Annotated in this window: 116 protein-coding genes and 1 pseudogene (1 of these 117 running past the window's edge); 47 read left to right on the forward strand and 70 right to left on the reverse strand. The window is 37.3% G+C overall.

Features of this window, described 5'->3' with window-relative positions; translation table 11 throughout:
- Together OQZ33_RS12160 and OQZ33_RS12165 are read left to right on the forward strand one after the other, a co-directional pair.
- On the forward strand, positions 1-664 hold a 664-nt coding region (locus tag OQZ33_RS12160), incomplete at its 5' end, for a phage integrase SAM-like domain-containing protein (RefSeq protein ID WP_265799294.1).
- A gap of 10 nt (positions 665-674) precedes the next feature.
- Positions 675-1,268, forward strand: coding sequence for a hypothetical protein (locus OQZ33_RS12165; protein WP_265799295.1), 594 nt, complete (start codon positions 675-677; stop codon positions 1,266-1,268).
- A 25-nt stretch (positions 1,269-1,293) separates the two neighbouring features.
- Here OQZ33_RS12165 and OQZ33_RS12170 read toward each other — a convergent pair whose 3' ends face one another.
- The 3 genes from OQZ33_RS12170 to OQZ33_RS12180 form a co-directional block, all read right to left on the reverse strand.
- Positions 1,294-2,082, reverse strand: a complete 789-nt coding sequence (locus OQZ33_RS12170) for a hypothetical protein (RefSeq protein ID WP_265799296.1) — start codon at positions 2,080-2,082, stop codon at positions 1,294-1,296.
- A 206-nt stretch (positions 2,083-2,288) separates the two neighbouring features.
- Positions 2,289-2,669 carry a hypothetical protein gene (locus OQZ33_RS12175; protein ID WP_265799297.1) on the reverse strand — a complete coding sequence of 127 codons (381 nt, stop codon included), beginning with the start codon at positions 2,667-2,669 and terminating at the stop codon, positions 2,289-2,291.
- Between the two features lie 9 nt (positions 2,670-2,678).
- A complete protein-coding gene (locus OQZ33_RS12180; RefSeq protein WP_265799298.1) occupies positions 2,679-2,834 on the reverse strand; it encodes a hypothetical protein in 156 nt (51 codons plus the stop codon).
- A gap of 478 nt (positions 2,835-3,312) precedes the next feature.
- Between OQZ33_RS12180 and OQZ33_RS12185 the strand changes: the two genes are divergently transcribed.
- The 3 genes and pseudogenes from OQZ33_RS12185 to OQZ33_RS24220 all read left to right on the forward strand — a co-directional run bounded on the left by OQZ33_RS12185 (position 3,313) and on the right by OQZ33_RS24220 (position 5,799).
- The gene (locus OQZ33_RS12185) at positions 3,313-3,951 is read left to right on the forward strand and encodes a type IV toxin-antitoxin system AbiEi family antitoxin domain-containing protein (RefSeq protein WP_265799299.1); all 639 of its coding nucleotides are present in this window, start codon (positions 3,313-3,315) and stop codon (positions 3,949-3,951) included.
- Positions 3,948-4,814, forward strand: coding sequence for a nucleotidyl transferase AbiEii/AbiGii toxin family protein (locus tag OQZ33_RS12190; RefSeq protein ID WP_265799300.1), 867 nt, complete (start codon positions 3,948-3,950; stop codon positions 4,812-4,814). Before OQZ33_RS12185 ends, OQZ33_RS12190 begins: the two co-directional genes overlap by 4 nt.
- A 348-nt stretch (positions 4,815-5,162) precedes the next feature.
- Positions 5,163-5,799, forward strand: a pseudogene (locus OQZ33_RS24220) (aspartate/glutamate racemase family protein).
- 257 nt (positions 5,800-6,056) lie between these two features.
- On the opposite strand, the gene OQZ33_RS12205 reads toward OQZ33_RS24220, so the two are convergent.
- The 4 genes from OQZ33_RS12205 to OQZ33_RS12220 all read right to left on the reverse strand — a co-directional run bounded on the left by OQZ33_RS12205 (position 6,057) and on the right by OQZ33_RS12220 (position 9,629).
- Positions 6,057-8,003, reverse strand: coding sequence for an LTA synthase family protein (locus OQZ33_RS12205; protein ID WP_265799303.1), 1,947 nt, complete (start codon positions 8,001-8,003; stop codon positions 6,057-6,059).
- A gap of 58 nt (positions 8,004-8,061) precedes the next feature.
- Entirely contained in the window at positions 8,062-8,295 is a 234-nt protein-coding gene (locus OQZ33_RS12210) for a cytochrome b5 domain-containing protein (protein WP_265799475.1), read from the reverse strand.
- A gap of 156 nt (positions 8,296-8,451) precedes the next feature.
- Positions 8,452-9,138, reverse strand: coding sequence for a lycopene cyclase domain-containing protein (locus OQZ33_RS12215; protein ID WP_265799304.1), 687 nt, complete (start codon positions 9,136-9,138; stop codon positions 8,452-8,454).
- On the reverse strand, positions 9,138-9,629 hold the full coding sequence (locus OQZ33_RS12220) for a hypothetical protein (protein WP_265799305.1): 492 nt from the start codon (positions 9,627-9,629) through the stop codon (positions 9,138-9,140). The genes OQZ33_RS12215 and OQZ33_RS12220 overlap by 1 nt, the downstream gene beginning before the upstream one ends.
- 156 nt (positions 9,630-9,785) lie before the next feature.
- Between OQZ33_RS12220 and OQZ33_RS12225 the strand changes: the two genes are divergently transcribed.
- Positions 9,786-11,267 (forward strand): phytoene desaturase family protein, encoded by a 1,482-nt coding sequence (locus OQZ33_RS12225; protein ID WP_265799306.1) that lies wholly within the window; start codon positions 9,786-9,788, stop codon positions 11,265-11,267.
- A gap of 460 nt (positions 11,268-11,727) precedes the next feature.
- Here OQZ33_RS12225 and OQZ33_RS12230 read toward each other — a convergent pair whose 3' ends face one another.
- The 4 genes from OQZ33_RS12230 to OQZ33_RS12245 all read right to left on the reverse strand — a co-directional run bounded on the left by OQZ33_RS12230 (position 11,728) and on the right by OQZ33_RS12245 (position 14,402).
- Positions 11,728-12,258 carry an RNA polymerase sigma factor gene (locus tag OQZ33_RS12230; protein WP_265799307.1) on the reverse strand — a complete coding sequence of 177 codons (531 nt, stop codon included), beginning with the start codon at positions 12,256-12,258 and terminating at the stop codon, positions 11,728-11,730.
- Positions 12,259-12,386: 128 nt separating this feature from the next.
- Positions 12,387-13,403 carry a UDP-N-acetylmuramate dehydrogenase gene (murB, locus tag OQZ33_RS12235; RefSeq protein ID WP_265799308.1) on the reverse strand — a complete coding sequence of 339 codons (1,017 nt, stop codon included), beginning with the start codon at positions 13,401-13,403 and terminating at the stop codon, positions 12,387-12,389.
- A gap of 73 nt (positions 13,404-13,476) precedes the next feature.
- A complete protein-coding gene (locus OQZ33_RS12240; protein WP_265799309.1) occupies positions 13,477-13,917 on the reverse strand; it encodes a hypothetical protein in 441 nt (146 codons plus the stop codon).
- A 44-nt stretch (positions 13,918-13,961) separates the two neighbouring features.
- Complete coding sequence (locus OQZ33_RS12245; RefSeq protein ID WP_265799310.1) at positions 13,962-14,402, reverse strand: sterol desaturase family protein; 441 nt, start codon at positions 14,400-14,402, stop codon at positions 13,962-13,964.
- A gap of 170 nt (positions 14,403-14,572) precedes the next feature.
- Between OQZ33_RS12245 and OQZ33_RS12250 the strand changes: the two genes are divergently transcribed.
- From OQZ33_RS12250 to OQZ33_RS12270, 5 genes are all read left to right on the forward strand, one after another.
- Positions 14,573-15,178, forward strand: coding sequence for a TetR/AcrR family transcriptional regulator (locus OQZ33_RS12250; protein WP_265799311.1), 606 nt, complete (start codon positions 14,573-14,575; stop codon positions 15,176-15,178).
- A gap of 153 nt (positions 15,179-15,331) precedes the next feature.
- The gene (locus OQZ33_RS12255; RefSeq protein ID WP_265799312.1) at positions 15,332-16,672 is read left to right on the forward strand and encodes a TolC family protein; all 1,341 of its coding nucleotides are present in this window, start codon (positions 15,332-15,334) and stop codon (positions 16,670-16,672) included.
- A 2-nt stretch (positions 16,673-16,674) separates the two neighbouring features.
- Entirely contained in the window at positions 16,675-17,739 is a 1,065-nt protein-coding gene (locus OQZ33_RS12260; protein ID WP_056850936.1) for an efflux RND transporter periplasmic adaptor subunit, read from the forward strand.
- Positions 17,740-17,837: 98 nt separating this feature from the next.
- On the forward strand, positions 17,838-21,014 hold the full coding sequence (locus tag OQZ33_RS12265) for an efflux RND transporter permease subunit (RefSeq protein ID WP_265799313.1): 3,177 nt from the start codon (positions 17,838-17,840) through the stop codon (positions 21,012-21,014).
- A 126-nt stretch (positions 21,015-21,140) separates the two neighbouring features.
- Entirely contained in the window at positions 21,141-21,989 is an 849-nt protein-coding gene (locus OQZ33_RS12270; RefSeq protein WP_265799314.1) for a hypothetical protein, read from the forward strand.
- Here OQZ33_RS12270 and OQZ33_RS12275 read toward each other — a convergent pair.
- The 7 genes from OQZ33_RS12275 to OQZ33_RS12305 all read right to left on the reverse strand — a co-directional run bounded on the left by OQZ33_RS12275 (position 21,979) and on the right by OQZ33_RS12305 (position 30,206).
- Complete coding sequence (locus tag OQZ33_RS12275; RefSeq protein ID WP_265799315.1) at positions 21,979-23,181, reverse strand: MFS transporter; 1,203 nt, start codon at positions 23,179-23,181, stop codon at positions 21,979-21,981. The two genes, OQZ33_RS12270 and OQZ33_RS12275, sit on opposite strands and share 11 nt — an antisense overlap.
- Positions 23,182-23,362: 181 nt before the next feature.
- Positions 23,363-24,892 carry a choice-of-anchor I family protein gene (locus OQZ33_RS12280; RefSeq protein WP_265799316.1) on the reverse strand — a complete coding sequence of 510 codons (1,530 nt, stop codon included), beginning with the start codon at positions 24,890-24,892 and terminating at the stop codon, positions 23,363-23,365.
- Between the two features lie 446 nt (positions 24,893-25,338).
- Positions 25,339-26,745 (reverse strand): dihydrolipoyl dehydrogenase, encoded by a 1,407-nt coding sequence (lpdA, locus tag OQZ33_RS12285; protein ID WP_265799317.1) that lies wholly within the window; start codon positions 26,743-26,745, stop codon positions 25,339-25,341.
- Between the two features lie 186 nt (positions 26,746-26,931).
- A complete protein-coding gene (locus tag OQZ33_RS12290; RefSeq protein WP_265799318.1) occupies positions 26,932-27,213 on the reverse strand; it encodes a hypothetical protein in 282 nt (93 codons plus the stop codon).
- 27 nt (positions 27,214-27,240) lie between these two features.
- Entirely contained in the window at positions 27,241-27,906 is a 666-nt protein-coding gene (locus tag OQZ33_RS12295; protein WP_265799319.1) for an HAD family hydrolase, read from the reverse strand.
- A gap of 137 nt (positions 27,907-28,043) precedes the next feature.
- Positions 28,044-29,207: an esterase-like activity of phytase family protein gene (locus tag OQZ33_RS12300; RefSeq protein ID WP_265799320.1), complete on the reverse strand. Its 1,164-nt coding sequence runs from the start codon at positions 29,205-29,207 to the stop codon at positions 28,044-28,046.
- A gap of 99 nt (positions 29,208-29,306) precedes the next feature.
- Positions 29,307-30,206, reverse strand: coding sequence for a DUF6515 family protein (locus OQZ33_RS12305; RefSeq protein ID WP_265799321.1), 900 nt, complete (start codon positions 30,204-30,206; stop codon positions 29,307-29,309).
- 193 nt (positions 30,207-30,399) lie between these two features.
- Between OQZ33_RS12305 and OQZ33_RS12310 the strand changes: the two genes are divergently transcribed.
- The 3 genes from OQZ33_RS12310 to OQZ33_RS12320 all read left to right on the forward strand — a co-directional run bounded on the left by OQZ33_RS12310 (position 30,400) and on the right by OQZ33_RS12320 (position 35,075).
- On the forward strand, positions 30,400-32,268 hold the full coding sequence (locus OQZ33_RS12310) for a CocE/NonD family hydrolase (protein ID WP_265799322.1): 1,869 nt from the start codon (positions 30,400-30,402) through the stop codon (positions 32,266-32,268).
- A gap of 119 nt (positions 32,269-32,387) precedes the next feature.
- The gene (locus OQZ33_RS12315; RefSeq protein WP_265799323.1) at positions 32,388-34,040 is read left to right on the forward strand and encodes a M1 family metallopeptidase; all 1,653 of its coding nucleotides are present in this window, start codon (positions 32,388-32,390) and stop codon (positions 34,038-34,040) included.
- A gap of 303 nt (positions 34,041-34,343) precedes the next feature.
- Positions 34,344-35,075, forward strand: coding sequence for a head GIN domain-containing protein (locus OQZ33_RS12320; protein WP_265799324.1), 732 nt, complete (start codon positions 34,344-34,346; stop codon positions 35,073-35,075).
- 219 nt (positions 35,076-35,294) lie between these two features.
- Here the strand turns inward: OQZ33_RS12320 and OQZ33_RS12325 are convergent, their stop codons facing one another.
- Entirely contained in the window at positions 35,295-36,185 is an 891-nt protein-coding gene (locus tag OQZ33_RS12325) for a hypothetical protein (protein ID WP_265799325.1), read from the reverse strand.
- A gap of 96 nt (positions 36,186-36,281) precedes the next feature.
- A complete protein-coding gene (locus OQZ33_RS12330; RefSeq protein ID WP_265799326.1) occupies positions 36,282-36,986 on the reverse strand; it encodes a DUF2490 domain-containing protein in 705 nt (234 codons plus the stop codon).
- 248 nt (positions 36,987-37,234) lie between these two features.
- Between OQZ33_RS12330 and fabV the strand changes: the two genes are divergently transcribed.
- The 4 genes from fabV (at position 37,235) to OQZ33_RS12350 (ending at position 40,486) form a co-directional block, all read left to right on the forward strand.
- Positions 37,235-38,428 (forward strand): enoyl-ACP reductase FabV, encoded by a 1,194-nt coding sequence (fabV, locus tag OQZ33_RS12335; protein WP_265799327.1) that lies wholly within the window; start codon positions 37,235-37,237, stop codon positions 38,426-38,428.
- A 162-nt stretch (positions 38,429-38,590) separates the two neighbouring features.
- Positions 38,591-39,145 (forward strand): GNAT family N-acetyltransferase, encoded by a 555-nt coding sequence (locus OQZ33_RS12340; RefSeq protein ID WP_265799328.1) that lies wholly within the window; start codon positions 38,591-38,593, stop codon positions 39,143-39,145.
- 227 nt (positions 39,146-39,372) lie between these two features.
- Positions 39,373-39,825 carry a cold-shock protein gene (locus OQZ33_RS12345; protein ID WP_056850953.1) on the forward strand — a complete coding sequence of 151 codons (453 nt, stop codon included), beginning with the start codon at positions 39,373-39,375 and terminating at the stop codon, positions 39,823-39,825.
- A gap of 313 nt (positions 39,826-40,138) precedes the next feature.
- Entirely contained in the window at positions 40,139-40,486 is a 348-nt protein-coding gene (locus OQZ33_RS12350) for a cupin domain-containing protein (RefSeq protein WP_265799329.1), read from the forward strand.
- 18 nt (positions 40,487-40,504) lie between these two features.
- On the opposite strand, the gene OQZ33_RS12355 is transcribed toward OQZ33_RS12350, so the two are convergent.
- Positions 40,505-41,065 (reverse strand): DUF4230 domain-containing protein, encoded by a 561-nt coding sequence (locus OQZ33_RS12355; RefSeq protein WP_265799330.1) that lies wholly within the window; start codon positions 41,063-41,065, stop codon positions 40,505-40,507.
- 134 nt (positions 41,066-41,199) lie between these two features.
- Between OQZ33_RS12355 and OQZ33_RS12360 the strand changes: the two genes are divergently transcribed.
- Positions 41,200-41,607, forward strand: a complete 408-nt coding sequence (locus tag OQZ33_RS12360; protein ID WP_265799331.1) for a hypothetical protein — start codon at positions 41,200-41,202, stop codon at positions 41,605-41,607.
- An 8-nt stretch (positions 41,608-41,615) separates the two neighbouring features.
- On the opposite strand, the gene OQZ33_RS12365 is transcribed toward OQZ33_RS12360, so the two are convergent.
- The 16 genes from OQZ33_RS12365 to hemC all read right to left on the reverse strand — a co-directional run bounded on the left by OQZ33_RS12365 (position 41,616) and on the right by hemC (position 56,373).
- Entirely contained in the window at positions 41,616-42,608 is a 993-nt protein-coding gene (locus OQZ33_RS12365; protein WP_265799332.1) for an ABC transporter ATP-binding protein, read from the reverse strand.
- 100 nt (positions 42,609-42,708) lie between these two features.
- Positions 42,709-43,521 carry an outer membrane beta-barrel protein gene (locus tag OQZ33_RS12370; protein ID WP_265799334.1) on the reverse strand — a complete coding sequence of 271 codons (813 nt, stop codon included), beginning with the start codon at positions 43,519-43,521 and terminating at the stop codon, positions 42,709-42,711.
- A 100-nt stretch (positions 43,522-43,621) separates the two neighbouring features.
- Complete coding sequence (locus OQZ33_RS12375) at positions 43,622-44,368, reverse strand: hypothetical protein (RefSeq protein ID WP_265799335.1); 747 nt, start codon at positions 44,366-44,368, stop codon at positions 43,622-43,624.
- The gene (locus OQZ33_RS12380; protein WP_010601060.1) at positions 44,349-44,918 is read right to left on the reverse strand and encodes an RNA polymerase sigma factor; all 570 of its coding nucleotides are present in this window, start codon (positions 44,916-44,918) and stop codon (positions 44,349-44,351) included. The genes OQZ33_RS12375 and OQZ33_RS12380 overlap by 20 nt, the downstream gene beginning before the upstream one ends.
- Positions 44,919-45,312: 394 nt before the next feature.
- Positions 45,313-46,452, reverse strand: coding sequence for a hypothetical protein (locus OQZ33_RS12385; RefSeq protein ID WP_265799336.1), 1,140 nt, complete (start codon positions 46,450-46,452; stop codon positions 45,313-45,315).
- An 86-nt stretch (positions 46,453-46,538) separates the two neighbouring features.
- Positions 46,539-47,123: a hypothetical protein gene (locus OQZ33_RS12390; protein ID WP_265799337.1), complete on the reverse strand. Its 585-nt coding sequence runs from the start codon at positions 47,121-47,123 to the stop codon at positions 46,539-46,541.
- A 56-nt stretch (positions 47,124-47,179) separates the two neighbouring features.
- Entirely contained in the window at positions 47,180-47,734 is a 555-nt protein-coding gene (locus tag OQZ33_RS12395; protein WP_265799338.1) for a CopD family protein, read from the reverse strand.
- A gap of 38 nt (positions 47,735-47,772) precedes the next feature.
- Positions 47,773-47,934, reverse strand: a complete 162-nt coding sequence (locus OQZ33_RS24490; RefSeq protein ID WP_416338751.1) for a type II toxin-antitoxin system YafQ family toxin — start codon at positions 47,932-47,934, stop codon at positions 47,773-47,775.
- A gap of 81 nt (positions 47,935-48,015) precedes the next feature.
- The gene (locus OQZ33_RS12400) at positions 48,016-48,222 is read right to left on the reverse strand and encodes a hypothetical protein (protein WP_265799339.1); all 207 of its coding nucleotides are present in this window, start codon (positions 48,220-48,222) and stop codon (positions 48,016-48,018) included.
- 50 nt (positions 48,223-48,272) lie between these two features.
- Positions 48,273-49,298, reverse strand: coding sequence for a uroporphyrinogen decarboxylase (gene hemE / locus OQZ33_RS12405; RefSeq protein WP_265799340.1), 1,026 nt, complete (start codon positions 49,296-49,298; stop codon positions 48,273-48,275).
- Positions 49,299-49,492: 194 nt separating this feature from the next.
- Positions 49,493-50,008 carry a hypothetical protein gene (locus tag OQZ33_RS12410; RefSeq protein WP_265799341.1) on the reverse strand — a complete coding sequence of 172 codons (516 nt, stop codon included), beginning with the start codon at positions 50,006-50,008 and terminating at the stop codon, positions 49,493-49,495.
- Positions 50,008-50,712, reverse strand: a complete 705-nt coding sequence (locus tag OQZ33_RS12415; protein WP_025146905.1) for a response regulator transcription factor — start codon at positions 50,710-50,712, stop codon at positions 50,008-50,010. Before OQZ33_RS12415 ends, OQZ33_RS12410 begins: the two co-directional genes overlap by 1 nt.
- 8 nt (positions 50,713-50,720) lie before the next feature.
- Entirely contained in the window at positions 50,721-51,587 is an 867-nt protein-coding gene (locus OQZ33_RS12420) for a sensor histidine kinase (RefSeq protein ID WP_265799342.1), read from the reverse strand.
- Between the two features lie 380 nt (positions 51,588-51,967).
- Positions 51,968-53,338: a glutamate-1-semialdehyde 2,1-aminomutase gene (gene hemL, locus OQZ33_RS12425; RefSeq protein WP_265799343.1), complete on the reverse strand. Its 1,371-nt coding sequence runs from the start codon at positions 53,336-53,338 to the stop codon at positions 51,968-51,970.
- 143 nt (positions 53,339-53,481) lie between these two features.
- Complete coding sequence (gene hemB, locus OQZ33_RS12430; RefSeq protein WP_265799344.1) at positions 53,482-54,450, reverse strand: porphobilinogen synthase; 969 nt, start codon at positions 54,448-54,450, stop codon at positions 53,482-53,484.
- A 342-nt stretch (positions 54,451-54,792) separates the two neighbouring features.
- Entirely contained in the window at positions 54,793-56,373 is a 1,581-nt protein-coding gene (hemC, locus tag OQZ33_RS12435) for a hydroxymethylbilane synthase (RefSeq protein WP_265799345.1), read from the reverse strand.
- A 420-nt stretch (positions 56,374-56,793) separates the two neighbouring features.
- On the opposite strand from hemC, the gene OQZ33_RS12440 reads away from it, so the two are divergent.
- Positions 56,794-57,483 (forward strand): SIMPL domain-containing protein, encoded by a 690-nt coding sequence (locus OQZ33_RS12440; RefSeq protein WP_265799346.1) that lies wholly within the window; start codon positions 56,794-56,796, stop codon positions 57,481-57,483.
- 99 nt (positions 57,484-57,582) lie between these two features.
- Positions 57,583-57,897 (forward strand): hypothetical protein, encoded by a 315-nt coding sequence (locus OQZ33_RS12445; protein WP_265799347.1) that lies wholly within the window; start codon positions 57,583-57,585, stop codon positions 57,895-57,897.
- Positions 57,898-58,053: 156 nt separating this feature from the next.
- Here OQZ33_RS12445 and serS read toward each other — a convergent pair whose 3' ends face one another.
- Complete coding sequence (serS, locus tag OQZ33_RS12450) at positions 58,054-59,325, reverse strand: serine--tRNA ligase (RefSeq protein ID WP_265799348.1); 1,272 nt, start codon at positions 59,323-59,325, stop codon at positions 58,054-58,056.
- A gap of 155 nt (positions 59,326-59,480) precedes the next feature.
- On the opposite strand from serS, the gene rsmI reads away from it, so the two are divergent.
- The 8 genes from rsmI to OQZ33_RS12490 all read left to right on the forward strand — a co-directional run bounded on the left by rsmI (position 59,481) and on the right by OQZ33_RS12490 (position 64,700).
- Complete coding sequence (rsmI, locus tag OQZ33_RS12455; RefSeq protein WP_265799349.1) at positions 59,481-60,200, forward strand: 16S rRNA (cytidine(1402)-2'-O)-methyltransferase; 720 nt, start codon at positions 59,481-59,483, stop codon at positions 60,198-60,200.
- Between the two features lie 24 nt (positions 60,201-60,224).
- Positions 60,225-60,527: a nucleotidyltransferase family protein gene (locus OQZ33_RS12460; protein WP_265799350.1), complete on the forward strand. Its 303-nt coding sequence runs from the start codon at positions 60,225-60,227 to the stop codon at positions 60,525-60,527.
- A 34-nt stretch (positions 60,528-60,561) separates the two neighbouring features.
- A complete protein-coding gene (locus OQZ33_RS24310) occupies positions 60,562-60,828 on the forward strand; it encodes a DUF86 domain-containing protein (protein ID WP_265799351.1) in 267 nt (88 codons plus the stop codon).
- 12 nt (positions 60,829-60,840) lie between these two features.
- Positions 60,841-61,488 carry a PH domain-containing protein gene (locus OQZ33_RS12470; protein ID WP_265799352.1) on the forward strand — a complete coding sequence of 216 codons (648 nt, stop codon included), beginning with the start codon at positions 60,841-60,843 and terminating at the stop codon, positions 61,486-61,488.
- An 85-nt stretch (positions 61,489-61,573) separates the two neighbouring features.
- Positions 61,574-63,184 carry an apolipoprotein N-acyltransferase gene (lnt, locus tag OQZ33_RS12475; RefSeq protein ID WP_265799353.1) on the forward strand — a complete coding sequence of 537 codons (1,611 nt, stop codon included), beginning with the start codon at positions 61,574-61,576 and terminating at the stop codon, positions 63,182-63,184.
- A gap of 4 nt (positions 63,185-63,188) precedes the next feature.
- A complete protein-coding gene (locus tag OQZ33_RS12480) occupies positions 63,189-63,650 on the forward strand; it encodes a DinB family protein (protein WP_265799354.1) in 462 nt (153 codons plus the stop codon).
- Positions 63,651-63,661: 11 nt separating this feature from the next.
- Positions 63,662-64,189, forward strand: a complete 528-nt coding sequence (gene lspA, locus OQZ33_RS12485; protein WP_265799355.1) for a signal peptidase II — start codon at positions 63,662-63,664, stop codon at positions 64,187-64,189.
- Between the two features lie 94 nt (positions 64,190-64,283).
- Positions 64,284-64,700: an OsmC family protein gene (locus OQZ33_RS12490; RefSeq protein WP_265799356.1), complete on the forward strand. Its 417-nt coding sequence runs from the start codon at positions 64,284-64,286 to the stop codon at positions 64,698-64,700.
- Positions 64,701-64,756: 56 nt separating this feature from the next.
- Here the strand turns inward: OQZ33_RS12490 and OQZ33_RS12495 are convergent, their stop codons facing one another.
- Positions 64,757-66,397: an NAD+ synthase gene (locus OQZ33_RS12495; protein ID WP_265799357.1), complete on the reverse strand. Its 1,641-nt coding sequence runs from the start codon at positions 66,395-66,397 to the stop codon at positions 64,757-64,759.
- Between the two features lie 46 nt (positions 66,398-66,443).
- On the reverse strand, positions 66,444-67,118 hold the full coding sequence (locus OQZ33_RS12500) for a porin family protein (RefSeq protein ID WP_265799358.1): 675 nt from the start codon (positions 67,116-67,118) through the stop codon (positions 66,444-66,446).
- 26 nt (positions 67,119-67,144) lie between these two features.
- On the opposite strand from OQZ33_RS12500, the gene gldB reads away from it, so the two are divergent.
- Both gldB and OQZ33_RS12510 read left to right on the forward strand, forming a co-directional pair.
- On the forward strand, positions 67,145-68,176 hold the full coding sequence (gene gldB / locus OQZ33_RS12505; RefSeq protein WP_265799359.1) for a gliding motility lipoprotein GldB: 1,032 nt from the start codon (positions 67,145-67,147) through the stop codon (positions 68,174-68,176).
- Between the two features lie 74 nt (positions 68,177-68,250).
- A complete protein-coding gene (locus OQZ33_RS12510; RefSeq protein ID WP_265799360.1) occupies positions 68,251-69,027 on the forward strand; it encodes a patatin-like phospholipase family protein in 777 nt (258 codons plus the stop codon).
- A 141-nt stretch (positions 69,028-69,168) separates the two neighbouring features.
- Here OQZ33_RS12510 and OQZ33_RS12515 read toward each other — a convergent pair whose 3' ends face one another.
- Both OQZ33_RS12515 and gcvT read right to left on the reverse strand, forming a co-directional pair.
- Positions 69,169-69,894 carry a 2-phosphosulfolactate phosphatase gene (locus tag OQZ33_RS12515; RefSeq protein WP_265799361.1) on the reverse strand — a complete coding sequence of 242 codons (726 nt, stop codon included), beginning with the start codon at positions 69,892-69,894 and terminating at the stop codon, positions 69,169-69,171.
- Positions 69,895-69,964: 70 nt separating this feature from the next.
- Entirely contained in the window at positions 69,965-71,044 is a 1,080-nt protein-coding gene (gene gcvT / locus OQZ33_RS12520; protein ID WP_265799362.1) for a glycine cleavage system aminomethyltransferase GcvT, read from the reverse strand.
- Between the two features lie 875 nt (positions 71,045-71,919).
- On the opposite strand from gcvT, the gene OQZ33_RS12525 reads away from it, so the two are divergent.
- Entirely contained in the window at positions 71,920-72,354 is a 435-nt protein-coding gene (locus tag OQZ33_RS12525; RefSeq protein ID WP_265799363.1) for a hypothetical protein, read from the forward strand.
- Positions 72,355-72,358: 4 nt separating this feature from the next.
- Here OQZ33_RS12525 and OQZ33_RS12530 read toward each other — a convergent pair whose 3' ends face one another.
- The 3 genes from OQZ33_RS12530 to OQZ33_RS12540 all read right to left on the reverse strand — a co-directional run bounded on the left by OQZ33_RS12530 (position 72,359) and on the right by OQZ33_RS12540 (position 75,570).
- Positions 72,359-73,561 carry a glycosyltransferase family 4 protein gene (locus OQZ33_RS12530; RefSeq protein ID WP_265799364.1) on the reverse strand — a complete coding sequence of 401 codons (1,203 nt, stop codon included), beginning with the start codon at positions 73,559-73,561 and terminating at the stop codon, positions 72,359-72,361.
- A 43-nt stretch (positions 73,562-73,604) separates the two neighbouring features.
- The gene (locus OQZ33_RS12535; protein WP_265799365.1) at positions 73,605-74,795 is read right to left on the reverse strand and encodes a WG repeat-containing protein; all 1,191 of its coding nucleotides are present in this window, start codon (positions 74,793-74,795) and stop codon (positions 73,605-73,607) included.
- A 166-nt stretch (positions 74,796-74,961) separates the two neighbouring features.
- Entirely contained in the window at positions 74,962-75,570 is a 609-nt protein-coding gene (locus OQZ33_RS12540; RefSeq protein WP_265799476.1) for a ribonuclease HII, read from the reverse strand.
- Positions 75,571-75,914: 344 nt separating this feature from the next.
- Between OQZ33_RS12540 and OQZ33_RS12545 the strand changes: the two genes are divergently transcribed.
- Together OQZ33_RS12545 and OQZ33_RS12550 are read left to right on the forward strand one after the other, a co-directional pair.
- Positions 75,915-76,316: a hypothetical protein gene (locus OQZ33_RS12545; RefSeq protein ID WP_265799366.1), complete on the forward strand. Its 402-nt coding sequence runs from the start codon at positions 75,915-75,917 to the stop codon at positions 76,314-76,316.
- A gap of 3 nt (positions 76,317-76,319) precedes the next feature.
- A complete protein-coding gene (locus OQZ33_RS12550) occupies positions 76,320-76,664 on the forward strand; it encodes a TfoX/Sxy family protein (protein WP_265799367.1) in 345 nt (114 codons plus the stop codon).
- On the opposite strand, the gene OQZ33_RS12555 is transcribed toward OQZ33_RS12550, so the two are convergent.
- The 3 genes from OQZ33_RS12555 to OQZ33_RS12565 are packed head-to-tail and all read right to left on the reverse strand — an operon-like array spanning position 76,661 to position 79,894.
- On the reverse strand, positions 76,661-77,803 hold the full coding sequence (locus tag OQZ33_RS12555; RefSeq protein WP_265799368.1) for an ABC transporter permease: 1,143 nt from the start codon (positions 77,801-77,803) through the stop codon (positions 76,661-76,663). The genes OQZ33_RS12550 and OQZ33_RS12555 overlap by 4 nt on opposite strands.
- The gene (locus OQZ33_RS12560) at positions 77,803-78,939 is read right to left on the reverse strand and encodes a glycosyltransferase family 2 protein (protein WP_265799369.1); all 1,137 of its coding nucleotides are present in this window, start codon (positions 78,937-78,939) and stop codon (positions 77,803-77,805) included. The genes OQZ33_RS12555 and OQZ33_RS12560 overlap by 1 nt, the downstream gene beginning before the upstream one ends.
- Positions 78,917-79,894, reverse strand: a complete 978-nt coding sequence (locus OQZ33_RS12565; protein ID WP_416338752.1) for a hypothetical protein — start codon at positions 79,892-79,894, stop codon at positions 78,917-78,919. The genes OQZ33_RS12560 and OQZ33_RS12565 overlap by 23 nt, the downstream gene beginning before the upstream one ends.
- Positions 79,895-79,935: 41 nt before the next feature.
- Here OQZ33_RS12565 and ruvC point away from each other — a divergent pair, with 41 nt between their 5' ends.
- The gene (gene ruvC / locus OQZ33_RS12570; protein WP_265799371.1) at positions 79,936-80,523 is read left to right on the forward strand and encodes a crossover junction endodeoxyribonuclease RuvC; all 588 of its coding nucleotides are present in this window, start codon (positions 79,936-79,938) and stop codon (positions 80,521-80,523) included.
- A 128-nt stretch (positions 80,524-80,651) separates the two neighbouring features.
- On the opposite strand, the gene OQZ33_RS12575 is transcribed toward ruvC, so the two are convergent.
- The 12 genes from OQZ33_RS12575 to OQZ33_RS12630 form a co-directional block, all read right to left on the reverse strand.
- The gene (locus OQZ33_RS12575) at positions 80,652-81,092 is read right to left on the reverse strand and encodes a hypothetical protein (RefSeq protein ID WP_265799372.1); all 441 of its coding nucleotides are present in this window, start codon (positions 81,090-81,092) and stop codon (positions 80,652-80,654) included.
- Positions 81,093-81,398: 306 nt separating this feature from the next.
- Entirely contained in the window at positions 81,399-82,283 is an 885-nt protein-coding gene (locus tag OQZ33_RS12580) for a DUF4349 domain-containing protein (protein ID WP_265799373.1), read from the reverse strand.
- Positions 82,284-82,533: 250 nt separating this feature from the next.
- Positions 82,534-82,752 carry a hypothetical protein gene (locus tag OQZ33_RS12585; protein WP_056850995.1) on the reverse strand — a complete coding sequence of 73 codons (219 nt, stop codon included), beginning with the start codon at positions 82,750-82,752 and terminating at the stop codon, positions 82,534-82,536.
- Positions 82,753-82,810: 58 nt separating this feature from the next.
- Positions 82,811-83,575 carry a 5'-nucleotidase, lipoprotein e(P4) family gene (locus OQZ33_RS12590; protein ID WP_265799374.1) on the reverse strand — a complete coding sequence of 255 codons (765 nt, stop codon included), beginning with the start codon at positions 83,573-83,575 and terminating at the stop codon, positions 82,811-82,813.
- A 303-nt stretch (positions 83,576-83,878) separates the two neighbouring features.
- On the reverse strand, positions 83,879-84,772 hold the full coding sequence (gene atpG, locus OQZ33_RS12595; RefSeq protein WP_056850998.1) for an ATP synthase F1 subunit gamma: 894 nt from the start codon (positions 84,770-84,772) through the stop codon (positions 83,879-83,881).
- 78 nt (positions 84,773-84,850) lie between these two features.
- Entirely contained in the window at positions 84,851-86,425 is a 1,575-nt protein-coding gene (gene atpA / locus OQZ33_RS12600; protein WP_265799375.1) for a F0F1 ATP synthase subunit alpha, read from the reverse strand.
- A gap of 220 nt (positions 86,426-86,645) precedes the next feature.
- A complete protein-coding gene (gene atpH / locus OQZ33_RS12605) occupies positions 86,646-87,185 on the reverse strand; it encodes an ATP synthase F1 subunit delta (protein WP_265799376.1) in 540 nt (179 codons plus the stop codon).
- A gap of 93 nt (positions 87,186-87,278) precedes the next feature.
- The gene (atpF, locus tag OQZ33_RS12610; RefSeq protein WP_265799377.1) at positions 87,279-87,773 is read right to left on the reverse strand and encodes a F0F1 ATP synthase subunit B; all 495 of its coding nucleotides are present in this window, start codon (positions 87,771-87,773) and stop codon (positions 87,279-87,281) included.
- Positions 87,774-87,858: 85 nt separating this feature from the next.
- Entirely contained in the window at positions 87,859-88,071 is a 213-nt protein-coding gene (gene atpE / locus OQZ33_RS12615) for an ATP synthase F0 subunit C (RefSeq protein ID WP_029287406.1), read from the reverse strand.
- 40 nt (positions 88,072-88,111) lie between these two features.
- On the reverse strand, positions 88,112-89,278 hold the full coding sequence (gene atpB, locus OQZ33_RS12620) for a F0F1 ATP synthase subunit A (RefSeq protein ID WP_265799378.1): 1,167 nt from the start codon (positions 89,276-89,278) through the stop codon (positions 88,112-88,114).
- A gap of 14 nt (positions 89,279-89,292) precedes the next feature.
- Positions 89,293-89,616 (reverse strand): hypothetical protein, encoded by a 324-nt coding sequence (locus OQZ33_RS12625; RefSeq protein ID WP_265799379.1) that lies wholly within the window; start codon positions 89,614-89,616, stop codon positions 89,293-89,295.
- A 198-nt stretch (positions 89,617-89,814) separates the two neighbouring features.
- Complete coding sequence (locus tag OQZ33_RS12630; protein WP_265799380.1) at positions 89,815-90,036, reverse strand: AtpZ/AtpI family protein; 222 nt, start codon at positions 90,034-90,036, stop codon at positions 89,815-89,817.
- 109 nt (positions 90,037-90,145) lie between these two features.
- Here OQZ33_RS12630 and OQZ33_RS12635 point away from each other — a divergent pair, with 109 nt between their 5' ends.
- The 3 genes from OQZ33_RS12635 (at position 90,146) to uvrC (ending at position 97,212) form a co-directional block, all read left to right on the forward strand.
- On the forward strand, positions 90,146-92,923 hold the full coding sequence (locus OQZ33_RS12635) for a tetratricopeptide repeat protein (protein WP_265799381.1): 2,778 nt from the start codon (positions 90,146-90,148) through the stop codon (positions 92,921-92,923).
- Positions 92,924-93,034: 111 nt separating this feature from the next.
- Positions 93,035-95,257: a transglycosylase domain-containing protein gene (locus OQZ33_RS12640; RefSeq protein WP_265799382.1), complete on the forward strand. Its 2,223-nt coding sequence runs from the start codon at positions 93,035-93,037 to the stop codon at positions 95,255-95,257.
- Between the two features lie 122 nt (positions 95,258-95,379).
- Complete coding sequence (uvrC, locus tag OQZ33_RS12645; RefSeq protein WP_265799383.1) at positions 95,380-97,212, forward strand: excinuclease ABC subunit UvrC; 1,833 nt, start codon at positions 95,380-95,382, stop codon at positions 97,210-97,212.
- 147 nt (positions 97,213-97,359) lie between these two features.
- Here the strand turns inward: uvrC and gldN are convergent, their stop codons facing one another.
- From gldN to OQZ33_RS12675, 6 genes are all read right to left on the reverse strand, one after another.
- The gene (gene gldN, locus OQZ33_RS12650) at positions 97,360-98,268 is read right to left on the reverse strand and encodes a gliding motility protein GldN (protein ID WP_265799384.1); all 909 of its coding nucleotides are present in this window, start codon (positions 98,266-98,268) and stop codon (positions 97,360-97,362) included.
- A 7-nt stretch (positions 98,269-98,275) separates the two neighbouring features.
- On the reverse strand, positions 98,276-99,808 hold the full coding sequence (gene gldM / locus OQZ33_RS12655; protein WP_265799385.1) for a gliding motility protein GldM: 1,533 nt from the start codon (positions 99,806-99,808) through the stop codon (positions 98,276-98,278).
- 41 nt (positions 99,809-99,849) lie between these two features.
- Positions 99,850-100,659, reverse strand: coding sequence for a gliding motility protein GldL (gldL, locus tag OQZ33_RS12660; protein WP_265799386.1), 810 nt, complete (start codon positions 100,657-100,659; stop codon positions 99,850-99,852).
- Between the two features lie 45 nt (positions 100,660-100,704).
- A complete protein-coding gene (locus OQZ33_RS12665; protein WP_265799387.1) occupies positions 100,705-102,030 on the reverse strand; it encodes an SUMF1/EgtB/PvdO family nonheme iron enzyme in 1,326 nt (441 codons plus the stop codon).
- Positions 102,031-102,250: 220 nt separating this feature from the next.
- A complete protein-coding gene (locus OQZ33_RS12670; protein WP_265799388.1) occupies positions 102,251-103,021 on the reverse strand; it encodes a uroporphyrinogen-III synthase in 771 nt (256 codons plus the stop codon).
- Positions 103,022-103,035: 14 nt separating this feature from the next.
- Positions 103,036-104,013 carry a DUF4271 domain-containing protein gene (locus OQZ33_RS12675; protein WP_265799389.1) on the reverse strand — a complete coding sequence of 326 codons (978 nt, stop codon included), beginning with the start codon at positions 104,011-104,013 and terminating at the stop codon, positions 103,036-103,038.
- A 97-nt stretch (positions 104,014-104,110) separates the two neighbouring features.
- Here OQZ33_RS12675 and hemW point away from each other — a divergent pair, with 97 nt between their 5' ends.
- The 6 genes from hemW to OQZ33_RS12705 all read left to right on the forward strand — a co-directional run bounded on the left by hemW (position 104,111) and on the right by OQZ33_RS12705 (position 110,559).
- Positions 104,111-105,238, forward strand: a complete 1,128-nt coding sequence (hemW, locus tag OQZ33_RS12680; protein WP_265799477.1) for a radical SAM family heme chaperone HemW — start codon at positions 104,111-104,113, stop codon at positions 105,236-105,238.
- Between the two features lie 80 nt (positions 105,239-105,318).
- Entirely contained in the window at positions 105,319-106,101 is a 783-nt protein-coding gene (locus tag OQZ33_RS12685; protein ID WP_265799390.1) for an SDR family oxidoreductase, read from the forward strand.
- 520 nt (positions 106,102-106,621) lie between these two features.
- Positions 106,622-107,407, forward strand: coding sequence for a DUF3050 domain-containing protein (locus OQZ33_RS12690; RefSeq protein WP_265799391.1), 786 nt, complete (start codon positions 106,622-106,624; stop codon positions 107,405-107,407).
- A gap of 131 nt (positions 107,408-107,538) precedes the next feature.
- The gene (locus OQZ33_RS12695) at positions 107,539-108,420 is read left to right on the forward strand and encodes a cupin-like domain-containing protein (protein ID WP_265799392.1); all 882 of its coding nucleotides are present in this window, start codon (positions 107,539-107,541) and stop codon (positions 108,418-108,420) included.
- A gap of 174 nt (positions 108,421-108,594) precedes the next feature.
- The gene (locus tag OQZ33_RS12700; RefSeq protein WP_265799393.1) at positions 108,595-109,209 is read left to right on the forward strand and encodes a sugar O-acetyltransferase; all 615 of its coding nucleotides are present in this window, start codon (positions 108,595-108,597) and stop codon (positions 109,207-109,209) included.
- Positions 109,210-109,290: 81 nt separating this feature from the next.
- Complete coding sequence (locus tag OQZ33_RS12705) at positions 109,291-110,559, forward strand: DUF5690 family protein (protein ID WP_265799394.1); 1,269 nt, start codon at positions 109,291-109,293, stop codon at positions 110,557-110,559.
- Here the strand turns inward: OQZ33_RS12705 and OQZ33_RS12710 are convergent.
- Both OQZ33_RS12710 and OQZ33_RS12715 read right to left on the reverse strand, forming a co-directional pair.
- A complete protein-coding gene (locus tag OQZ33_RS12710) occupies positions 110,537-111,076 on the reverse strand; it encodes a hypothetical protein (protein WP_265799395.1) in 540 nt (179 codons plus the stop codon). The two genes, OQZ33_RS12705 and OQZ33_RS12710, sit on opposite strands and share 23 nt — an antisense overlap.
- 2 nt (positions 111,077-111,078) lie before the next feature.
- A complete protein-coding gene (locus OQZ33_RS12715; protein WP_265799396.1) occupies positions 111,079-111,507 on the reverse strand; it encodes a YybH family protein in 429 nt (142 codons plus the stop codon).
- A gap of 173 nt (positions 111,508-111,680) precedes the next feature.
- On the opposite strand from OQZ33_RS12715, the gene OQZ33_RS12720 reads away from it, so the two are divergent.
- The 3 genes from OQZ33_RS12720 (at position 111,681) to OQZ33_RS12730 (ending at position 113,672) form a co-directional block, all read left to right on the forward strand.
- Positions 111,681-112,349, forward strand: a complete 669-nt coding sequence (locus tag OQZ33_RS12720; protein ID WP_265799397.1) for a suppressor of fused domain protein — start codon at positions 111,681-111,683, stop codon at positions 112,347-112,349.
- Entirely contained in the window at positions 112,349-112,630 is a 282-nt protein-coding gene (locus OQZ33_RS12725; protein ID WP_265799398.1) for a hypothetical protein, read from the forward strand. Before OQZ33_RS12720 ends, OQZ33_RS12725 begins: the two co-directional genes overlap by 1 nt.
- Before the next feature lie 175 nt (positions 112,631-112,805).
- Entirely contained in the window at positions 112,806-113,672 is an 867-nt protein-coding gene (locus tag OQZ33_RS12730) for a carbohydrate kinase family protein (protein WP_265799399.1), read from the forward strand.
- Between the two features lie 46 nt (positions 113,673-113,718).
- Here OQZ33_RS12730 and OQZ33_RS12735 read toward each other — a convergent pair whose 3' ends face one another.
- On the reverse strand, positions 113,719-114,672 hold the full coding sequence (locus OQZ33_RS12735) for a Smr/MutS family protein (RefSeq protein ID WP_265799400.1): 954 nt from the start codon (positions 114,670-114,672) through the stop codon (positions 113,719-113,721).
- Positions 114,673-114,728: 56 nt separating this feature from the next.
- Positions 114,729-115,343: the 3' portion of a ribosome small subunit-dependent GTPase A gene (gene rsgA, locus OQZ33_RS12740; protein ID WP_265799401.1), read on the reverse strand. The gene runs 306 nt beyond the window's last position; 615 of the gene's 921 nt are visible here — the last part of the coding sequence; its start codon lies off the right edge, out of view — the gene reads right to left on this strand; its stop codon occupies positions 114,729-114,731.

The raw sequence follows: 115,343 nt of genomic DNA on the forward strand, positions 1-115,343 counted from the left end.
CATTAAATTCTGTAATGAATATATTAAAGAGCTTAAAGACGGAAAAAAAGATAAGAGTGCAGCCAACTTTAATACAGTTAAGAATAGCATAGTTGATTTTTTCAGAAGGGAGAAAGTACTGGTTGACGAGATAAATTTAGACATGCTTTACGACTGGGAAAGGTTTCTCCGAACGGAACGGGTTATTAAAAGATTAAACCAATTTCATGATCCAGTCACTACTGTGCAAAAAGCTTTGGCAGATTCCAGCGTACACAATTATATGCGTGATTTGCGTGGGCTTTTTAATCATGCCCGGAAAAGATACAATAAGAAAAGTCTAGGGATAGTAAGAATAGAGCATTATCCTTTTGATGAGTTTAAAATTGTAGATGCGCCTGAAACGAAAAAGAGAAACACTCAGGTAAGTACGGTTAAGGATATTAGGGATTGCAATCTAAAATCTGGCAGCAGAGCAGAACTAGCTAGAGATTTATTTATGCTTTCATTTTATATGTGTGGCGTAAATGCTGTAGACCTATTTCAAATAGATGAATCGAATATCACTAGTGGAAGGCTTGAATACAACCGGTCGAAAACGAAAGGCAAACGGAAGGATAATGCCTTTATAAGCATAAAAATTGTTGATGAGGCCAAACCATTGCTAAAGAAATATATGGGCTGAAGCGGAAGGCATGGCCACGACATTTGCTACTGTTCCGCTGTTTGTAAAATTGCTGACAGCTTTTAAAACCGGGCAATTTGAGAAAAACAGGATGCGTGCTGCCTACTTCAAAATGCTGACTGCATTTGAACAGACTGCTTCAGACAAATTACTTTTTGACCTGGTAACCGAACTTTCCCAAAAAATTCTGGATGGAAAAATTACGACAGCTGAACTCGGAAGCCGGGCCAATACATTCGGTGAACAGGAAAGAAGGAACCTGCAAAGCATCTGCTTACTCGGAGTGATCCACCTGACCAGTGATGCTGAAGAGCGTCTAAAACAAATGGTGAATATATTACCTTATGTGCAAAAGGTACTATCAGCAGCTCGGAACCTACTGGAATATACCCTAGTGCCATTTGTCCAGCTTCATGCATTAGACATTCTGAAAGATAATTTCAATGGATCAGACTCTGAACTGCAGCTTGCTGAACATGAAATTGAAACCATTAAAATGATTGATTCCAATGCGATCAGGAATGTCATCAACCTGGTCAGGAAAACGGTTCAGATTGATATTCCTACAGACCGGCAGCGATGGCTGGAGGGCGAAGAGATTTAGGAAGCTCAAACAGGTCGACTTTAATTTAACCTCCTGATTTCCTTCTCGCCTTTCTTTTTTTAACCTTGCTGCTTCCAAGGGGGAATGAGCAAGGCTGACAATACTCAGGTAATTGTTCCGTGATTTGTGGTTCCTCCAGTACTGGTGGTTCTTCCGGGACAGAAACTGGCCTGAGGTAATTAATTATTTCGAAGTCCTTCAAATATTCAAAAGCATTAACGCATAGTGACCAATGCAGGTCGCTGTCTTCTGCTGCCTTGTGGAGGTAAGATTTCGCTGGCAGAAAATAAAAATTATCCTGGAGCAGGAACAGCCTGAAATGCCTGTTGTTTTTAAAATTACGAATGATCCTGGGTTTTAACAATTTGGCGTTGATCCATTCTGTGAGTAGTTTTCCATGGAGTTTGAAGTAGGTAGCAAGGTCATTGTCGGAATAATAGGTATCGGAATCGGTGGCGACTATTGCGGGAATCAGACCACTTTCGATTGCTTTCTGGCAATTGATACATTTTATGCCGTTTGAGTCGTACCAGCGGTCAAAGTCTAATCGGCTGGCATGGCAAATACAACAAGGCAAGCCATAATCCTTTTCCGTAAGGAAACCTTTTGATTCTTCTTTTAGCCGGTCTTTTAAGGCTTCATCTTTGAGGAATTGATCAACGGTGATCTCTGCCATCATTTTTAGAAAATGCAGCAAATCCCTGATCTCTTTATCTGTTGCATCAGGTTTGCCGCAATCCGCCAAGGTCTTTTTGGCCATCGCATAATGTTTCTTTATGTATTTCTCGGCTTCATTGACATCGTAATATTCCATAATTGAGTTTGGGTTTAACTGTTAATCGTTTTAAAACACTACGGCGGATCATCCGATCCGCCGATAGTACTAACCTATTCATTCTTCAACCTTTTGGGTTGTAATGGAAAAACCCGGGGAACCAACCCGGAATTATTACCGGAGTGTATGAGCATCCGGTAATTTCTTATTTGCAGAGGGCAGACCCTCTAAACCTATTTCTTTTGTCATGGTGAGTAGCCATTCGTCTTTTGGATCTTCTCCATCAGTGCCGCTGCTAAATCCAGTCCTTTCATTTTCTCTATGGCTTCCCGGGTCAGTTTTCTTGGCTCAGTGCGGTAAGCTTTTCTCAGTTCCTGTTTTTCCTTGAAAACGATGCTACCGATCTCGGGGCGGTTCAGTTCCCGGTGACTGAGCATATCAGAAAAATCCTTTAACGAAAGCTTAAAATGGTCCAGTAATCGGATCCCCATAATCATGCTCAGTTCTTTTTGTCCCAACAATAGTTTATGCATCGTAGCGCTGTTCACCTTTAAAATATCCTGTAGGTCTTTCCTGCGCAATCCATGCTGTTCAGTAAGTATTCTTAAAACTTGCGGGATCGTCATGGGTTTATCTTAATCAGTCTGGTAAGTAAATGGTAGGATTTCTGCTTTCTTATGCTTTGGGTTAGCTTCAACATTTTCCAGTTGCTCCAATATACCTTTTAGGCTGCTGAGCTGGTTAATCGCCCTGCCGTAGTTCATGTGTTTTTTAAAATCCAGTACGTTCATAAATGTCGGTTCGGCAGTTTCTTTTTTTCATTGTTCAGCAGTTCCCTTGCTATGTAAATGTCTTTAGACCGGTCTTTGATCAATGCGGCTGTTCCGATGTCTGGGTGGATAAACCAGAGTGTGCTGACCCCATCTCGTCAAAAATAATTTCAGTACAACACCTTAATTCCCAGCCAAATTGCAAAAAACTATAAAAGTAGTAGAATGGGATCAAATAACTTGGTTTGTCCATCTGCTACATCAAAAGAGTTTGGACAATCATATCTATCTAACCGAATTGATGTAATTGTGAAGGCTAAAATTTCCAAGTAGACAACATCTAATCTTCTACCTTTTAATTCAGTATAGTTGTGGAAAAAACACAAGATAAACGAATTATAATCGTTTATCTTGTTAATATTTTGCATACTTAAATATTTTATGTAGTTTTACCATAAGATAAACGAAATTAAATCGTTTATCTTACTGATATTTTACAATGGATATTCGAACAGCACTAAGAGCGCTATCTAACCAACCACTAACCCACCAGCTCCTGGCAGGCCTTTTGAAGGACTATAAACGACCAAACGATAAAATATTATCTTTAAAAGCAGATGGTCTGATCGAACCTATAAAAAAAGGACTTTATATAGCTGGTCGATCCCTTGGAACCGAACGACCTGAAAGCCCACTGCTCGCCAACCATATTCTCGGACCAAGCTACCTTTCAATGGAAAGTGCGCTCGCGCATTACGGACTAATTCCAGAGAAGGTCTTTGCGGTCACTTCAATGACCACAAAAGCATCGAGAAAATTTCAGACCAGCATAGGACTATATACCTATACCAACCTGCCACTGCCTTTTTATGCATTCGGTCTTGCTACCGTGAAACTGTCTAAAGACCAGCAAGCCATAATGGCAATACCAGAAAAGGCACTATGCGATAAAATAGCTACAACAGCGGGCATAACATTAAGAAGCCAGTCTTCTGCAAGCGATTATGTTTTTGGAAATCTGAGAATGGAGGAGGGCGATCTCGCTAAGTTTGACCTGAATGCGATGTCAAGCTGGCTTGAAAATGCACCCAAAAGGGAAAGCCTAGAAATGTTAATCAAAATGATCGAAAAAATATGATAAAGGAATGGCTTGAAAGCTATCATCCCGCAAACAGGGAGGAAGCCAAAGATGCATTGAGGGAAATCATGCAGGAGATTACTCTGGCGGGACTTAACCGTGCAGGTTTTTTTGAAAAGGCGGCATTCTATGGCGGAACTGCCCTCAGGATATTCTACGGGCTAGACCGCTTTTCAGAGGACATGGATTTTTCGCTGCTTGCCGTTGACCCAGATTTTTCACTTGAGAAATACCAGGAGGCCATCATAAACGAATTCGCCGCCCTTGGAATGCAGGTATCTATTTCAGAAAAACAGAAGACGGTTAAGAGTAATATCAACTCTGCCTTTCTAAAGTCGGAAACTATTTGGAGGGAACTTGTGCTTGAAGGCGTCATCCCACAAAATGGTCTCAAGGAAGTGGCCAGTATCAAGATCAAGATAGAAGTGGATAAAGAACCGCCATTGGGTTTCTCTACCGAAGAAAAATTATTGGTCAAGCCTTTTTCGTTTTACGTAAAGTGCCTGTCGCTCCCCGACCTTTTTGCCGGAAAGATGCATGCGCTGCTTTTCCGCAAGTGGGGCACAAATGTAAAGGGGCGGGACTGGTATGATATGGAATGGTACATCAAAAAAGGATATCCCCTCAATCTTAACCATTTCCTGCTAAGGGCCACCGATAGCGGTGACTGGAAAAAAGAGACCATAAGCGAAGAGGAGTTCAGGAAATTGTTGAGCGAAAAGATTGAAAATGTTAAAATGGACTTTGTCAAAGCCGACATATCTAGATTTATAAAGGACCCGAGGGTACTTGAAATATGGTCACCAAGTTATTTCCATGACCTGAGTGCAAAACTAAAGATCAATACTTCGATAGAGATATAAGCTATGGATAGTTACTTTTATTGCTCAATAAAAAGCTATATCTTTAATTAACAAAATAAAAACCGTTACAAATACATTACGGGATTTCTTTGAAGGCTTGTAACTAATTGATAAACATATTGTTAGAAATGGGTAGTGTCCGACTGTTAATCAGAGGGTCGCTGGTTCGAGCCCAGCAGAGGGAGCCAATATCAAGAACAAGCCTTACCATGCCCGGTGAGGCTTTCTTGTTTTAGAAATTCTAATAATCAAGCGGCTGTTGAAGGCGCTTGAAATAAGTTAATATTGGCAATAAATATTTCTATGAAAAAAATAGGACTGGTTGGCGGAATAAGCTGGGTATCAACAATGGATTATTACAAACTCATTAACGAGGGGGTAAATGCCAGGCTTGGCCGCTTGAACTTTGCAAAATGCATCATCTATTCCTTGAATTTTGGCGACATTCAATCCGCAGGCTGGGATAATTCTTATGAATTATTAATAGGTGCCTGCAAAAGCTTAAAAAATACCGGGGTGGAAAGTATTGTTTTATGTGCAAATACGGCCCATCTTTTTGCAGATAAACTTCAGGATACAATCGGACTGCCTATCATCCACGTTGGAGAAGAAACTGCAAAAGCGATTAATAAAACTGGGTACAAAAAAGTAGGCCTATTGGCTACAAAGTTTCACAATGGAAATGAACTTCTACAGAGACAAACTAGAAACGTATGGACTGGAGGTTCTCATACCTAAAAAGCAGGAAACCAGAGATTACATTCAACGAACCTTAAAAGAAGAGTTAGGGATAGGTTTTATCAATCCGGAAACAAAAATCAATTACATCTCTATTATAAAAGAACTTGTAGACAGTGGCGCTGAATGTATCATATTAGGGTGTACAGAAATCCCTATGCTTATCAATCAGGACGACTTTGACATCCCCATGTTTGATACTACAAAAATACATTCGCAAGCAATTGTTGATTATATCGTTTCGTAAAACCATAAGGCTGTCGGTTTTGATATCAATCAGCCTTCTCTTGTTCAGATCGAGGTTTGGTAGCTTTTACTTTCGTTGAGTATTCGGTATTGTAGCATTTACCAAAATTGTTTTGAAGATTTTTTTGAAATGGAGAACATGTACCCTGAATGGAATTGAGCCTTTTTGGCCTCATTTGCATATCCACTGATAACATCATAAGATCTGAAATTACACAAACCAATCTGCCAGGGGTAGTTTTTGCAATTATGGTAGAACTATTCTTTACTTCCACTAAACTGATATCCATGGTTAGAATATAGATAGGCCGCAAGTTGATAATTTGCAATTGCTTCTTCTGTCAACCAGTTTTCTGAAGGAATAGATATAGCATTTCCAGTTCTAAAATCAGGAATAAATGTGGTTACTTTTTTATTGGGATCTAAAATTACAAGCCTATTATTTTTGATGTAACCTAAACTCTGATATGTACTTATAAACGCTCTTTGTTGATCATCTTTCATTTTGAAAACATCCTGCCCGAAAAATTTGCTGTGATAGTTGAAGTTTAATAAGCCAAGGATGGACGGACCAATATCAATTTGAGCCGTCAATTTCTCAAACTTACCAGGTTTAATAATCGCCGGAGAGAACATGATCATCGGGATATGATATTTATCTACCGGAAGCTCTACCTTGCCCGCACTTGATGCACAATGATCTGCAACAATCACAAATAACGTATTTTTGAACCAGGGTTTAAGTTTTGCCTCGTTGATAAATTTCCCGATTGCATAATCTGTATATTTAACTGCACCTTCTCTTCCTGTATGTGATGGAATATCTATTCTTCCGCTTGGATACGTATATGGCCGATGGTTTGAAACGGTCATAATGTGTGCAAAGAAATGTTTTCCGCTCCTACAATCTTTGTCCAATTCGTGCATTGAAAGCGTAAATAAATCTTCATCGGCTACGCCCCAGGTATTTTCATAGTGAATTTCTTCTTTACGCAACGCATTTCTATCAGAAACCTCATAACCGTCCTGAGAGAAAAACTCATTCATGTTATCAAAATAACCATAACCTCCATAAATAAACCTGCTGCTATAGCCCTGCGATTTAAATAGACTTCCAAGTGTGAAAAGATTTTTATTATTTGGCCGTTTGATAATAGATTGCCCGGGAGTTGGTGGAATACAAAGTGATAATGCCTCTAAGCCACGTACCGTTCGTGTGCCGGAAGCATAAAGATTGGTGAATAGAAGTCCATGTTTGGCTATCGAATCGAGATTTGGTGTAATGCTTTGCGTATTGCCAAAACAGCCTAGAAACTCGGCGCTTAAGCTTTCTACGCTGATTAAAACCACATTCATCTTTTTTTCTGGGGAAAAAGATCTTATAGCTCTCGACGTATTAAGCTCTCTTGTACTTACTGGTATAAATGCCAGGTCTTTCCCAATAATGTTTAACGCCTTTTTAATAGAAACTGTTTTGTAAAAAGTATTGTAGTCTAATTGATTATGCCAGAAAGCAAACCCAAACTCATACATGCCATTTCCCGAAAGTTCATTAACATATTGATTACGACTTTGATTTTTCCAATTATGACTAACTAGAAAATAAGCAGAAAGTGGCGCTATCAAAAATAAAAGGAGAAATTTCGAACGCTTTGCAAAACGCATTGGAACATTTGTCGAAGCCCATATTTTTGTTCTTAAAAGATAGGTTAAGGCTAAAGATAGAATTAAAAGTACAGCGACGATGGTGTTTATTGGATACGATTGCCTGATGTTTCCGATCACTTCGGTAGTGTATACCAAATAATCAACGGCAATAAAGTTATAACGCACAGAAAATTCTTCCCAAAATAACCATTCCGAAATGGCATTGAAAAACAGTGTTGTCACCACAATAAAAAAATAGCTGATCAGCAATACGCGATTCAACCCTTTGCTATACCAGCGAGATGGAAATAGCCATAAATAAAGCACCAACGGAATAATTGCATAAGATCCGGCAGCCAAATCGTAGAGTAGGCCAATTACAAACACTTTTATCAGATTGAGTGCGGTCCACTCAAAAGATGCCGCGGAAGCTACTAAAAGGACAAGTCTCGTCAGTAGTGAAGCAGCGCAAAGCATAATAAGGGATATTAGTATGGGTCCATAGCGGTATTGAAATAAGGTATTTATTTTTTTAAAAATAGTCGACTTTGGGGGCATTTGTTTGGTTATTTAACCAAAGCTAACTTTAAAGTGTGAAGAAATACTGAATTTTAATTTAGCCAACTTTTCCAATAGGAGTAAATTTTTCGAAAACGGCATCGGTATGTGGTGCATCAGGTAATTCGTCGGTTAAATCTTGCCCAGCCCAATGCTCGTAATGTTTACCGTTTCGCCATAACCGGCTGTCAGTCATGTCGTAAATCAAACCTTTGTATGCAACCCAAATCTGCGGCTTATCTTGCCCGTTCCTTAACGCTAATTGTTGTTTAGTATAAATCGGCAGCTCCATCAATTTGTGTACATTTCGAGTTTGTCTGTAGTTTTGTTCTTGCACAAGCCCTTGTTTTTTAACCCGACAAAAGCGTCAGCCTCCGGCCTTCCCGGAGCTATAGCGTATGGCGGGCGATCTGACCCAAGATGCAAAAAATCTCATTTCCTAAACGTATCATCCCGTTCGTAAGGCTTTACTTTTAAATCGCTCGTATAAATAAATGTTCATTAACAACAAACCCATTAAATAAAAATGATCTTCAAAAGGAATAGTGCCAACGCGGAAATTTAAATTTTCATTGTTATTATAAATCACCACCGGGATGGATGTTAAAAAACCGTTCACAATATAAAAAGGGATCAGCGCAACTAAATAGGCCCGATAAAATTTGAACATGAACCTATATTTTTGGTTGACGTACTCTACTGCGAACAATAAAACGAATAGAAAACCGAAATTGATTAACGTATACCATTTGGTGTAACCGAAAAATAAAAATGCAAAGCAGATACCCAACACGGCATGGCTTACCGCCAAACTATATTTTTGCAGGTTGTTATTAGGAAAATACGCGTTAAGGCATTCGTAGATAAATACGCAGGCGTAAGGAACGGTGAGAAAGAACAATATTTCTTCCAGTGGCAGGCCCCATAAATAAATACCCAAGAGGTAATCTGGATTGAAAGACCAAACATCAAGCTTCACAAACAACAGATCCCAGATTAAAAAAACAACCCCGGTAATGAGGATAGCGGGTATGATAAATTTCCATTTGCTATAGAAATGAACCTTTTTATCAAAAGACAAGGCAAGGGGAAATAAAATTACTCCGATATTGATGAGTAGGTAAACGTAATTCATTATATGTATTTCTGTAATGTTTTAACTTCTTCGGCGGTACAACGCTTACTATCAATCATAAACCGGGCTACATTTTTTATTAAGGCGTCGTCTGCAACACCAAAATTACGATTCTGGTAATGCTTAACAATTTCTTTCCTATCGGTGTTTAGATTTTTACTAAGCCCTAAAAAGCCTGGGGTGAAGTGCTCAATCGAAAAGCGCATAAAACGGATTTCCAGATTTTCTTTGTCCATATTTACTGCTTTTTGCATGGTTTTCAGAGAACCTTTAACATATTTAATTTTATTATAGGGGTTCCAGGTATGTTTAGCTTTCAACGCTTCTAAAGTACCCGCATAGGCAACGGTTAACGCGGTTTTATTCGGTAACCGGTTGAGTTTTTTAAACAGCGAATCCGTTAATGCTTCATTCTCTACTGCTTTAACCAAATCGGTTTTTAAAACTGCAATCTCTTTTGGAGAAAGCTGTGCTTTTGCAACGTTTATCAATGCAAAACAGGTTAGAAAAAAAAATCGCAGTTTTATCATGTATAAGCAAAGGTAAGAAAAGCGAATGGTTTTATACTTTCGTATTTTTGTTGACTATCGACAAGGGAAAAGCATGCTGATCAAAACAAAATCATTAAAAATCGCTTTATTTACACCATGGATAAAAAACCAAAGGTAACCGTGATCGGTGCCGGTTTCGCAGGAATATCTGCCGCAGCATTATTGGCTAAAGATGGTTGCGATGTTACTGTTATTGAAAAAAATGAAATGGCCGGGGGCCGAGCCAGAACCTGGAGTAAAGATGGTTTCTTATTTGACATGGGGCCTAGCTGGTACTGGATGCCTGACGTTTTTGAAAATTTCTATCAAATATTCGGCAAGAAAACTGACGATTTCTATGAGCTTAAAAGGCTGAATCCATCTTACCGCATCTATTTTGGCAAAGAAGAAACTATAGATGTACCTGCTACTCTTGAAGAGTTATATGAGCTTTTTGAAAAATTCGAACCTGGGAGTTCTAAAAACCTCGATTCTTTTTTAGCACAGGCCAAGTACAAATATGATGTAGGAATGAATGAATATGTATTCAAACCTTCACACAGTGTGATGGAATATTTTGATCCGCGTTTGGCAATTAGCGGGATTAAACTGCAGCTTTTAGGTAATATGCGCAAACACGTGCATCAGCTTTTTAAAAATGAGCAGCTTCGGAAGCTTCTGGAGTTTCCTGTACTATTTTTAGGTGCTACTCCACAAAACACTCCAGCATTGTATAGTTTAATGAACTACGCTGATTTAGTTTTGGGTACCTGGTATCCAATTGGTGGCATGCATAAAATTGTTGAAGCAATGCAAAGCATAGCGGAGCAACAAGGTGTGAAATTCCTGTTCAATACCGAAGTAAATAAAATTAGCGTAGAGAATGGAATTGCAAAGGAACTTTTAACCAATCAAGGCAACTTTACTACTGATTTTGTAGTTGGCAACGCTGATTATCATCATATAGATCAAAAATTATTGGACAAGGCTTATCGCAACTATGATGAAAAATATTGGCAATCGAGAACAATGGCTCCTTCTTGCCTGCTTTTTTATATTGGCTTAAATAAGAAATTAAACAATATCCTTCACCATAATTTATTTTTCGATGAGGATTTTGATGCACATGCTGAAGAAATTTATACGAAACCAAAATGGCCCGCAAAACCTTTGTTTTATGCTTGTTGTCCTTCGATAACTGATGCAAGCGTTGCTCCTACTGACTTTGAGAATCTATTTTTCCTTATCCCCATTGCACCCGACCTGGAAGACAGTGACAATAAGCGTGAGGAGTATTTTAATTTATTGTTAGAACGATTTAAGGTTTTAACAGGTAATGACATCAAAGAAAACATCTTGTTTAAGCGAAGTTATGCCATGAATGATTTTGTTGAAGATTACCACGCATTTAAAGGCAACGCTTATGGCTTAGCAAACACTTTGAAACAAACAGCATTTTTAAAACCTAAAATGAAGAGCAAAGTAACAAACATGTTATACACCGGGCAATTGACGGTTCCAGGCCCTGGAGTGCCACCTGCGATCATATCTGGCCAAGTGGCAGCAAAAGAAATAATAAAAAAGTTAAAAAAAGCTTGACAAACTTAAAATTTCCCTTATCTTTATATCCACAAAACAAAAACACTGCAAATAACCTTTTAAACGCAATATTGTTTGAGGTTTGCATTTGTTTCGAATAGAGAGAGAAGGCAAATTGTTGAAAGCAAACATAAGAATCAACTAACCAAATATATGATAAGCAATAAGGCCTGGATATTTTCCGGGCCTTTTGCTTTTACAAAAAATCGTTCGAACAGCAATAATTTCTACACTTTTAACGTCTGCAACTCCTGCCAATAGCAATTCATTTTAAACATTAACCCCTGTTGTAAGAGAAGCTCAGAGCTGTGCTTGTGACGGTGTAGTGGAAAAAGCGAGGACTTGTACGGAAAGCGGGGACTCACTTACAAAAGAGTTCTAATTGTTGCGCTCCAAAAAACTGGACAAAAAAAGTCTCAGCTTTCGGTGAGACTTGTAATTCTTTTCAGAAAAATATCAGTTATGCCATTTCTGCAATAGCAATATTTTTAGAATACGTTTTTAAATATTTTTTCAAAATTCCTCTCGCCACGTGAATACGGGTTTTTACAGTACCAATCGGAATCTGCAACATATCGGCAATTTCGTGGTATTTGTAACCTTCGAAATAACGAATGAAAGGAACGTAATATTCTTCTGGTAATTGAGCAAGTGCTTTATCAATATCACCAAGTACGAATTTACTTTCTGCCTGGTTTTTGGTTGCGCTATAAGAAAGGTTAGCCGAAGAAATATCTTCACTTTGTGTAATTAAAGTATTTGTTTTTACTAAACGACGATAGTTGTTAATGAAAGTATTTTTCATGATCGTAAACAACCATCCTTTTAAATTTGTTCCTTCTTTAAACTTGTTGTAGTAAGTGATAGCTTTGAGCATCGTATCTTGAACAAGATCATTTGCATCTTCGGCATCTTTGGTAAAATTTAAAGCATAAGATCTAAGTGAAACTGAGTGATGGTTAACCAGATGATTGAATTCAAATTTTGTCATGATATTTAGCTTTAGGTAAGATTTAAAACAAATGAATTGATGTTCATTGTTTTTTACTAAACAAACTTAATACCAAGTTTTTTTGGCACGGAACTAAAACAGCAAAACCGTGCTAAAGGTTGCTTCCGTCACAGAATATTTACTTCTCTTTCCAGAGTGACTCCAAAAGTAGACTTTACACTGTCTATTATTTGTTCAGAAAAATTATACACTTCCGAACCTGTTGCATTTCCATGATTAACCAATACCAGGGCCTGATTTTTCCAGGTGCCGGTTTGGCCAACTACTTTGCCTCTCCAGCCACATTGCTCTATCAACCAGCCCGCAGCAAGTTTGATTTTGTTATCGGGTGTTGGATAGTGCACCACATCCGGATGTCTGGCCACCACATCGGCAAATTCATACTTCTCAATTACCGGGTTTTTAAAAAAGCTACCGGCATTGCCAATCGTAGACGGATCGGGAAGTTTACTAACCCGAATATGTGAAACCGCTGAAGACACATCGGCAATGGTTGGATTTTCTATCGCCCTCTTTTGAAGCTCAACCTTGATAGCGCCATAAGAGGTATTTATTTTTGGTTGTGCAGATAAGCGGAAAGTTACTGAGGTAATAATAAACTGACCTTTTAACTCCGCCTTGAAAATACTTTCGCGATAACCGAAATGGCAATCACTGAAATTAAAGGTTTTGATTTCGCCGGTTTTGATTTCGAATGCGGTACAACTTTCAAAAACATCCTTAAGTTCTACCCCATAAGCGCCAATATTCTGAATGGGCGAAGCGCCAACCGTTCCAGGAATTAAGCTTAGGTTCTCTACTCCTGCAAAGTTTTTTTCTATGCAATAGTTTACAAAATCGTTCCATACTTCGCCAGCACCAGCAGTAACGAATATATTATCGCCATCGGCTTTTGATTCGATTCCTTTAATGCTGATCTTGATCACTAAACCCAGATAATCTTGCGTGAAAAGCACATTGCTCCCACCACCTATGATTAATAATTTCTGCAATTTACTAAGCTCGTTCTCGAATAAGGCTTTTAAATCTGCTTCAGAAAAAATCTCCGCAAAATAGTCTGCCTTAACATCGATACTGAAAGAGTTGTATGGCTTAAGCGAAATATTTTCTTGAATGTGAAGCATATCTAATTTGTATTTGCCACAAAAGTAAAATAAAAAGGGATGAAATTTTAAAATGGATTAAAAGCAGATTTTTTTACTCCACGATCTGAGTGATCGCTTTATCAAAATTGAAACTGATGCTTTCTCTGTTTAAACCTTCGATTTTTACACGCGATAGCGTCCAGCCTAGAAACTTTGGTTTATTTTTTGCCAATTCGAGCAACCGATAACGTTGTTTTGTCAGCGCTGCGCTTACTAAACCCACGCTATCTGACTCGGCTTGAGGTAAATGCTCAATCTCAGTTTCCAAAACTGCCAATGTGGAATCTAATTGATGGCCTTTACTTAGGCTATCAGCGTAAGCTTTTGGCGAGATATTGTAAAGGCTATCTAGCTTTGCATTTTTAAAATCAAGTTTCTGTTCAGCGTTTTCATATTTTGATTCAACCAAATCTATGGCTCGATCTTTATCTGTTTTTTTTGTACAGGAAAATATTAGTATTGAAATTGCAAAGAGGCGGAATATATTTTTCATAAAAGAAGTTTACAAGTTGGAAACAAGCACCTTGCCAAAATTTATCAGCTATTTAATAGCCCCTTCCTCACAAACAGTAGCCCAAAGGCTCTGCTTTTTTCTTTGCCTTGATTTTTGTGATGAATTTTATGCGCTTTTCTTACTGCTTTTAGATAGCCATTATCACTCTTAAACGTTTTAAATCTTCTATGTACAAACCAATCGTGGATGATAAAATAGATTACGCCGTACACACTAATTCCTAATCCAATAAAGAAACGATAGCCAAAAACATCTTTATCAATAAACATTAAGTAAAGTGACAGGCCCGCAAAAAGCAAGGCAAATAAATCGTTCCATTCGAAAAATGAGTGTGATTTTTGGTGATGACTTTTATGCACAAACCATAGCGGACCGTGAAAGAGATATTTATGGATGCACCACGAAACACATTCCATTACAACGATGGTACAGATTACTATCAAGATGCTTAACAATACAGTCATTCTAAAGCTTAGCTAAGAATTGCAAATTATCCAATAAATCATTTAAAAACACTTTTAAGTGTCATAACATTGTAACATATTATTCAATTTTTAATCAAATGATTAACATTTAAAAATATTGATCTATTTTTGACTAAAATATTAAAAAAGTCAGAAAGTAGAAAAGTAAAATGGTTGTAGCTGATAAAAAGAGAGAACAGATTATTGAGGGTGCTATAAAAAGATTTAGTCATTTCGGTATTGGAAAAACCACTATGAACGATATTGCTGATGACCTTTCGGTTTCCAAACCCTCTCTTTATTATTATTTCCCTGATAAGAAACACTTGATTCTTGGTGTGATTGAGAAGATTTTTAACGAATTTTTTGAGGCCATACAAAAAAAGTACAATCCCGAACTGGGATTAGAGACCATACTGGTAAATACAATAGATGTTAGAAATACCTTTTTCCAAAAATATTACATGTTAAAAATTGCGGAGGGTGTTCCAGATTTATTAAACGATGAATCGATTAAAACCAAGCTGAATGAATTAAAAGATATTGAAAAAGAATTTTTCGCAAAGGTTTTCGGTAGTGCAAAAGAAAAAGGTGAAATAGACCATGAAGACGTAGCTCATATTGCAGAGCTATACTTAGAAAGCTTGATGGGTTTAACCACCATGTGTGTAATGGAAACGGCTAAAGATATTTTCCCTGATAAGAAAGCATTAAATAAGATGAGTCAAAAGCAGAAAGATCTTTCGTCAATTTTCACAAAAGGATTGAAGTGCTAAAAGAATAAGGAGTAAAGAACAACGAGTGTAGAGTAAGGAGCAAAGAACAAATATTTCGATTGCCAAGTATGAAAAACTGGAATTACGTATTGACACTTTATAATAATTACTCGATACTAAAAATAAGAACCCAAAAAACAAAATCAATATATTATGCTTAGAGTAAAAATGGTAAAATTAATGCTCATCCTGTTAATAGGCATGGCTTTACCTGAACTGGTAACTGCACAACAGCAAGTTACCTTAAAAGATGCGCTAACCTATGCGCTTCAAAACAATGCCCGTGTTCGCAAAGCGAAACTCGACATTGAAGGTGGACGATATAAAGTACAAGAAGTAAGGGCACAGGCTTTACCTCAACTTACTGGTACTGCTGGCTTAACTTACAACCCAATCATTGGGCAATTAGTTGCCGATTTCGGTGGTCAGGCACAAGCTATAAAGTTAGGACAAAACTGGAATTCTAATGCTGGCGTACAACTTTCGCAACAATTGTTTAACCAACAGGTTTTTACAGGCTTGCAAGCGGCTCGTTCCAGCGAAGAGTATTACAACCTCACCTCACAGTTAACCGAAGAACAGATAATTGAATTGGTTGCCAATAACTATTATCAGGTTTTGGTGAACAGACAACAATTAAATGTATTAGATACCAACATCAAAAATGTTAAAACAGTTGAGAAAGTAATCTCCAACCAGTTTAAAAATGGGTTGGCACGAAAAATTGATGTAGATCGGATCAGTGTAAATTTAACCAACTTAAATACTCAAAGAGAGCAAGTGGTTAACGCGATTGTTCAATTGGAAAATCAGCTTAAATTTTCGATGGGGATGCCAGTAAGCACACCTATCCAATTGCCGGTAACCGAGTTAACACAGGTTACACAATTGCCGGTTTTTACTGATTCAGTTGATTTGGCAAACAGAACAGAGGTTAAATTGCTCAACACCCAGGATAAACTACTTAGCTTACAGCGTAAAGCTTATCTGGCAGAATATTATCCTTCGTTGGCGTTAACAGGCAACTACACTTATTCCAGTCAGAGTGATGGATTTGATTTTTTGAGCTCGAATGCTGCAGCTATTGGCTACGGTGCATCGGCGATAGGTTTGACTTTACGTGTTCCAATTTTTAACGGTTTTTTAACGCGTTCAAAAGTTCGCCAGGCAAATGTTGAGATTTTAAAAGCAAAAGAAGACAGAAAGGAATCGGTAAACTCATTGAACCTGGCTTACGAAAATGCTAAAATTCAACTTCGCAATAACTTGAATACCATTAACTCACAACGTAAAAACGTGGAGTTGGCTCAAGAAATTTACAAAAGTACTCAAAATAACTATAACAACGGGTTGGCTTCTTTAACTGATTTATTGGACACAGAAAATTCACTTACATCATCTCAAAACAGTTATACCCAGGCTTTATTAAACTATAAAATAGCCGAAATACAATTAATAAAATCAAACGGAAATATTAAATCGCTAGTACAATAAAAATGAAAAGAATAATTATCATCATTGTTGTAGTTATTGTTGCCCTTGGCGCAATTGCTTATGTTTTAACAAACAACAAGAAAAAGGCAGAAGAAACCACAGCATTTATCGCGAAGGGCAGCGGCGCTGTTGCTGTTAAAACCGCTACAGTTGAGCGTAAAGAAATTAACCTGGATTTTACGGTGAATGGTACTTTCGCTGCTAATCAAGAATTAAACTTTATGGCTGAAAACTCTGGTCGTGTAAGCAAAATTTTTGTAGAAGAAGGTAGCCGTGTAAGCAAAGGAACAGTATTGGCTAGAATTGATGCTGAGATTTTAAATACGGATAGAGAAACCGCCGAAGCTACTTATCAAAACGCTCAGAAAGACTTACAACGTTATGAAAGCTCTTTCAAAACAGGTGGTGTTACTCAACAACAGGTAGATCAGGCACGTTTAACTGCTCAGAATGCTAAAATTCGTTTACAGCAACAACAACGTAAGTTAAATGATGCTAACATTAGATCATCGATTAACGGTATTGTAAACAAAAAAATGATCGAAGTTGGCGCTGTTGTAGCACCAGGAACTCAATTATTTGAACTCGTAGATGTTTCAAAGTTAAAGTTGAAAGTAAACGTTAATGAAAGCCAGGTGGCTAACTTAAAAATTGGCGATGCAGTTCAAATTCAATCTTCTGTCTTTCCACAGGATAAATTTACAGGTAAAGTAACTTTCATTGCTGCTAAAGCTGATGAAACTTTAAACTTTCCTATCGAAGTTGAAGTAACAAACAATGTTAAAAATAGCTTAAGAGCCGGCATGTATGGTTCAGCGGTTTTTAAATTCCCTAAACAAGCGCCAGCTATTTTGGTACCGCGTACAGCTTTCGTAGGTAGCGTAAGTAGCAATGAAGTATATATTTTAGATAAAGCTAAAAATACAGCTCAAACTCGTAAAGTAGTTTCAGGGCGTATTTTGGGTGAAAACGTAGAGGTGATAGATGGCTTAAAAGAAGGTGAAACGGTAATTACCAGTGGCCAAATTAACTTGAACGAGGGCACACCAGTTACGGTTATTAAGTAAAACATCGAAAGTAAAAAGTAAAAAGCTCCGGGCTTAAACGCTGGGCGCTAAAACCGGCCAGCGCTAATCGCTGTAAGCCAAACGCAATACCAAGAAAAATGAAAATCACTGACATATCAATAAAAAGACCTTCATTGGTTATTGTGGTATTTACCGCACTAACGCTGATGGGTTTATTGAGTTATTTCTCGCTGGGATACGAACTTTTACCAAAGTTCTCTTCTAACGTAGTATCTATCTCAACCATCTACCCTGGTGCTTCACCTAATGAGGTAGAAAGTACCGTTACCAAAAAAATTGAGGATGCGGTTTCCTCAATGGAAAACATCAAAAAAATCAACGCCAACTCTTATGAGAGTTTATCTGTAGTAATTATTACTCTTACCGATAAAGCAGAGATAGATATTGCCTTAAATGATGCACAAAGAAAGGTAAATGCGATTTTAGCCGATTTACCGGACGATGTAAAACAACCATCTTTAAGTAAGTTCTCTTTGGATGACTTTCCGGTAATCACGATGTCTGCATCAGGCAACATGGACGATATTTCGTTCTACGATTTGATGGACAAACGTATTGCACCAATTATTTCGCGTGTACCAGGTGTGGCACAGGTAAATTTAATTGGTGGTTCTGAGCGTGAAATTAAAGTAGCAATGGACGCAAAAAAACTGCAAGGTTACGGTTTATCAGTTCCTGCAATTCAGCAAGCTATCTTATCTTCTAACTTAGATTTCCCTACCGGAAGTGTTAAAACAAGAGCGCAAGACATTTTAGTACGTTTATCTGGTAAATACGCCAGTGTAGAAGACATGCGTAACCTAGTGGTGAGTACCAGTAAAGACGGCGCGCAAATTCGCTTAGGTGATATAGCCGACGTTCAGGATACGCAAAAAGAAACTGAAAAAATTGCCCGTATTAATAGAGCAAACTCTATTGCGGTTCAAATTATTAAACAAAGTGATGCCAACGCTGTAACGGTAAGTGAGGGTACAAAGCAAACCATCGAAAAACTTAAAGCCGATTACAAAAATGTTGGTTTAGATATTAAAATCGTAAACGATAGTTCGGTCTATACGCTAGAATCGGCCGATGCGGTAATCCACGATTTAATGCTGGCTGTTGTGTTGGTAGCAATCGTAATGCTTTTCTTCTTACACAGTCTTCGTAACGCCGTAATCGTAATGATTTCGATTCCTGCATCGCTAATTGCAACATTTATCGGTATTGCTTTATTTGGCTATACCTTAAACTTAATGTCGCTACTGGGTCTATCACTCGTGGTAGGGATCCTGGTCGATGATGCGATTGTGGTTTTGGAGAACATTCAGCGCCACATGGAGATGGGCAAAAACAGGGTCAGAGCAGCTTCTGATGCAACCCGTGAAATTGGTTTTACCGTAGTTTCCATCACCTTCGTAATTGTGGTAGTGTTCTTCCCAATTGCAGTGAGTACCGGTATGGTGGCTAACATTTTACGTCAGTTTTGTGTGGTGGTAATCATTTCAACATTGCTTTCGTTGGTAGCATCATTTACTATCGTACCATTAATTTTCTCTCGTTTTGGTAAATTAGAACGTATTGAAGGAAAAAATATCTTCGGGAAATTTATCCTCTGGTTTGAAAAACAATTGCGCAAGTTTACCCAGTGGATTACAAACCTATTAATATGGACTTTAGGTCATAAGGCACTCACATTAATAATTATGTTTGTAATGTTTATCTCATCATGCGGTTTATTGGCAGGTGGATATATTGGTTTTGAGTTTTTCCCTAAATCAGATAAAGGTGAATTCTTATTACAAATAGAAATGCCTAAAGATGTTTCTTTGGAACAAACCAACTTCTATACGCAAAAAGCTGAGGATTATTTAAGCAAACAGAAAGATGTAATTCAAACCATTGCTACGGTTGGTCAATCGAGTGAAGGCATGGGTGCAAGTCAGTCTACGGCTTATAAATCGGAAATCAACGTAAAATTAAAGGAAAAAGAAGAGAGAGGAAATGTTTCTTCGGATATCATTTCCACTACCTACACCCGCGAATTAGAGAAAGTATTGGTGGGTGCCAAAATCAAAACCGTTCCGATTGGTATTTTGGGAACTGCCGATGATGCACCAATCCAATTGGTAGTGATGGGTTCTGAACTGGATAGCGTTTTAGCATTTGCACAAAAGGCACAAAATGTTCTTGCAAAAATTCCTGGAGCTACACAAACTAAATTATCTGTAGAAAAAGGAACACCAGAGATTAACGTAAAGGTTGATCGCGATAAAATGTCGGCCTTGGGCCTTACGCTGCAAACAGTAGGTGCAACGATGCAAACTGCTTTTGCTGGTAATACTGATGGAAAATTCCGTCAGGGAGAATATGAGTACGATATAAACATTCAATATCAGGATTTCGACAGAAAAGATATTGATGATGTTCGTAATTTGATTTTCACCAACCAAGCCGGGCAACAAATCAAGCTTTCTCAGTTTGCCGATATTAAAGAAGGTTCTGGTCCAAGTTTATTGGAGCGTTTAAATAAATCTACTTCAGTAACCGTAAAAGCTCAAACAGTTGGTGTGCCAACAGGTACAGTTGTTACCAATTTCCAGACTGAACTGGATAAATTGAAAAAACCAGCTGGAATTAGTTTCTATTGGGCCGGTGACCAAGAAAACCAAAGTGAAGGATTTGGTACTTTAGGTATCGCCTTACTTGCAGCGATTGTATTGGTTTATCTAATCATGGTAGCCTTATACGATAGTTTTGTTTATCCGTTGGTAGTAATGTTCTCGTTACCTCTTGCCTTAATTGGTGCCTTGCTTGCCCTGGCATTAACCAATAATGCATTGGGTATCTTCACTATTTTAGGTTTCATTATGCTGATGGGTTTGGTGGCAAAAAATGCGATTATCCTCGTCGATTTCACCAACCAAATGAAAGCACAAGGAAAGTCTACTCACGAAGCTCTTATTTTAGCTAACCATGCCCGTTTACGCCCGATTTTGATGACAACCATTGCCATGGTAATTGGTATGTTGCCTATCGCGTTGGCCAGTGGTGCTGGTGCCGATTGGAAAAACGGTTTGGCTTGGGTTATTATCGGTGGTTTAACAAGTTCGCTCTTCTTAACATTGGTCGTTGTACCAGTGATGTATCAAATTTTCGACAATATGTTGCACAAATTTGGTTATGATAAAAAGGGTCAAACTATTGAGGATTTAATGGTTGAGCCTTACGATCACAAAGACGTAAATGAATATGACTTAGATCACGGTCATTAAAATATTAATTCATCCACATTAACAATCAATCAGGTCGCCTCCCAAAGGCGACCTTTTTTTTTGCAATCTGTTTTAGAAATACGCCACTTGCAAACAAAATATTATGCAACGTTGTATATTAGTGATATGTTTAAAATTGCTTCAACTCTCATTTTAATCATCGCTTCACTGTTAGCAAAGGCTCAACATCCCCCTGTTTTTCCAGCGATGACCACAGATTCATCATTTATCAAGATTGCTGATCTAAATATCAATTTAGTTAAATACTCATACAAACCCAATGGCGTAAGGTTTTTAGTGGTTCATGATAATGAAGATACCGGCGTAAAGGCTGGTTTTGATTATATCCGCTGGAGTGGTGGAGAGCTAATCGATAGCCAGTACGGTGGCGTACGTGATTATGTTTTCACTCACATGGACGATCAATACCGAATAGATCCAAATGCAATTTATACACAACGGGGTGTAAATAGCAGACTTAAAAAAGATTATTTTAGCTCTAACGAGGTAGAAAAACTAATTCTGGATGCAGGCAAACAAATTGTTGATTTCTACGATCCAAAATCAACTGGCTACATTTTAACATTACACAATAATGCTGATGGCGGTTTTGGCATTTCTTCTTATTTGCCTGGTTACGATTTATCAAGCACCGCTGATTCTGTATTTATAAATTTTGAAATGGATGGCGATGATTTACTTTACGTAACTGAACCAAGATTATTTACAAGCTTGAAAAAAGCAAATGTAAACGTAATTCTGCAATCGAAATTTGCCGAAAATGATGGATCACTTTCAGTATATGCCATGCAGAACAATATTCCTTATATTAATGTAGAAGTGCAACATGGCCATCAGTATGAAAACCTAAGGTTGATTGAATTGGCGATCGCTACGTTGAAGGAGCACGGCTTGATTAAAAAAGAAAGCTCAGGTATTCAAAAAGATCGTGCAGGAAAATCCCCTACTCAATAGCTTTTATCTTGGTTACCAAAAAGCTCACCAATAATCCAAACAGCCCAATTACGGCATAAGAGTATTGAAGGCTGGATAATGCTGAAATATAACCAATGAGCGGCGGCCCCATTAAAAAGCCTAAGTAACTCACACTAGAAACCATAGCGATAGCCATACCTGCCGACATCTTTCCATTTTTGCCGGCAACGCTGTAAACTGTAGGAACGATACTCGATACACCTATACCGACCAACATAAAACCGATAGTCGCTGGAATAATATAAGGCAGAAAAACAGAAAGAAACATTCCGGAAGATATAATCAAACCACTAATTTGAATGGTTTTTTTTCTTCCCAGGCTAGCAATAATTCGATCACCTACAAACCTTCCGGTGGCCATCATGACCATAAAAGAAGCGTAACCTAAAATCACTAAAGAAGAAGGTGCTTTAACAATTTCCTTGAAATAAACCCCGCTCCAATCGAACATTGCGCCTTCCGTTGCCATGCTACAAAAACCAATAATGCCCAACTGTAAAAGAACGCCCTCAGGCTTTACAAAAAGCTTTCCTTTTCGTTCAGTTCTGGTTCCTTTGCCAGGAACCAAGTGTTTATAATTGAAAAATACGTTTATAAAAATTAAAGCGACAATAATCCAAAAGTGATGATAAGGAACGATATGGAGATTAACCATTAATAAACCAACCAATGCACCTGTGAAACCTGCAATACTCCAGGCGCCGTGAAAAGATGTCATAATAGGTCGACCGAATAATTTTTCCGCTTCTGAACCTTGCGTATTCACGGCAATGTTGCACATATTTCCTATTATACCAAAGAGAAACAGAAACGCGGCTAAATGCCAGGAAGCGGTAGCCAGCCCCAAATTACTTAAGGCCAAAACATACAACGGAGCCGTGATGGTAAGAATAGCTTTACTGCCATATTTAGTAACTAACCCACCTGAAATTGGCATAGTAACCAATTGCCCCAACGGAAGCGCCAACAAAATACTACCAAGTTCGCCATCTGATAAATTTAAGCTGTGTTTAATATCAGGAATTCTACTGGCCCAGGAAGCAAATGCGATGCCTTGGCCGAAATAAAACAATGAAACCGCTAAACGAATCCGGTTTGAAGAACTTTGGATTTGAACAGGTTTAACTTCTGCCTGATTTAAAACTTCCTGATGCGTACTATTCTCTTCCAAAACTTGATTTTTAATATCCCGGGGATTTGGATGCAAAGTTCTTCAAATCAAACGGCAATTAAAAGATGTATTTATCATTTTAACCTAATAAAGTTGGGTTACGTAATTAATTTAATTCGACCTACTGTTAGAAATAAAAAAACCGCCAAAAAGGCGGTCTAATCATAGGTAAAAGTGGTATTTATATTTTATTTGGCTGGAAAAATTTTACTACACCATCGCCCTCGCTGGCAACAATAAGTAAACTTCTTCCATTCGGACTATCTTTTGGTTTTACAAATAATAGACCTTCAGGGGCATCTCCTGTACCAAACAATTGGACAAATTTAGGGGCAGAAGGGGTGCTCACATCATAAACCGCAATCATATCTACTCGCTCCATACCGATAAAAGCCAGGGTTCTGCCATTTACCTCTGCCACTGTAACACCTTCAACTTCCACTCCTTTGTTATCCGATCGGGTATCATCGTATTTGCCAGCGTCGATAACCTGCTGTTCCAGATCCTTACCTACGTTTGCAATTAGTGCGCCAGTATTTGCATTGATAATGCTCATACTTCTTCCGCCAGTAGCATAAAGTTCATCGTAATCTCCATCCCCGTCATTATCGCCGAAGGCTTTCGTTACCGTTAATCTACCCAGGTTTGCATCTAATTGTAAAGTTGCCGCTGTCGGAAATTTTGTAGGGTCTAACTTTAAACTCTTCACTCTTGCTTCTTCATCGTAACCTTTCCATGCTCTCGTATCACCTTCATTCGCTAATGCCAGATAAGAAGTACCGCCAGTGCTGAAATACGAAATAGCATCCGGTAAGTAGAAAGCTTTAATTGGCCAGTTTTCTAACTGAATCTTCTTTCCGCTTTTTTCGTCGTCGCTTACATCCCATGCATTTTCGGCTAAGCTTATATCTCTTGTTCCTAGCGGAGTAATTTTAGTAATCGTTCCGGCAATGATATTAACTTCGGCAACACCATTGTTTTCCTGCAAGGTTACATAAGCTTTCTTGGAATCAGAACTTACTGCAATGTATTCCGGTTCAATGTCTTGAGCAAAACTTGCTTTCGGGCCATATATTCTAAAACCGCCCGCCACCAAAGTTGCTCTTTGCGATTCGAAAGCCGAAAAATCTAAAGTTTTAACTGAATAATTATCTTTTATACTAATCACTGATACCGTCCCTATTGGATCAACAGTATATTCATCATTCGGTTCACCTTCGTTTGCAGAAAGAATATAGTTTCCATCAGGGCTAAAAGTGACCATATCGGGCATGGCGCCAACAGTCACTTTTTTTACTTCTGATAAATCTGATGTTTTCAATATTACTACATCTCCATTGCCTTGTTTACTTGCGCCATCTAAAGCTATAGCCAATAGGCCATTGCTCACTGCAACACTATTAATCCCTGCGTTACTGGCATATAAAAGTGTTTTTATTTTGGTAACTGTAGGATAACTGGCTAAATCCAATACCTCAACTTTAGCACCACCATCGTTGCTCACCACAAAAAGCTTCTTAGTTGAAGGATCGTAAGCAGTGATTTCTGCTGCAGTTTCGCCGCCCAAATCTACTGAGGCTGTTTCCTTAAAACTCGCAATATCTTCGGCCACAATCGGCTCTTCTGTATCTATCGGTTCCGTTGTTTTTTTACAGGCGCTTAAAGCCATCGCCGCCATTAGTAATGCAACGAAAAGTTTTTTACAATTCATGGTTTATTTAATATCTGAACCGCAAAAATAAATTTGAACAACGCTTTTTTTCAGTCTGTACTTGTTATCATTTTGTTAAGGAATTGCGCTAAAAGGAGCAAAGATTAAAGAACAAGTAGCAAAAATTTAGAAATAGGGAGTGTAGAGTGTAGCGTAAGGAGCTAATTAACGAGCGGATGATATGCTATGGGTTTTGCATGAGGGATAGCCGAGGAAATCCTTTTTGTTGTCATCCTGAACGTAGTCGAAGGACAATAAAAAGATTGGAACGAATAGCCTGACCCTTGCCTAGCTTGGGCATGCCCAAAATTTTAAGAAATCTTTGAGAGATCTCCCGCTTGCAGTGAAAATGAGTACAATTAAAAAAACAAGTTTCGCAAAAGAAGCCGATAATTTCTTATCGGCCTCTTTATATAATTGACCTGTGAAGACACAGACCACGACAATTAAATATGTATCGCTCTGTTTTCAGTTGCAGCCATTGCCGCTTCTTTCAATGCCTCAGTATAAGTTGGGTGAGCGTGACAGGTACGGGCAATATCTTCAGCAGAAGCACGGAATTCCATCGCGATAACGGCCTCAGCAATCATATCCGCAGCACGTGGACCAATCATATGCACACCTAAAACTTCATCTGTTGCAGCATCTGCCAAAACCTTGATAAAGCCATCGGTATCCATACTGGCTTTTGCACGTCCGCTAGCTTTAAACGGAAATGAACCTGCTTTATATTTTGTACCTTTTTCTTTCAATTGCTCTTCTGTTAAACCAACAGATGCAACTTCTGGCCAGGTATAAACCACCCCTGGAATGAGGTTATAATTGATGTGTGGTTTTTGTCCGGCAATAGTTTCAGCTACATAAATTCCTTCATCTTCAGCTTTGTGGGCCAACATTGCACCCGTAATTACATCGCCAATAGCATAAACTCCGGGTACCGAAGTTTCTAAATGCTCGTTTACCGGAACTTTCTTACCTCTTTCTTCAATAGTGATTCCAATTTTCTCTAAGCCTAAACCTTCAGTATAAGCTGTACGGCCAACCGCTACGATACAATAATCGGCATCTAGAGAAATAGTTTCGCCTTTGGGATTTTCAGCAGTTACCGTAACTGTTTTACCTTTTGTGGTTGCGCCGGTAACTTTATGGCCCATGTAAAATTCCATGCCTAAGTTTTTCTTCAATACACGTTGAAGTTCTTTACCCAAACTTGCATCCATGGTTGCAATAATAGACGGCAAAAATTCAACCACGGAAACTTTTGTTCCTAAACGGGCATAAACCGAACCTAATTCTAAACCAATAACTCCACCCCCGATAACCACCATCGATTTTGGAACTTCTTTGATATTTAAAGCCTCAGTTGAGGTAATGATACGTTTTTTATCAATTGGCAAAAATGGTAACGTAGTAGGTTTTGAACCCGTTGCTATAATAACGTTTTTGGCTGTTAACGTTTCAGTAGAACCATCTGCCTTAGTGATTAAAACAGTGTTTTTATCTATAAAAGAACCCACCCCTTCATAAGAATCAATTTTGTTTTTCTTGAATAAATAAGTGATCCCGGCAGTATTCTGTGCAACAACATCGTCTTTACGAGCGATCATTTGAGGCATATTTACTTTCAGGTTTTTTAAATCGATACCATGAGTGGTAAAAGTATGAGCAGCGTTGTGGTAATGCTCTGAAGAATCTAATAAAGCTTTCGATGGAATACAGCCAACGTTAAGGCAAGTACCTCCAAAAGTTTTGTATTTTTCTATAACGGCAGTTTTTAACCCTAACTGAGCACAACGGATTGCGCCAACATAACCGCCCGGCCCTGAACCGATAACAACGACATCGTATTGCATAATTTCTTGAGAATTTTGATTAGTCAAAGGTAGGGAAAAAAGGCGGAAAGCTGAAAGTCAAAAGCGCTAAGCTGCAATGCAAAAAGCACAATTTTACAATGAAAAAGGATTGAAAAAGACAATCTAAAATGCACAATAATGCTTCCTATAAAAGGAAGTGTAAAAAACGTTAATTATAGATATGTATTAATAAATCACGAAATAATCGTCGATTGGCTCTTTTTGAAGGTTAAAAGCTAAAATATAATAACCGATTTCAAAATCGTCTTTAATAATTAAGCTCTTGATAAAAATTGATTCCTGATCTTTTATTTCAAAAGAAAGGTTATCAACATCAAAATAAATTTCATTTGTGGAAACGTCCAAATCAAAATTGGTATTATTATCGATTAAATATTGGAAGCTTTTAGTTATCTGCTCTTTTATCTCTCTCGAATCAATAAAGCTTTTAATTTCTGATTCTTTCATACTCCTTATTAAACTTATCTTAAAACACTACAAAATTCCATGCTCCAGGATATAAGTTTTTACATGAGCGAAATTTAGAAATAGTTGATCGGCGATTTTTAATTTTTGGTGAGCCCTAACATTATTTTGAACGGCATAGGTCGTTATTCCAGCTGCCATTGCCGATTTTACACCATTTATAGTATCTTCGAATACGATACATTCCTCTTTCTGGAGCCCGAGTTTTTGAACACAAATATTGTAACTTTCAGGATCAGGTTTGCTTTTCGTTACATCGGTTCGGGTGACAAATAATGTAAAATATTTAGCTAATCCATTTCTCGCAAAAACCGCATCTACGTCTATTTTCGGACTTGCAGTAACCACTGCCAGGGTAAATCCTTTATCGTAGAAATACTGAACAAAATCTAATGCAAATGGCATTAGGGCAATATCTTTTGTTCTAAATCCATCGAAGGTAAGTTGCTCTCTTCGCTCGATAAAGTCATCCAGATCTGCATCTATTTTATACTTGCTGATAATCGTTTTTGCATTTTGGGGCAAAGGAATACCAGCATAACTGCTCAGCCAATCCTTAAAATCAAGCACCACATGATATGGGGAAAGAAACTCATTCCAACAATCAAAGTGAAACTTTTCGGAATCAATTAATGTTCCATCTAAATCAAATAGTAGCGCTTTTATTTTACTCATATCTTCTAAGGGTTGATTGCATAGATTTATCTTTTGCATAGTTACACAGATTAATAGATTTCAAAGATTAATTTGTTTTCCCGCCTGGCATCTAACTTCCGACTCGGCTTTTAGACTCTAACCTACGGACTTTCAGATTACCTGATCACTTCAAAAAGAAAAAACTGTTGAACTTGTGCTTTACCAAAATTATTATCTACACAAAAAACTAATGTATTATTTCCATTTGGCAATTTCGGGCCAAAAGTAATTCCTTCAATATTATCAATATGCATATTCAAAGAATCAAAATCGAAAAGTATTGTTTTTTTTAATGGTTTAGGCGGATTCGCGATAAAAGAAGGATTGTTGATTACATTTTCAGCGCCATCCAAATCCACCAAATAGAGCTTCACAAAGGAGTGATCGTCGCGTCCTTTTGCCCAGGCCCTTTCCATCACCAACAGGGTATGATTATTTATAGTCAGAATTTCGGAAATACCGTTCAAATTCCAATCACTTTCTGCTGTCGGCTTAATTGGCAAAGCATCTAATCTGTATGCATATTGTGCTGTATTTTGTTTTTTATCTACATCAAATTTCACAATTCTTGTTAAGGCTTGATTAAATTCGAAATGCGACTGCTCACCGTCTTGATATAAGGGTTCCTCTAAACTGGCATATAAAGTTTTGAAATTATCTGCATAACTTAAACCTTCAAAAAAGGCATTTTTACGAACGCCAAACTTCTGTTTGGTGATGTGAAAACCAGCGGGCAACGGAATGGTATCTAAATATTTTCCTGTTGTAGATAGGAATGTTAGCGCAGGCTGAACAATGGTTGTATCCGTTTTTCTGTAAAGCCGTTCGCCCTCGTTGCTCCAAACAAAAGTTTGTTTTAAAGGATTATAGCGAACCGACTCTCCATCAGCTTTTGAATTTTTACCGTATTGATATTTCGGATATTCCGTTCCATCGTTTTGCAGAATAAAGGTAACTCCTGTCAACCTAACCGTATCTATTTTATCTTCTTTGATATCAATTTCTGCGGTGTAAATCCTCGCCGGACTAAACTGCGATGGATCGTCGCTAATCATATAATATTGATTTTTTTTTCTATCATAATCAATACCAGATAAACCACCCACCAATGTATTCTGGAAGGTTCCATTAAGCGGCATAATGTATTCGCTCAAAAATTTTATTGATGAAATGGAATTTTCCTTATTTCTATCAACAACATTTTTTGTTGTGGAACACGAAGAAAACAATAGGATAGCAACAAAATTGAAAAGGGAGATTTTCGAGAATATTTTTTTCAAATCGAAATATTTTGGTGGCAAAAGTATAGAATTTGATGAAATAAATAAGCCGTTCCAATTTAATATTGAAACGGCTAAATATTTTATCCAATGAATGGTTTAAAACAACTTGCCAATGATGCGATAAGAAATCTTATCTCCATCAACAACTTCTTCGTAATAAACATCGGTAGGAGAAACAAAATACTTTTCGTTTTTAATGGTTACTTCTCTACATCCATCTGGCAACTGTGTAATAATTTCACCAATTTGATGGGTATCAACCGGGCCATCAGTTGTATTTAACACGCCATCTTTTCCAGCAACAATATAAACCGTAGCGCCATCTGCATTTTGGCCCTGAGTATAGTAAACACCTTTATATTCATAATAGTCTACCCCATCAATAGTCACTAGATTTGCATCTTGTGGCAAGCTTGGTACTCCTGCCCCAACTGGAGGTACTACTACCTCATATTGGTTATTATTTTGCTGATAAAATAATCCCCCGGAATAATAAAACTGGTTCGGACCATAATTAAATGGGTAATAACCATATGGTAAAACGCCAATTCTAAATCCTAAAAACGGCCTGTAAAAATTATAATAGCTGTAATATGGCCGATAGTATGGCCTTCCAAAACCTGGGCGATACCCATAACCCGGCCGGTAATTTCCTCCTGGGCGAAATCCCGGTCTGTTATAACCTGGTCTGTTGTAACTATACCCAGGGCGTTCAGGCCTGCCCGAATTAGAGCGACTAAATCCTGGATCTATTGACCTATTTGAACCTCTATTTGGAACCTGCGACATCCTATTATTTGATGGAGCCTGCATAGAAGGTTGCCTCGATAAACTACCCCTTGATGGTGAAATGGAGCTTGACCTACCGCCTCCAGCACTTGATGAACCCCCGCCACCTCTACTTGGGCGTTGAGCTGAAACACGCTCGATAGTCAAAGTTGTCATCATCACTGCCGCAGCCAAAACAACTATTCCTTTATTTAATAACCTTTTCATGTTTGTGTTTAATTTAATTATAAATATGACGATGAAAGCGTTCGAAAGATTAATCATTAACATTATTTAACTTAATTCTGATAGAGCAATGACGATCGCCTCTAAGGCAGCTAACAAACCTTTTACGGGATGTTTTTTCTAATCAATTTCTAATCACCTATATTTAAATTTTATTACTAAAAACCAAACCTGAATGAACTTTTCAAGATTTTTAAATCTCCTATTTTGTTTATTTATTTCCACTTCACTATGGGCTCAGCAACCTGATTCGGCTTATGTTAGAGAAAACTACACTAAAATAGAACGTCAAATACCCATGCGAGATGGAGTTAAACTCTTCACTTCCATTTACATACCCAAAAATCAATCCAAAAAACATCCATTTCTGATTAACCGAACGCCTTACACAGTTGCTCCATATGGTGCCGATAATTATAAAGTAAGCCTGGGAAATTTCCCTGCCATGGCTCGTGAGGGGTTTATCTTCGTTTATCAGGATGTACGCGGACGTTGGATGAGTGAAGGTACTTTTGAAGATATTCGACCACAAACTAACAAAAAAGGTAAAACCGCTATTGATGAAAGTACCGATACCTATGATACCATAGATTGGTTAATAAAAAACGTGAAAAACAATAATGGCAAAGCAGGCATTTATGGAATTTCATATCCTGGATTTTATTCCACTACTTCTCTTCCAAATGCGCACCCAGCGCTAAAAGCTGTTTCGCCACAGGCTCCCGTTACCGATTGGTTTATGGGTGATGATTTCCACCACCGTGGCACTTTGTTTTTAATGGACGCTTTCAGTTTCATGAGCAGTTTCGGAGTTCCACGTCCAAAACCAATTACACCAGATAAAGGGCCAAAAGGTTTCCAATTTCCTATTCAGGATAATTATCGCTTTTATTTGGAATCAGGCTCGATAAAGAACTTAAAGGAAAAGTATTTTGCTGATAGCATTAAATTTTGGAATGATTTATTTAAACATCCAAACTTAGATACCTTTTGGAAAGCACGATTGATTACCCCACACTTGAAAAATGTTAAACCAGCTGTGATGGTGGTTGGTGGTTTCTTCGATGCCGAAGATGCTTATGGAACTTTCGACACTTACAAAGCCATTGAAAAACAAAATCCAGGAGCTACCAATATTCTAGTGGCTGGACCGTGGTTTCATGGCGGCTGGGTACGAGGTGATGGTTCATCTTTTGGCGATATTCAGTTTGGAGCTAAAACAAGTATCGATTATCAACAAGAGTTTGAACTTCCTTTTTTTAAACACTACTTAAAAGGTGAAGGAGATTTTAACGCTGCCGAAGCGAACATTTTTGTCACGGGATCTAACGAATGGAAAAAATTTGCAAGCTGGCCACCTCAAGAAATAGAAACTAAAAATCTATACCTGCAACCTAACGGAAAATTGAGCTTTGAAAAAGTGGGCAGAACCGATAGCTGGGACGAATATGTGAGCGATCCGAATAATCCTGTACCTTATCAGGATGGCGTTCAGGCAAGAAGAACCCGAGAATACATGATCGATGATCAACGTTTCGCTGCCAGAAGACCTGAGGTAAAAACATACCAAACGGATGCTTTAACAGAGGACATTACCCTAACCGGACCAGTATTGGCGAATCTGGTCGTTTCTACTACCGGAACAGATGCTGACTATGTGGTTAAATTAATTGATGTTTATCCGGAGGATGAACCAAATCCGAATCCGAATCCTGAAAACATTATCATGGGAGGATATGAAATGCTGGTTCGTGGCGAGATTATGCGTGGCAAATACCGCAACAGTTTCGAAAAGCCCGAAGCCTTTACTCCTGGTGCTATTACTAAAGTGAATTATCCACTACCAGATGTGGCACATACTTTCAAAAAAGGACACAAAATCATGATTCAAATTCAGAATTCATGGTTTCCTTTAGCTGATCGTAATCCACAAAAATTCATGGATATCTACCAGGCTGAACCTGGTGACTTTCAAAAAGCAACGCACAAAATTTATCACGATGTAAAAAACAGTTCCTTTATAACGGTTTCGGTTTTGAAGTAACTTCAAGCAATAACTAAAGCAATCGTCATTGCGAGGCACGAAGCAATCTCATTTTGATTGCATCTCAAGTTTTTGTGAGATTATTTCATACCTCGCAATGACGCAAAGAAATATTAAAAATGAAAAAAATACTCACCCTTATCTCCATTGCATTAAGCATTGCAAGCGTTCAGGCTCAGATGCTTGGCAAAAATCAAGTAAACTCAAGAGCCGATAGTTTACGTGGAACGCTTACACCATTACGAACTTGTTACGACATTAATTACCATCACTTAGATGTTAAAATTGATATCGACCAAAAATCAGTTGCAGGAAGCAATGAATTTGCTTTCACGGCTATGGAGGATTTTAACAAACTGCAATTTGATCTTTTCGATAATCTGAAGGTTGAAAAAGTAGTTTATAATAACACAGCGTTGAAATTTTCAAGAGAATATAATGCGGTTTTTGTAACCTTCCCTAAAACAATTAAAAAAGGAAGCAAAGACAAATTTACCGTTTTTTATTCTGGGAACCCGAGGGTAGCTAAAAATGCTCCTTGGGATGGTGGCTTTATCTTTAAGAAAGATTCTGCAGGGAATCCATTTATTTCGGTAGCGTGCCAGGGTTTGGGAGCCAGTGTATGGTGGCCAAATAAAGATCATCAAAGCGATGAAGTGGATAGCATGCTCATAAGCATCAGCGTTCCCAATACACTGCAAGAAATATCAAATGGAAGACTAAGAAATACTGTTGACAAACCTGATGGTTTCAAACAGTACAATTGGTTTGTTAGTAACCCAATCAACAACTATGATGTAAGTTTCTATATCGGAAAATACGCCCATTGGACAGATAGTTATGATGGCGAAAACGGAAAATTATCGATTGACTATTGGGCACTTCAGGTGGATAGTGCAAAAGCCCGTCCACATTGGGATGCTGACGTAAAACCGATGCTAAAATGTTTCGAATATTGGTTTGGGCCTTATCCATGGTATAAAGATGGCTACAAATTGGTTCAGGCGCCGCACTTAGGCATGGAGCACCAGAGCGCTGTGGCATATGGAAATCAATTTAAAAAAGGCTACTTGGGTCGAGATTTAAGCGGAACGGGACACGGTCTAAAATGGGATTTTATCACAGTACATGAAAGTGGCCACGAATGGTTTGGAAATAATATTACCACCAAAGATCTTGCAGACATGTGGGTGCATGAAGGCTTTACTAATTACTCTGAAACGCTGTTTACAGAATGCACCGATAGTAAGGCATCAGGTAGCGAATATTTAATTGGTATTCGCAGAGGGATCAGCAATGATATTCCGATTATTGGCCCTTATGACGTGAATAAAGAAGGTTCTGGTGACATGTACCCAAAAGGTGCAAATCTTATTCACAACATCCGTCAATTAATTAATAATGATGAAAAGTTCAGACAGATTTTACGTGGCTTAAATAAAACCTTCTACCACAAAACGGTAACCACAGCGCAAATAGAGAACTACATTGCCCAGCAAAGTGGATTGAAATTAGATAAAGTTTTCGATCAATATCTTCGCCACACCAACATACCATTACTGGAATATAAAATTGAAAACGGAACACTTTCCTATCGGTGGATAACGGATGTTAAAGGTTTTGACATGCCGGTTCGCGTAACCCTAAAAGATGGAGTTTATAGTTTGATAAAACCTACTAATAATTGGAAAACTATAAAAGTTGATGCCAGCATTACTGCGGAAAACTTCAAAAATGATCCTGCATTTTATATTAATATTAAAAAAGGATAGCAACAATTGAAAGGTATCCAAAACAAAGCCCATTGCATAACGCATTGGGCTTTGTTGTTAAATGGATGGTAACAACCCTGCGATTAATAAAAAGAAAGGAGAACTGCTCGACACCTCATTATTCTATTTTACGGAACAATGATTAGAATCATTTTTTATACCTATGGCCCACCTACTCACCGAGAAAATTGAATTAGTTTTAATAAGCTATGCAACTTTTTGATAAAATGATCGTCTTATAAGAAAACCGTATTCATCAACCAATTGAGGCCATCTCAATTGGCTATAAAACTTTTATCAATAATGAAAAAACTATTTGCCCTATTATTCGCCGCATTTACCTTAACAACAGCCATCAGCGCAATTGCCAAAGAACAAATTAATATTAAATCATCGAAGCTTAATGATGATGAAAGAGAGGTTGGCAATTTCAATGGCATCGCTTCCGCCGGACCGATAAATGTTGTGGTTACCTTGGGCAGCAAAGAAAGTTGCCGTTTAGAAGGTGATGCTGAAGCGATTTCATCGATCATCACTGAAGTGAAGGGCAATGTGTTAATTATTCGTCCTCAAAACAGCATCACCAGTTGGTCTAGAAAATATGAGGGTAAAAAGATAACCGCTTACGTATCGGCTAGAGAATTGGCCAGCTTAACCATGAGCGGTTCTGGTAGCATGGTTGTAAATGGAAAAATCAGCATGACTGACTTAACCACCACCTTAAGTGGTTCGGGTAGCATCAAAGCTTCGGCAGATGTTGATCACTACAACGGAGTAATTAGCGGTTCTGGCTCGCTGAACATTACAGGCAGCGCCGATCGTGCGAAGATTGTTATAAGCAGTTCGGGATCTTTCGAAGGAAAAAGTTTTGCAGTAAGTGCATTAACGACTACCATAAGTGGTTCTGGAACTGTTCACATCAAAGCAGATGAATCAATTAAAGCATTTATCAGCGGTTCTGGAAGTTTAAGTTATTCTGGCGATGCAAGGGTTGATAAAACCATCATCGGCTCAGGTAGGGTAAGAAAAATTTAAAAAGTATAAACCTTTTAGTTCTAACGTCTCAATGAAATTTGAGACGTTTTTTTATATGAAGTGAATTTAAAATTTGATTCTCACATCACACTCCTTAGTTCAATTTTCATACGATGAAATCACAAAGCTTTCTCACTACGCGATGCTCATCAATTTAATTAGATAAAAGCCCCCGTTTCCAGTAAGATACATCCGTTTTGTTAGGCTGAATTTTAGCATTTAAAACTGAAAACCTATCACCGTTAAATTTTCGATATAATTTATTTTCTGGCTAGCCTTATCAAATTCATCCCACCCAGTAGTGTGTACCCGGGTTAAGTTAGTTGCTCCAAATTTGGTGCTGTTTTGTAGATAAACATTTTTCCAGACATAGAATTTTAATCCAACTTTAGCCGAAATGCCATAACCTGATATACTGAAGTGGTTATTTCTACCCAATCCAAAAAGATGAGCTTCCGTTCGTGGAACCATCAAGCCAGCTCCTAAACCTGTTTCCAAAGTCAACGATGTGTTTCCACCTGGAGCTACCCAGATATCATCATAACGCTCTACTTCAACATTTGCATAGTTAAAGCCATCAGTATGTTCGTAGGTCAACATGCTTTCCTTCACATTAATCATTTGCCCATTATAAGTGCCAGCAAGAGCACCGGTTGGGGTATTTTCTGGAGTAATGTTCGCACCGATTTTGCCCGTAATAGCTACCGTTTGCGGAATATCCATTACGTATTTCATGTGATCCCAGCCAATGGAAATGCTATAATTATCTTTGATGAAATAACCAACACGAATATTGTATTGGGGAACGGTGATTAAACTTGGATTTAAATAATCCCATCCCAGTCTTGATTGCCTATCGTGAGCGACAACATCGTGCAGCTTGAAATCGTAATTTGGGCCTTGGAATTGAATATCGCTTTTACCATACCATGAATTGTTATACCCCCAATGAAAATAAAAATCTCCTTTACGGGAAAAATTCCTTTTATGCTCTGGATTAAATAAACTTTTGGAAGTTGGTGTACGATTAACAGAAGACGTTTTCAACTCTTGTGCTTGCATCCGCTTGCCAAACAAGAGCGCAAAAAATAAGATAGACAATTTTTTCACGCGGCAAATTGAGTGAAAACGATGACCAATTACAACACCTTTAACATTTTGTAATCCATCTCAAGCAAAATATGACTTTAAAACATTAAAACCATATTAAAACCTGGTATATACCGCAAATTGAACAATGCTGTTATTCGTGTGGTTAGTAAAATTCTTAACCGCCTGATTCATATAGCCAACTTCCAAATCTACTTTCTTTGAAAAACGATATCCACCAGCCAAGTAAAGTCTGTTTTGATCGAAAACACTATTGTTGATTTTTTCCTTATTTTGAAAGTTTAAAAAAACCTCATTTTGCAAAACCACAAACATACCTTTATCAAAACTCTCCGCTGTTTTTTGCAAAGGCTGAATTAGGCGAAAAAAATACCTGAAACGTTGCGAAAAAACGTCTTCCTTGGCCCGCCCAATAAATCGCTGCTCTACCCTTACTCTATGGCTTGCAAATATGGAACTTAACTTATGGCTGAAGATATATTGCTCAAAAATACGGTGTTCATGCAAAAATGTATTCGAAACACCTTCAGCCTTATTTTGAGTAGTTTGCCATAAATAACCTAGCGCTACATTATGATCTTTATTGATGAAATATTGCAATGCTGGTCTAACTAAAGTATTTCTAACATAGCCCCAATCATCTGCAGAACGTACCTGTACATCGAAGTGCAGACCCCATTTCTGATTAAATTTGGTATTATTCACAAACATAAACCAGCCCGAATTTTGATATTGGGTTTGTGCGCATAAGGTGCCCGAGGTAGCCAACAATATAATAAAAGGGAATAGTAATTTTCTCATAAAGGTATTTGATATTTAAGTAGAAATCGTAACGCTGCGCTAAAATAGCAGAATTTTGATAAAGCCTTTCGATAACATTAAATTAATATAAGCTTAACAACTTCGAAGTTAAAATTGTTGATGCAAATTGTCTTTATTTAAAATTCATTTAGCCGAAAGGAATTAAAAATTTATCTTCGTTAAAGATTTGGCTTTGTACCATTTGGATTAAAGCCATTTTAACATTACGAAACGTAAAAAAGAACAAAATGATTATTGAACCGAGAATGAGGGGCTTTATCTGTTTAACAGCGCATCCAGATGGTTGTGCTCAAAACGTAAAGAACCAAATTGAATATGTAAAATCAAAGGGTGCCATCAATGGGGCTAAAAAAGTATTGGTAATTGGTGCATCTACAGGCTTTGGCTTGGCCTCTCGTATTGCTGCTGCCTACGGTTCTGATGCGGCTACAATTGGTGTTTTTTTCGAAAAAGCACCATCAGCAGGCAAAACCGCATCTCCAGGTTGGTATAATAGCGCTGCTTTCGAAAAAGAAGCCCATGAAGCTGGTTTATACGCAAAAAGTATAAACGGCGATGCTTTCTCTAAAGAAATCAAAGCAAAAACTATTGAGTTAATTAAAGCCGACTTAGGTCAGGTAGATTTAGTAATCTACAGTTTAGCTTCTCCGGTTCGTAAACACCCAGATACAGAAGTTTTACATCGTTCTACTTTAAAACCAATTGGCGGAACTTACACCAACAAAACCGTAGATTTCCATACGGGTAATGTTACAGAAATTTCAATAGAGCCTGCAACTGAAGAAGATATTGAGAATACTGTGGCCGTAATGGGTGGAGAAGACTGGGCAATGTGGATTGATGCATTAAAAGCAGAAAACTTATTGGCTGAGGGCGCTACAACAGTTGCCTACTCCTATATTGGCCCTAAACTGACAGAGCCAGTTTATCGCAAAGGAACTATCGGCCGTGCAAAAGATGATTTAGAGGCTACTGCTTTTACGATTGCTGATAAGTTAAAAGATATAGACGGTAAAGCTTACGTTTCGGTAAACAAAGCTTTGGTTACACAAGCAAGTTCGGCTATTCCTGTTATTCCATTATATATTTCATTGTTGTACAAAATAATGAAAGAGGAAGGTATTCACGAGGGTACGATTGAACAAATTCAACGTTTATACGCAGAGCGTTTATACACTGGTGGAGATATTCCTGTTGATGAAAAAGGAAGAATCAGAATTGATGATTTGGAAATGCGTGACGATGTACAAGCTAAAGTGGCAAAGCTTTGGGAAGAAGCCACTACCGAAACATTACCTGCAATCGGCGATTTACCAGGTTACCGTTCAGACTTTTTAAGCTTATTTGGTTTTGAGATTGATAAAGTTGATTATCAAAAAGAAGCAAATGAACTGGTAGAAATTGAAGGATTAGTAGAATAATTATCAAATTAAGCCTTGTCAAAATGCGTTCACCCGTTCTTAGACAAGCTCAGAACGACATTAAAAATTAGGCTCGCTTCTAACGAGTGCATAGCTAATCGATTGTTTCGTTAACATTTTAGGCGGCTGACCTGTAGTCAGCCGTTTTTATAACCCCATCATATGCACTTCGACCTACAACCTACACTAGAAAACGATTTGATTGAAGTGGTTCCTTTAAAAGCTGAAGACTTCGAAAAACTTTTCGAGGTAGCTACCGATCCACTAATTTGGGAACAACATCCAAATAAAGACCGCTATAAAAGGGAAGTTTTTGAGAACTTTTTTAAAGGCGCATTAGAATCAAACGGCGCTTTTATTGTTTATGATAAAGCTAGAGGTGGTGTTGTCGGCAGTTCCCGGTTTTACGACTTGGATGAAGAAAACAATTCGGTTGTTGTAGGATATACCTTTATTGGGCGTAGTTTTTGGGGTAAAGGACATAATGCCGCATTAAAAAAGTTGATGTTTGATTATGCTTTCCAGTTTGTAGATAAAGTTATTCTTCACATCGGTGCAACAAACTTCCGCTCTCAAAAAGCTACAGAAAAACTAGGTGCTAAAAAAATTGGCGAACTTGAGGTAGCTTACTATGGTGAACCTGTAAAATGGAATTTCGTTTATCAAATGGAAAAAGGGAAATGGGAAGAGCAGAATTTAGGCGACCGCAGATTCTAAGATTATTCTAGACTTAAAGCTTTAGAAAGATACAATTCGATAAATCTGTGTTCTGATGGCAATATCTTTAGTAAAAGATTAAATCTGCTAATCTGTGGCTAAAAAAATTATATACAGCATTTGTGTAACGCATAATTGAATAAAATCGTGTTTTCGTTTTAGTATTGTTATATTTGTATAAATCTCCATTTCCACTCACCTTAAAAACACAAAACAATTAAATATATATGGCTAAATCTCAGGCAACATACAGTAAAAAAGAGAACGAAAAAAAACGATTAAAAAAACAAAAAGACAAACAAGAGAAAAAAGAAGAGCGTCAATCTAATGCTAAAAAAGGCTTAGCGCTTGAAGAAATGTTTGCATACGTTGATGAAAACGGTAACATTTCCTCTACTCCACCAGATCCGAAAAAGAAAAAAGTTTTCAATATTGAGGATGTTCAAATTGGTATTACAAGACAAGAAGACATTATCGATGAAAATCCGGTTAAAAAAGGAACAGTAACTTTCTTTAACGATAGCAAAGGTTACGGTTTTATTAAAAACACTGAAACTCAGGATAGTATTTTTGTGCACGCGAACGGTTGCGTAACGCAAATTAAAGAAGGCGATAAAGTAACTTTTGAGGTAGAAATGGGTCAAAAAGGACCAACTGCTGTTAAAGTTTCGAAAGTTTAGTTCTCACTCAGGCCCATACTCGGGCATTGTAAAAATTCTGCAGATCAATTTCTGCTGCGCAAGGTTTTATAAAATATATAATTCCGTCTATTTAAGCATAAAACCTAGCGCATATTTTTTCCTTTCAACAGCTTATAATGTCAGGAACTAGCATTTACTTCGCTAATGCTATCGCGTACACTATATTTTTTTAACAATAATATCGATAAACATAAAATAAACGGACGGCAGTTCTTATTTTTATCGCGACGAATTTTAAAGGAACCTTTTTCAGCATTATCTAAATAGTAGTTGAAAATCTAAAAATAATAAAATGAACTTTAAAGATTTAGCTAACAAAACCTTAATTAGTGATAACGATTTAGACTGGCAAGAATTAGGTGCCGGTGTTAGGCGTAAAATAATGCCCTTTGATGATAATCTGATGCTGGTGAAGGTCGAATTTGAGAAGGATGCCGTTGGTTCGCTTCATAATCATCCGCATTTGCAACTTAGTTATGTAGCAAAAGGAAGTTTTGAAGTTACCATGGGTGATGAAAAAAAGATTCTTAATGAAGGCGATGTATTCTTCGCACCATCAAATGTTTTTCATGGTGTAGTTTGCTTAGAAGCTGGTTTATTAATCGATGTTTTTAATCCACACCGTGAAGATTTCTTATAAACGAACTTCATACTGGGTTTACTCAAAAGTTAACCTTACATTCTTGTAACCCAATCCCTCAATTATTGGTTTTAGCACATTTGTCGCATTGGTTTTGGTCTGCTTTAAAATATCCGATTTTTTCACTTCAGCAGTGATCTGTTTTTCCGCAGCTTTGTAAGCCTCATCCACTAAACGTGCTTCTCTAAAAAAGGCCATCTTGGTATCGTATACCCTTGAATTTTTGTGGTCAATTTTTACATAGCAAATCTCTGGCTGTGGTAAATTTACTACAGCTGTATCTGCTGTCACTTCAATATCGTCCTTTGTTATTTTTGTAAGGTCGATACAACCAACAGCCTCTGCTTTAACAATAAGCAACACACTTGCTTCAGGTAAAAAATCTGTTTTGTTTTTGTGTTCGAGTACGTCGCTAATTTGATAGCGAACCAGTTCTAATTTACCTATGGCCTCTATTTTATCTACTAAAAGCTGATGTTTGCTTTCTACGGATGTACTGATGCTGAACTTTTTTGAGATGAAGAAGTAACCTGCAATTAATAAAATCAACCAGGGTAAAACTCTAAAAAATACTCTCATTGCGGTGATGTTTTAATTCAATTTTCGATGTTGTGCATTACCCTTTAAACAATTATTAATCCACATTGTGTTTTCCAGCATTTTTGGCAGTTGTTTTGTATTACTCAAAGCACACACAAATGAAACTGATCAAAATGAAAAAATTTACTATCCTCATGCTATGCATTGTCACACTAGGTTTGGCATCTTGCAAGAAAGACACAATTGTTGAGAACACTCCAAACATTACATTGTACAAAACCATTCAACCAAATCAGTGGCAAAGTAATAATGATAATGGAATTTATTATTATGTAGACATTACTGATAGTAGAATAGAGCAGTACGAGGACGATGGTATCATATTATCTTTCGCCCGTTTCAATGATGATGGTTACGATGCCTTACCATTTAATTACGGTCCTGATTCATACAGTTACAGTTCTTTCCCAAGCAGAATAAGAGTATATCTGCAAAACAATAACAATAAAAATTTAGAACCAACTAGGCCCACAGCGAGCATAACTGCAAGAATTGTTTTGGTTGCATCATCTTCAGAATAATAATCTTTTTAAAACTCTAAAAAACGACTAATGTTCAACTGAACGTAGTCGTTTTTTTTATGCTCACCTCTATTCAATTGTATTGCTCTAACAGTAACACCATTTCTTTCCAATAGCAGTTCATCATAAAAACCTTTATAGTAAACATCCTTTACCTCAAAGCGTCTGCTACTCCAGTTACTGTTAATTTCTGCCCATTCGGGATAAAAAACAATATTTCCGGAAAAGGTTTTCAATCCGAGTTTCTCCGCGTCGCCTCGAGATAAGACAACAGCATTTCCTAAGATTTGAGCTGTATAAATGTGTTTCGGGTGCTGATAGATTTCGGAGGGCTTACCGGTTTGAAGCAGCGCCCCGTTACGTAAAATTAAGAGTTGATCGGCCAGAAACAAACCATCCGCAGGATCATGGGAAACTAAGATCACGGTAACACCAGTTTCTGCTGCCACACGCTTAATATCGGCCCTTAACTGGTTTTTTAGTAAAGCATCAACCTGACTAAAAGGTTCATCCAAAAGCAAAACTTTGGTATCTGCTACCATTGCCTTGGCAATGGCTACACGCTGCTGCTCGCCACCGCTGAGTTCAATAATCTTTTTATTTTGCAGTGGAAGGATCCGGAGATGTTCCATGATAGCCAAAGTTTTTTCGGCCTTTGTTTTTAAGTCAGTATTCGATAGTTGTGAGGCAATATTATCATAAACCTTGGCATAAATATTGAGCGAAAAGTCCTGAGTAACCATTTTCATCTGCTTATGACCCGGAATTAGTTGTTCATCTGGGCCTTTTACTTTTTCGCCATCGAAGAAAATCTCTCCTTCATCAGTTTTCAGCAAACCGTAAATCGATTTTAATAACGTCGATTTCCCACTTCCGCTTTCGCCAATAATCGCTACTACATCTCCCCTGTTGATATTAAAACTGATGTCTTTAATACCACTTGCTTGTTCTGCCTGATACTGCTTTGTTAAATTTTTAACGCTTATTATATTATCGCTCACCTGGTAAAGATAAAGCTTAAAGCTTAAAGAGAAATGTTTTTACGCAAAAAATCCTGTTCCGCCTAACCGAAACAGGATCTAATTTGTGTGTTGCTATTTTTTAATTTAAACCGAAGGTAATACCGAAACTCATGTTTTTTAAACCAGCTTGTGCAGGGGTATCAAACATATCGTTGAAGTAATATTTGGTAAATAAACCTAAGCCGCCATATCCAAATCTGAATGAACCACCGTAACGTACCGATTGAAAATGGTAATTATCATATTGCTTTTGTTTTCCAAATTCATCACTTATTTGTTTTACTTTCCCTCCAAGTAAGAAACTAACCTCCGGACCTAAAACAAAGTAAAAACGTTTGCCTTTGTCATTTTCTTTAGTGCGGATCTCGAAGTTCAAAGGAATGTGTACATAACTGCTTGAGAAACGATTTTTAGAGAATTCAACACTTTCAGGAAGCGCAGTTAGCGTTGGCAAGTTCTTTTGGGTGGTAACATTATCTCTTAATCTGATTAAGGTCCAGTCGAAACCACCAGCCAAATAAACTTTAAAGTTTGAATTAAAGCGATATCCGAATTGCAAAACATCGAAAGAGAATGTACTTGTTTTACCGCCTCTATAATCTAAAAACTCGTTAGCGGGAGATAAGTTAAAACTTCCATTATCTATTAACCTGGAGAAGCCTAAATCTACTCTGGTAAAAGTTATCCCCCCTACAAAACGACCTTTTTTTTGATTATTCGTAGAATCTGTACTTTTAGTTATTAAGTTACCTCCACCTATCGTTAATGTGTACTTGCTTTTCTTTTTAATAACAGTGTCTTTTATTACTGTATCTTGCTGAGAGAAAGCACTTGGAGCCATAACACCGGCAAGCCCGCTTACCAAAAGTGTTGTAAAAATTAGATGTTTCATATGTGTTGCGTGTGTTTTTTAATGATTAACTGAGAGAGTGATTGAATGAGAGCACTATAAGACCTGATCTTGCATTCTTTAAATCCTCACCAATCCTGGTTTATTTTTTCTTTTTACCAAACTTAAACGGACCAATATTAATTGCTGAAATTGAAGAGTCATCATCATCAGTACGGAATTGGATAAACTTATCTTTTCTCTTGTCTACTTTATTTACAATCAAGTTTACCACGTCGCCTACATTACGGATCCCTTTATTATCAGTTTGATCGTCTCCTCCAGCTACCTCATCAGCTTTTATTGCAGCTACGTTCGAAGCGAGTATCGGTTTTTCCTGTTCTAAAATGGCAGCATCAATCTTCTCTTTAAGATCTTGTTTAGCGGGCTCATTTTTAGCTAGAACAACCTCCTGTTTTTGCATTTGAAGCGCCGTAACTATCTTCTGTTTTTCTACATACTTGATTGTTTCCTTAACTTTAGTTTTTGCAATTGCTGTGGAGGGTTGAGTTATAGTTGGTGAAACTTGCCCAATTTCTTTTTCCTGCGTGATAACTACTATTGAAGAATCTTGAAGAGGTTGCCTTTCAACAACTGGCTTTGTAACTTTTAATTCAAGCCTGCTTGCAAATTGTTTTGGTTTTTCCTGCTGTTGGTAAACTAAAAACCCAACTGCTGTAATTAGTAAAACTGCTGCTGCAGCCAACCAATAAATCGGAAAAACCCTTTTTCTCTTTGTTTCAATTTCACTTTCAATGCTACTCCATAAATCTTTCGATGGCGTTACTTCGGCATCTTCGAAAGCATTTTTAAACAACTGATCAAAATCCTTATCCTGTATAGGTTGCATAACCAAATCCCTCCATTTTTATAATTTCTTCTTTTAATATTGCCCTAGCTCTCGATAATTGCGACTTACTTGCGCCTTCTGAAATGCCGAGTGTTTCTCCAATTTCTTTGTGTGAATAACCTTCAATTGCATACATATTGAAAACCATTCGATAACCATCGGCAAGCTTTTGTATCACTTTCATTAAATCCTGCATACCTAGTGTTCCAAAATCGAACCCTGTTGAAGGCTGCTCGTATGCCTCGTCAATCTCAACTACATTTAAACTGCGCAGATTTTTGCGATAGCTTTCTATAGCGGTATTCACCATCACTCTTCTAATCCAACCTTCAAAAGAACCCTCTCCTCTGTATTCTTTAATCTTTTGGAAAACCTTAATGTATCCCATTTGCAATACATCTTCAGCTTCCATCCTATCTTTGGCGTAACGCATACATACGGCCAACATCTTCGATGCAGTTTGCTTGTAGAGCAACTCTTGCATCTTCCGGTCGCCAGCCTTGCAGCCTTCCATCAAATCGTTTATCGTATAGCTTCGCGTCAATTTCATTGTGTGTTTGTATATAGAAGATGGCAGTTTACAAACATTGGTTGCATGAGTGGTAAGAAAAAGTTAAATAAAAGTTAAAATTTATTTTTAGCACCTGATTATCAATTAGATAAATGTTAATAAATTTTTAGAAAAATATAGTTTTTTGATTTAAAAAGCAATGTCAGGGGCTTTTTTGAGGTGTTAGTCTCCCTATCTGCTCCAAAGCCTAGGTTCATTTCCCTACCGTCGAGTTTTTCGCTCATATCGAGTTTAGTTAGCAGGAATTTTGAAGCTTAAATAGGAGTAAAGCGGTGTGGAACTTGGGAATCCTATAAAACATAAACCCCCTTGGTTTTAAAACCTAAGGGGTTGATACCTTATGAAAATCAATCACCCTCAACCTTTCTAGTTTCTACCTTCCATCCCTTTTAACCTTAAACAATCTGAAATCCTGCTTATAAGTTAAGAAAAAAGAGTGGTTAAATTGAAGTTGTTTATCTGTATTGTCCAAATCAACATGTGGTTCAAAACGAACATCAAGATATAAATGTGGAATCAGTTCCTTTTGATAAGCATAACGCAACGACACAATATTTCTGCCGCTCTGCTTTAAGCCATTTGTATATAAATTATTCGAAACCGATTCATACAAAGGCATTCCTTTTATCGAAATGAAGTTATTTCCTTTCCAATAAGAGGCTACTAAACTTCCCCACTTACTTTCCACACCGGCATTTAACCACAAGCCAAAACCACCTTCGTAGGCTCTCCTTTTATCAGGCGATAAATCTTTATAAACAGCGATATAGTTATCGGTATAAACTTGAGTAATATTAGTACCAATCTCTTTGTGCAATTTCAATCCAGCGGCACCATTCAAAACTGTACTAATCGGAATCTCTTTTAAAACATCTATTTGTCCGCCTTGATGAAAAGCTAAAAATTGTACAGGGAAGCTCAGTTTCCATCCATTGCTTTCTGCCAATGTAGTCTCAGTAGATAAACCACCTACAATTTCCTCTTTGGCTGCTTCGCCTTTATCAATCATTTTTTGCCAAGCAATCCAGGCATCTAAATTAAATTTCTTGCGCTCCAACAATAGCTGTGTTCCATATTCAATTGGATTAGTAATTGTTCTTTCGAAATTATAAATCGGCTCAATGTATTTATGCTGAATGCCTCCTTCAAGACTACCAAAAATTAAAGTGAGGTTGCGCTTGTGATACTTTAAACTGAATAAGGGTTTCGCATCTGTAACTCCATTTCTACCAAAATCTTTACGAATAAACGCACCAGCAGCGATGGCCAGGTTTGGATGCGCATAATAAACAATTTGAGGTTGCAACTGTGTTCCATACAGCGTATAACCATCGTGAAAATCGTTTGTGTACTCGTAATTACGCACGTAATTGAAATTGTAGAAATTGAAGTGAACTTCGTTCGTTAAGCTGCTATCCGGACGGATTCTGTTTTCCAAAGCAGTTTGATTAAACTGTGCCGAGGCGAAATAAGAACTAAAAAAAAATGATATCAGAAGTAAGGTTTTTTTCATCTAATGGAAATATACTTCCAAAAGTACAGCTTTAATTTCAGGTAATATTCAATGCAAAAAAAGCTTTGACAATTCCATTATTATATTCAATTAGTATCCCATGAATGGAACCAAGAACATACCGATCTCTCAAACAACCAGTTGTTTCTAACCTTTTTGTAAAGTTTAGCAACTCCAATCTCCCCACTATCGCTATAATTTGCTTCATAATAAATACAAAAGCTGTAGTTTTCAAAAAACACGGGACTTGATATGATGTAATAACTTGAACTTATATCCTTCTTAAAAGCTACCCAATTAAAGGCATTATTTAATTTATTAAATTCTTTTAAATTGCCAGGTGAAATGAATTTAATTTTATAAGGCCAAACCTCTTCCCATGATTTAACACGCTGACTTTTAAGCTGCTCGTTTAGTTTATTTTTCTCAGAAATAGAAAATAAAGAATCAGATGCCGCAAGTTTTTCACAAGTAACCTCTATCTGGGGTTCGTTTAACAAAACATATGTAGAATCTTTCAATCGGTCTTTGTGAATATATCGAATAAACGCTCGAACTTCTTTAAGATATATTGTTTCGTCTTGATTGGATTTCTGTTTTCGGGAAGTAAAATCTTGTCCGTATGAAGACAGACTTAAAAACACGAGAAATATTGAGAGGGCTTTATACATAATTTTTTTTTAAAAATGATGTAGATTATATCTCTATTCCATATTTGCTATTAAAATTACCTTCTTAACCTATAATTTTTATAAAGCTTTACTGCGATCATAATCGCCATGGCAATTCCCATGATACCAATCAAACCATAAATCCAATTGATTGCACTTTTGAGAATAACCACAAACACAATCGCAATCATGAAGATCGTAGCCAGTTCACGCCATAAACGCAACTGAAAGCTATTCATTTTGAATACATCATTTTTAAGTTGCTTTACAATGTTTTGGCAGATAAAATGATAAATAAGAAGGCCGATTACAAAAGCAAGCTTTACCCACATCCAATCCATTTGTAACAGGCCACTGTTGAGCATAAGCATCCCGGCACCAGCCAGAACGGAAATAATCATGGCCGGAGTAGCGATAATTCTCCATAAGGTAGCCTCCATTTTAACAAATTGTTTTTGCAGAATACCTCTTTCAGGCTCCTCTTTTTCGTTGGCTTCTGTATGGTAGATAAACAGACTTAATATATAGAATAACCCCGCCATCCAGCTAATCACAAATACGATATGAACAGCTTTAAAATATTGATAATATGGCTGAAGAATTTCTATCATTATAGGATTAAAGAAATAGATTTTTGATCTAAAATAAATCAGAATGAGTGAATAACCTTAACAAGATGATCATTATCTTCTGTAATCTCGAACCAAGTTATTAGTAGATTAGGTTTAATATGAGCCTCCCAATTACCTTTGTAGTTTCCAGCAAGCTTGTGGGGCCAGATGTTTTTTTTCAATGCCGAAGAAAGCCTCAATCAAGTTTAAGTTTTGAGATGCTCTTTTAATTGCTTTTTTTGCATCCGTTTTGAATTGATTTGTAAGCTTTAAAGTAAACATTATAAAGAACCTAAAAATAATTTTATATCCTGTATGGGTTCTCCAACTCCAATCCCATTATGTGCATCTTCAATGGTTTTGCGTGTAAGTTTATTCGGAATTCTAGCTTTTTGATCACTATCTCCTGAAGTAACGCCAAGTTCTTTCAAAAGACTTTTGACCAATGAACTTTTGTTTTCAAGAATATCGATAATTAATGTCTCCATACTCAAATATAATCAATTTTGTTTCGCTGTCAAATTCCGATATAAAGGATTTAGTACCTAAACTCCTTCACTACATCAATCGCGTACTTCACATTATCGAAAGGAATATCTGGCATAATACCGTGACCCAGGTTGAAAATAAATCCTTCTGTTCCACGCATGCGCTCAAACAGTTTATGAATTTGTGCTTTAATTACCGATTGATCAGCGTATAAAATATGTGGATCTAAATTTCCCTGGACAGCGATACCTTGTGGCAAAGCATTTTTAATATTCAATAAATCGGCATTCCAATCAACTGAAATTACATCCGGTTTTGCTTCTGCCATCATTGGCGCAAATACAGAACTTCCTTTACAGAAAGAAATCACTGGGATATCTTTTCTATTTAAGTTCGAAATAATTTCCTGGATATAACGGTGAGAAAATTCCTGATAATCGTTCCATGATAAGGCAAGAGCCCAACTATCGAAAATCTGAACCGCGTTAACACCCGCAGCAATTTGAAGGTTCAAATAATCTGCCGTAACCTTAGCTATTTTAGCCAAAAGCTTATGCGCTAATTCTGGTTGATTATGTATAAACAGCTTCGTTAACTTGAAATCTTTAGATGACCCACCCTCAATTAAGTAACTCATTACCGTAAAAGGGGCACCAGCGAAACCAATTAGTGGAATATTGCCATCTAATCGCTGCTGAATCACTTTAATGGCATCAGCTACATATTGTAACTCATCCAAACAATTTACGTTAAGGTTTTCAACATCTTGTGCCGAACGTACCGGATTAGCAAACTTAGGGCCAACACCTTGAGTAAAGCTTAAGTCGCCACCCATGGCTTCGCCCGTTACTAAAATATCACAGAATAAAATCGCTGCATCAATTCCTAATAAATCTACAGGCAACATGGTAACATCGGCAGCAATTTCAGGAGTTTTACACATCTCTAAAAAAGAGTATTTGTTTTTGATCTCCCAATATTGCGGCATAAAACGACCTGCCTGACGCATCATCCATACCGGTGGACGTTCTGTTTGTTTCGAAAATGCAGCGTCTAAAAATAAATTATTCTTCATGATTTGTAGTTACTATCCCTTTAATCGTCATGCCGAATTTAATTTTAGCATCTTTTTAGCAATGAGATCCTGAAGTAAATTCAGGATGACGCGTGGATAAAAATTTAATTGCGCAAAGGTATGAAATAAAAAAAAACGAAGAACCTTTTTATTCCTAAAGCGGTGCCTCGTTTCTCAAAATGACAATACGAATATTATAATTTGCTTATTTCTTTTTCAATTTTAACGATAATGTCTTTAGAGCGTGATGATTCAGAAAGTTCCTTGGCCTTGGCAACATAAACTTCTGCCCGTTCTTTATCTTTTCTTCGTAAAGCGAGGTTGGCTAAATGGATCAATACATAAGATTTCTCATTTTTTCCGCCAACGGGAAAACGACTGGCCAACTGGAAATGATATTCAGCTTTTTCGTAATCTTCCTCTTTCAAAGCCATATTGCCTTGCATGAATTCATAATACCCTCTACGATTCTTTGATAAACGCTCAGGATTTGGAACTTCAGCAAGCATCAGCTTTGCTTTTCCAAACTCATTGTTCTTAAAATACTTGGAAGCCATTAAAACAGAGCTGTGCCTGAAATGACTCCAAATCAAAAAGAGCAATAAACACCCCGCCACTGCTGCCAACTCGTATTGATCGTAAACGATACAAACCAAAGCAGCCAACAAGAAAACGGCCATTAAAACATACCGGCCTAAACTATTGTACATTAATGACTATCAGTGAATTTATAACCTACACCACGAATAGAGTGGAAATAAACTGGATTTTTTTGATCTGGTTCGAAATACTTACGGAAAGTTAAAATGAAGTTATCAATCGTTCTTGTTGAAGGATAAACATCATAATTCCACACTGTTTCCAAAATCTGTTCACGAGAAACTGCGTCGTTTTTGCGCTCAATTAAAAGCTTTAACAACATCGTTTCTTTTTTTGTCAATGGAGTAATGGTGCCATCATCATGTTTCAATTCAAAAGAATTAAAATAGATGGTTTTATCGCCAATTTTGTAAGAATTTAATTCTTTCAAATCATCAGATTTCAAACTGCGTTTAACCAAAATTCCAACACGAAGAATTAACTCCTCTAAATTGAAGGGTTTAACTAAATAATCGTCAGCACCCTTTTTCAAGCCTAAAACACGATCTTCTGAAGTGTTTTTAGCTGTTAAAAACATAATCGGAACTTCTGCATTCTCTAAACGGATTGTTTCGCAAACCTGGAAACCATCCATTTCTGGTAGCATCACATCCAGAATGATTAAATTGAAACGTTCTTCTTTAAATATTTTAAGAGCGGTTTTGCCATCTTTAACGGCATGAACTTTATAACCCTCAAGTTCCAGGTTTAATTTGATAGCATCTAACAAGTGATCCTCGTCTTCTACCAATAGAATTCTTAATTTTTGTGACATAATTGAGATTAACTAAATGTTACTTCAAAAATACTTCCTTGAGGCAAATTGTCTTTTACTGTAATATCTGCATCATGGTATTGTAAAACCTCTTTCACAATAAACAAGCCTAAACCTGTTCCCTTCGCTTTCCTGACATTCTCATTACCAACGCGGTAAAATTTATCAAATATCAACATTTTTTCGGCATCTGAAATCCCTGGGCCTTTATCTACTACACTCAACTGAATATGCCCTTCCACCTTATCTAAATAGACATTTATCTCATCGCACGGACTAGAATATTTAACAGCATTCTCAATTAAATTGGTAACTACTGACGATAAGGCAAATTTGTCACCCAATATCTGCAAATTTGGCTGAATATGCGCGTTAATAAGCTGTTCGTTTCCACAGGAGTGCACCTGTAGCCTGTCTGTAATTTTATAAACCAACTCCGAAAAATTAAATTCCTCCTTTGGAAAGGTATACGAACGGTTTTCAATTTTGGTTGCAAGCAACATATTTTCAACCAAATCATCCAAACGCTCAATATCTTTCAACGAGTTATTTAACAATGAAACCTGCCGGGCTTTATCTAAATCTCTTTTAACAATGGTTTGAATGGAAAGTTTGATGGCGGCCAATGGCGATTTCAACTCATGCGTGATAGACATTAGGAAATTTTGCTGTTGCTCCCTCAATTTATCCTCCCGTTTCAAGGATTGATGCAGGAAATATCCACCAATGCAAAGCAAAAACAGAAATACGGATCCTTCACCCATAATCATTGTCATGCGGCTTGGCTGTAAACGCACCACCAAGGTGCCCCAGGAAATGAGTTGGATTAATGCGTAAAGTAATAATGCGTAAAATATGATAATGGATTTCTTCATCTGTCTTTACCAGGATTGTTATGATTTAAGGAGTTTTAAGATTTTTCCCAGATAGCTAAATTATTATTGGAAAGCAATTTTCTGTACATTTCGGTCCCGCTTTCGGTTGCAATCCTTTTGCGATTGTCACTGCTCCATTTTTGTCACTGAGAGGAGAGACGACGTGGCAATCTTTATAGTCAATAACATCAAAAAGTATTTTCACTTCAATCGGGTTTAGATAACTTTGATTTGTGCATCAAACTTACAACCATCCCCAACCCCTCCTTGAAAATAAGGAGCGGAGTCGCCCTCATAGTTTTAATCCTTCTTAAACCAACACGATCCTATATTTCTTATATGTCTCATAAAGTTAAAAATTTACTTCTGTAGTGTAAATTCTACTTCTTAAACACTAGATCCAGGGCTTCAAAAATCGCTCTCTTCGCTTTCTCCAACTCAATTTTAGTATGTGCCGCTGAAACAAAACCCACTTCATATCCCGATGGACCTAGATAAATGCCACGGTTTAATAGTTCACGGTGCATAATCTTGAATTTATCCATGCTACTTGCATCAATATCATCCGCCGATTGGATTTTGTCCTTATCCGTAAAAGCAAACCAAAAGATAGAACCAACCGTAAACACCTTAAATTTATAATTTCTCGCCGTCGCAAAACGCTGAATACTGGCTACAAAATCCTGCGTTTTGTTATTTAAGTCTTTATAGAAACCAGATTTATTTAATTCCGTTAAAGTTGCGATTCCCGCAGCCATCGCCACTGGATTTCCCGACAAAGTACCGGCTTGATAAACACCGCCATCCGGAGAAATGTGCGCCATAATTTCAGCCCTTGCACCGTACATACCAACAGGTAAACCACCACCAATAATTTTTCCATAAGTGAGAATATCAGGTGTGATGCCATAATAAGCCGCAGCACCTTCAAAGCCAACTCTAAAACCGGTAATGACTTCATCGAAAATTAAAAGTGAATTATTTTCCTTACAGATTTTGCTCAAGAATTGAATGTATTCCTCATCCTGCATAATCAAGCCATTATTGGCAGGAATACCCTCAATAATTACCGCGGCGATTTGGTCTTTAAATTGATTAAAAGCTTGTTCAATTGCAGTCTTATCATTTAAAGGAATCACAATTGTTTCTTCAGCAAAAGATTTTGGAACACCAGCCGAAGAAGTTTCGCCAAAAGTAACTAAACCCGAACCTGCTTTTACCAGAAGTGAATCGCTATGACCGTGATAGCACCCTTCGAACTTTAGAATTTTATCTCTTCCGGTAAAACCTCTGGCTAAACGAATGGCCGACATCACCGCTTCTGTACCAGAACTTGTAAAACGGATTTTCTCTACAAAACGATTGTTTTTGATAATCAATTCTGCAAGTTCATTTTCTAAAGCAGTCGGTGCACCGAAGCTCATTCCGTTTTGCATTACCTCAGTAACTTTCTCGCGAATTTTAGAATGGTTGTGGCCCAAAATTAATGGCCCCCAACTTCCGCAAAAATCAATAAACTGATTTCCATCGGCATCCCAGATATAGCAACCATCACCTTTTTCGATAAAAAGTGGTGTTCCGTATACTGATTTAAAAGCCCTAACCGGGGAATTTACACCCCCAGGGAAATAAGTTTTTGATTTCTCATATAACTCCGCAGACTTTACTCTTGAAATATCAGGCTTACTTCCTGAATTTACTGGAACATCGGCCTCGTTGCCTGAAAACATTTTCTTCAATGAATCTAACATCTTATAAAGTTTTAAGTTGCGCGTATTAAGTTTTAAGTATCCGAAAAAACGTATAACTTATAGCCTACAACTTTTATTAAAATGTAAATATCAAGTTTTAATTATACGCCAGAAGTACAACTTATAACTTAAACTTACAACTTTTAAATCCAATCGTTATTTAAAATATCTTTAATGTGGTAAGTGGTTATAATACTCGCTCCTGCTCTGGCAAAAGCGTGCATGGTTTCCATTACTACCTTTTGCTCATCGATCCATCCACGTTCTGCAGCTGCTTTCACCATCGAGTATTCTCCTGAAACATTGTAAACAGCAATAGGCAAGTTTGTATCTTGTTTCAAGCGCTGAATAATGTCCAGATAAGCCAAGCCTGGTTTTACCATCAAAACATCTGCTCCCTCCTGTTCGTCTAATTGTGCTTCACGCAAAGCCTCTAATGGGTTTCTGAAATCCATTTGGTATGCTTTTCTATCGCCTTTGCTTGGCGCACAATCGGCAGCTTCTCTAAACGGACCATAGTAAGCCGATGCAAACTTTGTGGCGTGACTCATAATGGCTGCATTAACAAAACCATTTTCGTCTAACAGATTACGCATCGCTTCAATTCTCCCATCCATCATATCAGAAGGGGCAAACATATCGGCTCCTGCTTGCGCATGCGTCAAAGCCATTTTAGCAATCACATCAACTGTTTTATCGTTTTGAACATAATCGTTCTCCATAATTCCACAGTGACCGTGAGTGGTATAGGAACAAACGCAAACATCTGTGATCGCATATAAATCTTCACCGAATTGTTTTTTTAGCTCGCGAACTGCAGTTGGAACCAGTGAATGATCATTATGAGCTGATTTTGCATCAGCAGATTTTTCGTCGCCTACGCCAAAGAGCATGATTTTGTTCAAGCCTTTTCTCATTCCCGCTTCCACATCCTTCACCAAAGTATCAACCGAATAATGGTTTACACCTGGCATGGCATCAATTGCATGCGTAACATTCGTTCCTGGCACCACAAAATAAGGGTACACAAACATATCTTTCGATAGTCGGGTTTCGGCTACCATCTCTCTAACCAACGGGTTTTTCCTTAATCTTCTCGGACGATGTAACATTTTATTAGTATTAAAGCCCCACCAAACCTCCCCGGAAGGGGGGTGGCCTTAGCGAGTGTATTAGTATTTAGAATCAAGCTCGCCTGCCGCTTAGGCAGGTATCAAGACTTGTATATATATATATATATATATTACGTTTTCGAGCAGTGAGTTTTTTACGGTCATCATTGCGAGGTAAGAAGTCTGCCTACCGCAGGCAAGCAATCCTAATGCATTGCAATGAAGATCTTTCGCAGTAAGATTGCTTCGTGCCTCGCAATGACGATGTGCTCTTGCTTATCGCTTTAGTATTTATGCTTTAGTCTTTCAGCATCCAAACACTCAACCTTAAACCCTTAAACTCTATTTAATTTCTATTCCAAAAACCGCTTCCGCCAATCCAATTTCATCAGGCGAATAAGGCAAAGCATATTTTACGCCCATTTCGTCAAACTTCTTGCCTGTAGAATTTCCAATTGCAATAACCTGTTGGCCAGGTTCCAATAAATTATCAGCGAAGTAAGCATCAACATTTGATGGACTGGTAAAAATTAAAACATCAGCATAACTCTGATCGATATTTTCTTCGATTACTGTTTCGTAGATTGGCAAGTCGATAATTTTTGCATCAGCAGGTAAAGACTTCTGAATGGATTGTAAAGAATCCTGCGCTCTCGGAAATAAAACATTTTTTCCGGAAACCAGTTTCGCAAAATCTTCTGCAACTTCGGAAATGTCGCCGCTTGTACCCACAAAATCTGCAAAATGATTAAACTTGCGCAAAGCATCTTCCGAGCCTCTTCCTACTACACCAAACTGTGTTTTCTTTGGCAATTGCGGTTTTAAATTGAAGAAATACTCCACACTGTTTCTACTACTGAAGAAAATCCAATCGATGTTTTTTAATATAAACTGATCTAAAACAGTTACAATAGGAAACGTACGGATTAACGAACGACCCTCAATTTCTATATTGTTATTCTCTAAAGCTTTGCGAAAATAACTGTGCTCACCAATTTCACGAGAGATGAAAACCTTTGCCGGCTTTTTTCTTTCTTTTGAAAATTTAGCTACGATTTTTTCTGCTAAACCCTCTGTGGTTTCAGAACGTAAGAACAAACGCTCAGGAAAATCATCGGCTGTTTCCGCTTTTGAAGTCCACACTTCGAAGGCGCCATCTTCATTTTTACAATAGCAACCCAAAGGCATATGGCAGCCGCCTTCAAAGATATTAAGCACTTTCCGTTCTACACCAACCTCTTCTGCTGTCGCGGGATCATGCAATTTTTGAAGTTCATCGAAAAGTTCAGTATCATTTTCCCTGATTTGAATAGCTAGCGCACCTTGAGCAGGAGCAGGCACAAATTCTGTTGGTTCCAATTCTTCTACATGGAACTCACTTACATCTAAGCCCAGGCGTTTGATACCTGCTTTCGCCAGCATAATCGCATCATAATCTTCATCTCTGAGTTTCTGAATCCGGGTTGGAACGTTTCCACGTAAATCCTCGATTTCCAAGTCAGAGCGTAAACCCAAAAGTTGGGCTTTCCTTCTGTTTGATGAAGTACCAACCATTGCGCCTTTTTTCAGAGACAACTTTTGAGAAACATCAACACAATCTTTTAAAATCAAAAGATATTCGGTTGCTTCTTCTCGTGGGGGAATTGCAGCAATAGTTAAACCAGCAGGATGGTTGGTTGGTAAATCTTTAAGGCAATGTACAGCCAAATCGATTGTTCCGCCCAAAAGTTCTTCTTCCAGCTCTTTGGTAAAAAAGCCTTTGCCTTCTAATTTATCCAGACGTAAATTCAGGATTTTATCGCCCTGCGTTTTAATAACCTTGATTTCTGCTTCAATACCGATTGTTGCTAACTCACTTTGAATGTGATTAGCCTGCCACAATGCAAGTTCGCTACCGCGTGTTCCGATGATTAATTTCTTCACTATAAACTTTTAATGAACTGCAAATTTAACGTTAATTTGCTTTATACCATGAATTGTTTAAAAATGAGACAGTGCCGTTACAGAGCAAATGTTTTGTGGGTTTTTACTGACAAATTAAAAACTAACGGATTGTTATCAGCACAAATTTCCCTCAATAAACCCCGTAGTAGTGGAAAGCCGCATTCCAATAATTCATTGGAAGATGACTTGTAACGAATAACAGAAATGGGTTTTCCGATTAGTACTGACTCACATTTTCAAAATATTTTGATAAAATTAAATCTCGGTGTGGAATTTGTACACAAGGCACATCATAACAACACACACAAAGAAAACAGAATTATGAAACCTGCATAAGCAAACAAAAGCTAAATAAAAAAGCTTATGCAAGCTTCATTACAATTAAAAACACTAAAGATTATGAAAAAGTTAATGGCAGTTGCACTAGTTGCATTTTTAGGCCTTTCATCGGCAATGGCTCAGCAAACAGATTTACGTAGGAAAATTAGCGTAAGCGGAACTTCTGAGACAGAGGTTACTCCAGACATCATTTACATTGGGATTTCGTTGAAGGAATATTTGAACGGAAAAAAGAAAGTAGACATCACGGAGTTGGAAAAACAACTTTTTGCTGCTGTACAGAAAGCAGGAATTGCAAAGGAAAATTTGACCATTAGCAACCTGAGCAGCTGGAATTATGCTACGGAGAAAAAGAAAAATCCTGATTTTTTAGCGAGCAAACAATATCGTTTAAAAGTAAGCGACCTTAATAAATTCGACGCCATTTTGGAAGCTATTGATCCAAAAGGAATTGCCAATACCAACATTGAAAGCTACGATTATTCGAAAATAGAAACCCTTAAAAAAGATTTAAAGATTAAGGCGTTATTAGCCGCAAAAGAAAAAGCAGCTTATATGGTTGAGGCCCTGGGCGATAAATTAGGTAGTGTTATAGAGATACAGGATGGCGGCGACAATATTATACAGCCTGTTTATAGAAATTATATGATGAAATCTGCAATGGCTGAATCTGCAGACGCAGCACCAGAAATCGACTTTAAGAAGATTAAATTAAATTTCACTGTGAATGTAGTCTTCGAGATTAAATAATCCATTTTAGCGCTGAGAGATTCGCATTTTAAAACCTACCAAGAACATTTTGGTAGGTTTTTTGTTACGTACAAATCGAAACACTAAAAAATAGAAATTATGAAAAAATTCATTTACACACTAGCACTTATTTTCTCTTTAGGTATCAGCTTCAACTCTGTTCAAGCGGCTAACAAACCTGCTAAAAACCCTACAGAATTAACGGCTGAACAATCTGCACAGTTAGAAAGAATTAAAACTCGTGTCGAAGAAATTAGGGATATGGATAAATCTAATTTAACAAGAGCAGAACGTAAGGCATTACGCAGCGAATTAAGAGAATTGAAAGGTCAGGCCCGTGCAGTTTCTGGAGGCGTTTATCTTTCAGTTGGTGCAATTATCATCATCATCTTATTATTGATTTTGATTCTATAATCAGAAAAACAATTACATCTATCTATAAAAAACGAAAAGCTTTGCAGTGATGTAAAGCTTTTTTTGTGCCTATTTATTTTCCGTCATTGCGAGGTACGAAGCAATTAACAGCAAAAGAGATTGCTTCGTACCTCGCAATGACGACTTGTGGAAAACCTAATCAATCATATCAAATCCTGTGTATTTTACCAGTGCTTCTGGAATTTTAATTCCGTTATCAGTTTGATAGTTTTCTAAAATTGATGCTACGATTCTAGGTAATGCCAATGCGCTTCCATTTAATGTATGTGCCAATTGCGCTTTGCCCTCTTTACCTTTAAAGCGAAGTTTTAAACGGTTGGCCTGATAGGTTTCGAAGTTGGAAACTGAAGAAACCTCTAACCAGCGTTCTTGTGCTGCACTCCATACTTCCATATCGTAAGTCATGGCAGAAGTGAAGCCCATATCTCCACCACATAAACGCAAAACACGGTAATGCAGGCCAAGCTCCTGTAACAAAGACTGTACATAGTGACTCATGTCTTCCAACGTTTGGTAAGATTTTTCAGGATGTGTAATCTGAACCACCTCGACTTTATCAAACTGATGCAAACGATTTAAACCACGAACATGCGCCCCATAAGAACCAGCCTCTCTACGAAAGCAAGGTGTGTAAGCTGTGTTTTTTATCGGCAAATCTTCTTCCTTAATAATTACATCGCGGTATAAATTGGTAACCGGAACTTCTGCCGTAGGAATTAGATATAAATTATCAACAGTTGAATGATACATTTGTCCTTCTTTATCTGGCAACTGACCAGTACCAAAACCAGATGCAGCATTTACCAAATGGGGCACCTGCATTTCTTTATAGCCCGCAGCAGTTGCATGATCTAAAAAGAAATTAATCAAAGCACGTTGTAACCTCGCTCCTTTTCCTTTATAAACCGGAAAACCTGCACCCGTAATTTTAACCCCTAATTCAAAATCGATAATATCGTATTTAGCCGCCAGTTCCCAGTGTGGTAACGCTTTGGTTGGCAATTCTGCCGGTGCGCCATGCTCATAAACCACCTCATTTTCTTCGGCAGTAGAGCCAGTTGGCACTAAATGGTAAGGTAAATTCGGCAACTGAACGACCGCATTAAACTGAGCAGTTTCCAGCTCGTTTAATCTTTCGGTGAGGCTTTTAATATTTTCCTTGTGAGAAGTGGTTTGTGCTTTAATAGCTTCGGCCTCTTCCTTTTTACCTGTACGCATTAAATCGCCAATTTGTTTGGCTGCTGCATTTGCTTCTGCGGAAATTTGATCAAGGGAGGTTTGGGTAGCACGACGATCTTCATCAATTTTGATAATTTCATCTACTAACTCTGGTTGTTTAAAGTTACGTACACTCAAACGTTCTAAAACTTTCTCTCTATTTTCGCGGATATAGTTAACTTGCAGCATTATTTAATTTTTTTACAAAGATAGGATTGAATTACGAATTACGAGTTACGATTTTGGATTTTTATACCCGTGGTCAATTAGATCCGCAAATCAAAATTTCAAGTATAGTTACCCGTCAACCAATCGTCACTCGGAAAACTAAAATCTAAAATCAAATGGGCAAACTGTTCCTCGTACCTACGCCGATTGGCAATTTGGAAGACATGACCTTTCGGGCAATTCGGATTTTAAAAGAGTGCGATTTAATTTTAGCAGAAGATACCCGCACAAGTGCACCCATGCTTAAACACTTTGGCATTGATAAACGGGTATTTTCCCACCACCAGCACAACGAACATAAGGCGACTTCGGAGATCATCAAATTTTTACAGGAAGGACAAAAAATTGCGTTGATCTCAGATGCTGGAACGCCGGCTATTTCAGACCCAGGCTTTTTTCTTGTCCGCGAAGCGATAAAAAACGAAATTGATGTAGAATGCTTGCCAGGTGCAACGGCGTTTGTGCCTGCATTGGTAAATTCCGGTTTACCTGCTGAGGCCTTTTGTTTTGAAGGGTTTCTGCCCGTAAAAAAGGGCCGTCAAACTAAATTTAAAAAACTTGCCGAAGAAGATCGAACCATCATACTTTATGAAAGTCCACACCGCCTATTAAAAACCTTGGAAGAGTTTGCCCAGTATTTGGGGGCGGATAGACAGGCATCCGTAAGTAGAGAACTTACCAAAATGTTCGAAGAAACCGTTAGAGGCACATTATTAGAAATAAAATCACATTTCGAGAACAATACTTTAAAGGGAGAATTCGTAATTTGCATTGCAGGGAAAGATATGAGTAAGGATAAAAGAACAAAGAGCAAGGATAAATACAACGATGCCTAAGATTGATTGATTTAATTAAAGATTATGGAAAGTTTAATTTCGAATCATCTACCTCAAATAAAATTGCTCTTTAAAAAATACGATGTTAATGAGGCTTGCTTATTTGGTAGCGCAGCTAAAAATAACCTCAAAGAATACAGCGATATAGATTTTTTGGTAAACTTCTCAAATAAAACAGATTTCGAGCGTTATGGAGAAAATTATTTTAATCTACTTTATGAACTGCAGGATTTGTTAAACAGAGATGTCGAGTTGGTTGCTGAGGAAACGTTGAGTAATCCATATCTTATAGAAAGTATCAATGAGAGTAAAATACAGTTGATATGAGTTCACTAGAGGAGAAAAAGCTACTAACTGACGTTTGGAAAACAACCTTGATTTTGAAGTTTACAAGGCTAATAAAATAAAGCGAAGAGCTGTTGAACGTGAACTGGAAATAATTGGCGAAGCAATTAACAAATTGATCAAAATAAATCAGCAAATTAAAATCTCTTATTCAAGGCAGATCGTTGATTTAAGGAATAAAATAATCCATTCCTACGATAACGTTAATGACATCGTTATATGGAAAATTATTATAAAAGATATACCCGTTTTAAAAAATGAGATATTAAATTATCTTAGTTAAAAAATAACCATTATGATTAGCATAGATAGATTTTTAAGCGACGAACAAGACCCAAAAGCGGTTGAAAAGGTTATCGGAAAGCTTAATGACCTTTTAACAACAGGCGAAGAAATTTTATACCTCGCCGTACAAAAAAAACCTGCTGTAAACTTGTTGCCAGATAGCATTGCAGTAACTAATAAACGCATTTTTTATTGCGAGCCGGGAAATTTAGGGTTGACCATGAACTTTAAAGACATTTCGCTTAAAAACATCAAAGAGGTTTCATTTAAGGAAGAATTGTTTGGTTCAAAATTTATTTGTGTGCCGCAAACTGGCGAAAACATCGTTACAGAGTTTATACCTAAAACGCAGGCCAGAAAGTTGTACCAAACGGCAAATGAGCAGCTAGAAGATTATAAGGAATCTTTAAGACAGCAGAAACTGGAAGAAGATCGGGCAGCTGCACCTATTCAGCCAGCGCCTCAACCTTTCGCAGATTTTACACCTATTGAATCTCATACTCCAGAACCTGAGCCAATTCAAATTGCGGAAGTAGTAGAAGAGCCGGAAGATGAGACTACATTAAAACTTCGTAAGCTGAAAACGCTTTATGATAAACACTTGATTACTCAGGAAGAATACGAAGCTAAAAAAGCAGCAATTTTAGATAGTTTTTAAATTCAGGAAATAGGGAATGGAGAATAGTGAAGCAGACACAAAGTCAACCAACTAATCTATTTCCTATTGCCCATTTCCCAAAAAAATGAAAAAAAGCTATCTATTAGCCATATTAAGCGCCTTCTTACTTTGGCTGGCCTGGCCACCTATGCCCTTTACAACTCCGCTGTTGCTTATTGCATTAGTGCCTTTATTTATTGCACTTGATTCGATTTTTAATAGCGACCGAAAAAAGAAAGGCAAAAAAGTTTTTTTAACCGCGGGGCTTACTTTTCTAATTTGGAACACAGCCTCTATCTATTGGGTATATAATGCCATTAGTGCCTACAATGGCACCGCCGTTGCTATTCCAGTTTCCATAATTCCTTACGGACTGGGAGCATTTTTAATGACTACCGCTTTCTGGCTTTTTTATCGCTTAAGTACATATACCAATAAAGTGATTGCCTATTTAGGCTTGATCTCATTTTACATTGCACTTGAATATTTACAACAAACCTGGGATCTGGCTTTCCCATGGATGACTTTAGGAAATGGCCTGGCAGGTATGCACCAGCTTGCGCAGTGGTATGATTATACCGGTATTTATGGCGGTTCGTTATGGATTTTGTTAAGCAATATTTTCGCCTTCGAAGCTTACAAAACATTCAAATCAACAACCGGATATGCGAAATTTAAACCAGCGGGTATTTGGGCTTTAGTCGTACTTGTTCCAGCGACAATTTCGTTAGTAAAATACTCTAATGCCGAACAACAAGGTACCCCCAGCAATGTGGTAGTCGTTCAACCCAATATTGATCCTTACAAGAAGCTAAGTGAAATTCCTCCTGAAGAGCAAATTCAGATATTGACTCATTTATCTGATTCCCTTGCACAACCGAATACCGAATATTTTATCTGGCCGGAAACTGCTGTGCCCATTTATGCCGATGAGGATCAAATTAGGATATATCCTGAAGTTATTACTCTACAGAACTTTTTAAGTAAGTATAGAAACGGCACTTTAATTACCGGAATGGAAACCGTAAAAATTTATGCGGATAAAAAGACAATATCTGCAAAACTTGACGAGCGCAGCGGGCGGTATTACGATAATTTTAACACGGCAATGCAGTTGGAAAATTCAGCCAATGTTCAGTTTTACCATAAATCGAAACTTGTTCCAGGAGCAGAAAAAATGCCTTTTCCAAAAATATTCTCATTTTTAGACGGCGTTTTTTCTGAACTAGGCGGAAGTGTTAGTGGATGGGGCTGGCAAGAAAAACCCAGTGTTTTATATGCACAAAGTGGCATTGGTGCCGCACCTGTAGTGTGTTATGAAAGCTTATGGGGCGATTGGATAGGACAACAAGTTAAAGATGGCGCACAGTTTATTGCCATTATTACCAACGATGGCTGGTGGGGAAATACATCAGGCAAAGACCAGCATGAAATGTATGCCAAACTACGGGCCATCGAAAACCGCAGAGACATAGCCCGATCGGCAAACACTGGTATCTCTTGCTTTATCAATCAACGTGGCGATATTACTCAAAGTACAAAATGGTGGACAAGAACCGCCCTAAAAGGTGATATCAACCTCAATGATGAACTGACATTTTACACCAAAAATGGCGACATCATTGCAAAAGCGCTTTCTATATTAGCTTTAATCCTGGCGCTTATTATTCCTTATAAAAAGTGGATTAAAAAGTAATTTTATGCTGAAACAACAATATGAACTCGTTTTGTTTTCCAGAGAAACCATTTTAGATTACATTAAAACCATATCTCACGAAGACTTTATTTGCGATAACAGTGCTTTTGGCAAAGGTTCTATCCGTAATCTGTTGGTTCACATTTGCGATACTTACTCCTCATGGATTGCTGAGCGCGGATTAGGTTTACCATCAACATATCCCGCTTTCGACAATTACTCAACATTGAATGATTGTATTAAATACTTTAACCGGGTTAATCTTTTCATCGATCAATTTTTAAATCAGTTTGAAGGAAACTATCAAGAAGAGATTCAGATTGTTCGCAATGGCACAACAACAAAGATTAGTGTCTTGCAATTGTTTACACACGTGATTACGCATGAGTTTCACCACAAAGGACAAATCATGTCGTTGAGCAGAATCTTGGGCTACACACCCGTTGATGCTGACATTATTCGCTAAAATTCAAAGAAATGCAATACCATAAAAATTACACCTGGTTTTTCCTTCTGATTGTTTTGATTTTAAACATCGCCCTTGATCAAATTTCAAAATTCGTCGTTCGAAATGAGATTTCTGATTACGAACATATTGTGTTGATTAAAAATTTTTTCACCCTAACTAAAGTGGAGAACAGTGGGGCTTTCTTAAGTTTAGGCGACAATATGCCTTATATTTTTCGTCTCATCATTTTAACAGGTCTACCCGTCTTATTTCTAGGTTATGGCCTATATTATTTATTTTCAAAAAAGAATTTACCGAGCACCATGCAAATTGCGCTTTGCTTTTTAATTGGCGGTGGAATGGGTAATTTGTACGACCGGATTGTTCACGGTTCGGTTACTGATTTCATGCACATGGATTTTCAAATCTTCCAAACCGGTGTTTTTAATATTGCCGATATATCAATCATGATTGGCGTCGGAATCTTACTCATCCAATCATTAAGAATGAAGACAACACCTACAGGAGATCCATCTAACGTAGAAAAAGAAGATTAAAACTTTATGAAATGTTAACGAAATAATTGCGTTTGCTATACAAATATTAGATTATATTTATTGTTAGAATCTTATCTCAAAAAAAATAATCAACATGAAAAGAAATGCAACAGCCGTATGGCAAGGATCTATTAAAGAAGGTGCCGGTAAACTGACCACACAAAGCACTACATTAAATGACACACAATACTCTTTCAATTCTCGTTTTGCAGAAGGAGTCGGTACCAACCCTGAAGAATTAATTGCCGCTGCGCATGCAGGATGTTTTACCATGAAGCTTTCTGCTAATTTAGCTGAAGCAGGTTTTACCGCCACTAAATTGGAAACGAAATGTGAAATTAACTTAGATCCTTCAAAGGGAGAAATTATAGAATCGCATTTGACTTTAACTGCGGAGGTTCCAGAGCTTTCTCAAGAAAAATTCGATGAATTAGTAGCAGATGCGGAGAAAAACTGCCCGATCTCAAAATTATTAAATACTTCAATCACCGTTGAGGCAACGTTGGCATAACTCAAAAAAAGCTTGTTGATTATTCGTCAACAAGCTTTTCAACATCCTTAAATCTACTAGATCTGGTGTTTACCTACAATTGGCATTCGCCTACCCATACCGAAGGCTTTAGGCGAAACTCTTAAAATTGGAGGAGTTTGATATCGCTTAAACTCAGCTACGTTAACCATTTTGATTATCTTTTTGACAAGTTCTTCATCAAAACCTTGCTCAATAATTGCTTTTGATCCTTTTTTTCTTTCGATGTGTTGATATAAGATGCGATCGAGCGTGTCGTAGTCGGGTAACGAATCAGAATCTTTTTGATCTGGCCTTAACTCTGCCGAAGGTGGTTTAACAATCGTGTTTACTGGTATAATTTCTTTTTCTTTATTGATGTATCTCGCCAATTCAAACACCTGGGTTTTATACACATCGCCAATTACCCCGATTGCCCCACACATATCGCCATACAAGGTTCCATAACCAACAGCGCACTCACTTTTATTGGATGTATTAAGTAAAATATAGCCAAATTTGTTACTCATGGCCATATTTATCACCCCACGAATACGGGCCTGGATATTTTCTTCAGTCAAATTGAAAGGCAGACCTTCAAAAGCTGGTGCTAAAATGTGATCAAAAGCTTCCGCTACTTCCTTTATAGCAATGATCTCATGCTGGCATCCAATATTTTTTACCAAATCTAAAGCATCCTGAATGGAATGATCTGAAGAAAACTTAGAAGGCATTAAAACCGACATTACATTTTCAGCACCCAAAGCACGACAAGCCAGCGCACAGACCACTGCAGAATCAATGCCGCCCGATAATCCTAAAACTGCCCTTTTAAAGCCTGATTTTTCAAAATAATCTTTAATGCCCAAGATTAATGCATCATGAATTTGCTCTATATCGGTTAACCGTTCGGGCTGTGGGTATTTATTTTTAACATTTTCAACTTCGTTTAAATCAAATACTTGAAGGTCTTCTTCAAAATATTTCATTTCAGCTTTCATGGCGCCATCGGCATCAAAAACGAGTGAGCCACCATCGAATATAATTTCCGTTTGCGCACCCACCTGGTTTACATAAAAAACCGGCAAATTGTATTTCTTTGCATTATCGGCCAATACTTTAATCCGTTCATCATCATGCGTATAAGAAAAAGGAGAAGCCGCAATATTGATCATTAAATCGGGTTGCTCCTTAATCAATTCATCCATTGGGTTTGAAACATATAATGGGTTATCATTAATGTTCCACAAATCTTCACAAATGGTTAGCGCAATCTTTTTCCCTTTGAAATCAATACAACTGAAGCTTGAAGCAGGTTCGAAATAACGGTATTCATCAAATACATCATAAGTGGGCAGCAATGCTTTCTTTGTTACGGCTTTTACCTTACCATTTTCGATAAAATAAGCCGCATTGAACAAATCCTTACCATCGAGAATGTCGTTTTTAACCGGCAAGCCAATAATACAGGCAATATCCATACAGCTCTTTGCAATTTTTTGAGCCGCATCTTCGCAAAGGGCTATAAACTCATCAAACTCCAGATAATCTCGCGGTGGATAACCACAAACAGCCAACTCTGCAAACACAACCAGATCAGCACCTTTACTTTTTGCAAGCTGAATGTGCTCTACAATCTTGTTCGTATTGTTTTCGAAATTACCAATGTGGTAGTTGAGTTGGGCCAGCGCTATTTTCATTTTGAAGAATTAAGTATCGAATATTAAAAAAAATGTAAAATGCAAATTAAAAAAATACACCAAAATTAAGCGCAAGATAATGGTTTCTCACGTCTCGATTTTTATCGGTTGTGATATTAGTAAAACCATTATTATAAGTTAAACCAGCCAAAATGCTTGCGTTACCAGAAATATCGAATTCACCTCCAGCTCCGAGTATTAAACCCGCCCGGTAGAATTTCGTAAAATCTGATATTTTTTGATTATCGCCAACAGTACTAGCACCACTTACTGCATCTTGCTTGGCGCTAATGTTAAATCCGTTGGATAAACCAAACTGCCCATACCAACGTTTGCCATCAGTTTTTAGCGTTTTAAGCTTCACCGTTAAGGGCAACTCAATATATTGCATCTTATATTTCAAATCGTAAGCCACAGGAATACTACTATTTGCATTTGCATAATAAGGCGAAACGTTTACCTCAGTACTTTTTCCGTTGATAGTTGTAATGGTTAAACCCGTTGAAAAACTGTAGTTCGGGGCAAAATTAAAATCTCCTATCAATCCATAAGAAAACCCAAGTGCAACGCTGTTTGTTTTTCCAGGTTCAGGTTTTATCCAACCGATAGTTGGTGTTGCGGTTAGGCCTAATCTGAAACCATAATTGGTTAGAGGAGAATTTTGGGCATAGGCGATAAAACCCAAAAAAGATAAAATTAAAATAGCCGTTATTTTTTTCATGCTTTATGTGATTATATTTGTTGTACATGATGTATAACGTAAAACACAGGCAAATTTATCTAATTTTTCTTTTTGCTGCCGCATTTATTTCCTGCAAACAAAGCAAACGCCCTGATGTAAGCAACATTAAGCTCGATATAAAAATTGAACGATTTGATAAAGAGTTGTTTGCCTCGAAAGATAAAAATGTAACCGCTACCAATACCTTTCTTTCAAAAAAGTATGGTTTTTTTTATGATGATTACACTCATAAAATGATCGGCTCTCCTGATTACAGCAACGAAGAAATATTGAATACCCTATTTAATGATAAAGCTTACAGTGATTTAACAAAGGAAGTTGATAGTGTTTACCCTAATTTAAAAATTCAGGAAGCGGGTTTAACGGAAACGTTTAAATACATCAAGTACTATTATCCGAAGGCCAAAGTACCAAAATTAATATCATTTGTTTCTGGTTTTGCTTACCAGATGCCCGTTGGAGACAATTATTTGGGTATAGGTTTAGATATGTTTTTAGGTAAAGACAGCAAGTTTTATGGTGCCATAGTCCAAAGTGTTCCGTTATATCTATCGCGAAGATTTACTCCCGAATATATTGTGCCTCGAGTGGCTGAAACCTATGCTCATGAGGACTTATTTCCAGAACCGGATGAGAACCGAACATTGTTATCCAAGATGATTTTCCAGGGAAAAATTCTTTACTTTCTGGATCAGGTATTACCGGAAAATATGGCCGACTCGACCAAAATTGGCTACACACAACAACAATTACAATGGACCCAAGATTTCGAAGGTGATATTTGGGCTTACTTTTTGGAAAACAACTTCCTTTATGAAACCGACTACCACAAAATCCAGGTTTTCCTTTCTGAAGGACCATTTACACCAGCATTGGGCGACCAAAAGTCGGCACCAAAATTAGGCGTATGGACAGGTTGGCAAATTGTGAGGAAGTACATGGCCGAAAATCCAAAAATAACGCTACAGCAACTCATGGCAGATAACGATGCACAAAAAATTCTCAATCAATCTAAATATAAACCAAAACAGAAGTAAACGTTGGCAATTGGAACGGCCCAACCAGCAAACAAATTAGGCGGTTCTTCAGTTTAAACATCAAGTATTTGTAAATGAGAGTAGGTATCGTATTATCAGGAGGAGGAATTAGAGGGATAGCGCACCTTGGCATTCTTAAGGCATTTAAGAATTTGGGAATTACCTTCAGCCACATCAGCGGAACAAGTGCGGGAGCAATTGCAGGCGCTTTTTTTGCAGCAGGAATTGATCCCGAAGAAGGACTAAGCATTTTCTTAAAAACTAAACTCTGGCGCTTTATTCGCCCGGCCGTTGGCTCACTGGGGTTGATAAATATTGAAAATACCGCACAGATACTTAGAGAATATTTTCCTGAAGATAGCATCGAAAAACTGAAAATACCATTTACAATTGCGGCTGTAAACTTTAGTGAAGGGCGCTTGGTATATTTTACCAAAGGACCATTGATCAGGGCCATACAAGCGTCAAGTTGCATTCCGGGTATTTTTAAACCCATAATGATTGATGGGCAGATGTACGTTGATGGAGGAATTCTGAATAATTTCCCAGTCGAGCCTTTAATGGAAGAATGCGATTTCATTATTGGTTCATCTTGCAATCATTTAAAACCTGTAGATAAAATTACAGGCATTACCAATTTAATGGGACGAGCAGGAATTATGTCGATAAACCATGATATGGAGCGTAAAGCTAAGTTCTGTAATGTGATGATTGAACCAAAAGGTTTAGGTGCTATCAGTACTTTCGATATGAAACGGGCGGAAGATATTTATTGGCTGGCACACGAAGAGGCCTTAATTACCATTAAAAAAACCCCAGAAATCAGGGAACTTATCACGCCAGTCCGCTAAAAGTGAATTTGCCCGCCACAAGTAAGACCAGCTGTAGGATTTTAAAGCAAAATTATAGCTAGAGACTTCGCATGCCAAGGGGTCAGGCAAATTAAAAGATTTTCACCTTCCCCTATTTCCATCATGCTTTTAAAGCCCCCTTCAGGGGGTTTGGGGGTTTAGGCTAACCAATCTTTCCCCGTCCAAAACCGGAATAGCCTTACAAACATTTAACTGCAAACAAAACACCACATCATCCTCAATATCTAATTGTGCTAAACGGTGACTGTGAGAAGATTTATGTAGATATTTCCTTAAATCGTCTTTTGCAAGCAGGTATAGATCCTCAGCTGCAACGCTGGAATCATCGAAGTGTTGAAAATTTTTGCGCAATTGATTTACAACTGCACCAGCAAACAAGGTATCTTCCAGGTTAAATTGGTCTTTCCATCCAGCGCAAAGTAGCAGCACATTCTTATCCTGGCTTGCCAGGTAATTACAAAGCGAATCTAAATTTAAAAATGAACCAATCACCACCTGATAAGCCCGTTTATTGGCCAAATGCAATGCCTTAGTTCCGTTTGTGGTAGTAAGAACAATTGTTTTTCCTGCCACTTTTTCTTTAGTATAAGAAAATGGCGAATTCCCAAAGTCGTAACCTACCACAACTTCACCATTCCGCTCCGCAGCTAATAAATAACCTTTATCGCTGTAGTTTAAGCAATCATCTACATTGGCAACCGGAATAATGGCTTCTGCACCATTTTCAATTCCGTAAGTTATCGACGAGGTAGCCCTTAAAATATCAATAACAACCACAATACTTTGCTCAATATCATACAGATCGATCAAAGCAGGGGTTAAACAAACTTCTATTTTTTTTGACATCTTTGAAGTTATGGGTTATAAGTTATAGGTTATAAGTCTTAAAACGTACAACCTATAACTTACTACTTATCTATTTATAAAATGGAAACTTGACAACTTTAGCCTTAATCGGGGTATTGCGAATGTTGATAAAAATTTCCGTTCCTTCTTTCGAAAATTCTTTAGCTACATAGCCCATACCAATTGCTTTCTGTAACGAAGGTGCCTGAGTTCCAGAAGTTACCTTACCAATAATATTTAATTTGGCATCAGCGATTTCATAATCATGTCGAGGAATTCCTCTGTCAATCATTTCAAAACCAATTAATTTCTTTTGAATGCCAGCTTCTTTTTGTGCTTGTAGTGCATCAGAGTTTGTAAACGGTTTTGAAAACTTGGTAATCCAGCCTAAACCAGCTTCAATTGGCGAAGTAGTATCATCAATATCATTTCCATACAAACAGAAACCCATTTCTAAACGCAACGTATCACGGGCACCTAAGCCTATTGGCTTGATATTATAAGCTGCACCAGCCTCAAAAATTGCATCCCAGATTTTATCTGCATGCTCATTATCAAAATAAATTTCAAATCCTCCTGCACCAGTATAACCCGTAGCCGAAATAACGACATTATCAACGCCTGCAAATGTTCCCTTAACGAATGTATAATACTCCATCGAAGCCAGATTAACATCTGTTAAACTCTGCAAAGCATCAGCCGCTTTTGGTCCCTGAATTGCCAACAAAGAGGTTTTCTCAGAGATGTTGTGCATCTCCACGTTTTGATTGTTAAACTGTTTAATCCAGTTCCAATCCTTTTCAATGTTCGATGCATTAACAACCAACATATAGGTTTTTTCATCTATACGGTAAACCAAAAGGTCATCAACAATTCCCCCATCTTGATTAGGTAAACACGAATATTGAACTTTGCCATCATATAATTTTGAGGCATCGTTACTGGTTACCCGTTGAATTAAATCTAGAGCATTTTCACCTTTCAGTATAAATTCACCCATGTGGCTCACATCAAATACACCTACACCATTACGCACCGTTGCATGTTCAGCGTTTATACCCTCGTAAGTAACAGGCATATTATAACCTGCAAATGGAACCATTTTAGCGCCTAAAGCGATGTGTTTTTCTGTTAATGCGGTGTTTCTCATGAGTAATTTTTAGTTGCGCAAAAGTAATAAGAAAACCGGAATGTTTAAGCCTTAAATTTTTGGCTTTTTAATTGGATATGGAAAAGAATGCAAGCGTTTCATCGCACTTTCAGTCCTGCTTACCGCCTTATTTACCCGATGAAAAAACCGGGACTCGTCTTCGTTCCAATCAGGTTTACATTAACTAATTTGTGCTTAAAATTTAAGTTGTAATAAAGGTAGTGAGTTGATATGTTAGTTAAAGCAGTTGCGAAATATGTAAATTAGAAAATTAAATCACTAACCGAATAAACATACAATGGCAACAAAAATAATAAGTACCACGCCAGAATCAGAAATTCTAAGCACAAGAAACTTCGATGCTCCTCGAGAACTCCTTTATAAAGCATAGACAGATCCAGCACATTTGAAAGACTGGTGTGGACCAAAAGATTTCACCAATACCTTCAATATTTTCGACTTTCGCGTAGGAGGCAGATGAAGCTTTATTGTGCACGGCCCAGGTAAGGGTAACTATCCTAATGAATGTGAATTTACAAAAATCGAAGTGCCATCGCTAATAGCCTGGAAAAGACATTCAAAACCTCACTTTCAAGTTTTGGCCACTGTTGAAGAAACCGCTAAAAACGAAACGCAGGTTGGTTTTTAAAATGCTGTTCAGTTCTCCAGAAGAGTATAATAAACTCAAGCCTTCGTAGTGGATACAAAGAGGAAATTCTAATCGATTGGAATAGATTGAATAAGATGGAATAAGTGAAACCAATTTATGCTAAATTACAAACTTTAAGAAACACCAGATCATGACTAAAATTCGCTTCCAATTGCTCATCTGCTTCCTTATTTTTTCAACGAGCCAGGTTATTGCACAAAGCAAAATGACTAGAAAAGAATTAAAACCTTTTATCGGGAATTGGAAGGGAAGACTTACTTATATCGATTATTCTTCAGGTAAATCCTATACCATGCCTGCCAATATCGAGATTAAGAAGGGTTTAAACGCTAACGAACTATTGATCTCTAATATCTATCCTAACGAACCCGAGGCCAATTCAATGGACACCCTAATTATTTCTGCAAAAGGAAATAGCTTCGATGGAGCAGCTGTAAAATCGATTACCAGATTAAGTGTCGGAAGTACTCAAATTATAACGGAAAGTAGCGGTACGGATGGAAATGAAAAGAAACCGGCGCTGATTAGACATACTTATACGATCAGTAAAACGAATTATTCAAACACAAAAGAGGTACAGTTTTTCGGGGAAACAAAATGGTTGAAGAGACACGAATACAGCTACTTAAAAAGCATGTAATGATTCACGCTGTGATTAATCCTTCATAAATCTCCAGCATTTTACCAGCAATCAATTTTATCCCGTGGTCATTCTCCACTGTTTTTCGGGCATTCTCTCCTATCTCCATCCAGCGCTTCGGATTAATAATACATTGCAAAATGTAGCGGTAAAATTCGTCGGCAGAATCTGCTATTAGAATATCATGCCCATGTCGGCAATTAATTCCTTCAGCTGCGGTAGTGGTAGCGATAATACATTTTTTCATTGCCATGCCTTCAATAATTTTCACCCGCATGCCTGTTCCAGAAATGAGTGGCACAATCATAATCGCTTTCGAATTCATAAATTCAATCGCATCAAAAACTTCTCCCTCAACAATTAGATTATCCGAATCATATTCAAAAAAATGTTTCTGCATATTTTTACCGGCGATGTAGAAACGAAGGTCTTTATTCAATTTTTCAATATCTGGCCAAATATCATCAAGAAACCACTCCAACCCTTCCTGATTTGGACGCCAGTCCATTGCCCCCAGATGAAATAGCGTAGGGAAACTCGTTTTCGTTTTATCAACTTTATACTTTTCTAAATCAATGGCTACGGGGAAAACTGTCATCGGCACTTCGCAACCAAACCTGATAATACTTTGCCTGTCGGGTTCGCTAATGGCAAATATTTGATGGAAACGGTTAATTTGATCCGTTTCATAAGCTTTTAACCGTTGAGCTAAAAAGGCTAAATACTTTCTTCTGATTAAAAAACTTTCAGAGTGAGACAGTCGTTCCCACATCGTAAACTCGATATTATGGGCCCGGTAAATGAGCTTAGCATTGCTATTTGCCTTCACAATATCCAAGTAAGGCACTACAAATAATCCTTCGAACTGGATGACATCAAAGACATTTTCCCGCAGAATATTTTCGAGTTGCCGTGCTGCATCCTCACTAAAATATCTGGAAACGTTATACGATTCATTGGTGAAAATGTTAAAAAAAGCAGACCATACATTTACTTCGGTGTCAAGATCTACCGTATCATACTTGATCTTTTCGAAAATCGGATCGTAAACATCCTCCATATCAATCCGCCCTTTCATAGGGTTTAAGCTAAACAAAGTAATGTCTGCACCAAGTTGCAGCAACCCTTTCATGGTATTATAAACCACAATTGGATAACCACTATTTGGCGGGAAGGGGATCCGCTTAGTAATTAACAGAATTTTCACAATGTGGTGAATTTAACTAATTTAAGCGCTCTTTTAAAATTTATTAGTCACGGAGAGCAACAAATTTTTTGTTCAATACATCGAGTTTTCTTACTCTTCCTATTTTATTCTCGTACACGCTAAATTTACCCTCGGACTCTGCTCTAATGTCATCATAGGTTGGATTGATTATCCAGTTACCTCTCGCATCTACAATGCCATATTTTTTATTTTTTGAATCTTTAGCTACAAAATAGCCTTTATTGAACCATTCCCGATCATCTTTATGGAGCTTCAAAGTCACTTTTTTAACTACATTTTCCGGCTTAGCATTCTCAACATAAATCATTATATAATCTACAGGGCCAGAATAAAAAGTCGTAGCGAAGGTTTTTGCGTCCTTTTCGACTGGCTTTTGTTGAAGATTTTTAGCTAAATAATCATCCACTTCCTGTTTCGATTTTAGTTCTTGTTTATCCATTAGATCAATTGCTTTTTGGTAAATGGGCAATGATTTTTTCGCCCATTCTAACACAGTTATCGAGGGGATTGAATAACTTGTACGCCCTGAACTTTTTAGCATTTTGCCGTTTTTATAAAAGCCGAATGTTTCGCCAATGCGATTATCAATAGCTTTGGGATAGCTTACTTTTACCTCTCCGTTTTGATTGCCTCGCCATTCAATTTGAGCACCGTCAGTCTTGACTATTCTGTTCACACTATCCAATCGATACCCTGTAAAGCTTTTATGCCTAAATTTCACATCAAAATCTACCATCTTAACTGATTTATCGCTTGGAATTAAAAATTCATTGTAACCCAGTTGGCTGCCATCTGCATTCTCCTCATCTAGCTTAGCAGTATCTAGGGTTTTATAATTTCCGTTTACGGCCAACGTGGTTCCGTCCCAAAAATGTAGGCTTGTTGGAATAAATGTTGGGTCATTTGCAATAAGCGAATTGTCTTCAATCTCCAAACCTAACATGTCTTTCAAATCGATAACATCAACAGAGACCTTAATTAGGTTGTTTGGTTTGATCACTTCGGCATCAATTTGTTCATTTTTTTGAATGTAGGATGCGAATTGATCAACGGTGAAATACTTTACTAGATCTACAGTAAAATTATTTTCATCTTTTTCATCAAAATCATTCTTTCCAGACTGATTGGAAGGTTTTATGCGTAAACTCGTTAAATCAATAATGTTTTCAATTTCATCGACATGCGCCTGTAACTCATCTCTTGTTTTGCGCAAATCGTTATCAACATTGCATGCTGAGAGAAGGGTAAAAAAACAACAAATTAGTGTGAATAATTTAACCTTCTTAAAGTGATTTGTTTGAGAGCACGTCATAAAAATTTTATTTTTAAAAATGAATTGATTTATCAGACAAGATAAAAATGAATTTTAATAAAGCGAATTATATCGCCTTTGAAAACAAGTCGAGTTGAGGATCGCTTACATTAAAAGTTTTGCGATGAAAAGGCGATAAACCTATCTCAATGACTGCTTTACGGTGGGCAATGGTTGGGTAACCTTTGTTTGATAGCCAATTATAATGTGGAAAATCGAGATGAAGGTTGCTCATGTATTCATCGCGATGGGTTTTTGCCAGAATAGAAGCTGCAGCAATATTCAGATACTTTCCGTCGCCTTTTATAATGCAGCTGTGTGGAATTTCCGGATAAGCTTTGAACCGATTTCCATCGATAACAAGGTAACCAGGTCTAGTGTGAAGCTTCTCAACTGCTCTATGCATCGCCAGAAAAGAAGCATTAAGAATGTTGATTCGATCGATTTCTTCATGATCACACGAAGCTACCGCCCAGGCCAAAGCTTCCCTTTCAATTATCGGGCGCAGTAAATCTCGCTGTTCGTGTGTTAATTGTTTTGAATCGTTTAAGCCTTCTAACACAAAACCTTTTGGTAAAATTACCGCCGCGGCAAACACCGGACCCGCTAAACAGCCTCTTCCAGCCTCATCGCAACCGGCCTCTAAAAATTCTTCCTGATAACAAGCTAATAACATCATGCAAATTTAAAGAATAACGATTAAAATTTGTGAACAGGATAAGAAAGGGTTAAATTAGTTTTAAACAACTTTTAATGAAGAGGCTAAAATTACTACTTATACTTCTATCTTTTTGTAGTATTGTTTTAGCTCAAGGCAACAAAAAAGCACGCATATATCCACCCACTGAAGAAGAAGGCAGTATTCTTGAACAAAGATGGGATTGCATGTTAAGGAATAATTATACTGTTAGCGAAAGGTTGAAAATATTTCCATTTAGCACGTATAAAAAAGTTGTTTTGATTTCTTTCGAACCGCAGTAACCAACTCTAGATAATATTGCAGATGTAGATGGAAATCCTTTGTTAGATGATAATATCAAGCAAGATTCTATTGGTTATTTTCCTGTAAAGAACAAGAGATTCTACAAAACTAAAGCTCTTGAGATAAAAATTTTGACAGGAAAAGAGATTGCTAAATTGACACACATCCTTTACAACATTGGCGTTAAATCAAACAAAAGTTATCATGGCCTTAAAAATTTTGAGAAAGGCGCTAACTGTTACAATCCTAGAAATGCAATTTTATTTTTTGATGACAAAGGTAGTGTTCCAGAATACATAGAGTTTTGCTTTGAGTGCAAAAGACGAAAAGTGAGTTCAGAAAAAGTAAAATTGAATGTATTTTGCAACCAGAAATATGATATTATTAAAGCATTCTTTATATCTACGGGAATTAAGTCTGTTGAAGAAAACAATAATTAGCCAATGAGATACAATGAAATCCTTGCTAACCGTGTACGCGAAAAATTAATGCTTTTACCAGATGTAGAAGAGAAGGAAATGTTTGGTGGGTTGGTTTTTATGGTAAATGATAAAATGTGTATCGGAGTGATGAAAGAAAAATTGATGCTTAGGATTAATCCTGGAATCTTACCATCACTGGCTAGCCAAGATGGATGGGAGCAAATGATGATGAGTAAAACTGTTATGAAGGGTTATATTTTAGTTTCAGAAGATGTGCTAAATAGAAAAGATGAGCTCAGTTTTTGGGTAGACATGGCCTTAGCGTTTAATCCCTTTGCTAAAGCATCAAAGAAAAGAAAAAGTTAAACCGTAGTATTCTGCCCCTTTACATCAAAAGCATCCCTTAAACCAATTGCTAAAACATTGAAAGCATAAACGGTGAGCATAATTGCCAAACCAGGGAAAACTGCTAGATAAGCGGCATCCATAATGATATAGCCATAATGTTCTTTGATCATGCTTCCCCAGCTTGGCATTGGCGGCTGCGCACCGAAACCCAAGAAACTCAGTCCAGTTTCTAACAAAATAGCTGATGCAAAATTAGAGGAGGCAACAACTAAAATTGGTCCCGCAATATTAGGTAAAATGTGTTTAATGATGGTTCTTGAGGTGCTAAAGCCCAAAGCTCTTGCGGCCTCTACAAACTCCACTTCTTTCAAAGCCATTACTTGCCCACGTACCAAACGGGCCACTTCTACCCATGTAGACAAACCAACAGCAATAAAAATTTGCCAAAAGCCTTTTCCAAGCGCAAATGAAATCGCAATAACCAATAGCAGCGATGGTAATGACCATACTACATTCATAAACCAACTGATTGCAGCATCAGTTTTTCCACCAAAATAGCCAGCAATTGCGCCTAAGCTAACTCCAATAAATAGCGAAATTAAAACAGCCATTAAACCAACAGATAGGGAAACACGAATCCCCAGAATCATTCGGCTTAATAAATCACGCCCGTAGATATCTGTACCTAGCCAATACGTTTTTTCGTGAACATTATATTGTTCAAATAATGTAGCGGGTGTACCAAGCTTAGAATATGGCGTACACTTGGGACAAAGTTCTCTTAAACTATACTTTATTTCTGAAGCTTTCTCTTCGTCACCGATGTATGGCGTTATAAAGACATCCTTATCTTCAATTCGATAAGACACAATTGGAATACTTGTAATACCCGACTTCTGTCCATTTAGCATTTTCCTAAAAAAACCATCCTCTTTTATATTAGGGTTTTTATTGAGAATGACAAATTTAAATGTACTTCCAGGCTGTTTCTTATTAAGGGGTAATATTTGCGTATTGGCATCAAGTGTACTATCGGGCGTAATGATATAACCTAAAATACCCATCAATACCAAGAGTAAAATAAAAATGAGACCGCCAAAAGCGAGCTTATTTCTTTTAAACTTTAACCAGACTTTTCTAGATGGGCTATTATCCATTATTTAACCATTCTGCCTTTCCAATTGTACTTACCGCTGTTTCCGGCAATACCAATGTAAACGATGTAAAGTATATGCAAAACATTTAAAACTGGGATTAATACGAGTAGTCTCCGCTTATTTGCGAAGCCGGTCACATCCCATAAAAATAATGTTTCTAAAATCATTTTAACTATCAATTGGTAAATTGTTATGGTTAAAAATCCCGGAATAAATAATCCTGTAATGAAGTTTGCTAAAATACTTAAATTGAATACCCAAACGAAAACACCTAAAACGATGATAGCTTTATTTTTATAACGTGTGCTTTTGGAAGCCCACCTTTTCCGTTGTTGGATAAATGATTTTAAGTTTTCCTTCGCCTTGGTATAAACAATAGCTGACCTGTTTTTCAGAAACCCTATTTTATCTGGATACTTTGCAGCGATTTTATGCAACAAAAGTTCGTCATCGCCAGAGGCCAAATCATCTATCCCCTTAAAACCGCCCACCTCATAAAACGTAGCTTTCTCATAAGCCAAGTTGGCGCCGTTACATGTAGATGGCTTTTTATTCCCAATTGTGGATGCACCTAAGCCAATTAGATATAGAAACTCTAAGGATTGTAACCGTTCAAAATAATTTTTCTCTTCAAAATAAGAGACAGGCGAAGAAATCATCTTATATCCCTTATCCTGATAAAATTCTACCACCGAACTAAGCCACTTTGTACCCATCACACAATCGGCATCTGTAGTGATAATTAAATCGCCACTGCAAGAGCCAATGGCTGTTTGAATCGCCTTTTTCTTATAGGAATTTAAAGCCAGATTCTCGTTTAGCTTGATAAGTTTAACACCACAATTAGCATAAGAAGCAACAATTTCTGCGGTGTTATCGGTAGAATGATCATCGATAAAAATGATTTCTGTTAATTCCTTTGGATAATTCTGGGCAATTAATGCTTCTATTGTTCGCCCGATATTCAACTCCTCATCACGTGCAGCAACAATTACAGAAACTTTGGTAGATGGAGTGATGATACTTTTTTTATATCCATTCAGGCTATACCAGCCTTTGATAAAAGTAAGCACAAGTAAACCATAAACAATGGTTAAAGCAGCGGATAGTAGACTAACTAGTTTTAGGATTTCCAAAAAAATTGAGTTTAAAGACGAAATATGTGCCTAAGATAGCAGGAATAATAATATTTATTAGCCAAATACTGGCTGTACAGGCAATAACCGCAACGTGTTGATTGGTTACATGTTTAAATAATTCTACCGCGGTTACACTTCTGATGCCTACATCGAAGAGATCCAATGATGGCAGTGCAGATTGAATCAGGAACAAAAGGCAAGTCATCATTACGATATCCAGATACTGCAAACCAGGGATCAGCCATACAAATAAAATGAAGTATTGAAAACTAAAAACCAGATACCGGGCCAAACAGAAAAGCATGATTTTAAAAAGTTCTTTTTTTCTATATCGACCTAGAATGCTATAAAATTTTTTGTATTTACGGGTGAATTTAAAAGAAAGCAGAATGCCATTAAGCCATTGAATATTGAAATAAAATACAATGAAAAATAAGCAGATTCCCATAGCGAAAACCACAACAGCTAGAAAAACAAGATGATCGATCGGCACAAATCTGTAAACAAAAAAGCAGGCTGCTATAGCACCGAAAACGTTTGTCAACACCAGTTGACCAATGTTACCAACCGTCATAGCAACAATGCCCACTATTCTACGTTTTGGGGAAAGAAAAAAAACTCTCCCTCCATATTCGCCTAACCGGTTTGGGGTAAATATGGCTAATGTTAAACCGCAAAAAACAGATTCGATTGCCCTGTAAAAACTGATGCGTTCGATGTGACTCATTAATCTTTTCCACTTTGCGGCTTCCAGAAACCAGTTTAAAAACATGAGCAAGACTACGAACCCTATAATACCAAAAATTTCGACTTGTGGAATATCTTTCAAAAGTGTTGCAAAATTCTCAAGATTTTTATTGGCAACAAGCTTATGATAAATGAACCAAAAAGCAAATACTACAATTGCAGCTTTGATTAATATTGATAATATATTTTTATTCTTGCCTGTCAAGATTATCATTTTAGTTTGCAAATATGCTTAATATTGCTGTAATGTTGAATGAAAAAAAAGAACGGATAATTATGGGCATCGACCCCGGCACTGCAGTAATGGGCTATGGCATAATTTTAGAGAAGGGAAATAAAACAGAACTGATTAGTTTAGGGGTAGTTAAGATGACTCACCTTGATGACCCATTCTTAAAACTGCAACGCATTTTCGAAAAAACAGTGGTGCTAATTGATCAATACAAACCAGATGTTTTAGCGATTGAAGCACCTTTTTATGGAAAAAACGTTCAGGTACTCTTAAAATTAGGAAGAGCGCAAGGCATCGCAATTGCAGCAGCACTTTCCAGAAATATTTCGGTAACAGAATACGCTCCGAGAAAAATCAAACAATCCATCACCGGCAACGGAAACGCAACTAAAGAGCAAGTTGCTTCGATGTTACAAAGGTTATTGAATTTTAAAGAAACACCAGAGTTTTTAGATGCAACCGATGGTTTAGCCGTTGCTGTTTGCCACTCTTTTCAAAAAATCACCTCAACGGGCAAATCGAAAACTTATTCTGGGTGGGAGTCTTTCGTGAGCGATAACAAAACGAAAGTGAAGGGTCTGGCTGTGAAAGTGAAGAAATAATCGGTCAGTGAAACACCGACCGGCTGATTAGACACCTTTTTCGTCATTGAGAGAAATGATTCCTCCTATCATTTCGTGGCCGTCTTAATCAAAAATAAAACACTTATTGTCTTGTTATTAAGTTCTGTTTAACTTGCTTGCGGAGGCGGACCGATGCTAATATCTGGTAAAACTTCAGTGTTCTGATCCAACTTCTCTTGTAATATGACGGTATAAGATGTAAGAATATCTACTGAAATTACCATAAAAACCAGACTATGCCTATCATCATCATACCGAAGGAAGCTTGATGTAGCTTTTTGATCTTCGTGTATCAAAATATAACCCAAATTATCCTTCGCATAGTTGATAAACGTGAGGTAGTTTTGTTCATCCATGGTTTTATAATTAAGCTGAACTATATCATCACCTAATAAGCTGATCATCAAGGCCTCATTTCTTCCTTTATATAGTTTAATAGGATCTTCATTGCTTTGAGAAATAAACCCCAAGCGACGCAGATAATCATCTACTTCCTCAAAATGATCAAAGTCGTATAAATACCAGAGTGCTTCCGGTTTAATAAGCATAGAGTTCATTTGCTAAAAATATAAATTTTAATAATGAAGTCACAGCGAAGTCGAAGCTTATTAAGCTAATAGCATCATCTAAAATACCTATAAAACCGGACAGAAGCTTTCCTAGAATAACATTTAGAAAAAGAAAAAACAGAATGCACCAGACATATAAATACCTTAAGTTAATAGCATTGGTGTCCTCACCGACCAACTTACTTAAACGCCGATACATTCTGTCCTATCGGTTAATACCTCCCCCATGCTCGGGAGAAAAACTCTTCTATCATTCCGTGGCAATCTCATGATGAAAATGAAATTCTATTGCCTATTTTCCATCATATTCCTGGTTGCCCTTTCCATGGCCACCTTATTTTTTCTCACAAAATATCTAAGGGTAAAGAAGGCTGCGATGCCAACAAGAACCAACATCCATAAGTTAGCAAGGGCGAGGATAATCTCTTTAAAAATAGTCCAGCCGTTTACGATGTTTAACCACAAACGGTTACCAAATGCCGGCCGATAATCGTAGAGATTGTCATTTGCAACGATCATTGTTTTAACCGTATTATCCTGGTAGAAGTTCAGCGTAATAGTGCTAAACTTCACCTTGGCATCAATACTTATGTTATCTATTTTCCGGTCGATAGATTCATCACTTAAATTCATAGAAGTTGTGATGTTAGCTGTTTTTTTGCTCGGGATTTCCCCAATTTGCTTAGAAGCATCTATCCTATTCTGGCCTTTTAACTGATTAGCCAGATAATTTATACTTTGATCATCAAGTTTTAAAGAAGAACTATTTACAAAAACAGCCATTTTCGCAATTGAGTTGGTAAACTCATCCAAGCCTTGTGCTGGGATCTTAGCTACCAAAATACCATCGGTTCTATAGGAAGTAATTTCCTTCGACGAGTCGGCTGTTAATTTAAATTTGTCGGTTTCTTGTATGGTACTATTGATAGAAAATTCGGCAACTGTTCCTCCTTCTGATCTAATAATCTGACTCAACTTTTCTTTGGTATTTTGAACATCCTTCACACGGAAGCGCATGTCGGCAGTTTTAATAATTTTAGCTGCAACTGAGGTATCTGGCATTTGTATTTCTATGGCTTCGGCAGCATTATCCGTAACGTATCCTTCTTTTTTGCTATTGCAGCCAAAAATTATTAAAATAATGGCAGCAGCAATGATATTCCTTTTCATGATTCTGGGGTTCTAATAAATTAATCATTTTAAATATATTCTTCAAATGGCCATTAGAAGTTAGACGTTTCTGGTTAGGTTAAGTCGTCATATTTCCCCTTTATACTAAAAATAGAAATAGGTAACCCAACCTTAAAAACGTTTAAGTTTAGATGCAATAGGACTGATTTTTCCATAAAAGGAAAGGCCGGTAAATAAAAAAGCCGATGATATTGGTATATCATCGGCTCTGTATTTAGAAAGAAATATTTTATGCGTCTAAAATTTTGAATACTCCTTTAATGCTGATGATCGCACCAATAAAAAGGATAATCCATGAAACCAATGATAACACCCAAGAATCGAATGCAAAACGAGCGTAAGTACCAACCATACAAATCAATACACCAAAAATCATTAGTTTATATATCCCTGGCTGATTAGCCGTTTTCATACTTTCTGTATTGTGCTTTAATTCGCTGTTCTCCATAATGTTTATTTTTATGATGCAGCAAAAGTAATACTTATTGCTGAATATTTATATATGTTTAGTAACTTTTTAATCGTTCTAAACGCTGTTTTGCTTTGTCTTCATCGTTTAGTTTTTCACCGGTGTACAATGGTTTTTCCCAATCGCCATACATGGGGTTTGGTAACACAATAAATTTGATCCCAAAAAGGTTTTGATTTGCATTTACCTGATCGAAAGTATTCTTTTGTTCACGGTAAAAAATGTTAGAAAAATCGCTCAAATTATCGCCACAAAGCAAGAGTATATCATGAGTTTCAGCGATTTTTTGGCGTCGAGGTTGTTTATTCGAAGTTCCTTTTGCAACTAATAAATGCGCATCATCTGCATAAGGAAAACCAAAAGCTTGTAAATTTTTAAGCGTTGCGGCATAATCCTTTTCATCGCGATTGCTGAGGTAAAAAGTTTCAATATTTTTTGAAGCTGCAAACCTCAAAAATGCCAATGCTCCTGGTACGGTATCGCCTTTCGCCAGGCTGGTCCACGCTGTCCAATCGGCAGGATTATAACTCAAGCCTTTTTTAATTTCGTGTCCTTGAAATGGAGAATTATCTAACACGGTTTCATCTATGTCTACAATAACGCAGTTCGGTTTTTTGCTGGTATCAGCCCACATTGCTTCTTTTAGTGACAAGCGAGCGAAGTTATAAGCCTGAAAACATAACGCCCGATATTCGCCACTGGTTTGCTGCCAAAGTACGGCATTGGTGTAATCTCTGGCTGGATTTTGAGCTGACGCAAAAAAAGGGAGGAGTGATAGAATGATGAAGATGTATTTTTTCATAACTGGAAATTATTGACAAAATAGAATTAGAGATCCAATAAAAACATAATCATTCTGGATTTCATTCCAAAATAATCATAATAATTTTGGATTATAATTAAATCTGTTTTAAAACTAGATGTATCTATATCTAATTTAAATTGAACACAAAAGTAACTATAGCCTTTACCAAAGCACATAAAGACTAATTATTTGTTTTCTTTGCCCCTTTGGTAGCAACCTCAAACGCTCAGCATAAAAAAGCCCATTTCAATTAAGAAATGGGCTTATAATATTATAATGAGTCTTGACTCCAGACTAAACTTATCCGTTCAACGCTGCTGCACCACTTACAATCTCCGTTAACTCAGTTGTAATTGCTGCCTGACGAGCTTGGTTATAAGAAAGTTTCAAGGCCTTCAACAACTCGCCAGCGTTTTCAGTTGCTTTATCCATTGACGTCATACGGGCACCGTGCTCAGATGCGTGAGAATCTAACACAGCTTTGTATAACTGAATTTTAATAGACTTAGGGATTAATTGCTCTACAATTTCTTCCTGAGAAGGCTCTAAAATATAATCAACATTTGCTGCCTTTTTCTCTTCTTTAGTTTCTGCAACTGCTTCTACTTTTGGAAGAGGCAATAATTGTTCAGTAGTAATAAACTGTACGGCTGCGTTTCTAAAACGATTGTAAACTACTTCCACTTTATCAAACTCGCCCTTTAAAAAGCCAGCCATAATGGCATCTGTAATCTTAGTTACATTTTCAAAAGTTAAAGCAGAATACACTTCATTATTGTTGCCAATAACATTGTATTTACGTTTTTCGTAAAAATCTTGAGTTTTCTTACCGATAGAAATAATGCTTACGTTACCGTTTTTAAACTGTTCGCTATATTTTTCTGCAATTAAATTATTGGCCGCTTTAATTACGTTCATGTTAAAAGCACCAGCCAAACCACGGTTTGATGATACCGTCACAATTAAAACCTTATTAGGTTCACGCTCTTGGATAAAAGGCGATGAAGAACCTTCCAAACTTGCAGAAAGATTTCCTAAAATCTCTTTCAGTTTCGTTGCATAAGGACGTAAAGCGATAATTGCATTTGTAGCACGTTTCAACTTCGCCGCCGAAACCATTTTCATAGCTTTGGTAATTTGCTGTGTTGATTGTACCGATGCAATCCGGTTTCTTACTTCTTTTAAATTAGCCATTCTTTATAATAGTCTTCAGTCTTTAGTCTTAAGTCTATAGTCGACTAACGACTGTGGACTTAAGACTGTTGACTAAATTTAGTATTTACTTGAAATCTCTTTTGCTACTGTATCTAAAACGCCAGTAATGGTATCATCAAATTTACCAGCCTTTAAAGCCGCTAAAGTTTCTGGATGACGCATTTCTAATTGAGTTAAATATTCAGTTTCAAATTCTTTAACCTTGTTAACAGGGACGCTACGCATTAAATTTTTAGTACCTGCATAAACGATTGCAACTTGTTTCTCTACCGTAAATGGAGAAAACTGCGCTTGTTTTAACATCTCTACGTTACGGGCACCTTTATCTAAAACTGATTTCGTTGCAGCATCTAAGTCAGAGCCGAATTTAGAGAAAGCCTCTAACTCGCGGTATTGAGCCTGATCTAACTTTAAAGTACCTGCTACTTTTTTCATCGATTTAATTTGAGCATTACCACCCACACGTGATACCGAAATACCTACGTTAATAGCCGGACGGATACCCGAGTTAAACAAGTTCGACTCTAAGAAAATCTGACCATCAGTAATCGAAATTACGTTAGTTGGAATATATGCAGAAACGTCACCCGCTTGAGTTTCGATAATTGGTAAAGCTGTTAATGAACCACCACCTTTAACGATATGTCTAATCGAATCTGGTAAATCATTCATGTCTTTAGCGATATCATCATTCGCATTGATTTTCGCAGCTCTTTCTAACAAACGACTGTGTAAATAGAAAACGTCACCTGGATAAGCCTCACGACCCGGTGGACGACGAAGTAATAATGACACCTCACGGTAAGCAACTGCCTGTTTAGATAAATCATCATAAACAATTAGAGCTGGTCTACCTGTATCGCGGAAAAACTCGCCAATTGCAGCACCAGCAAAAGGAGCATAAAACTGCATTGGAGCAGGATCAGCAGCCGAAGCAGCAACAACAACAGTATATGGTAAAGCGCCATTTTCTTCCAGTGTGCGTACAATGTTAGCAACGGTAGAGTTTTTCTGACCGATAGCTACATAAATACAAAACACAGGCTGGCCTGCTTCATAAAATTCTTTTTGGTTAATAATAGTATCGATACAAACAGCAGTTTTACCAATCTGACGATCGCCAATAACCAACTCACGTTGACCACGACCAATTGGAATCATTGCATCAATTGCTTTAATACCCGTTTGTAAAGGCTCATTTACCGGCTGACGATAAATTACACCTGGTGCTTTACGCTCTAAAGGCATCTCGTAAGTTTCACCTAAGATTGGACCTTTACCATCTAAAGGCTCACCCAAAGTGTTCACTACGCGGCCAAGCATACCTTCACCAACTTTAATAGAGGCAATTTTTTTGGTACGTTTAATGGTATCACCTTCTTTAATCTCGTCAGATGCACCCAAAAGTACCACACCAACGTTATCTTCTTCAAGGTTTAATACAATGCCTTGCAGGCCGTTTGCAAATTCAACCAACTCACCCGATTGAACTTTAGTTAAACCGTAAACACGGGCAATACCGTCGCCCACTTGCAACACGGTACCAACTTCTTCCAGTTCGGTTTCTGATTTGAAGCCCGCCAATTGCTGTCTGATAATTGCCGAAACTTCGTCTGGTCTTACCTCTACCATAGTTTTAATTATATCTTTTTGTAAATGTAAATCTTGTAGTTCTTTTGTTATTCTAGTCCCACTTCTGCTTAACCTTTGTCCTTCAACTACGCTCTGGATGACAAAAATACCGCTGTCAATCGGGTTTATATATTATTGTGCTATAGCCCTTTGTTATTTCAGTCTCCCTCAAAGTTTAACAAAGTCAGTCTTGATACTCAATACTAAATACTTTATACTTCTAAGCAGCAAATTCTTTTTTAAGTTTACTTAAACCACTGGCAATACTTGCATCAAATTGCTTATCACCTACTTTTAAAATAAACCCACCAATCAGCTTCTCATCAATTTTTTCTTTAACGATAACTTCATTGGCACCTAATTCTCTTTTTACAATGGCAATAATCTCCTGCTTAGCAGTTGGGCTTAAAGTAGTTGCTGTAGTTACATCAGCAGTTACAATACCTTTAATTTTATTATACTGTTGAATAAATTGTTTTGCAGTAGCAAATAAAATAGCCGAACGGCCTTTATTAACAACAATTTTAAAAAAAGCAAGGGTCAACTTACCTAGTTTATCAGCAAAAATTCCATTCAATATGCCAATCTTTTTATCTAAAGGCACAATTGGGTTCTTCAATATCGCTTCTAGTTCAGGAGTTTCATCAACCACTTTTTCAAATAAAACCATATCATTATAAGATTCAGCCAGGCCGTTATTTTCAACAGCTAAGTCGATTAATGATTTGGCATATCTGCCTGCTACTTTAATTTCTGACATATATTTGAGTTGAAAGTTGAAAGTTGAAAGTTGAAAGTTTAACCCAGAGATTGAAACTTTGAACTTTGCACTTTAAACCTTGTACTTTGAAACTTAATTTAATTCAACGTCTTTTAACAAATTAGCTACTAAAGCTTCTTGTTTTGTTTTATCATCCAATTGGTTACGCAAAACACGTTCAGCAATCTCTAATGATAAAGTAGAAACCTGATCTTTCACTTCAGCCAAAGCCACTTTCTTTTGGTTTTCAATCTCGATTTTTGCTTTCTCGATCAATTTAGAACCTTCTACTTGTGCTTGTTTTTTAGCCTCGTTTAAAATACTATCTTTTAGCGTTTTGGCTTCTTTCAAAATCTCATCGCGTTCAGCACGTGCTTGTTGCATCAAATCTTGATTTTGAGCAGTTAAACGAGCCATTTCTTGCTTAGCTAACTCCGCTTTGTTTAAAGCCTCATCAATACTTTGCTCACGCTCATGAATAGCTCCTAAAATTGGCTTCCATGCAAGTTTTCTAAGTAATAGTAATAGGAAAATAAAAGCTAAAGCTGTCCAGAAAACCAATCCAATACTTGGGGTAACTAATTCCATTTTTTATATTTTTTTATTGACTTTTTCGTTAAAATCGGGAAAACAACCAATCGTCGAATTCCCGATTAATAATTCTAAATTGCTATTAAACGCCTAAGCCTAATAATGCAACTACCACACCGAATAATGCAGCACCCTCAATAAGGGCAGCAGCAATAATCATTGCAGTTTGAATTTTTGATGCAGCCTCAGGCTGACGAGCAATACCTTCCATTGCTTTACCACCTACATGACCGATACCGATACCGGCACCAATTACTGCTAAACCGGCACCAATTGCCGCGATTGAACCTACCATAACTAATTTAATTATATAATTTGTAAAAAATAGTTTTCTGTTAATGATGCTCTTCTACTGCCATTCCGATAAACAGCGCAGATAACAATGTAAAAATAAACGCTTGTAAAAATGCTACCAATAATTCCAAAACATCCATAAATAAAACGAATGCAACTGAAACAGGAGCGATAGCTAATGTTTTGAAAATAAAAATCAGCGAGATTAAACTCAACACAATGATGTGACCAGCGGTAATGTTTGCGAACAAACGAACCATTAAAGCGAACGGCTTTGAAATAATACCAATAAGCTCTACAGGTATCATGATTGGATATAGCCACCAAGGCACATCTGGAGTAAGAATGTGTTTCCAGTAATATTTGTTACCGTTTAAGTTAACTACTAACATGGTAGCTGTTGCCATCACAAAAGTTAAAGCAATATTACCGGTTACGTTTGCACTACCAGGGAAAACTGGAAATAAACCTAATAAGTTATTAAATAGGATGAAAAAGAATATTGTTAACAAGTAGGGCATAAACTTTGCGTATTTATGTCCGATGTTTGGTTTTGCGATATCATCTCTCACAAATATGATCACCGGCTCCAAGAAAGACTGTAATCCTTTTGGAGCTTTCCCAATTCTCTTTCTGTAGCTGGCAGCTATTGAACCGAAAATAACCACAATCAAAAGAATGGAAATGAACATCGCAGCTACATTTTTTGTAATTGAGAAATCAATTACTGTATCAGATGCTGCTTCATCAATTTGGCCGTCAGCACCAACTACTTTAATGTTCTTGTTGAACATATCTTTAGTCATGCTTTGTTTTAAACCTGTTACCAAACGGTATTTATTGTATTTACCTTGATAATCTTGCTCACCATGATGAAAATGTGCTGAAGAAAAAACTTCCAGACCACCAGCAGTATATAGAATTACTGGAAGAGGAATCGAGGTGTGTCCCCATAAATGCCACACATGCGAATCTGCGATGTGTTCCATAATCACTTTAGTTGGCTCGAACTTCTCTTCACCGTGTTCTGTTGCTCCGTGCTCGCCGGAAACTGCATGAGCAGATTCAGCAACAACACTATCAGGAGAAGCAATAGTACTATCAGCCTGGGCGAAAGTATTATTTCTGATAGATAAAAACGCGATTAAAAGCGTAAAAACAAAGATTACCTTCTTAACTTTCGACACAAAAACTTGGTTACAATCCATTTATTGGCAGTTTTTTACTTTAAATTTTGGTGGCGCAAGTTACGCAACAAACAGTATATTTCAAAGGCTGTAAACAATAAATACACAGAAAAAAAATTTAGTGCAAAAAGTAGCCCGTTTCCCTTTGCTTTTATACTGTAAACCAGCACAAAAGCCATACAAAAAATCATCTTCACTGCAATTGATCCCATGATCGCCATCACGCCTACCTCAGGATCACGTTTTATACCGATATCAACCAGCATATATGCGATGTAGGTGATGCCAGCCATAAAGCCAAAAATTACCCAAAAATTCTTAACCAAAATCTGCTTTTCAGGAAAAATGTTGGGTAACACAGCGATTATAGCTATCAGTATTCCAACAAAAATGAAGTAGATGCTTGTAAACTTGGTTAGCGTCAAAGGAATAATTCTTTACAATTAAAAACTTTGGCAAAGATAAGATTTAAGGATGAAATATTGTTAAATTGTTTGATTTCTAAATAGTTTACCATCAAATTAAATAGCAATGAAGCGATTTAAGATGGGCACGGTTTATCGTGTAGCTTGCTTTATAGCCTGATATAATGCAATGCCCACACCAGCAAGTGCAAATGCAGCCGTTATTAACTTTGTTTTACTATTTCGATGTTCATCTATTTTATAGCCTATAAAAGTTAACAATCCAATAGTGGCAATCATTTGAAAGCCTATGGCTGAATATTTTGCCGCTGCATTTACTTTTTTTGATGTATCTTCTTCTTTAGGATTTTCCATTTATAAATGCAATAATTAAGTTAACTTTGAATATTAAGTTTTGCCAACAAAGAAAATATTCTTGCTAAAATTTTGTTTGTTGTATATTCACTAACGCGACTGATTATACTTGAAAAAATACTCCAACCAGACCTTCAATCCCCTCATCATTCTTTTCAGCCTGCTTTTTGCTTATGGCTGTGTAGCAAATAAAGATACTGCTATCGACCGTAAGTTTCAAAACTTGACGGCACGCTATAACTATATCTATAATTCTAAGGTACTGCTCACCGAATATAATGACGGTTTACTGCAAAGTTACCCTGATAATTACGAAAAAACATTACCTGTTTATCTTGATCCAGAACCACAGGTTAATTTAGTGCTTACTCCAGGTGCTCCAAATAAACAACTTGATGAGGTAATTACAAAAGGACAAACTATCATTAACGATAAAAGTTTCAGTAATTATATAGATGATGCTTACATGCTTTTAGGCAAAGCGAACTATTTAAAAGGAAACTATTTCATTGCATCCGAATATTTTGATTATGTGGCTAAAGCTTACGACAAAGATCTACAGACCTTTATTATGGCCATGAACTGGAAAGCACGCAGCCAAATGGAATTAAATAATATGGTGGTGGCTGAGAAAATTCTAGATACCATGCTTCGTGCTGCCGATAATCTAAAGAAAGATATCGCCGAACCTTTGGCTACAACCGCCCAAATGAGGATATATCAAAAAAGAAATAAAGAGGCAATCCTGCTGCTCGAAAACGCTGTTCGGTCAAGCGATGAAAAACAATTCCGTATCCGATGGCGGTATATTTTAGCGCAACTGCAAGAACAGGAGAACGACCTTCAAAATGCATTTATTAATTACACAAAAGTTGAAAACAGTAATGCACCATTTGAAATGTATTTCCATGCCAATTTGCAACGCATAAAGCTAAGGGCATTGATTAGCGGCTACAAAGTCGATGAAGACAAGGCGTTGTTGGCGTTACTAAAAGACGATAAAAATTTCGACTATACCGATCAAATATATTATCAGGTTGGCGAGCTTTTCTCGAAGGAAGGCAAATTTGTGAAAGCAGAAGAAAACTATCAAAAATCAGTTCAGAAGAGCACAAAAAATCAAAACCAAAAAGCATTATCTTATTTAAAAATTGCCGATTTAAATTTTAAGGAGCTTAACAACTACATCAAGGCAAAACTATACTATGATAGCACGGTGTTGATTATGCCAAAAAACTTTCCTGATTATGACAACATTGTTAAAAAGGCAGATAATCTTCAGTATTTAACAGATCGTTACACGATAATTTCGAAAGAAGACACAGCTCAAATGATTGCGAAGTTACCAGCAACGGATCGCGAGGCAAAAGTGAAAGCGTATTTAACTCAGAAAATTGAAGTAGCAACTATTCCGATTGCAAATAATCAAAGCCTTAATAATCCCGATTTTCCGAACCAGACTTTAAATTCACCTCAAACTGGTTCTGGTAATACTTTCTATTTTAACAACAATGCAGCAATAAGTACTGGTTTTGCCGATTTTAAAAAGCGCTGGGGCAACAGACAATTAGAAGATAACTGGCGTCAAAGCCAGCGCTCATCTGCTCAGGAAAATGCACAGGTAATGTCTGGCGGAAACGTAGCCAACACCATCGCCCCTGCAAATGGAACAACTGCCGCAACAACAGCAGATCAAACTTCGATAGAGAGACAATATCTGGACGCATTGCCAGTTACACCAGAACTGCTTATTACTTCAGATCAGAAAATTATAGATGCTTATTTTGAAATCGCTAGTTTCTATCAGCAAGAGCTGAACGACAAAAAAGAAGCTAATAAAATTTACGATGAACTTTTAAGAAGATATCCAAACAATAACCACCTCGCTGCCATTTATTACAGCTTATACCTAAACAACAAAGGTGTTGATGAGAATAGATCAAATGAGCTTAAGCAGTTAGTGCTAACAAAATACCCTGAATCGAATTACGCCAAAACGATTTTAGATCCATCATTTTCTGCCAAACAGAGTGCGATGGAAAACATGGCAAATAAAAACTACAACGTGGCTTTTGAGGCCTACGCTAAAAAGGATTATCCAAGCGTAATTAAACAAGCCAATGATAATGTAAACGCGTTTCCTGATGACGATCTGGCCCCACAATATGCCTACTTAAAGGCAATTGCCGTTGGCCGTACCTCGAAACTAGATCCATTATTGGCCGAGTTTAATTCCATTACCGCCCAATACCCAAACGATTTGATTGTTACGCCATTAGTGCGCGATCATTTAAAGTATATTGAAGCAAACCTGGCTGAGTTTAAGCAGCGCCCTGTTGCCTTGATCGACTTTGATTCAAACGAGCCTCGTTTCCTGAGCCAGGTAAAACCAATTGCTTTACCTACAAAGCCGCTGAATACAGATATTAATGCTGCCGCAGAAGTGAAACCAGTAGAAACCGCTGTAAAACCAATGGAGAAACCCAAGGAAGTTAAACCTGTTGACGTAGTAAAACCCACCAGCATTTTTAGCGCAGCCACATCTAACGAGTATTATTATGTTATCGATGTAGCCGATGCTACATTAACTTTAAGTTCGTCACGCTTCGGGATTGGTCAGTTTAACCGTGGAAATTATCCAGATAATGATCTCGCGCACAAATTGGTTGAGCTGGATAATAACCAATTGATTTATATTACCAGTTTTATCGATTTAGAAGATGCGAAGATTTACGAATCGAGCATTGCTGGTCAGTTAAAAAACATAATGAAAGTTCCGGCAAATCTTTACAGAGGATTTATTATCAGCAAAGAGAATTTCGAAAAGCTGAATAGCAGAGATCGCGTTAATGAATATTTGGAATTTTTAAAAGACAACTATAAATAGGCATATAACTGCCTAAAAAAAGGCCGAAAAAAGAGTTCATCAAAATTTTAATAAATTTGTGGCCAAAATGGCTTCCAATTTGCTAGGCCTTTGCATTAATTACAACACAAAATGAATAAATCCCTTTCTGCACAAGAAACAAAAAGTTATAGTTTAATCATCTGGAAAATCTTGGTAGGCGGAATAGCGCTTTTTGCCATTTTTATATCTATGATCGGACTTGGTCTTTTTGGCGAATTACCTTCTTTCAGAGATATTGAACACCCAAAAAGTAACCAAGCATCAGAAATTATTGCGGAAGATGGACGCCCTCTGGGAACCTATTTTGTACAAAACAGATCCAATGTTACCTATAAAGATATTTCCGAAAATGTGATCAATGGCTTAATTGCAACTGAGGATACCCGTTTCAAAGATCACTCAGGAATCGATTTCAAACGTACCTTCACCATCATCGGCTATAATTTAATCGGCAAAAAACAAGGTGCAAGTACAATTACTCAACAGTTGGCCAAAAATCTATTTCCGCGAGAATCCAACCTGAATTTTTTCTCTTTGGTACTCACCAAATTTAAAGAGTGGATAGTTGCAGTAAAGTTAGAGCGTAATTACACAAAGGAAGAGATCATCACGATGTACCTCAATACTGTAGATTTCGGTAATCAGGCTTATGGAATTAAATCAGCAGCAAGAGTTTATTTTAATACCACTCCCGATAAACTAACTTTAACCCAGGCGGCAACTTTGGTTGGCATGCAAAAGGGGATTACGATGTACTCGCCTACCCGACATCCGGAGCGTTCGAGAAACCGGAGAAATACTGTTATGGCTATGATGGTAAAATCTGATTTGTTAACCCAAAAAGATTTTAACGAAGAAAAAGAAAAACCTTTAGGTTTGAAATTTAATGCTGCAACTGTCAATGATGGCATTGCACCGTATTTTAGATCAGTTTTGAAAAACGATATCAAAACAATCTTCCAGGAGCAGGGAATAGTAAAGCCAGATGGTACACCATATGATTTGGACCGTGATGGATTGAAAATCTACACCACCTTAAATTTCGACATGCAGAAATATGCCGAAGAAGCCCAAAAAGAGTATATGAAGGTTTTGCAGGCCCAGTTTATCAGTAGTTGGAAAGGGATAAATCCATTTAAAGGAAAAGAATTACAAATTGAGCAAGGTGTAAAAAGGTCAGATCGGTATAAAGCCTTAAAACTGGAGGGTAAATCTGACGAGGAAATAAAAGAAAATTTCAACACTAAAGCAGAGATGACCATTTTTACCTGGAAGGGTGACATTGATACCGTTATGAAACCCATTGATTCGGTTCGCTATTATAAAATGTTATTGCGTAATGCGATGATGACGATGGATCCAACAAACGGCCATGTGAAGGCCTGGGTTGGGGGAATTGACTATGAGCATTTTAAATATGATCAGGTAAAAATGGGAACCAGACAAGTAGGGTCAACAGCTAAACCATTTACTTACGCCGTTGCTATTGAAAATGGATATTCGCCTTGTTATACCGTTTCTAACACACCGGTAACGATTGAAGGTTACGGAGAAAACTGGACGCCGAGGAACTCAGGAAAACCACTTCCTGGCGCCATAACACTACAAAAAGCACTAGCTTATTCTCAAAATTATGTGACGGCATTTTTGATGAAACAGGTTGGACCAGTAGCAGTTTCCAATTTGGCAACCAAAATGGGTATTCCAAATGTTCCTGCTTATCCTTCCATTTGCCTTGGAACCTTCGATTCATCTATCTATAACATGGTGGGTGCTTATGGTGCATTCGCAAATAAAGGCGTTTATACAAAACCAATTTACTTGCTGAAGATTGAAGATAAAAATGGGGTTGTGCTTTTCTCGCAAAAAGAGATTCCAAAACCGATCATGAGCGAAGAGGTGGCCTACGTAATGACCAGAATGCTGAAAGGGGTTGTCTCAAATGGAACAGGCTCCAGATTGAATTATAAGTACAAAGTTAACGCACCAATCGGCGCAAAAACAGGCACCACACAAAATAACTCTGATGGTTGGTTTATGGCCATTACACCCCAGTTAGTAACCGGTATCTGGACCGGTTGCGAAGATCGGGCATTCCATTTTATCAGTACCAATCAGGGAGAGGGTGCAAATACGGCGCTTCCTATTTTTGCAGGCTTTATTAAACGGGTTTACGCAAACCCGGCGTTAAAAATAAGTCATGCTGATTTTGAAGCCCCGAAAGCAGGCGTATCCATTACCTACGATTGTAACCAATATCAGCAACAGGAAGAGGAAACCAACCCTGAACTCGATGAGAAATTAGGCTTTTAATCCAAGCATGGATAGTCTGAATCTTTGCGTAGCTTATGGACGAGCCGAAATTCTTTTACACAACATTGAATCCTTATCGGTTTAGATAGCGGTTTCGCATTTGAATACTATTTTTGTAATTAATGAGCACTTTTGACCATAAAACCGCACTGACCGCAATTCCGCATAAACCTGGTGTTTATCAATATTGGGATGCAGATGGAAAGTTGATGTATATTGGTAAAGCAAAAGACCTTCGCAACCGCGTTGGCTCTTATTTCAATAGCGATAAGCAACAATTTAACGGCAAAACCAGAGTGCTGGTTTCCAAAATCAGGAAGATAACTTTTACTATTGTTGATACAGAGATTGATGCCTGGTTGCTTGAAAATAGTTTGATCAAAAAGCATCAGCCTAAATTTAATATCAATTTAAAGGACGATAAAACCTACCCATGGATAATCGTTAAAAACGAACCCTATCCACGCATTTATTGGACTAGAAAAGTAATCAAAGATGGATCAACCTATTTCGGCCCTTATGGCTCCATTGGCATGATGCACACTATCTTAGATCTAATTAAGGAAACATATCCTCTACGAACTTGTTCGCTGCCATTAAATGATAAAAATATTGCTGAAGGCAAGTTTAAAGTTTGTCTGGAATTTCAGATTGGAAATTGTAAAGGCCCATGTCAGGCCTACCAAACAGAAAGTGATTACAACCAGAATATTGTTGAGATTAAAGAGATTTTAAACGGCAAAATTGGTAATGTGATTAGGGATGTCAAGGGCATTATCAAGACTGCTTCAGAAGAATTGAACTTCGAACTGGCACATCAATATTCGCGAAAACTTCAGGTTTTAGAGAAATATCAAAGTAAGTCGACCGTGGTTAATAGTGCCATTACCAATGTTGATGTGGTGAGCATTGCTTCTGATGAGCGTTATGCTTTTGTGAACTACCTGAAAGTGATGAACGGAACTATCATTCAAACGCAAACTATTGAAATTAAAAAGCAATTGGATGAAAGTGATGATGAACTTTTGATCACAGCGATGTTGGAGTTCAGAACAAAGTTCAACAGTACATCAAAAGAAATAATTATTCCATTTGAACCCTCTTTGGAAGATGAAACGTTAAAATTTACGGTTCCAAAACTCGGTGAAAAAAAGAAACTTTTAGAGCTGTCGCAGAAAAACGTATTGTTTTTCAAAAAAGAAAAACTAAATCAATACGAAAAGTTAAATCCTGATTTAAGGACAGATCGCATTTTAACAACCATGCAAAAAGATTTGCGACTAACGCAATTGCCGAAGCATATTGAATGTTTTGATAACTCCAACTTTCAAGGCAAATACCCTGTCTCGGCAATTGTTGTTTTTAAAGATGCCAAACCTTCCAAGAAAGATTATCGCCACTTCAACGTGAAAACAGTTGAAGGTCCAAATGATTTTGCGACCATGGAGGAGGCTGTGTTTAGACGTTATAGGCGCATGCTTGACGAAGACCAGCCTTTGCCTCAACTAATTATTATTGATGGCGGTAAAGGGCAGCTTTCATCGGCCATGAAAAGCTTGAAGTTGCTTGGCATCGAAAATCGAGTAACGGTTATTGGTATTGCGAAACGATTGGAAGAACTTTTCTATCCAGGTGATTCGTTTCCGCTTTATCTCGATAAAAAATCAGAAACGTTAAAAGTAATTCAACAACTCCGTGACGAAGCGCACAGGTTTGGTATTACCTTTCACCGCAAAAAGCGTGATCAAGGAACTTTAAAAACCGAATTGGAACAAATTGAAGGCATTGGTAAAACTACAGCCGACAAATTGCTAAAACATTTTAAATCGGTTAAGAAAATAAGAGAAGCTACAGAAAAAGAATTAAGCGAGGTGCTTAATAAAAAGCAGATGATAACTTTGCAGGATTATTTTACCCCGCAGCCCCCTGAAAAGGGATTTGAAAATCCATCCTAATAGTTTAGGTGCACATCAATTTTTAGTAATAGAAATTAGTCAATTGCGTGCATGCGGTAAGAAGGCTTCATACCTCGCAATGACGATCTGTTTAACTGATGGGGAGCTAAAAACAAAAAAGCTCCGATGAAAATCGAAGCTTTTCCTTTAGTATTCCCAAAGTCCCTGTTCGTAATCAAGAACCGACTTTTTAATTCTTTCTGATTCGTATAGTCGTTGTCTAGGATCAGCAATAATATCTCTTAACTTATTATCTCCAGGATTTGATTCCTTAACAATATAACTGCTAAACAGACGGCGTATAAAAAAATCATCAAAGCTTAACGATGAAGCATCATTGTTGGTATTGATTAAACGTTTCTTTGTCAATATTTCCCTTGCTTCTGGATAATATACCCAAAAAACAGGTTGCCATTGCTTTGAAACCTCATTGTATTTCATTGGTGCAATACCTACAATACGTGGCTCAAAAATAGAACGTTTAACATCAAAAATCCAGTCTTCTTTAATTCTAAACTTTAAAAAAGATTCAGGATTAAGATCATTTGCAACAGTTTTTACAGTACCTGCTTTAGCATCTGTAACTTCTACGGTTCCGGCGGCTGCCATCATTGCAGAATCTTTCGTCATTGGTGTATTGAAAGCATCATCTTCGTTCAGCACACTATCAATAGGCGCATAAGCAGTTAATTCTTCGGCTTTAACAGCAGCTAAGATCACATCAATTAATCTTGATTTCGGAGACTTTAGCGATGAATTCACGGTATCCCTTAAGTCAATTTCTCTCCAGATACGCTTTGCATAAAATACATCTTCCTCTCTAACATCAGCCAAAGGCACCATTTCCGTACTATCAATATCCTTACGGGCATAAAAACCATCCTTCGGTGGAACCTTAAGCTTTTTCTTGGCTCCTTTAACTGGCGCTGCAACGGTATCGGCGACAGGTGCTGGTGCAACTGCAACTTTTTTTGGAGCCAATTTACTTGGCTTTTTCTGTGCGAAAGCCAACGTAGTAAATAAAGCCAAGGCAATGATGCTTACAATCCTTTTCATCTTCTTCTTATTTAACACTGAATGCTAATGAAGGTAAAACATTCTGGCGGCCATCAGGACCAACAGAAACGATATCTTCAAAAAATACTCTGGTACCTGGGGTTACAGAATTAATTGCCGCTTTGACAGCGCCAGCAAAATTACCACCACTACCAGAAATAGTAACCGCGTCTGAACGTGGTTTTATAACCGTTAATTTATAACGTTGAATTCTGAACTTTACATCGAAAGGGAAATCATCAAGATCTGCTTCGATTTCTGATTCACTTTTCAATTGAACAGAAGCGATGTCACCACCAGCTCTTCCACCAACTTTAGCTACTGGCTTTGGAATTGCTTTTACTCTAAATTTCTGTGCGCCTAAACTCACTGTTTTACCAGCATTGCTTGCACTTACGTTTATAGAAACTTCGCTCCCCACCTGTCCCCCAGAAACGTTTACACTGTAGTTTCCATTTGAACCAGACATTGATCCGGCCGATATAGAAGCACGAACACTTTCTAACGGAAAACCGGCAGCAGAAACCGTGAATGGGTTTGGAATACCAGCATAAATTACATTCATCTTTGTAGATGAAACGGTAGCAGATGGCTTTGCTACCTGATATTTTTGAGGCTGCGTTTTGTATTCCTTAACTTGTCCATCAGTTTGGCGAACACGAATAGTACCTACCCAAGTAAATTCACCAACGCTGCTTGTACCACCCGTGTAAGTTCCTTTACCTTCTTTAATGGATAATTTATTCCCGTTGACGGTAATATCAGGAGTTGATCTTGAATCACTAGCTGTCAAGAATACCTCAGCGGTATAAGGCTGTCCTTGAATAACATAAGATGTGGGTGCTACTGCTACGGCTGCAAACTGATCTAAGTTAACCTGAGCTTTATCCATATTTCCGAATAACTTTTTAACTACCTCTGCCTCGGCATTTTTAGTATCTGTTTGCAGTTTTGTCAAAATGGTCATCGCAGCTGTTAACGGTGTTCCCTCACCAAAGTAAGTTTCTTGCCAGTTGCCTTTTCTCTTTCTAACCGGATCTTTGGCCTCTAGTGAAAAAGCAACAGTTGCTCTATCAGCTGGATCTAGTAAGGAAATCAGCTTCTCACGCGTAGCGTTAATTCTTTTCTTTAATTCATCAGCTTTCTTTTGGTTGATCATGATATTCTGAGCAATATCCTGATTAGATCTGTTTACCAAATCATCAGTTTCCGGATCTATACCATCTCCAGCTGTAGTAAATTCTTTCTTTAAACTCTCAATGTAGTTATTCAGATTATCTGCAGCTGCCTGTGCTTGTTTAGCCTTCTCGTAAATCGGTTGTGCACGAGCCGGCTCTTCTTTCAGTTTCGAATTTTCGAAAGCAGAAAATAGCTGATTGATACTGGTGTTTACATTGTTTTTAGAGGTATCCAAACTATCGTTTATATTTTTGAATGCATCTAAAATTGTATCTGATACGTTTAAGGCAAGCATAGCCAACAATACCAAATACATGATATTGATCATCCGCTGCCTTGTTGTTTCTTTTCCTCCTGCCATGTGTTATGTAGCTTTTTTTTTAAAATTAAAAACTAGATAATTTATACACGTGGGCCATTCATAGCCGATAACATATTGCCATAAATCGAATTAAGCGATGCCAGGTTCTTCGCTAACTTATTCACTTCTTCTTTAAACTGTTTCGAATCTTCCATCGATTCGTTAAAGTTTTGCATAGTTAAAGATAAGTTCGAATAGAATTTATTCATCGATTTTAAATGTGCGCTTGAATCCTGTAGTTCCAATTCATACACTGCATTTAAAGCAGATAAGTTTTTAGCCAAGTTGTTAACCTGATCGTGATAAGCTTGAGAATCCACATTGCTCTCACCCATTGCTTTTAAGTTAGCTGTGGCTTTTTCAAAAGATGCGCTTAAATTATCAAAACCAGCAGACGCTGTTTTTACTTTGCTTGTAAATTCGTTTGTAGCAGTTGATGCATCAGCAACATTTGAAATCGTTGCAACTTTATCACCAAATGTGCGCAAACCAGAACCTAAACTCTCTATCAATTCCGGTCCAATTTTAGCCTCTGATAACATTTTATCGAATGCTGCTGTATTTCCTGCTGAAACAGGTGCCGCAACCGATCTTGCAGAAGCTGTTGGCAATTCACCTTTAAAATCTTCTCTTAATTCTGGATAAACCCTCTCCCATGCTGGTTCTGGTTCTGGTGGGAAAAACCCTGTTAGAAAGAATAATATTGCTTCTACGCCTAGACCTATACCAATCATATAGTTACCCACGATACCGCCAATGTGAAGAATTTTAAATAATGCTCCTACAATTACGATACTTGCTCCCCATGAAATTGCTACGTGTAACCAGCCTGGTTGTTTCTTTGCTGCCATAAAATTTTGATGTTTTTCTTAGTTTTTAGTTGTTTGGTTTGTTTTTTAATTTCTTAAATCAGTTCCTGGGTAAGAGGAAACGCATCTAAAGCCAATATATGATCTTTGTGTATCCTGATATTCATATGTTGAAACTGCATTTTGAAGGAAATATCCTGTATCCTTCCAAGAGCCACCTTTAATGATTTTACGTTTTTTATACTTGCTATCTCCAGCATTTGCATCGTAAGTAAAGTTTGGACTTAAATCATGTAATAATGGGGCTGCACCTTTATTATAAGCAGTAATTGTCCACTCAGAGACGTTCCCGGCCATGTTATACAAACCGTAATCGTTAGGAAAGTATGATCTTACACCAACCGTATAAATACCACCATCGCTAGAATAATCTCCGCGGCCAGGCTTAAAGTTAGCTTGTAAGCACCCTTTTGTATTTCTGATGTATGGGCCTCCCCAAGGATATTTTGTTTTGGTATTACCACCTCTGGCTGCATATTCAAACTCGGTTTCCGCTGGTAATCTGTAATCAGATCGCGAGCCTACAGGCATTCTCCTTGCCTGCGCAACACCATCATATAATCTTGTTCTCCACTGACCGAATGCTTTTGCCTGCTCCCAACTTACTCCCACCACAGGATAGTCATCATAAGAAGGGTGGCTATAGTAAGCACGAACCATTGGATCATTCATCGAGTATGAGTAATCTGTTTTCCAAACCATTGTATCAGGATAGATAGCAATGGTATAACGATCTATATAATCCTGACGTTTGCTATTCGGATTTTTATGTCCTAAAGCCGCTTTATCCATGTTAAGCTCCGCATACGAATACTCCAATTTGCGTACATCTATTTCCTTTTTTCCTGGTAAGGCATCTAATCCTGAATAGTACATGCCGTCCAATTGACTAACTTGAGCACCACTGGCACCTTTCCCTTTGTTCCGCCAAATATTTACACCATTGTTGCCTACTTTTTTCCAATCGATGTATTTTTCACCACCGAGTGCATTAGCTGCGTTTCCTTTTGGAGTAATCATAAACTGCTGTGGATTACCCATCATGGCAATTGCAATCGAATCTCTAACCCAATTGGTAAACTGACGATACTCAGCGTTTGAAATTTCAGTTTGATCCATAAAAAAGGCAGGAATAGTAGTCATCCTACTAGGACCATTCTGCGAGAAAGTAATATCTTCATCGGATCCGCCGAGTGGTGTATGCCCTGGCGGGATGTAAACCATACCCAAAGGGATTCTGTTGTTTTTGAATTTCCGGTTATAAGCCCCCACTAGCTCGCCCTGACCCCCATGGCCACAACTTGCTAGCAAAACAGTTATACCCGCAATAGCTAGAAGGTAGATTTTCTTCATATTTTTTATAATGTGCCAAGCACGATTAGGAGCAATTTTATCAAAAATCATCGAAATAATCAACAATTGCAAATATTTTTAGTTAAATCGTTTGTTTAAAACAAATTGGGCTAGTTAAACCCTGTTTGCCTAATTGTTTGTTACAAATAAAAGCGTAACCCTGTTATAACAGCAAAGTTACGCTTTTATTGTGTTGACTAAGAATAGATTGTCGAGTGTATTATTTATTAGATACTTTAATATAATTTTCAATGGCCATTGTCATTGAGGGAACACCTGGGGTTGGCGCTGCAATATCAACAGTCAGATCCATATCAGTACACGCTTTACTTGTATTTACGCCAAAGGCAGCAATACGGGTATTATTCTGTTTAAAATCAGGGAAATTTTTGAATAGCGATTGAATACTAGATGGGCTGAAAAAGGCGATTACATCATAAAAAACTTCGGCAAGATCAGATAAATCACTAACTACGGTTCTAAAAAGCACAGCAGGTGTAAAATTATAACCAGTCTTTTCCAAAAACTTCATGGTATCTTCTGTTGCTACATCAGAACAAGGGTATAAAAACTTTTCGTTCGCGTGTTTTTTTAGCACTTCAGCCAAATCTGCAGCGGTTTGTTTACCAAAGAAAATCTTACGCTTTCTGTACTGAATGTATTTCTGAAGATACAAGGCGATGGTTTCAGACAAGCAAAAATATTTCAATTCTGCAGGAACATCATAACGCATTTCTTCACAAATTCTGAAAAAATGATCGGCAGCATTCCTACTGGTAAAAATAACAGCCGTAAAATCGGCTAGGTTAATTTTGTCTTTTCTAAAGTCTCTTGCTGGCACTCCTTCAACATGAATGAACGACCTAAAGTCAACCTTTAAATTGTGCTTTTTGGCCAAATCGTAGTAAGGAGATTTTTCTGTTTCAGGTTTTGGTAAAGTAACCAAAATACTTTTCACTTTGCGAATTCTGGAGTCGTTCTTTTCTTGCATTTTCCTTTTTCCTGCTACAATCCTATCGTTTTAATTAGTATTAAAATAGGACATATTTCGAGGGCGCAAAAGTACAAAAATAAATGCATTTTGGAAAACTTATTGTTAGAAAGTATAGTAACCCCAGCCCTAAGCAATTGAAACGCAAAAATTACCCCTAACAATAAGACCGCCAATATGATATATACTTCTCCATATTTTAAAGGTGATAAAGCAAACGATACCACTAAAGGGATAAACAGCAGCGAGGCGTTAAAGTAACTAAGATACAATATGGAGATGTACTCACCTACGGGTTTTTGAACATTAAATAAAAATCCCAAAAACCTTAACACGACTAATTTTAAGGCATAGAACAGTATAATCGTGATCGAAATCGTGAAGAAAAACTTAAATCCATCCTTCGCTTGATACATATCTCTCCACTGGGCAACCAAAAAGAAAAACATTCCAAAAACGAAACCAAACTGAACAAATAAAAGCAGAAATGGCCATGAACTGAAAAGGTTATCTTCTTTGTTGATATTATTTAAAATCCGGTTACTAAAAAATGATTGTACAATTGCCGAGAGCTGTTTAGAAAAGGCGTTTTTCAAAATCGCAAAAATCACCAGCATCGCAAATATAAAACCAAGTAAGCCTACGTTACCTTTTGGAATTTGCGAGCCCAGTTGGTATGGATTTGCTTTTCGCTTAAGGTGTGCATATTTTTTCTGCCAGGCAATTATATCGAGTGATGGGAAGAGAAAATCCTTTTCAACACTATCTAGAAGGATGGTTTTGTCTAATAAACTATCGGGCAGCACCCAGGTATGTTTAACAATGGAGTCGGTAACAAATTTTTGCCGGGCAAGTGCAGCCGAATCCAAACGGTATCTCCTGAATTGATATTTCACCACCGCTGTTGAATCGGTATTCGCGGAAATCTGCTGTGCGACCAAGAAGTTGGATGACAACAAAAAAGCGAATAAAACGACAATGAACTTTGGCATGCTGCAAATAAAAATTAAGAAAGCAAAAGTAATCGATTAATCATTGTTTACCTAAAGAAAATAAATGGATATGGAATATGCTGTATCTTTGTGGTCAATGTCCGGTATCTATATTCATATTCCTTTCTGTAAAAAAGCTTGCCACTATTGCGATTTTCATTTCAGTACCTCATTAAAATATGCCGATGAAATGGTTGAATCCATTTGCAAGGAAATCAAAATGAAAAGGGATAGGATTTCGGGGCAAGTTGGAAGCATTTATTTTGGAGGTGGAACACCTTCCATATTATCGCAAGCCGCTTTGCAGAAAATATTTGATACCATTAACCATACTTTTTCTGTTGATACCGATGCTGAAATTACCATTGAAACCAACCCTGATGATTTAACTTCTCAAAAATTAAAGGAGTTAAAACAGCTACCTGTTAACCGGTTTAGCGTTGGGGTACAATCTTTTTACAATGAAGATTTAATCTGGATGAACCGGGCGCATAATGCTGATGAAGCCGAAAATTGTATAAAGAGAAGTCAGGATGCTGGTTTTGAAAATTTGACTCTCGATCTAATTTATGGTTATCCGCTTTTAACAGATGCAAAGTGGTTAAGCAATATTAACAGAGCAATTGAGTTAGCTGTGCCACACCTTTCTGCCTACGCTTTAACTGTTGAGCCGAGAACAGCTTTGGCCCATGCCATAAAAAACAAGCAGCAAACTCCAGTGAGCGATGGCCAAAGTGCTGCCCAGTTTGTAATTTTGATGGAAAAGTTACTGGCTTCGGGCTTCGATCACTATGAAATATCAAATTTTGCTAAGCCAGATCGTTATGCCGTTCATAATACCAATTACTGGAAGGGCGTAAATTATATTGGTATTGGCCCATCGGCACATGGTTTTGATGGACAAAACAGGTATATGAATCCGGCAAACAATGCACTTTACCTGGAGACAATTGAAAGCAATAAACTGCCAGAAGTTATAGAGCTGCTTAGCGTGAATGACAGATTCAACGAATATATCATGACATCATTAAGAACAATGTGGGGAACGGACTTGCAAAAAATAAATGATGATTTTGGAAAGGATTTTCTGGAACAAACCAAGCACAATATTTTAGGTTTAAATGATAAGGACTGGCTTACCTACGATGGGGATAAAGTAAAGTTGAGCGAACAAGGAAAGTTATTTGCAGATCATATTGCATCGGAGTTGTTCATAATAGAATAGAAAATAGTGAATGTTTGAATTTTGAAGGAGTGAATTTTATATTTTATTCAATCCCCCACTCATTCAATAATTAAAATAGTATGTCGAAAATTGTTTGGATAACAGGTGCATCTTCAGGAATTGGAGAAGCCTTGGTTTACGAGTATTTTAAAGTTGGAGATAAACTGATCATTTCGGGTCGCAACCGTGATGAGTTGTTTCGAGTAAAGGGAAACTGCCAAAATTCATTTAATGTACATGTTTTACCTTTCGACTTAAGCGAAACTTCAGAATTAGATAGCAAGGCGAAAGATGCCATTAAAATTTTTGGCAAAATTGATTTACTCATCAACAGCGGTGGTGTAAGTCAGCGGAGCCTGGCTTTGGAAACCGACATAAAAACTGAGCAACAAATTATGAACACCAATTTTTGGGGAACTGTTGTTTTAAGCAAGGCAGTTTTACCAACAATGATAGCAAACGGCGGCGGCCAAATCGTTGTGGTCAGCAGTCTGGTTGGAAAATTTGGAACGAAGTTAAGGTCAGCGTATTCCGCTTCCAAACATGCTTTACATGGCTATTTTGATTCTCTTCGATCGGAAGTGTTTGACAAAAACATAGATGTTATTATCATTTGCCCTGGATTTATTAAAACGAATGTGACATACAATGCCTTAACAGGAGATGGGAAACCATTGAATACCATGGGTGATGCACATGATAAAGCCATGTCTCCAGCCGAATGCGCCAAACAGATGATAAAAGCTATTCAAGCAAAAAAAGAAGAGGTTTACATTGGAGGAAAAGAAACGAAAGCGGTTTGGCTGAAACGTTTCTTTCCAAAGGTTTTCTCTAAAAAAGTTCGTACAGCGACCGTGATCTAATTGGTAGAATATCATTGGAAAGTGATCAAGGCTATTTTCAAGTATAAATCTTTCAGTTTTTACTTGAAATAATACTTAAAATGAAATCGCCGAATGCGACGCAACTATTTAAACCATAAATTGGACTAAGCATTTAGCTGGAAAGCGACGAACTGCACTTTTCCCTCATAATCAGCGGATAATACTACCCAAACAAATCTAATTCCGCCATCGATTGAAAGATTTATGGCGGAATTAACTTTTGCCTTTTTTGGTATGATAAAATCAAGTCATATCGTATCCATTTCCATTGGCAATACAAATCAAGAAGACGCCATTTTGTTTAGCTAAGTTTTCGGTTAATTTCATCAGATAGCTACTTAGCCTAAAATACCTCAATCATCTTGTTACTTTTATGTCAGCAGGATTTCAAGTTTTAGCGATTATACACATTGAACCTACTAAGTGATTAATTTCGCCTCATTAACTAAGCGAAAAGCTAAGCTTGGATAGACATTAATTTGGCATTATACAACTGAACATGCATCCCAATATTCTAAAAATCCAAAATAACATAGCGCCTTTGAGGCAGCAAATTATTAATCACAAAGTTTATTCTGTAATAAGCGACCTGGAAGATCTTCAAACCTTCATGGAACACCACATTTATGCAGTTTGGGATTTCATGTCGCTGCTTAAAGCATTACAAATAAATTTAACCTGTACAACTCTACCTTGGTTTCCTGTTGGAGATGCCCTTACCAGGCAACTGATCAACGAAATAGTTGCCGGTGAAGAAAGTGATGTAGGTGCAGATGGAGAAATCAAAAGTCATTTCGAGCTATACCTGGAAGCGATGGTTCAATGTGGTGCAAATGTTAAGCCCATCAATCAATTTCTGTTGTCTTTACAGAAAGGCCGTGATTTCGACATGGCTTTTGAGTTGGCTCAAGTTCCGCCTTCAGCAAGAGCTTTTGTTGATTCGACGTTTAAGACAATAAAGAGTGGAAAAGCCCACCTTCAGGCCGCTAGTTTTACTTTTGGCCGTGAAGATCTAATCCCAAATATGTTCTTTAGTATGGTTAACGATTTGAATAGCAATCAACCAGACCAGGTTTCTATTTTCAAATATTATCTAGAACGCCACATCGAAGTTGATGGAGATCATCATAGTCATTTAGCATTAGCTATGACAGAAAAACTTTGCGAGAAAAACGAAAGTTTTTGGGCAGAAGCAGAAGAGGCAACGATAGAAGCCCTGCAAAAAAGAATTGATTTATGGGATGCCGCTTATGCAGAAATTGTGGGCAGAAAAGTTTTGGCTTAGCGTTAACAAAACATCAAGCTAATGCTAATTCTGAATTAAGTAAATTGCGTCACATTTGATTAGAGATATATTATTTGTAAAATAAAATTTACACATTTGTTGTTCGGCAACAAATAACCGATTTAAAACGCATGAGTTTCATATTAAAACCTGTAGATATCGTCGAGAATATTACTCCCGAAGATTTCAAAAAAAATTATTTGAAAACAAAAAAACCATTGGTAATTAGGGGCTTAACAAAAGATTGGCCAGCTAGAGAAAAATGGACAACTGAATATTTAAAAGAGATTGGTGGCGACTTGGAAGTGCCTTTGTACGATAACTCAAAAGCAGATCCTTCTAAACCAATTAATGCAGCTACAGCACACATGAAATTCGGCGATTATTTGGATTTAATTAAACGCGAACCCACTGAATTGAGAATATTTTTCTTCAATTTATTTAAGAAAGTGCCAAGCTTAATTAACGATGTAAAAATACCAAAGGATTTAATGGGTGGCTTTATTGAAAGTATGCCTGCCATGTTTTTTGGCGGCTCCAATTCAGTAACATTTTTACATTACGACATCGATTTACCGCACATTTTTCATACTCATTTTGGTGGAAGAAAACATATTGTACTTTTCGACAATAAATGGAAAGATAGATTGTATTGTCTTCCAAATGCCACTTATGCTTTGGAAGATTATGATGTAGCTAATCCAGATTTCGAAAAGTTTCCTGCTTTAAAAGGCGTGGAAGGCTACGAAGTGTTTTTAGAACATGGAGATACCTTATTTATGCCAACTGGAATGTGGCATTGGATGAAATACCTTGATGGCTCATTCTCTTTAAGTTTACGTGCCTGGGATCAATCTGTTACGCGTAAAGTAGCAAGTGTTTGGAGTTTATTTACCCATGGCGCCATTGATAGCTTGATTAAAATGACTTTTAAGGAAAAATATGCACATTGGAGAGAAAAGAAAGCTGTTAAAATTGCCGAAAAAGCAATGAGAAACGGTAATCCGAGATAAATATAAATCTAAAGGGTCTTCGACAGAGAGTTCAAAAAAAGCGAATAAATCGGGGCATCGGAAACGATAGTCCCGTTTTTTTTGTTTCTGCTTTCGCAAAATCTTCATTTTCGCGAGGAAGAAAGATGAAAGCATTGCATAATCTTTATTAAATAAACGAATATCAGAATATTAATGGAACACGAAATACTTACCGAAAAACAGAAAATGCTGGCTGGCAAAGCCTACCAAGCCGGAGGGAAAGAATTATCGCAAGAAAGACTCAAAGCCCGTGAAATTGTTTATGAGTTTAATAACCTCGCTCCAAAATTTATTAAACAACGAAAAGAGTTGCTTAAAAGATTATTCGGTAAAACGGAAAAGATGTTTTACGTAGAGCCTCCTTTTCGCTGCGATTATGGTTACAATATCGAAATTGGCGATAATTTTTATGCTAACTTCAATTTAACTATTTTAGACTGCGCAAAAGTCAGCATTGGCAATAGCGTTTTTATTGCGCCAAATGTATCCATTTACACCGCCGGCCACCCGATACATGCACACCTACGCGATCAGGAATATGAATGGGCGCAAGAAGTGACGATTGGCAACAGCGTTTGGATCGGAGGAAACGTGGTAATCAACCCAGGAGTAAAAATTGGTTCAAATGTGGTGATTGGTTCGGGCAGTATTGTTACGAGAGATATTCCGGACCATGTTTTTGCAGCAGGAAATCCTTGCAGGGTAATCCGCCACCTCACTGATGCAGACAAAGATTTTTACTACAAGGATTTCAAGTTAGAGTTGTAATCCACTAGCTAAATATAGAGAGTGCCTCTGGCTTTATGGATTTTTACAACTATATTTCCGCTACGGTAATTTTCAGGAAACATGCCCAAAAGCTTTACGTTCAAAAGTCAAATTAAAACGGGATTATACGCTGCTGTAGTAGTTTTCCTGGCTTATACGATGATTTTTGGCTTCAGAAAGACATTTACAGTCGCTACTTTCGACGGATTAACCATAGCTGGATATAGCTACAAAACCATTTTAGTAATTTGCCAAATGCTTGGCTATTTACTCGCCAAATTTTATGGCATTAAATATATTTCCGAACTTAAACGCACAGGCCGAGGAAAAATTATTATCGTCCTAACAACCATAGCGTGGTTAAGCTGGCTATTATTTGCCCTCGTTCCCGTACCCTATAACATCGTTTTTCTTTTCATTAACGGCTTTCCGCTCGGCATGCTTTGGGGCGTGGTATTCTCCTACGTAGAAGGCAGACGAAGCACCGATTTCATTGGTGCAACTTTAGCCGTAAGCTTCATTTTTGCTTCAGGATTTGTAAAATCGGTTGGCTCATGGTTAAGTATAACCTTTAATTTAACTGAATTTTGGATACCATTTTATGCTGGCTTAGTCTTCATGGTTCCGCTTTTGATTTTCGTTTTCTTAATGGAGAAAATACCTCCACCCAATGATGAAGACATCAAAGACAGAGCCGATAGAATACCAATGACTGAGCAGGACAGAAAGCTGTTTGTAAAAGAATTTTTTGCTGGCTTGGTTGCCTGTGTAATCATTTATTGCTTCGCCACAATTTTTAGAGATATCAGAGATAATTTTAGTGCCGAAATGTGGAATGAAATGGGTTTTGCGAACCAACCCGCCATTTTTGCCAAAACAGAGACACCAATAACGTTAATCGTTTTGCTATTAATTGGCAGCATGGTACTGATCAAGAATAACTTTACAGCCCTTAAAACAGCCCATTATTTTATCCTAGCGGGATTTATTTTAGCGGGTACATGTACACTACTTTTTAAAGCAAATTTAATTCAACCCATTTGGTGGATGACGTTGGTTGGCCTTGGGCTCTACATGGTTTACATTCCATTTAATGCTGTATTTTTCGATCGGTTAATATCAACTTTTAAGTACGCCAGCAACGTAGGTTTTTTAATTTACATAGCCGATTCATTTGGTTACGTAGGGAGTATAGGGGTTTTATTGAGTAAAGAAATATTTAAAGTAAAATTGAACTGGGTAACATTTTTTTCTAACAGCGTAATCATTTTATCTATCATTGGCTGCCTACTTACTGTTTACTCACTCCTGTATTTTTCAAAGAAATTTATTTCACATTCAAAGATTTGATTACCGAATCAACTACATTGAAATTCTCCTTTTTATCTTTAACATCAACACTGAATATAAATGAAAACGTTTTGCCCTTCCAGTTGAAAACATTGAAAATTCCCTTATTCCGATTTGTAATTACCGTGGTTTCAAAATCAGCCCTTAAAACCTTTTGCTTTCCAACCATAATTTCCTTTGGTTGGTTGAGCATCCCAAATTCAATCTTTCTTTTATGGTAACTCGCTCTTGATTGTTTGATCAGATTTTCCAGGTTCTTTTCTACACTTACCGAATCAATTGCAGTTATGATGAGGTAAGCGTCTTTAGAAAAGGGCTCGTCATCGCTTGCAGAAATAAACCGGCTATTTGGAACGCCTTCAATAGGGCGGTCCTTTTTGACCTTCCAATATTTAGGTAAACTGAAACTCCAACCTCCTTTACGGTATAAAACAAATTCTTTCTTTTTTGTGGATGAATAATTGCAAGCTGTTAGCAGCAGTATCAGAGCCAACGCCAAAAGAAGAGTTGTTTTCATATTTAGGAGCTATGATCTACTATTATTTTCCAAATACCCTCAATCTTTTTAAAAAGCAAAGTATAGTAGCCTTGTGGCTCGTCTTTTTCGCGTTTTAAATGCCAGCTACCCAAAACGAAAGCCACATCTTTATTTAAGAAATCGATTTTCTTAATCCCGAAAGTCAATTGGCCCATTCCAGCTTCTCCTGAATAAGTTTTTTTGTAATTATCCAACGTTTTTTGCCAGCCATAAGTGGGTCCGCTTTTGCCTACAAAAAGTAAACTATCGCTTTTAACATAACCCTGCATAAATGTTTCCAGGTCGCCTTTGTTCCAGGCTAATCTTTGCTTTTCAAGCACGTCAAGAATAGTTTTTTTATCTGCCGTAGTTTGAGCTGCGACAGAAAAAGTGATCAGGCAAAAGAGTATTGCAAAAATTGATTTCATCATATTAATTTTAATTTTTAGGGATCATTAATTTCCCGTTAGGTAAGAATGTAGAAATACATCCTCAACTAAAATAACAAAAAGCTTTTAAATTTAGATAATATCGTATTTTAATCCTGGAATAAGATTTGCGACCTGTTTTCAATTAATTTCGAGTACCAAAACAAAGTAAACCTATGAATGACTTTTACGAGAAGTTTCGCGACCTAACTTTTTTTGATAACCACCCAGAAGCGATCGCCAATCACCTTGATAATTTTTATACATCCGAAGAAATCACGGTTTTCCATGAAATGGTATCACCCGATTTTCATCTGGATGTCTACTTTATCAATTCTGAGCAGCACAGCTTTAACATTTTATTAACTTCTGGGATGAGTTTGCTGGAAATGACCGTGCCGGAGCGTGTAGAAAATCCTGAGCAATACAAGTTCGCCGAGCTCATGATTCTGCTACCAAAAGAAATTGAGTTTGGAAAGGTTTTTCCAAGTGAAAACGAGAACGATTGGATTTTGGGCATGTTAAAAGAAACTGCTCGTTTTCCGCACCATTATGATACCTGGTTAACCATTGGCCATACCTTACAAGCCACTTCAGATATGGAACCTTATGACCAAGAAACTGATTATGTTGGTTTGGTTGTTCTACCCTCGGTAACGTTCGACGAAGAATTTACCGAGATAAAAGTAGATAACGAAGTAATAAACATTTTGTCTATTTTCCCTTTGTACAAGAATGAACTGGACTATAAAATTGCAAATGGCTACAATGCTTTGCTAGATCGTTTGATTGAGAAAGATGAGAAAGAAGTTTTTAGTAACCAAAGAGGAAACTTATTAGATTAATGAAAGCAATCTATAAAATATTATCGGGAGGAATATTACTGTTCATCATCATTAATTGGGCAACTGCAAGCCTAAATTACAATGCTGATGGTGCAGACCAATATGGATTTCCACTAAACTTTTATACCAAAGTAAGTGGCTATGATGTGATAACAAAAGAAGGAAGAACCAGTACAAATTTTAATTTTTTTGCGTTTCTAGCCGATGTAACATTCGCTTTAGCAAGTAGCTGGCTCATCTTTACTTTTATAGATAGGTTCAAGAAAAAAGCCAATGTTTAACGTAACAAATAAGAGCAGCAAAACCGAAACTTCAATCTTTATCCGGATAACATCGCAAAAAGCTGAAATACACTATATTTATTAAATCTGGAAATAGAATAGCGTTGATAGAAGTAAATATAACCGACAATTAACAGACCTGAAAATTGCTACCTTGCAAAACATAAAATTTATCATGACAAAAAAAGTTGTAGCCATTGGCGAAATATTGTGGGATGTTTTTCCCGAAGGAAAAAAGGCAGGTGGATCTAGTATGAATGTGGCGCTTAACTTGCACAAACAGGGTATAAAGAGCCAATTTATTAGCGCTATTGGCGATGATGAAAACGGAAAAGAACTTTTAACCTTTTTATCCTCAAATCATTTCCCAATTCACCTCATCCAAACAAACAACTTACCAACAAGTACAGTAGAAGTTCAATTAGATGCGCAGCATCAGGCTACTTATACTATTGTGGCACCAGTTGCCTGGGATGCGATTCAACTTACTGAAGAAAATGTTGCTGCTGTGAAAAACGCTGACGCCTTTGTGTATTGCAGTTTGACTTGTAGAAATGAAAACAGCCGAAACACCATTTTATCTTTATTAAAGGAAGCCAAGCTTAAAGTATTTGATATCAATCTTCGCCCACCATTTTACACCATAGAAACTTTAAAGGTGCTACTTTCTGTAGCCGATATTTTAAAAGTAAACGAGCACGAATTACTTTATTTGAAAAACGAACTCGCCTTTACCGGCAATACAGATGAACAATTGCTAAAACAATTGAGCAACACTTTCAACATCAACATGATTTGCTTGACCGTTGGCGAAAAGGGTGCATATGTATTACAGGAAAACAAACTTTACCAACATAAAGGCTACCGGGTGGAAGTGGCCGATACCGTTGGGGCAGGTGACTCTTTCTTGGCCACTTTTATTGCCAGCTACTTAAAGGGCTACCCCATTGACACAGTTTTGGATAGAGCTTGCAAGGTTGGCAGTTTCGTGGCTTCACAAGCTGGAGCAAACCCTGATTATGGAGAAGAAGTTTTTCATTAGAATGCTAATGTTTTAATTCATTAATATCCTCGTCTAAAGAAGGCATTTATTTAAATACAACCTCCGTAGCTCCATAACCGAACTTTTCTTTTCGAGCATCCATGTAGGTTTTAATATGAGGATTTTTACTAATTAGTTTATGAATTTTATCTCTCAACGTTCCGTTTCCTGAACCATGTATGAAAACCATTTTATCAAAGTGATGCACTACTGCAGCATCTAAAGCATTTTGAAAATGATTCAGCTGAATTTGGAGAATTTCATCAGCCTCTAAAAAATGGTGATCGTCTCTTAATTTCTCAATATGAAGATCTATTTCTCTTGCAGGAGCATCAACAGTCCGTTTTTCAGCAGGCGATTTGAAGAAACTTTCTTTCAGCTTTTGTGCATCGATAATAATAGGTACCAGATCATCCAAACGGATTAACCAACCTTTGAGATTAGATTGTGGCAGTTCTTTTTGTTCGGTCGAAAAATCCTTTGCCCTGAATTTTTTGCGAATCACCAAAGGATCAATCGGTTTAATATCAGCTTTGCTAAAAACCAAAATCTGAAAAGTAAATTCGGGCCAGATATCCAAATCTGCTAATGATGCCGAATAAATCAAACTTGATTGATAAGATTCAATCACACCATGAAATAAGCCTGAGTATTTCTCTTTCTTCTCTGAGGTTAGACTCACCAACAACACATTAGGTGATTGGTTTTGAAGATAAAAATGAACCACATTACCGGCTTTATTATCTGTAGCAACGGCGACATAAATTCCATTTTCAATTTTGCTTATCGATGGAACGTTTACCTGAATGGGTTTGGGTGCATCGATTTCTTCTGCAACTACACCATGCCCGTGCACCGAAGTTAAATTACTTACGGCAACCGGAATTTCAAAACCATCCTCATCGGTAACGCCCAAAGTTTGTGCGTCGATAATTCTGGTTACATAACCCTCCCGTTTTTCATCAACAAAACGAACAAAATCTCCTAATTTAAATTTCATAACTTATTTTTACAGCAAAGACACAAAGTACATGAATCTAGTCTTTAAGCTTTTCTTTAATGCCTTGTATCGTTATTATGGTAAATACTTAAATAGCTTTCATAACGTGACACAGCAATACCACCCTCATTCACCGCTTCGATTACGGCACATCCAGGTTCATTTATATGGCGACAGTTATTGAACCTACATTGGTGTGAAGTTTTAAAAATCTCCCTAAAAAAATGACCTAACTCCTCTTTTTCAATATCAATTACACCCAATTCTCTAATTCCTGGCGTATCTACAATAAAACCACCTTGTGGTAATTCGAACATCTCAGCAAAAGTTGTGGTATGCTGACCTTTATCGCTCCAATCTGATACCTCCCCTGTTTTCAAATCTCTATCAGGCAGCAAAGCATTTATTAAACTGGATTTACCGACGCCGGAATGCCCGGAAATTAAGGTAATTTTATTTGTAATTAACTCCTGAATAACTGGAATATTGATCCCTTTTAAAGCCGAAACTTCATAACAGGGATAACCAATATTTTCATAAATATTTTTGAATTCCTGTAATATTTCCAGACCCTCTTTACTAAATAAATCAAGCTTGTTGAATACCAAAACGGCAGGTACATCGTAAGCCTCAGCGGTAACCAAAAACCGATCAATAAAGCCCAATGATGT

Origin of the sequence: Pedobacter sp. MC2016-05 (assembly GCF_026239735.1) — a bacterium.
Taxonomy (GTDB): Bacteria; Bacteroidota; Bacteroidia; order Sphingobacteriales; family Sphingobacteriaceae; genus Pedobacter.

What these genes read in the sequence shown, in the direction of transcription:
- OQZ33_RS12165 (WP_265799295.1), top strand. Translation starts at nt 675, where the DNA reads ATGGCCACGACATTTGCTACTGTTCCGCTGTTTGTAAAATTGCTGACA.
- OQZ33_RS12170 (WP_265799296.1), bottom strand. Translation starts at nt 2,082, where the DNA reads ATGGAATATTACGATGTCAATGAAGCCGAGAAATACATAAAGAAACAT.
- OQZ33_RS12175 (WP_265799297.1), bottom strand. Translation starts at nt 2,669, where the DNA reads ATGACGATCCCGCAAGTTTTAAGAATACTTACTGAACAGCATGGATTG.
- OQZ33_RS12180 (WP_265799298.1), bottom strand. Translation starts at nt 2,834, where the DNA reads ATGAACGTACTGGATTTTAAAAAACACATGAACTACGGCAGGGCGATT.
- OQZ33_RS12185 (WP_265799299.1), top strand. Translation starts at nt 3,313, where the DNA reads ATGGATATTCGAACAGCACTAAGAGCGCTATCTAACCAACCACTAACC.
- OQZ33_RS12190 (WP_265799300.1), top strand. Translation starts at nt 3,948, where the DNA reads ATGATAAAGGAATGGCTTGAAAGCTATCATCCCGCAAACAGGGAGGAA.
- OQZ33_RS12205 (WP_265799303.1), bottom strand. Translation starts at nt 8,003, where the DNA reads ATGCCCCCAAAGTCGACTATTTTTAAAAAAATAAATACCTTATTTCAA.
- OQZ33_RS12210 (WP_265799475.1), bottom strand. Translation starts at nt 8,295, where the DNA reads ATGGAGCTGCCGATTTATACTAAACAACAATTAGCGTTAAGGAACGGG.
- OQZ33_RS12215 (WP_265799304.1), bottom strand. Translation starts at nt 9,138, where the DNA reads ATGAATTACGTTTACCTACTCATCAATATCGGAGTAATTTTATTTCCC.
- OQZ33_RS12225 (WP_265799306.1), top strand. Translation starts at nt 9,786, where the DNA reads ATGGATAAAAAACCAAAGGTAACCGTGATCGGTGCCGGTTTCGCAGGA.
- OQZ33_RS12230 (WP_265799307.1), bottom strand. Translation starts at nt 12,258, where the DNA reads ATGACAAAATTTGAATTCAATCATCTGGTTAACCATCACTCAGTTTCA.
- murB (WP_265799308.1), bottom strand. Translation starts at nt 13,403, where the DNA reads ATGCTTCACATTCAAGAAAATATTTCGCTTAAGCCATACAACTCTTTC.
- OQZ33_RS12240 (WP_265799309.1), bottom strand. Translation starts at nt 13,917, where the DNA reads ATGAAAAATATATTCCGCCTCTTTGCAATTTCAATACTAATATTTTCC.
- OQZ33_RS12245 (WP_265799310.1), bottom strand. Translation starts at nt 14,402, where the DNA reads ATGACTGTATTGTTAAGCATCTTGATAGTAATCTGTACCATCGTTGTA.
- OQZ33_RS12250 (WP_265799311.1), top strand. Translation starts at nt 14,573, where the DNA reads ATGGTTGTAGCTGATAAAAAGAGAGAACAGATTATTGAGGGTGCTATA.
- OQZ33_RS12255 (WP_265799312.1), top strand. Translation starts at nt 15,332, where the DNA reads ATGCTTAGAGTAAAAATGGTAAAATTAATGCTCATCCTGTTAATAGGC.
- OQZ33_RS12260 (WP_056850936.1), top strand. Translation starts at nt 16,675, where the DNA reads ATGAAAAGAATAATTATCATCATTGTTGTAGTTATTGTTGCCCTTGGC.
- OQZ33_RS12265 (WP_265799313.1), top strand. Translation starts at nt 17,838, where the DNA reads ATGAAAATCACTGACATATCAATAAAAAGACCTTCATTGGTTATTGTG.
- OQZ33_RS12270 (WP_265799314.1), top strand. Translation starts at nt 21,141, where the DNA reads ATGTTTAAAATTGCTTCAACTCTCATTTTAATCATCGCTTCACTGTTA.
- OQZ33_RS12280 (WP_265799316.1), bottom strand. Translation starts at nt 24,892, where the DNA reads ATGAATTGTAAAAAACTTTTCGTTGCATTACTAATGGCGGCGATGGCT.
- lpdA (WP_265799317.1), bottom strand. Translation starts at nt 26,745, where the DNA reads ATGCAATACGATGTCGTTGTTATCGGTTCAGGGCCGGGCGGTTATGTT.
- OQZ33_RS12290 (WP_265799318.1), bottom strand. Translation starts at nt 27,213, where the DNA reads ATGAAAGAATCAGAAATTAAAAGCTTTATTGATTCGAGAGAGATAAAA.
- OQZ33_RS12295 (WP_265799319.1), bottom strand. Translation starts at nt 27,906, where the DNA reads ATGAGTAAAATAAAAGCGCTACTATTTGATTTAGATGGAACATTAATT.
- OQZ33_RS12305 (WP_265799321.1), bottom strand. Translation starts at nt 30,206, where the DNA reads ATGAAAAGGTTATTAAATAAAGGAATAGTTGTTTTGGCTGCGGCAGTG.
- OQZ33_RS12310 (WP_265799322.1), top strand. Translation starts at nt 30,400, where the DNA reads ATGAACTTTTCAAGATTTTTAAATCTCCTATTTTGTTTATTTATTTCC.
- OQZ33_RS12315 (WP_265799323.1), top strand. Translation starts at nt 32,388, where the DNA reads ATGAAAAAAATACTCACCCTTATCTCCATTGCATTAAGCATTGCAAGC.
- OQZ33_RS12320 (WP_265799324.1), top strand. Translation starts at nt 34,344, where the DNA reads ATGAAAAAACTATTTGCCCTATTATTCGCCGCATTTACCTTAACAACA.
- OQZ33_RS12330 (WP_265799326.1), bottom strand. Translation starts at nt 36,986, where the DNA reads ATGAGAAAATTACTATTCCCTTTTATTATATTGTTGGCTACCTCGGGC.
- fabV (WP_265799327.1), top strand. Translation starts at nt 37,235, where the DNA reads ATGATTATTGAACCGAGAATGAGGGGCTTTATCTGTTTAACAGCGCAT.
- OQZ33_RS12340 (WP_265799328.1), top strand. Translation starts at nt 38,591, where the DNA reads ATGCACTTCGACCTACAACCTACACTAGAAAACGATTTGATTGAAGTG.
- OQZ33_RS12345 (WP_056850953.1), top strand. Translation starts at nt 39,373, where the DNA reads ATGGCTAAATCTCAGGCAACATACAGTAAAAAAGAGAACGAAAAAAAA.
- OQZ33_RS12350 (WP_265799329.1), top strand. Translation starts at nt 40,139, where the DNA reads ATGAACTTTAAAGATTTAGCTAACAAAACCTTAATTAGTGATAACGAT.
- OQZ33_RS12355 (WP_265799330.1), bottom strand. Translation starts at nt 41,065, where the DNA reads ATGAGAGTATTTTTTAGAGTTTTACCCTGGTTGATTTTATTAATTGCA.
- OQZ33_RS12360 (WP_265799331.1), top strand. Translation starts at nt 41,200, where the DNA reads ATGAAAAAATTTACTATCCTCATGCTATGCATTGTCACACTAGGTTTG.
- OQZ33_RS12370 (WP_265799334.1), bottom strand. Translation starts at nt 43,521, where the DNA reads ATGAAACATCTAATTTTTACAACACTTTTGGTAAGCGGGCTTGCCGGT.
- OQZ33_RS12375 (WP_265799335.1), bottom strand. Translation starts at nt 44,368, where the DNA reads ATGCAACCTATACAGGATAAGGATTTTGATCAGTTGTTTAAAAATGCT.
- OQZ33_RS12380 (WP_010601060.1), bottom strand. Translation starts at nt 44,918, where the DNA reads ATGAAATTGACGCGAAGCTATACGATAAACGATTTGATGGAAGGCTGC.
- OQZ33_RS12385 (WP_265799336.1), bottom strand. Translation starts at nt 46,452, where the DNA reads ATGAAAAAAACCTTACTTCTGATATCATTTTTTTTTAGTTCTTATTTC.
- OQZ33_RS12390 (WP_265799337.1), bottom strand. Translation starts at nt 47,123, where the DNA reads ATGTATAAAGCCCTCTCAATATTTCTCGTGTTTTTAAGTCTGTCTTCA.
- OQZ33_RS12395 (WP_265799338.1), bottom strand. Translation starts at nt 47,734, where the DNA reads ATGATAGAAATTCTTCAGCCATATTATCAATATTTTAAAGCTGTTCAT.
- OQZ33_RS12400 (WP_265799339.1), bottom strand. Translation starts at nt 48,222, where the DNA reads ATGGAGACATTAATTATCGATATTCTTGAAAACAAAAGTTCATTGGTC.
- hemE (WP_265799340.1), bottom strand. Translation starts at nt 49,298, where the DNA reads ATGAAGAATAATTTATTTTTAGACGCTGCATTTTCGAAACAAACAGAA.
- OQZ33_RS12410 (WP_265799341.1), bottom strand. Translation starts at nt 50,008, where the DNA reads ATGTACAATAGTTTAGGCCGGTATGTTTTAATGGCCGTTTTCTTGTTG.
- OQZ33_RS12415 (WP_025146905.1), bottom strand. Translation starts at nt 50,712, where the DNA reads ATGTCACAAAAATTAAGAATTCTATTGGTAGAAGACGAGGATCACTTG.
- OQZ33_RS12420 (WP_265799342.1), bottom strand. Translation starts at nt 51,587, where the DNA reads ATGAAGAAATCCATTATCATATTTTACGCATTATTACTTTACGCATTA.
- hemL (WP_265799343.1), bottom strand. Translation starts at nt 53,338, where the DNA reads ATGTTAGATTCATTGAAGAAAATGTTTTCAGGCAACGAGGCCGATGTT.
- hemB (WP_265799344.1), bottom strand. Translation starts at nt 54,450, where the DNA reads ATGTTACATCGTCCGAGAAGATTAAGGAAAAACCCGTTGGTTAGAGAG.
- OQZ33_RS12440 (WP_265799346.1), top strand. Translation starts at nt 56,794, where the DNA reads ATGAAAAAGTTAATGGCAGTTGCACTAGTTGCATTTTTAGGCCTTTCA.
- OQZ33_RS12445 (WP_265799347.1), top strand. Translation starts at nt 57,583, where the DNA reads ATGAAAAAATTCATTTACACACTAGCACTTATTTTCTCTTTAGGTATC.
- serS (WP_265799348.1), bottom strand. Translation starts at nt 59,325, where the DNA reads ATGCTGCAAGTTAACTATATCCGCGAAAATAGAGAGAAAGTTTTAGAA.
- rsmI (WP_265799349.1), top strand. Translation starts at nt 59,481, where the DNA reads ATGGGCAAACTGTTCCTCGTACCTACGCCGATTGGCAATTTGGAAGAC.
- OQZ33_RS12460 (WP_265799350.1), top strand. Translation starts at nt 60,225, where the DNA reads ATGGAAAGTTTAATTTCGAATCATCTACCTCAAATAAAATTGCTCTTT.
- OQZ33_RS12470 (WP_265799352.1), top strand. Translation starts at nt 60,841, where the DNA reads ATGATTAGCATAGATAGATTTTTAAGCGACGAACAAGACCCAAAAGCG.
- lnt (WP_265799353.1), top strand. Translation starts at nt 61,574, where the DNA reads ATGAAAAAAAGCTATCTATTAGCCATATTAAGCGCCTTCTTACTTTGG.
- OQZ33_RS12480 (WP_265799354.1), top strand. Translation starts at nt 63,189, where the DNA reads ATGCTGAAACAACAATATGAACTCGTTTTGTTTTCCAGAGAAACCATT.
- lspA (WP_265799355.1), top strand. Translation starts at nt 63,662, where the DNA reads ATGCAATACCATAAAAATTACACCTGGTTTTTCCTTCTGATTGTTTTG.
- OQZ33_RS12490 (WP_265799356.1), top strand. Translation starts at nt 64,284, where the DNA reads ATGAAAAGAAATGCAACAGCCGTATGGCAAGGATCTATTAAAGAAGGT.
- OQZ33_RS12495 (WP_265799357.1), bottom strand. Translation starts at nt 66,397, where the DNA reads ATGAAAATAGCGCTGGCCCAACTCAACTACCACATTGGTAATTTCGAA.
- OQZ33_RS12500 (WP_265799358.1), bottom strand. Translation starts at nt 67,118, where the DNA reads ATGAAAAAAATAACGGCTATTTTAATTTTATCTTTTTTGGGTTTTATC.
- gldB (WP_265799359.1), top strand. Translation starts at nt 67,145, where the DNA reads ATGATGTATAACGTAAAACACAGGCAAATTTATCTAATTTTTCTTTTT.
- OQZ33_RS12510 (WP_265799360.1), top strand. Translation starts at nt 68,251, where the DNA reads ATGAGAGTAGGTATCGTATTATCAGGAGGAGGAATTAGAGGGATAGCG.
- OQZ33_RS12515 (WP_265799361.1), bottom strand. Translation starts at nt 69,894, where the DNA reads ATGTCAAAAAAAATAGAAGTTTGTTTAACCCCTGCTTTGATCGATCTG.
- gcvT (WP_265799362.1), bottom strand. Translation starts at nt 71,044, where the DNA reads ATGAGAAACACCGCATTAACAGAAAAACACATCGCTTTAGGCGCTAAA.
- OQZ33_RS12525 (WP_265799363.1), top strand. Translation starts at nt 71,920, where the DNA reads ATGACTAGAAAAGAATTAAAACCTTTTATCGGGAATTGGAAGGGAAGA.
- OQZ33_RS12540 (WP_265799476.1), bottom strand. Translation starts at nt 75,570, where the DNA reads ATGTTATTAGCTTGTTATCAGGAAGAATTTTTAGAGGCCGGTTGCGAT.
- OQZ33_RS12550 (WP_265799367.1), top strand. Translation starts at nt 76,320, where the DNA reads ATGAGATACAATGAAATCCTTGCTAACCGTGTACGCGAAAAATTAATG.
- OQZ33_RS12555 (WP_265799368.1), bottom strand. Translation starts at nt 77,803, where the DNA reads ATGGATAATAGCCCATCTAGAAAAGTCTGGTTAAAGTTTAAAAGAAAT.
- ruvC (WP_265799371.1), top strand. Translation starts at nt 79,936, where the DNA reads ATGTTGAATGAAAAAAAAGAACGGATAATTATGGGCATCGACCCCGGC.
- OQZ33_RS12575 (WP_265799372.1), bottom strand. Translation starts at nt 81,092, where the DNA reads ATGCTTATTAAACCGGAAGCACTCTGGTATTTATACGACTTTGATCAT.
- OQZ33_RS12580 (WP_265799373.1), bottom strand. Translation starts at nt 82,283, where the DNA reads ATGAAAAGGAATATCATTGCTGCTGCCATTATTTTAATAATTTTTGGC.
- OQZ33_RS12585 (WP_056850995.1), bottom strand. Translation starts at nt 82,752, where the DNA reads ATGGAGAACAGCGAATTAAAGCACAATACAGAAAGTATGAAAACGGCT.
- OQZ33_RS12590 (WP_265799374.1), bottom strand. Translation starts at nt 83,575, where the DNA reads ATGAAAAAATACATCTTCATCATTCTATCACTCCTCCCTTTTTTTGCG.
- atpG (WP_056850998.1), bottom strand. Translation starts at nt 84,772, where the DNA reads ATGGCTAATTTAAAAGAAGTAAGAAACCGGATTGCATCGGTACAATCA.
- atpA (WP_265799375.1), bottom strand. Translation starts at nt 86,425, where the DNA reads ATGGTAGAGGTAAGACCAGACGAAGTTTCGGCAATTATCAGACAGCAA.
- atpH (WP_265799376.1), bottom strand. Translation starts at nt 87,185, where the DNA reads ATGTCAGAAATTAAAGTAGCAGGCAGATATGCCAAATCATTAATCGAC.
- atpF (WP_265799377.1), bottom strand. Translation starts at nt 87,773, where the DNA reads ATGGAATTAGTTACCCCAAGTATTGGATTGGTTTTCTGGACAGCTTTA.
- atpE (WP_029287406.1), bottom strand. Translation starts at nt 88,071, where the DNA reads ATGGTAGGTTCAATCGCGGCAATTGGTGCCGGTTTAGCAGTAATTGGT.
- atpB (WP_265799378.1), bottom strand. Translation starts at nt 89,278, where the DNA reads ATGGATTGTAACCAAGTTTTTGTGTCGAAAGTTAAGAAGGTAATCTTT.
- OQZ33_RS12630 (WP_265799380.1), bottom strand. Translation starts at nt 90,036, where the DNA reads ATGGAAAATCCTAAAGAAGAAGATACATCAAAAAAAGTAAATGCAGCG.
- OQZ33_RS12640 (WP_265799382.1), top strand. Translation starts at nt 93,035, where the DNA reads ATGAATAAATCCCTTTCTGCACAAGAAACAAAAAGTTATAGTTTAATC.
- uvrC (WP_265799383.1), top strand. Translation starts at nt 95,380, where the DNA reads ATGAGCACTTTTGACCATAAAACCGCACTGACCGCAATTCCGCATAAA.
- gldN (WP_265799384.1), bottom strand. Translation starts at nt 98,268, where the DNA reads ATGAAAAGGATTGTAAGCATCATTGCCTTGGCTTTATTTACTACGTTG.
- gldM (WP_265799385.1), bottom strand. Translation starts at nt 99,808, where the DNA reads ATGGCAGGAGGAAAAGAAACAACAAGGCAGCGGATGATCAATATCATG.
- gldL (WP_265799386.1), bottom strand. Translation starts at nt 100,659, where the DNA reads ATGGCAGCAAAGAAACAACCAGGCTGGTTACACGTAGCAATTTCATGG.
- OQZ33_RS12665 (WP_265799387.1), bottom strand. Translation starts at nt 102,030, where the DNA reads ATGAAGAAAATCTACCTTCTAGCTATTGCGGGTATAACTGTTTTGCTA.
- OQZ33_RS12670 (WP_265799388.1), bottom strand. Translation starts at nt 103,021, where the DNA reads ATGCAAGAAAAGAACGACTCCAGAATTCGCAAAGTGAAAAGTATTTTG.
- OQZ33_RS12675 (WP_265799389.1), bottom strand. Translation starts at nt 104,013, where the DNA reads ATGCCAAAGTTCATTGTCGTTTTATTCGCTTTTTTGTTGTCATCCAAC.
- hemW (WP_265799477.1), top strand. Translation starts at nt 104,111, where the DNA reads ATGTCCGGTATCTATATTCATATTCCTTTCTGTAAAAAAGCTTGCCAC.
- OQZ33_RS12685 (WP_265799390.1), top strand. Translation starts at nt 105,319, where the DNA reads ATGTCGAAAATTGTTTGGATAACAGGTGCATCTTCAGGAATTGGAGAA.
- OQZ33_RS12690 (WP_265799391.1), top strand. Translation starts at nt 106,622, where the DNA reads ATGCATCCCAATATTCTAAAAATCCAAAATAACATAGCGCCTTTGAGG.
- OQZ33_RS12695 (WP_265799392.1), top strand. Translation starts at nt 107,539, where the DNA reads ATGAGTTTCATATTAAAACCTGTAGATATCGTCGAGAATATTACTCCC.
- OQZ33_RS12700 (WP_265799393.1), top strand. Translation starts at nt 108,595, where the DNA reads ATGGAACACGAAATACTTACCGAAAAACAGAAAATGCTGGCTGGCAAA.
- OQZ33_RS12705 (WP_265799394.1), top strand. Translation starts at nt 109,291, where the DNA reads ATGCCCAAAAGCTTTACGTTCAAAAGTCAAATTAAAACGGGATTATAC.
- OQZ33_RS12710 (WP_265799395.1), bottom strand. Translation starts at nt 111,076, where the DNA reads ATGAAAACAACTCTTCTTTTGGCGTTGGCTCTGATACTGCTGCTAACA.
- OQZ33_RS12715 (WP_265799396.1), bottom strand. Translation starts at nt 111,507, where the DNA reads ATGATGAAATCAATTTTTGCAATACTCTTTTGCCTGATCACTTTTTCT.
- OQZ33_RS12720 (WP_265799397.1), top strand. Translation starts at nt 111,681, where the DNA reads ATGAATGACTTTTACGAGAAGTTTCGCGACCTAACTTTTTTTGATAAC.
- OQZ33_RS12725 (WP_265799398.1), top strand. Translation starts at nt 112,349, where the DNA reads ATGAAAGCAATCTATAAAATATTATCGGGAGGAATATTACTGTTCATC.
- OQZ33_RS12730 (WP_265799399.1), top strand. Translation starts at nt 112,806, where the DNA reads ATGACAAAAAAAGTTGTAGCCATTGGCGAAATATTGTGGGATGTTTTT.
- OQZ33_RS12735 (WP_265799400.1), bottom strand. Translation starts at nt 114,672, where the DNA reads ATGAAATTTAAATTAGGAGATTTTGTTCGTTTTGTTGATGAAAAACGG.